Annotated in this window: 110 protein-coding genes, 1 tRNA gene and 2 riboswitches (1 of these 113 running past the window's edge); of the genes, 48 read left to right on the top strand and 63 right to left on the bottom strand. The window is 63.9% G+C overall.

Annotated features, from left to right (window positions below; translation table 11 throughout):
- The 5 genes in view from GM909_RS06305 to GM909_RS06285 are tightly spaced (at most 13 nt apart) and all read right to left on the bottom strand, a layout consistent with a single transcriptional unit that may run on beyond the window.
- Nucleotides 1-846 carry the 5' portion of a cobyric acid synthase gene (locus GM909_RS06305; RefSeq protein WP_157015364.1) on the bottom strand. Its footprint begins 618 nt before the window's first position, so only the first 846 of its 1,464 coding nucleotides appear in the window; its start codon is at nt 844-846; its stop codon lies beyond the left edge, outside the window.
- Nucleotides 847-856: 10 nt separating this feature from the next.
- Entirely contained in the window at nt 857-1,471 is a 615-nt protein-coding gene (gene cobO, locus GM909_RS06300) for a cob(I)yrinic acid a,c-diamide adenosyltransferase (RefSeq protein ID WP_157015363.1), read from the bottom strand.
- On the bottom strand, nt 1,464-1,988 hold the full coding sequence (gene cobU / locus GM909_RS06295; RefSeq protein WP_157015362.1) for a bifunctional adenosylcobinamide kinase/adenosylcobinamide-phosphate guanylyltransferase: 525 nt from the start codon (nt 1,986-1,988) through the stop codon (nt 1,464-1,466). Before cobU ends, cobO begins: the two co-directional genes overlap by 8 nt.
- The gene (locus GM909_RS06290) at nt 1,981-2,733 is read right to left on the bottom strand and encodes a CbtA family protein (RefSeq protein WP_157015361.1); all 753 of its coding nucleotides are present in this window, start codon (nt 2,731-2,733) and stop codon (nt 1,981-1,983) included. Before GM909_RS06290 ends, cobU begins: the two co-directional genes overlap by 8 nt.
- Before the next feature lie 13 nt (nt 2,734-2,746).
- Nucleotides 2,747-2,926, bottom strand: coding sequence for a CbtB domain-containing protein (locus tag GM909_RS06285; protein WP_157015360.1), 180 nt, complete (start codon nt 2,924-2,926; stop codon nt 2,747-2,749).
- 32 nt (nt 2,927-2,958) lie between these two features.
- A riboswitch (cobalamin riboswitch) is annotated at nt 2,959-3,157 on the bottom strand.
- A 61-nt stretch (nt 3,158-3,218) separates the two neighbouring features.
- Nucleotides 3,219-3,421, top strand: a riboswitch (cobalamin riboswitch).
- Nucleotides 3,422-3,459: 38 nt separating this feature from the next.
- Between GM909_RS06285 and GM909_RS06280 the strand changes: the two genes are divergently transcribed.
- From GM909_RS06280 to GM909_RS06250, 7 genes are read left to right on the top strand one after another with little or no spacing between them, the layout of a single operon-like run.
- Nucleotides 3,460-3,894 carry a DUF1636 family protein gene (locus GM909_RS06280; RefSeq protein ID WP_157015359.1) on the top strand — a complete coding sequence of 145 codons (435 nt, stop codon included), beginning with the start codon at nt 3,460-3,462 and terminating at the stop codon, nt 3,892-3,894.
- On the top strand, nt 3,891-4,928 hold the full coding sequence (cobW, locus tag GM909_RS06275; RefSeq protein WP_157015358.1) for a cobalamin biosynthesis protein CobW: 1,038 nt from the start codon (nt 3,891-3,893) through the stop codon (nt 4,926-4,928). Before GM909_RS06280 ends, cobW begins: the two co-directional genes overlap by 4 nt.
- Before the next feature lie 37 nt (nt 4,929-4,965).
- Nucleotides 4,966-8,322, top strand: coding sequence for a cobaltochelatase subunit CobN (gene cobN, locus GM909_RS06270; protein WP_157015357.1), 3,357 nt, complete (start codon nt 4,966-4,968; stop codon nt 8,320-8,322).
- On the top strand, nt 8,319-9,683 hold the full coding sequence (gene cobG / locus GM909_RS06265) for a precorrin-3B synthase (protein WP_157015356.1): 1,365 nt from the start codon (nt 8,319-8,321) through the stop codon (nt 9,681-9,683). Before cobN ends, cobG begins: the two co-directional genes overlap by 4 nt.
- Nucleotides 9,680-10,312 carry a precorrin-8X methylmutase gene (locus GM909_RS06260; RefSeq protein ID WP_157015355.1) on the top strand — a complete coding sequence of 211 codons (633 nt, stop codon included), beginning with the start codon at nt 9,680-9,682 and terminating at the stop codon, nt 10,310-10,312. The genes cobG and GM909_RS06260 overlap by 4 nt, the downstream gene beginning before the upstream one ends.
- The gene (locus GM909_RS06255; protein ID WP_157015354.1) at nt 10,309-11,043 is read left to right on the top strand and encodes a precorrin-2 C(20)-methyltransferase; all 735 of its coding nucleotides are present in this window, start codon (nt 10,309-10,311) and stop codon (nt 11,041-11,043) included. Before GM909_RS06260 ends, GM909_RS06255 begins: the two co-directional genes overlap by 4 nt.
- Entirely contained in the window at nt 11,040-11,804 is a 765-nt protein-coding gene (locus tag GM909_RS06250) for a precorrin-3B C(17)-methyltransferase (protein ID WP_157015353.1), read from the top strand. The genes GM909_RS06255 and GM909_RS06250 overlap by 4 nt, the downstream gene beginning before the upstream one ends.
- Here the strand turns inward: GM909_RS06250 and GM909_RS06245 are convergent.
- Nucleotides 11,768-12,538 carry a cobalt-precorrin-6A reductase gene (locus GM909_RS06245; protein WP_157015518.1) on the bottom strand — a complete coding sequence of 257 codons (771 nt, stop codon included), beginning with the start codon at nt 12,536-12,538 and terminating at the stop codon, nt 11,768-11,770. The two genes, GM909_RS06250 and GM909_RS06245, sit on opposite strands and share 37 nt — an antisense overlap.
- A 1-nt stretch (nt 12,539) precedes the next feature.
- Between GM909_RS06245 and cbiE the strand changes: the two genes are divergently transcribed.
- From cbiE to cobF, 8 genes are read left to right on the top strand one after another with little or no spacing between them, the layout of a single operon-like run.
- Nucleotides 12,540-13,781 (top strand): precorrin-6y C5,15-methyltransferase (decarboxylating) subunit CbiE, encoded by a 1,242-nt coding sequence (gene cbiE / locus GM909_RS06240; RefSeq protein WP_157015352.1) that lies wholly within the window; start codon nt 12,540-12,542, stop codon nt 13,779-13,781.
- Nucleotides 13,760-14,182 (top strand): cobalamin biosynthesis protein, encoded by a 423-nt coding sequence (locus GM909_RS06235; protein WP_235911682.1) that lies wholly within the window; start codon nt 13,760-13,762, stop codon nt 14,180-14,182. The genes cbiE and GM909_RS06235 overlap by 22 nt, the downstream gene beginning before the upstream one ends.
- Nucleotides 14,179-14,943, top strand: coding sequence for a precorrin-4 C(11)-methyltransferase (gene cobM / locus GM909_RS06230; RefSeq protein ID WP_157015351.1), 765 nt, complete (start codon nt 14,179-14,181; stop codon nt 14,941-14,943). Before GM909_RS06235 ends, cobM begins: the two co-directional genes overlap by 4 nt.
- Nucleotides 14,940-15,743 (top strand): uroporphyrinogen-III C-methyltransferase, encoded by an 804-nt coding sequence (cobA, locus tag GM909_RS06225; protein WP_157015350.1) that lies wholly within the window; start codon nt 14,940-14,942, stop codon nt 15,741-15,743. The genes cobM and cobA overlap by 4 nt, the downstream gene beginning before the upstream one ends.
- Complete coding sequence (locus GM909_RS06220; protein ID WP_157015349.1) at nt 15,740-17,053, top strand: cobyrinate a,c-diamide synthase; 1,314 nt, start codon at nt 15,740-15,742, stop codon at nt 17,051-17,053. Before cobA ends, GM909_RS06220 begins: the two co-directional genes overlap by 4 nt.
- A gap of 3 nt (nt 17,054-17,056) precedes the next feature.
- Nucleotides 17,057-17,824 (top strand): adenosylcobinamide-GDP ribazoletransferase, encoded by a 768-nt coding sequence (locus GM909_RS06215; RefSeq protein ID WP_157015348.1) that lies wholly within the window; start codon nt 17,057-17,059, stop codon nt 17,822-17,824.
- A 14-nt stretch (nt 17,825-17,838) separates the two neighbouring features.
- A complete protein-coding gene (gene cobT, locus GM909_RS06210; RefSeq protein WP_157015347.1) occupies nt 17,839-18,852 on the top strand; it encodes a nicotinate-nucleotide--dimethylbenzimidazole phosphoribosyltransferase in 1,014 nt (337 codons plus the stop codon).
- Between the two features lie 10 nt (nt 18,853-18,862).
- Nucleotides 18,863-19,627, top strand: coding sequence for a precorrin-6A synthase (deacetylating) (gene cobF / locus GM909_RS06205; RefSeq protein WP_157015346.1), 765 nt, complete (start codon nt 18,863-18,865; stop codon nt 19,625-19,627).
- A gap of 42 nt (nt 19,628-19,669) precedes the next feature.
- Here cobF and GM909_RS06200 read toward each other — a convergent pair whose 3' ends face one another.
- From GM909_RS06200 to GM909_RS06185, 4 genes are read right to left on the bottom strand one after another with little or no spacing between them, the layout of a single operon-like run.
- Nucleotides 19,670-20,539, bottom strand: coding sequence for an alpha/beta fold hydrolase (locus GM909_RS06200; protein WP_157015345.1), 870 nt, complete (start codon nt 20,537-20,539; stop codon nt 19,670-19,672).
- On the bottom strand, nt 20,536-21,291 hold the full coding sequence (locus GM909_RS06195; protein ID WP_157015344.1) for an alpha/beta fold hydrolase: 756 nt from the start codon (nt 21,289-21,291) through the stop codon (nt 20,536-20,538). Before GM909_RS06195 ends, GM909_RS06200 begins: the two co-directional genes overlap by 4 nt.
- A gap of 33 nt (nt 21,292-21,324) precedes the next feature.
- On the bottom strand, nt 21,325-21,831 hold the full coding sequence (locus GM909_RS06190) for a DUF192 domain-containing protein (protein ID WP_157015343.1): 507 nt from the start codon (nt 21,829-21,831) through the stop codon (nt 21,325-21,327).
- A gap of 11 nt (nt 21,832-21,842) precedes the next feature.
- A complete protein-coding gene (locus GM909_RS06185; RefSeq protein WP_157015342.1) occupies nt 21,843-22,439 on the bottom strand; it encodes a cold-shock protein in 597 nt (198 codons plus the stop codon).
- Nucleotides 22,440-22,661: 222 nt separating this feature from the next.
- Here GM909_RS06185 and gloA point away from each other — a divergent pair, with 222 nt between their 5' ends.
- The 4 genes from gloA to GM909_RS06165 all read left to right on the top strand — a co-directional run bounded on the left by gloA (nt 22,662) and on the right by GM909_RS06165 (nt 25,984).
- On the top strand, nt 22,662-23,102 hold the full coding sequence (gloA, locus tag GM909_RS06180; RefSeq protein WP_157015341.1) for a lactoylglutathione lyase: 441 nt from the start codon (nt 22,662-22,664) through the stop codon (nt 23,100-23,102).
- Between the two features lie 79 nt (nt 23,103-23,181).
- Nucleotides 23,182-24,714 carry an acyl-CoA carboxylase subunit beta gene (locus GM909_RS06175; RefSeq protein ID WP_157015340.1) on the top strand — a complete coding sequence of 511 codons (1,533 nt, stop codon included), beginning with the start codon at nt 23,182-23,184 and terminating at the stop codon, nt 24,712-24,714.
- Nucleotides 24,715-24,853: 139 nt separating this feature from the next.
- Nucleotides 24,854-25,345, top strand: a complete 492-nt coding sequence (locus GM909_RS06170; RefSeq protein WP_157015339.1) for a Gmad2 immunoglobulin-like domain-containing protein — start codon at nt 24,854-24,856, stop codon at nt 25,343-25,345.
- 201 nt (nt 25,346-25,546) lie between these two features.
- Nucleotides 25,547-25,984: a hypothetical protein gene (locus tag GM909_RS06165; RefSeq protein WP_157015338.1), complete on the top strand. Its 438-nt coding sequence runs from the start codon at nt 25,547-25,549 to the stop codon at nt 25,982-25,984.
- Between the two features lie 143 nt (nt 25,985-26,127).
- On the opposite strand, the gene GM909_RS06160 is transcribed toward GM909_RS06165, so the two are convergent.
- The 3 genes from GM909_RS06160 to GM909_RS06150 all read right to left on the bottom strand — a co-directional run bounded on the left by GM909_RS06160 (nt 26,128) and on the right by GM909_RS06150 (nt 28,471).
- Nucleotides 26,128-26,766, bottom strand: coding sequence for a CDGSH iron-sulfur domain-containing protein (locus tag GM909_RS06160; protein WP_157015337.1), 639 nt, complete (start codon nt 26,764-26,766; stop codon nt 26,128-26,130).
- Nucleotides 26,767-26,854: 88 nt separating this feature from the next.
- On the bottom strand, nt 26,855-27,226 hold the full coding sequence (locus GM909_RS06155; RefSeq protein WP_235911680.1) for a hypothetical protein: 372 nt from the start codon (nt 27,224-27,226) through the stop codon (nt 26,855-26,857).
- 417 nt (nt 27,227-27,643) lie between these two features.
- Entirely contained in the window at nt 27,644-28,471 is an 828-nt protein-coding gene (locus tag GM909_RS06150; RefSeq protein ID WP_157015336.1) for an aldo/keto reductase, read from the bottom strand.
- A 78-nt stretch (nt 28,472-28,549) separates the two neighbouring features.
- Between GM909_RS06150 and GM909_RS06145 the strand changes: the two genes are divergently transcribed.
- Both GM909_RS06145 and GM909_RS06140 read left to right on the top strand, forming a co-directional pair.
- Nucleotides 28,550-29,551 carry a heparan-alpha-glucosaminide N-acetyltransferase gene (locus GM909_RS06145; RefSeq protein WP_157015335.1) on the top strand — a complete coding sequence of 334 codons (1,002 nt, stop codon included), beginning with the start codon at nt 28,550-28,552 and terminating at the stop codon, nt 29,549-29,551.
- Entirely contained in the window at nt 29,548-30,024 is a 477-nt protein-coding gene (locus GM909_RS06140) for a methyltransferase family protein (protein ID WP_157015334.1), read from the top strand. Before GM909_RS06145 ends, GM909_RS06140 begins: the two co-directional genes overlap by 4 nt.
- A 22-nt stretch (nt 30,025-30,046) precedes the next feature.
- Here GM909_RS06140 and GM909_RS06135 read toward each other — a convergent pair whose 3' ends face one another.
- The 6 genes from GM909_RS06135 to GM909_RS06110 form a co-directional block, all read right to left on the bottom strand.
- On the bottom strand, nt 30,047-30,433 hold the full coding sequence (locus GM909_RS06135) for a MerR family transcriptional regulator (RefSeq protein ID WP_157015333.1): 387 nt from the start codon (nt 30,431-30,433) through the stop codon (nt 30,047-30,049).
- Between the two features lie 100 nt (nt 30,434-30,533).
- The gene (mgtE, locus tag GM909_RS06130) at nt 30,534-31,949 is read right to left on the bottom strand and encodes a magnesium transporter (RefSeq protein ID WP_157015332.1); all 1,416 of its coding nucleotides are present in this window, start codon (nt 31,947-31,949) and stop codon (nt 30,534-30,536) included.
- A 417-nt stretch (nt 31,950-32,366) separates the two neighbouring features.
- Nucleotides 32,367-32,984, bottom strand: a complete 618-nt coding sequence (locus GM909_RS06125) for a L,D-transpeptidase (protein WP_157015331.1) — start codon at nt 32,982-32,984, stop codon at nt 32,367-32,369.
- Between the two features lie 206 nt (nt 32,985-33,190).
- Complete coding sequence (locus GM909_RS06120) at nt 33,191-33,706, bottom strand: copper chaperone PCu(A)C (protein WP_198174147.1); 516 nt, start codon at nt 33,704-33,706, stop codon at nt 33,191-33,193.
- A 47-nt stretch (nt 33,707-33,753) separates the two neighbouring features.
- Nucleotides 33,754-34,407 carry a cytochrome c oxidase assembly protein gene (locus GM909_RS06115; protein WP_157015329.1) on the bottom strand — a complete coding sequence of 218 codons (654 nt, stop codon included), beginning with the start codon at nt 34,405-34,407 and terminating at the stop codon, nt 33,754-33,756.
- A gap of 240 nt (nt 34,408-34,647) precedes the next feature.
- Nucleotides 34,648-34,732: transfer RNA gene (locus GM909_RS06110), tRNA-Leu, on the bottom strand.
- Nucleotides 34,733-34,905: 173 nt separating this feature from the next.
- Between GM909_RS06110 and lipB the strand changes: the two genes are divergently transcribed.
- Both lipB and ggt read left to right on the top strand, forming a co-directional pair.
- On the top strand, nt 34,906-35,652 hold the full coding sequence (gene lipB / locus GM909_RS06105) for a lipoyl(octanoyl) transferase LipB (protein ID WP_157015328.1): 747 nt from the start codon (nt 34,906-34,908) through the stop codon (nt 35,650-35,652).
- 2 nt (nt 35,653-35,654) lie between these two features.
- Nucleotides 35,655-37,415, top strand: a complete 1,761-nt coding sequence (gene ggt, locus GM909_RS06100; protein ID WP_198174146.1) for a gamma-glutamyltransferase — start codon at nt 35,655-35,657, stop codon at nt 37,413-37,415.
- 493 nt (nt 37,416-37,908) lie between these two features.
- Here the strand turns inward: ggt and GM909_RS06095 are convergent, their stop codons facing one another.
- The 24 genes from GM909_RS06095 to GM909_RS05980 form a co-directional block, all read right to left on the bottom strand.
- Complete coding sequence (locus GM909_RS06095; protein WP_407941253.1) at nt 37,909-38,595, bottom strand: ABC transporter ATP-binding protein; 687 nt, start codon at nt 38,593-38,595, stop codon at nt 37,909-37,911.
- Nucleotides 38,592-39,902 (bottom strand): lipoprotein-releasing ABC transporter permease subunit, encoded by a 1,311-nt coding sequence (locus GM909_RS06090; protein ID WP_157015327.1) that lies wholly within the window; start codon nt 39,900-39,902, stop codon nt 38,592-38,594. Before GM909_RS06090 ends, GM909_RS06095 begins: the two co-directional genes overlap by 4 nt.
- Nucleotides 39,899-41,227 carry a proline--tRNA ligase gene (proS, locus tag GM909_RS06085; protein WP_157015326.1) on the bottom strand — a complete coding sequence of 443 codons (1,329 nt, stop codon included), beginning with the start codon at nt 41,225-41,227 and terminating at the stop codon, nt 39,899-39,901. The genes GM909_RS06090 and proS overlap by 4 nt, the downstream gene beginning before the upstream one ends.
- 474 nt (nt 41,228-41,701) lie before the next feature.
- Nucleotides 41,702-41,971, bottom strand: coding sequence for a DUF1467 family protein (locus GM909_RS06080; RefSeq protein WP_157015325.1), 270 nt, complete (start codon nt 41,969-41,971; stop codon nt 41,702-41,704).
- Nucleotides 41,972-41,985: 14 nt separating this feature from the next.
- Complete coding sequence (gene mce / locus GM909_RS06075) at nt 41,986-42,390, bottom strand: methylmalonyl-CoA epimerase (protein WP_157015324.1); 405 nt, start codon at nt 42,388-42,390, stop codon at nt 41,986-41,988.
- 52 nt (nt 42,391-42,442) lie between these two features.
- Complete coding sequence (locus GM909_RS06070; RefSeq protein ID WP_157015323.1) at nt 42,443-44,113, bottom strand: ribonuclease J; 1,671 nt, start codon at nt 44,111-44,113, stop codon at nt 42,443-42,445.
- A 30-nt stretch (nt 44,114-44,143) separates the two neighbouring features.
- Complete coding sequence (locus GM909_RS06065; RefSeq protein WP_157015322.1) at nt 44,144-44,974, bottom strand: biotin--[acetyl-CoA-carboxylase] ligase; 831 nt, start codon at nt 44,972-44,974, stop codon at nt 44,144-44,146.
- A gap of 4 nt (nt 44,975-44,978) precedes the next feature.
- Nucleotides 44,979-46,415, bottom strand: coding sequence for an NADH-quinone oxidoreductase subunit NuoN (gene nuoN, locus GM909_RS06060; protein ID WP_157015321.1), 1,437 nt, complete (start codon nt 46,413-46,415; stop codon nt 44,979-44,981).
- Between the two features lie 15 nt (nt 46,416-46,430).
- The gene (locus GM909_RS06055; RefSeq protein ID WP_157015320.1) at nt 46,431-47,948 is read right to left on the bottom strand and encodes an NADH-quinone oxidoreductase subunit M; all 1,518 of its coding nucleotides are present in this window, start codon (nt 47,946-47,948) and stop codon (nt 46,431-46,433) included.
- Nucleotides 47,949-47,950: 2 nt separating this feature from the next.
- A complete protein-coding gene (gene nuoL, locus GM909_RS06050) occupies nt 47,951-49,930 on the bottom strand; it encodes an NADH-quinone oxidoreductase subunit L (RefSeq protein WP_157015319.1) in 1,980 nt (659 codons plus the stop codon).
- 11 nt (nt 49,931-49,941) lie between these two features.
- Nucleotides 49,942-50,250 (bottom strand): NADH-quinone oxidoreductase subunit NuoK, encoded by a 309-nt coding sequence (gene nuoK, locus GM909_RS06045; RefSeq protein ID WP_157015318.1) that lies wholly within the window; start codon nt 50,248-50,250, stop codon nt 49,942-49,944.
- A gap of 11 nt (nt 50,251-50,261) precedes the next feature.
- Entirely contained in the window at nt 50,262-50,882 is a 621-nt protein-coding gene (locus GM909_RS06040; RefSeq protein ID WP_157015317.1) for an NADH-quinone oxidoreductase subunit J, read from the bottom strand.
- Between the two features lie 118 nt (nt 50,883-51,000).
- Nucleotides 51,001-51,492, bottom strand: a complete 492-nt coding sequence (gene nuoI / locus GM909_RS06035; RefSeq protein ID WP_157015316.1) for an NADH-quinone oxidoreductase subunit NuoI — start codon at nt 51,490-51,492, stop codon at nt 51,001-51,003.
- A gap of 2 nt (nt 51,493-51,494) precedes the next feature.
- Complete coding sequence (locus tag GM909_RS06030) at nt 51,495-51,686, bottom strand: hypothetical protein (protein WP_157015315.1); 192 nt, start codon at nt 51,684-51,686, stop codon at nt 51,495-51,497.
- A gap of 1 nt (nt 51,687) precedes the next feature.
- Nucleotides 51,688-52,734 carry an NADH-quinone oxidoreductase subunit NuoH gene (nuoH, locus tag GM909_RS06025; protein WP_157015314.1) on the bottom strand — a complete coding sequence of 349 codons (1,047 nt, stop codon included), beginning with the start codon at nt 52,732-52,734 and terminating at the stop codon, nt 51,688-51,690.
- Nucleotides 52,735-52,744: 10 nt separating this feature from the next.
- Nucleotides 52,745-54,826 carry an NADH-quinone oxidoreductase subunit NuoG gene (nuoG, locus tag GM909_RS06020; protein ID WP_157015313.1) on the bottom strand — a complete coding sequence of 694 codons (2,082 nt, stop codon included), beginning with the start codon at nt 54,824-54,826 and terminating at the stop codon, nt 52,745-52,747.
- Between the two features lie 61 nt (nt 54,827-54,887).
- On the bottom strand, nt 54,888-55,619 hold the full coding sequence (locus GM909_RS06015; protein WP_157015312.1) for an NADH-ubiquinone dehydrogenase: 732 nt from the start codon (nt 55,617-55,619) through the stop codon (nt 54,888-54,890).
- Between the two features lie 96 nt (nt 55,620-55,715).
- Nucleotides 55,716-57,020, bottom strand: a complete 1,305-nt coding sequence (gene nuoF, locus GM909_RS06010) for an NADH-quinone oxidoreductase subunit NuoF (RefSeq protein ID WP_157015311.1) — start codon at nt 57,018-57,020, stop codon at nt 55,716-55,718.
- A 5-nt stretch (nt 57,021-57,025) separates the two neighbouring features.
- Nucleotides 57,026-57,280, bottom strand: coding sequence for a hypothetical protein (locus GM909_RS06005; protein WP_157015310.1), 255 nt, complete (start codon nt 57,278-57,280; stop codon nt 57,026-57,028).
- Nucleotides 57,281-57,291: 11 nt separating this feature from the next.
- Nucleotides 57,292-58,494 (bottom strand): NADH-quinone oxidoreductase subunit E, encoded by a 1,203-nt coding sequence (locus GM909_RS06000; RefSeq protein ID WP_157015309.1) that lies wholly within the window; start codon nt 58,492-58,494, stop codon nt 57,292-57,294.
- Entirely contained in the window at nt 58,495-59,685 is a 1,191-nt protein-coding gene (locus GM909_RS05995; protein WP_157015308.1) for an NADH-quinone oxidoreductase subunit D, read from the bottom strand.
- A 120-nt stretch (nt 59,686-59,805) separates the two neighbouring features.
- Nucleotides 59,806-60,408: an NADH-quinone oxidoreductase subunit C gene (locus GM909_RS05990; protein WP_157015307.1), complete on the bottom strand. Its 603-nt coding sequence runs from the start codon at nt 60,406-60,408 to the stop codon at nt 59,806-59,808.
- A gap of 11 nt (nt 60,409-60,419) precedes the next feature.
- Complete coding sequence (locus GM909_RS05985; RefSeq protein WP_157015306.1) at nt 60,420-61,001, bottom strand: NuoB/complex I 20 kDa subunit family protein; 582 nt, start codon at nt 60,999-61,001, stop codon at nt 60,420-60,422.
- Nucleotides 60,992-61,357 (bottom strand): NADH-quinone oxidoreductase subunit A, encoded by a 366-nt coding sequence (locus GM909_RS05980; protein ID WP_157015305.1) that lies wholly within the window; start codon nt 61,355-61,357, stop codon nt 60,992-60,994. Before GM909_RS05980 ends, GM909_RS05985 begins: the two co-directional genes overlap by 10 nt.
- Before the next feature lie 337 nt (nt 61,358-61,694).
- Here GM909_RS05980 and GM909_RS05975 point away from each other — a divergent pair, with 337 nt between their 5' ends.
- Entirely contained in the window at nt 61,695-62,933 is a 1,239-nt protein-coding gene (locus GM909_RS05975; protein ID WP_157015304.1) for a winged helix-turn-helix domain-containing protein, read from the top strand.
- 64 nt (nt 62,934-62,997) lie between these two features.
- On the opposite strand, the gene GM909_RS05970 is transcribed toward GM909_RS05975, so the two are convergent.
- Both GM909_RS05970 and GM909_RS05965 read right to left on the bottom strand, forming a co-directional pair.
- A complete protein-coding gene (locus tag GM909_RS05970; RefSeq protein ID WP_198174145.1) occupies nt 62,998-63,408 on the bottom strand; it encodes a DUF6481 family protein in 411 nt (136 codons plus the stop codon).
- Between the two features lie 226 nt (nt 63,409-63,634).
- Nucleotides 63,635-63,838 carry a hypothetical protein gene (locus tag GM909_RS05965; protein ID WP_157015303.1) on the bottom strand — a complete coding sequence of 68 codons (204 nt, stop codon included), beginning with the start codon at nt 63,836-63,838 and terminating at the stop codon, nt 63,635-63,637.
- A gap of 293 nt (nt 63,839-64,131) precedes the next feature.
- Here GM909_RS05965 and topA point away from each other — a divergent pair, with 293 nt between their 5' ends.
- From topA to rpmG, 6 genes are all read left to right on the top strand, one after another.
- Nucleotides 64,132-66,723 carry a type I DNA topoisomerase gene (gene topA / locus GM909_RS05960; RefSeq protein WP_157015302.1) on the top strand — a complete coding sequence of 864 codons (2,592 nt, stop codon included), beginning with the start codon at nt 64,132-64,134 and terminating at the stop codon, nt 66,721-66,723.
- Nucleotides 66,724-66,728: 5 nt separating this feature from the next.
- Nucleotides 66,729-69,062, top strand: coding sequence for a ribonuclease R (gene rnr, locus GM909_RS05955; RefSeq protein ID WP_157015301.1), 2,334 nt, complete (start codon nt 66,729-66,731; stop codon nt 69,060-69,062).
- Complete coding sequence (locus GM909_RS05950; protein ID WP_157015300.1) at nt 69,062-69,496, top strand: DUF983 domain-containing protein; 435 nt, start codon at nt 69,062-69,064, stop codon at nt 69,494-69,496. Before rnr ends, GM909_RS05950 begins: the two co-directional genes overlap by 1 nt.
- Before the next feature lie 20 nt (nt 69,497-69,516).
- Complete coding sequence (locus GM909_RS05945) at nt 69,517-70,257, top strand: NUDIX hydrolase (protein WP_157015512.1); 741 nt, start codon at nt 69,517-69,519, stop codon at nt 70,255-70,257.
- A gap of 19 nt (nt 70,258-70,276) precedes the next feature.
- A complete protein-coding gene (locus GM909_RS05940; protein ID WP_157015299.1) occupies nt 70,277-71,470 on the top strand; it encodes an MFS transporter in 1,194 nt (397 codons plus the stop codon).
- A gap of 187 nt (nt 71,471-71,657) precedes the next feature.
- Nucleotides 71,658-71,825, top strand: a complete 168-nt coding sequence (gene rpmG / locus GM909_RS05935) for a 50S ribosomal protein L33 (RefSeq protein ID WP_157015298.1) — start codon at nt 71,658-71,660, stop codon at nt 71,823-71,825.
- Nucleotides 71,826-71,889: 64 nt separating this feature from the next.
- Here the strand turns inward: rpmG and GM909_RS05930 are convergent, their stop codons facing one another.
- Both GM909_RS05930 and GM909_RS05925 read right to left on the bottom strand, forming a co-directional pair.
- Nucleotides 71,890-72,120: a DUF6429 family protein gene (locus tag GM909_RS05930; protein ID WP_157015297.1), complete on the bottom strand. Its 231-nt coding sequence runs from the start codon at nt 72,118-72,120 to the stop codon at nt 71,890-71,892.
- A gap of 418 nt (nt 72,121-72,538) precedes the next feature.
- Complete coding sequence (locus GM909_RS05925) at nt 72,539-72,910, bottom strand: response regulator (RefSeq protein WP_157015296.1); 372 nt, start codon at nt 72,908-72,910, stop codon at nt 72,539-72,541.
- 321 nt (nt 72,911-73,231) lie between these two features.
- On the opposite strand from GM909_RS05925, the gene GM909_RS05920 reads away from it, so the two are divergent.
- Nucleotides 73,232-73,531, top strand: a complete 300-nt coding sequence (locus tag GM909_RS05920) for a DUF3572 domain-containing protein (protein ID WP_157015295.1) — start codon at nt 73,232-73,234, stop codon at nt 73,529-73,531.
- Nucleotides 73,528-74,181, top strand: coding sequence for a hypothetical protein (locus GM909_RS05915; RefSeq protein WP_157015294.1), 654 nt, complete (start codon nt 73,528-73,530; stop codon nt 74,179-74,181). The genes GM909_RS05920 and GM909_RS05915 overlap by 4 nt, the downstream gene beginning before the upstream one ends.
- On the opposite strand, the gene GM909_RS05910 is transcribed toward GM909_RS05915, so the two are convergent.
- Nucleotides 74,176-74,769, bottom strand: a complete 594-nt coding sequence (locus GM909_RS05910; RefSeq protein WP_157015293.1) for a GNAT family N-acetyltransferase — start codon at nt 74,767-74,769, stop codon at nt 74,176-74,178. The two genes, GM909_RS05915 and GM909_RS05910, sit on opposite strands and share 6 nt — an antisense overlap.
- 67 nt (nt 74,770-74,836) lie before the next feature.
- Here GM909_RS05910 and GM909_RS05905 point away from each other — a divergent pair, with 67 nt between their 5' ends.
- Nucleotides 74,837-76,165, top strand: a complete 1,329-nt coding sequence (locus tag GM909_RS05905; protein WP_157015292.1) for a DNA polymerase IV — start codon at nt 74,837-74,839, stop codon at nt 76,163-76,165.
- A 7-nt stretch (nt 76,166-76,172) separates the two neighbouring features.
- Here the strand turns inward: GM909_RS05905 and GM909_RS05900 are convergent, their stop codons facing one another.
- The 6 genes from GM909_RS05900 to urtA form a co-directional block, all read right to left on the bottom strand.
- Nucleotides 76,173-76,379: a hypothetical protein gene (locus tag GM909_RS05900; RefSeq protein WP_157015291.1), complete on the bottom strand. Its 207-nt coding sequence runs from the start codon at nt 76,377-76,379 to the stop codon at nt 76,173-76,175.
- A 142-nt stretch (nt 76,380-76,521) separates the two neighbouring features.
- Nucleotides 76,522-77,217, bottom strand: coding sequence for an urea ABC transporter ATP-binding subunit UrtE (gene urtE, locus GM909_RS05895; protein WP_157015290.1), 696 nt, complete (start codon nt 77,215-77,217; stop codon nt 76,522-76,524).
- 183 nt (nt 77,218-77,400) lie between these two features.
- Nucleotides 77,401-78,147 carry an urea ABC transporter ATP-binding protein UrtD gene (gene urtD / locus GM909_RS05890; protein ID WP_157015289.1) on the bottom strand — a complete coding sequence of 249 codons (747 nt, stop codon included), beginning with the start codon at nt 78,145-78,147 and terminating at the stop codon, nt 77,401-77,403.
- A gap of 9 nt (nt 78,148-78,156) precedes the next feature.
- Nucleotides 78,157-79,392 carry an urea ABC transporter permease subunit UrtC gene (gene urtC, locus GM909_RS05885; protein WP_157015288.1) on the bottom strand — a complete coding sequence of 412 codons (1,236 nt, stop codon included), beginning with the start codon at nt 79,390-79,392 and terminating at the stop codon, nt 78,157-78,159.
- A complete protein-coding gene (gene urtB / locus GM909_RS05880) occupies nt 79,389-81,008 on the bottom strand; it encodes an urea ABC transporter permease subunit UrtB (protein WP_157015287.1) in 1,620 nt (539 codons plus the stop codon). The genes urtC and urtB overlap by 4 nt, the downstream gene beginning before the upstream one ends.
- 215 nt (nt 81,009-81,223) lie before the next feature.
- Nucleotides 81,224-82,519: an urea ABC transporter substrate-binding protein gene (gene urtA, locus GM909_RS05875; protein WP_157015511.1), complete on the bottom strand. Its 1,296-nt coding sequence runs from the start codon at nt 82,517-82,519 to the stop codon at nt 81,224-81,226.
- 760 nt (nt 82,520-83,279) lie between these two features.
- Here urtA and GM909_RS05870 point away from each other — a divergent pair.
- Both GM909_RS05870 and GM909_RS05865 read left to right on the top strand, forming a co-directional pair.
- Entirely contained in the window at nt 83,280-84,524 is a 1,245-nt protein-coding gene (locus tag GM909_RS05870; protein WP_157015286.1) for a PQQ-dependent sugar dehydrogenase, read from the top strand.
- An 82-nt stretch (nt 84,525-84,606) separates the two neighbouring features.
- Nucleotides 84,607-84,933 (top strand): c-type cytochrome, encoded by a 327-nt coding sequence (locus GM909_RS05865; RefSeq protein ID WP_198174143.1) that lies wholly within the window; start codon nt 84,607-84,609, stop codon nt 84,931-84,933.
- A gap of 3 nt (nt 84,934-84,936) precedes the next feature.
- Here the strand turns inward: GM909_RS05865 and cckA are convergent, their stop codons facing one another.
- The gene (gene cckA / locus GM909_RS05860) at nt 84,937-87,531 is read right to left on the bottom strand and encodes a cell cycle histidine kinase CckA (protein ID WP_157015284.1); all 2,595 of its coding nucleotides are present in this window, start codon (nt 87,529-87,531) and stop codon (nt 84,937-84,939) included.
- A 296-nt stretch (nt 87,532-87,827) separates the two neighbouring features.
- Between cckA and GM909_RS05855 the strand changes: the two genes are divergently transcribed.
- Nucleotides 87,828-88,565 carry a flagellar biosynthetic protein FliO gene (locus GM909_RS05855; RefSeq protein ID WP_157015283.1) on the top strand — a complete coding sequence of 246 codons (738 nt, stop codon included), beginning with the start codon at nt 87,828-87,830 and terminating at the stop codon, nt 88,563-88,565.
- A gap of 113 nt (nt 88,566-88,678) precedes the next feature.
- Here the strand turns inward: GM909_RS05855 and GM909_RS05850 are convergent, their stop codons facing one another.
- On the bottom strand, nt 88,679-89,851 hold the full coding sequence (locus GM909_RS05850; RefSeq protein WP_157015282.1) for a citrate synthase: 1,173 nt from the start codon (nt 89,849-89,851) through the stop codon (nt 88,679-88,681).
- Between the two features lie 75 nt (nt 89,852-89,926).
- Between GM909_RS05850 and GM909_RS05845 the strand changes: the two genes are divergently transcribed.
- Nucleotides 89,927-91,015 (top strand): citrate synthase/methylcitrate synthase, encoded by a 1,089-nt coding sequence (locus GM909_RS05845; protein WP_157015281.1) that lies wholly within the window; start codon nt 89,927-89,929, stop codon nt 91,013-91,015.
- Between the two features lie 174 nt (nt 91,016-91,189).
- Here the strand turns inward: GM909_RS05845 and dksA are convergent, their stop codons facing one another.
- Nucleotides 91,190-91,606, bottom strand: coding sequence for an RNA polymerase-binding protein DksA (gene dksA, locus GM909_RS05840; protein WP_157015280.1), 417 nt, complete (start codon nt 91,604-91,606; stop codon nt 91,190-91,192).
- Nucleotides 91,607-91,875: 269 nt separating this feature from the next.
- Between dksA and GM909_RS05835 the strand changes: the two genes are divergently transcribed.
- The 3 genes from GM909_RS05835 (at nt 91,876) to GM909_RS05825 (ending at nt 95,024) form a co-directional block, all read left to right on the top strand.
- Nucleotides 91,876-92,385 (top strand): SixA phosphatase family protein, encoded by a 510-nt coding sequence (locus GM909_RS05835; protein WP_157015279.1) that lies wholly within the window; start codon nt 91,876-91,878, stop codon nt 92,383-92,385.
- 78 nt (nt 92,386-92,463) lie between these two features.
- Entirely contained in the window at nt 92,464-93,927 is a 1,464-nt protein-coding gene (locus tag GM909_RS05830; protein WP_157015278.1) for a YcjX family GTP-binding protein, read from the top strand.
- Nucleotides 93,924-95,024 carry a YcjF family protein gene (locus GM909_RS05825; protein WP_157015277.1) on the top strand — a complete coding sequence of 367 codons (1,101 nt, stop codon included), beginning with the start codon at nt 93,924-93,926 and terminating at the stop codon, nt 95,022-95,024. The genes GM909_RS05830 and GM909_RS05825 overlap by 4 nt, the downstream gene beginning before the upstream one ends.
- A 132-nt stretch (nt 95,025-95,156) precedes the next feature.
- Here the strand turns inward: GM909_RS05825 and recA are convergent, their stop codons facing one another.
- Entirely contained in the window at nt 95,157-96,254 is a 1,098-nt protein-coding gene (gene recA, locus GM909_RS05820; protein WP_157015276.1) for a recombinase RecA, read from the bottom strand.
- A gap of 443 nt (nt 96,255-96,697) precedes the next feature.
- Between recA and GM909_RS05815 the strand changes: the two genes are divergently transcribed.
- The gene (locus GM909_RS05815) at nt 96,698-97,663 is read left to right on the top strand and encodes a carbohydrate kinase family protein (RefSeq protein WP_157015275.1); all 966 of its coding nucleotides are present in this window, start codon (nt 96,698-96,700) and stop codon (nt 97,661-97,663) included.
- Nucleotides 97,664-97,672: 9 nt separating this feature from the next.
- Entirely contained in the window at nt 97,673-98,605 is a 933-nt protein-coding gene (locus tag GM909_RS05810; RefSeq protein WP_157015274.1) for a pseudouridine-5'-phosphate glycosidase, read from the top strand.
- A gap of 144 nt (nt 98,606-98,749) precedes the next feature.
- On the opposite strand, the gene GM909_RS05805 is transcribed toward GM909_RS05810, so the two are convergent.
- A complete protein-coding gene (locus GM909_RS05805; RefSeq protein ID WP_157015273.1) occupies nt 98,750-99,409 on the bottom strand; it encodes an OmpA family protein in 660 nt (219 codons plus the stop codon).
- Between the two features lie 135 nt (nt 99,410-99,544).
- A complete protein-coding gene (locus GM909_RS05800) occupies nt 99,545-99,982 on the bottom strand; it encodes a Fur family transcriptional regulator (RefSeq protein WP_157015272.1) in 438 nt (145 codons plus the stop codon).
- A 175-nt stretch (nt 99,983-100,157) separates the two neighbouring features.
- Between GM909_RS05800 and GM909_RS05795 the strand changes: the two genes are divergently transcribed.
- Genes GM909_RS05795 through GM909_RS05780 form a run of 4 tightly spaced genes read left to right on the top strand, consistent with a single transcriptional unit; the run spans nt 100,158 to nt 103,679 of the window.
- On the top strand, nt 100,158-101,048 hold the full coding sequence (locus GM909_RS05795) for a metal ABC transporter substrate-binding protein (protein ID WP_157015271.1): 891 nt from the start codon (nt 100,158-100,160) through the stop codon (nt 101,046-101,048).
- Nucleotides 101,045-101,959 (top strand): manganese/iron ABC transporter ATP-binding protein, encoded by a 915-nt coding sequence (locus tag GM909_RS05790; RefSeq protein WP_157015270.1) that lies wholly within the window; start codon nt 101,045-101,047, stop codon nt 101,957-101,959. The genes GM909_RS05795 and GM909_RS05790 overlap by 4 nt, the downstream gene beginning before the upstream one ends.
- Nucleotides 101,960-101,961: 2 nt before the next feature.
- Complete coding sequence (locus GM909_RS05785) at nt 101,962-102,822, top strand: metal ABC transporter permease (protein ID WP_157015269.1); 861 nt, start codon at nt 101,962-101,964, stop codon at nt 102,820-102,822.
- Nucleotides 102,819-103,679 (top strand): metal ABC transporter permease, encoded by an 861-nt coding sequence (locus GM909_RS05780; protein WP_157015268.1) that lies wholly within the window; start codon nt 102,819-102,821, stop codon nt 103,677-103,679. Before GM909_RS05785 ends, GM909_RS05780 begins: the two co-directional genes overlap by 4 nt.
- 69 nt (nt 103,680-103,748) lie before the next feature.
- Here the strand turns inward: GM909_RS05780 and dnaE are convergent, their stop codons facing one another.
- From dnaE to GM909_RS05765, 3 genes are all read right to left on the bottom strand, one after another.
- Nucleotides 103,749-107,264 (bottom strand): DNA polymerase III subunit alpha, encoded by a 3,516-nt coding sequence (dnaE, locus tag GM909_RS05775; protein WP_157015267.1) that lies wholly within the window; start codon nt 107,262-107,264, stop codon nt 103,749-103,751.
- A 104-nt stretch (nt 107,265-107,368) separates the two neighbouring features.
- Complete coding sequence (locus GM909_RS05770; protein WP_157015266.1) at nt 107,369-108,052, bottom strand: HAD hydrolase-like protein; 684 nt, start codon at nt 108,050-108,052, stop codon at nt 107,369-107,371.
- A gap of 12 nt (nt 108,053-108,064) precedes the next feature.
- Nucleotides 108,065-110,077, bottom strand: coding sequence for an acetyl-CoA carboxylase biotin carboxylase subunit (locus GM909_RS05765; RefSeq protein ID WP_157015265.1), 2,013 nt, complete (start codon nt 110,075-110,077; stop codon nt 108,065-108,067).
- Nucleotides 110,078-110,278: 201 nt separating this feature from the next.
- Between GM909_RS05765 and GM909_RS05760 the strand changes: the two genes are divergently transcribed.
- Entirely contained in the window at nt 110,279-111,700 is a 1,422-nt protein-coding gene (locus tag GM909_RS05760; RefSeq protein WP_157015264.1) for an adenylate/guanylate cyclase domain-containing protein, read from the top strand.
- A 39-nt stretch (nt 111,701-111,739) separates the two neighbouring features.
- Nucleotides 111,740-112,202, top strand: a 463-nt coding sequence (locus GM909_RS05755) for an alcohol dehydrogenase catalytic domain-containing protein (protein ID WP_157015263.1), incomplete at its 3' end; no start/stop codon positions are given.

Below are 112,202 nucleotides of genomic sequence, written 5' to 3'. Positions count from 1 at the left end.
GAGATCGACCTGCCGCTCGGCGGCGAGCGGGTCGAGATCGTCGAAATTGGAGATGTGCGGCAGGATCGGCACGGCGATGCGTATCGGCCCGTCATGTCCGGCGGCCCGGTTCTTGGCGCTCAGGCCGAGCGCGTCTTCCGCCGGCAGCCGGGCGGCCTCGGCGAAATGCGGGACGAGCCCGAAGGCGCGCCAGCCCGTGCGGGCGGCGATTGCGTCCATTCCGGCCTCAAACAGGGCCGAGTCGCCGCGGAAGCGGTTGACGATAAAGCCGCAGATCATCGCCGCATCGTCGCTGGCAACGACATGCTTCGTACCAACCAGACTGGCGATGACGCCGCCACGATCGATGTCGCCGATCAGCGCCACCGGAATGTCGGCGGCACGGGCAAAACCCATATTGGCGATGTCGTTGGCGCGCAGATTGATTTCGGCCGCGCTGCCGGCCCCTTCGACCAGCACGATGTCGGCCTCATCCCGCATCAATGCAAAGCTTTCAAGAACGCTTGCAAGCAGCGATTGCTTCAGGTCCTGATAGTCCGCCGCCCGCGCCGACCCGGCAACCCTGCCCTGAACGACGATCTGCGCGCCGGTCTCGCTTTGCGGCTTCAAAAGAACCGGGTTCATGTGCACGCTCGGCCCAACGCGTGCCGCACGCGCCTGAAGCGCCTGGGCGCGGCCGATCTCGCCGCCGTCGCCGGTGACGGCCGCATTGTTCGACATGTTCTGCGGCTTGAAGGGACACACCCGCAGGCCGCGATTTGCAAGCGCCCGCGCCAGTCCGGCGACGATCAGCGATTTGCCGACGTCGGACCCGGTTCCCTGAAACATGATGGCGCGGCCTGGCACGCTCGGTTCCTTAAAATTCGATGCCCTGCTGGGCCTTCACCCCGGCGGCGAAATGATGCTTAGTTTGCCCCATCTCGGTGACGAGATCGGCCGCCTCGACGAGAGCCGGTTTGGCGTTGCGGCCGGTAACGACCACGTGCAGGTCGGGACGGCGCGCTTGCAGCGCTTCGACCACGCCGTCGAGGTCGAGATAGTCGTAACGCAGGGCGATGTTGAGCTCGTCGAGGATCAGCAGCCCGAGTTCGGGATCGTCCATCAGTTCCTGCGCCTTCATCCAGGCCGCTTCGGCCGCCGCGATGTCGCGCTTGATATCCTGGGTTTCCCATGTGAACCCCTCGCCCATGGAATGCCAGATAACGCGATCGCCGAACTGCACCAGAGCATCCCTCTCGCCGGTGTGCCGTGCGCCCTTGATGAATTGCACGACACCCACCTTGCGGCCGTGGCCCAGCATGCGCAGCGCCAGACCGAAGGCGGCCGTCGACTTGCCCTTGCCGGGACCGGTGTTGACGATCAGAAGCCCCTTCTCGAGCGTCTTGGATGCCACCTCGGCATCCTGAACCGCCTTGCGCTTTTCCATCTTGGCGCGGTGGCGCGCCGACTTTTCCGCGTCGATTTCAGCCATCCTGTTTCACCTGCATCGGTAGTCCGGCGACCATGAAAATCACCTGGTTCGCATATTGCGCGATCAGCTGGTTGAGCCGCCCGGCGGCATCACGAAACCGGCGACCGAGCGCGTTGTCCGGCACGATCCCAAGACCCACCTCGTTGGCGACGACGAACCAGGGCCCGCGCGGCCGCGACAAGACAGCAGCCAGCCGCTCGCATTCCGCCTCCACATCATGGCCCGCCAGCATCTGGTTGCTCAGCCACAGGGTGAGGCAATCGACAAGGACAGGCACGCCATGCGTTTGCCTTTCCAGCGCTGCCGCCAGGTCGAGCGGCGCATCGACCGTTTTCCAGTTCTTGCCGCGCCGCGCCCTGTGCCGCGCGATGCGGTCAGCCATCTCGTCATCGAAGGCCTGCGCCGTCGCGAGATAGATCCACGGCGGCGCGAAGGCCGAAACCAGGTCCTCGGCGTAGCGGCTCTTGCCCGAGCGCGCGCCGCCGAGGACGAAGGTCAGGCGGCCATGGTCAGGCAAGGCTGCCCTGAGGCGCTCGCGTGCCGGCGAAGAAACGTCCGCGCAGCGCGCCCGCCACCGCTCCCAGCAACAGCCAGAAGACGAGGCTGGTCAGCGTCACGGCGACCACGAAACTATGGTGCAGTTCCGCCGGCACGGCCGTGTCGTGGCTCGCAGGCTGCGGTGCCCCGACGATGTGCGGCGCCACGATGACGGCGACACCAATGACCGCCAGGATGGCCGAGCGGCGCAGGGCAATAAGCGCCAACCCCGCCGCCGTGGCAGCGACGGTGGCCACCCACCAGACCTGCCGCGCGCCGAGATCGGCTGCCGGCATGCCCGGCAATTCGGGCGGCAGGCCGAGCCCCGGTGCGAGCGTGAAGGTCGCAAAACCGGCAAAGCCCCAAAACAGGCCCTGGCGCCAATTGGCGATGCCGCCGGCCATTTCCGAAACCGCGACCAGAAGCAGCGCAAAACCGATTCCGGTCACAATGTTGGCCAGGGCCGTGTAGGCGCTGCGCTCGAAGCCGTCTGCCGGCGCCCAGGCCTCGCCACCATGACTGTGACCTGCGGCCGCCCCGTCATGGCTATGACCCGCGGCCGCCTCGCCATGATCGTGGCCAGCGGCTCCGGCGCCTGCCGACTCATAGGTTTCGGCTTCGAGAATGAGCGGCACGGTGGCATAGGCCTGCAGCGCGGTCATGACCAGACCGGCGAGCAGCCCCGCGATCGCCGCGACGAACACGACGTTACGAAAGATATTCATGATATCGGCCTCGTCAGTGGCAGGGAAAGGCCATCGAATGGCGATAGTCGTGGCCGGCGTTGTGCACGACTTCCATGTGGGAGAAGCCCACGAAGCCGATGACGAAAATGCCGAGCAACGCCGCCATGGCGAGCTGCATGAAGCGCGATTGGGATGACGTCTGCGCGTCGAATGCTGCGGAAGCTGTATTCATTTCCTCTCCTTTCGCCCTCCCTCCGAGGGCATGGAATTGCACGTGCGCCGGCAGGTCTCCTGGCTCGCGGATCGACACTCCGTCCCACCTTCCCGGCGCAAGTGCACCAGTGGCTTCCGGGAGGAGCTAACCGCCTACAGTTGCGGGGGCAGCCGCGGCATTGGACCTTGTCGTGTCCGCACCGCATTCCCTCTGGTCCCAAACAAGGGAACCGACGACTCCCGCACCATAATGAAATTTGGCTTGGCCGCAATCTCGATTTTTCCACGCGTTGACAGGCCAATGCGACACGGCCTAAATGCCGCTTGACGGTTCTCCTTATTCGCAAGGAGCTAAGAGGGAATGCGGTGCGGACTTTTTTGCGAAGTCTAATGCCGCGGCTGTCCCCGCAACTGTAGGCGAGGAGTCTTGCGCCACTGGCCACCGGGCGACCGGGAAGGCGGCGTAAGGCGTCGATCCGCGAGCCAGGAGACCTGCCGTCTCACTGAAATCCTCACCGCCTGGCGGGTGTCCCGGGCAAGGAGAACGGCATTTTGACTTTCGACGGCAAAGGTCCGGACGAATTCGGCGCACAGTCCGCAGACGATGATCGACCACGCCGCCCCGTAACCATCCTGGTGTGCAGCTCGTGCCGCGATGCCAGCGGATCGGACGCCCGGCCAAGACCGGGCGAGAGGCTGGCCGAGAATGCGCGCCGTCATGCCGATGGGCATGACGTGCGTATCGTCCCCATCGAATGCCTGGGCAACTGCAAACGCCGCCTGTCGGCCGCCTTCGTCATGGACGGCGCCTGGAGCTACGTCTTCGGCGACCTCGCGGTCGACAACGGCGGCGACCTCGTGGCGGCCGCACAACTGTTTCAAACCACGGAGAACGGTCTGCTGCCCTGGCGCGGCCGGCCCGACTGCCTCAAGCGCGGGCTCGTCTCGCGCCTCCCCCCCATCTCCAGCCTGAAGGGTGAAGAATGACCGCCACCATCAACCGCGTTCCCTGTACCGTCGTCACCGGCTTTCTCGGTTCCGGCAAGACGACGCTGATCCGCAACGTGCTGGAGAACGCCAACGGCAAACGCGTCGCCATCATCGTCAACGAGTTCGGCGATGTCGGCATCGACGGCGATATCCTGAAGGGCTGCGGGATCGATACCTGCCCCGAGGAAAACGTTGTCGAACTGGCCAATGGCTGTATCTGCTGCACGGTCGCCGACGACTTCCTGCCGGCCCTCGACCAGATATTGTCGCGCGAGCCCAAGGTCGATCACATCCTCATCGAAACATCCGGCCTGGCGCTGCCGAAGCCGCTGGTGCAGGCCTTTCAGTGGCCGGCGATCAAGGGCCGCGTCACGGTCGACGGCGTCATCGCCGTCGTCGACGGACCAGCCCTCGCCGACGGGCGGGTCGCATCCGACATGGACGCGCTCGCCGCCCAGCGCGCCGCCGATGATTCGCTGGACCATGACGATCCGGTGGAAGAAGTCTTCGAAGACCAGGTCGCCTGCGCCGATCTCATCATCCTGTCGAAGAGCGACCTTCTGGAACAGGATGCGCTGTCGGCTGTCAGCGGAAAACTGGCCAACCATCTCACGCGCGCGGTGAAAATCGTTCCGACGGCCAATGGCGGAATCGATCCCTCGGTCCTCATGGGCCTGGGGCTGGCCGTCGAGGACGATATCGACAACCGCAAGACCCATCACGATGACGTGGACGATCACGAGCATGACGATTTCGACAGTTTCGTCATCGAACTGCCTGCCATCGGCGACCCCGACGAGTTGGCGCGCCGGGTGGCCGCGGTCGCGGAGGCCGAGAACGTGCTGCGCCTGAAAGGCTTCGCGCATGTCGAAGGCAAGCCGATGCGCCTCGTCCTCCAGGCCGTCGGCCCGCGCGTTTCGCACTATTACGACCGCCCCTGGACACCGCAGGAGGAGCGCCGCACCCGTCTGGTCGTGATCGGCCAGAAGGGGCTCGACCGCAGTGCCGTCGAGGCCATCCTGGCGGCTTGATCAGCCAGCCGTCATCAAGCATCGAGTACAAGGCCCCATGCATATCCTCGCCACAAGCTCCGCCTCGCTGGACGACCTGGTCGAACCGGTCGATCTGCGCCAGGAGCCTGCCGATATCGTGGTGCTTTCCTTCACCGACAGCGATCTGGCCGCGCTGGCAGCCGCCTGGCGGGCGGATCGCGACGCCCTGCCCTCGCTGCGCATCGCCGCACTGCGCGATCTGCGCCATCCCATGTCGGTCGATCTGTGGATCGACAGCGTCGCCGCCCACGCCAAAGTCATCCTCGTGCGCATCCTCGGCGGGTTCGACTGGTGGCGCTATGGCTGCGAGCAATTGCACGCCCTGGCCAGGAAACGCGGCATCGCCTTGGCGCTGCTTCCCGGCGAGGATGTCGACAGCGACGAGAGGCTGGACGGGTGCTCGACCTTGCCGGCGGAGGAATTGTCCGCACTGCTGGCCTATTTTCGTGCCGGCGGAAAGGAGAACATGGCGGCGCTTTTGGCACGGCTTGCCGGGCATGCCGGTCATCCCCTGCCCGCTCCGCCGCCGCGCGACATGCCCAGGGTCGGCCTGTTCGAGCCCGGCCAAGGCATTTGCGATGTCGAGACCGGTCTTGGGGCCATCCCGGACGCCGCGCCCGTCGTGCCGATCCTCTTTTACCGCTCGATGCTGCTTGCAGCCGATGCCGCGCCTGTCGAGGCCCTTTGCGCGGCCCTGCGCGGGCGCGGCATCCATGCCGTTCCACTCTTTTTGACCAGTTTGAAGGATGCCGAATCGGCGTCTTTCGTCGAGCGCTACTGCGATAGAGCGTCCCCTGCCCTGATCGTCACCGCGACGGCCTTTGCCTCCGGTGCCGAGCCCGGCGCGAATACGCTTTTCGACCGGATCGGCGTACCCATCATGCAGGTGGTTGTCGCCACGACGCGACGCGAAGCCTGGGAGGACGGCCAGCGCGGCCTCGCGCCGGCCGATCTCGCCATGCATATCGTTCTGCCCGAACTCGACGGGCGCCTGCTCGCCGGCGCCATCTCGTTCAAATCCGAGATCGAAAGCGACGACGCGCTGGCCTTTCGCGGCCAGGTCAACCGGCCCGAGCCGGACCGGATCGCGCAGGTTGCGGCGCGCATCGCAAATTTCGTCGAATTGCAGTCGCTGCCGCGGTGCGACAAACGCCTGGCCATCCTGATGCCGGACTATCCGGCCGCACCCGGACGCACCGGCTATGCGGTGGGCCTGGACGTGCCGGCCAGCGTCATCGCCATGCTGCATGACCTGAAAGACGCCGGTTATCATGTTGAGAATATTCCCGAAACGCCGCGCGACTTGCTGAAAGAGATCGACCGGCACGGCGCGTACCTGGAACTCGATTCCTATCACACAGCGCTGGACTCCCTGCCGCAGAATGCACGCAAGGCGGTTGAAACCCAGTGGGGGCCTGCCGAAGGCGAGGCCGTGGACGGACGCTTCGCCTTCCGTGCGGCGCATTTCGGAAATGTGAGCGTTGCCTTGGCCCCCGATCGCGGCCGCGCCGAAGACAGACGCGCCGACTATCACGATCCAGACCGTGCGCCGCGCCACGCGCTTGTCGCCTTCGGCATCTGGCTGCGCGAGCGGCTCGGATGTCACGCCATCGTCCATGTCGGCGCCCATGGCACGCTGGAATGGCTGCCCGGCAAGACGGTCGCGCTGAGCAAGGACTGTTTTCCCGAAATCGTCACCGGCGGCCTGCCCGTTGTCTATCCCTTCATCGTCAGCAATCCCGGCGAGGCCGCGCAGGCCAAGCGGCGCATCGCGGCCGTTACGCTCGGCCACCTGCCGCCGCCGCTTACCGGCGCAGGATTGAACGAGGAACAGTCGAAACTCGAACGGCTGGTCGACGAATATGCCCAGGCCGACGGTCTCGACCGCCGGCGCCGCGACCGGCTGGCACGTCTCATCGTGGAAACGGCGCAAAAGAACGGCTTGGCCGCGGAGGCCGGTGTGGATGATACGGACGATCCGGACGCCGCGCTCATGCGCATCGATGCGTGGCTGTGCGATCTGAAGGATTTCGCCATCAAGGACGGGTTGCACATCTATGGCCGGTCCGCGACCGGTGAAACCGATGAAATCCGCGTGGTCAGCGCCGAGCGCGAGCGCAGCTCTCTTCTGGCCGCGCTTGATGGCCGCCATATCGCCGCCGGCCCCGCCGGCGCCCCGGCGCGCGGGCGCACCGACGTGCTACCGACGGGGCGCAATCTCTTCACCGCCGACCCGCGCACCATGCCGACGCCGACGGCCTGCGAACTCGGCAAGGCGGCAGCCGACGAGGTCGTCCGCCGCTATCTGCAGGACCATGGCGACTGGCCGCGCTCGCTCGTCATCGACCTGTGGGGCAGCGCCAGCCTGAGAACCGGCGGCGAGGAAATCGCACAAGGGCTGGCGCTCATGGGCTGCCGCCCGCAGTGGGATCCGGCAACCGGGCGCGTCACCGGCATCGAGGTTCTGCCGCCGGCGGCCATCGGGCGGCCACGCGTCGACGTCACATGGCGCATTTCCGGACTGTTCCGCGACATGTTTCCGACCCAGATCGCGCTGATGGACGCCGCCGTCGCCGCCGTTGCTGCGCGCGATGAAACGGCGGACGAAAACCCGCTGGCGGCCCTCGCCCGTCAGGGAGCCGGGCAGCCGCGGCGCATCTTCGGCTCCTCGCCCGGCAGCTACGGCGCCGGGGTGGAGGCGCTTCTTGCCGGTGGGCAGTGGCAGGATCGCGCCGAGATCGGCCAGGCCTATCTGGAGGCCACCTCGCACGCCTTCGGCGGTGCCGACGGCAACGGCGAGGCCGTGCCCGGCGCCTTCGCCGAGCGCGTGGAACAGGCCGACATTCTGGTCCATTCGGGAGACGATGCCGGGCGCGACCTGCTCGAAGGCTCGGCCGACGTCGCCTTCATCGGCGGATTTTCCGCGGCCGTCGCGGCCCTCGGCGGCAAGGCCGATCTCATCGCGCTCGACACCACCGACCCGGCCAGGCCGCGCGCGCGCTCCTTGGCCGAGGCGGTGACACGTGTCGTGCGGGCCCGGGCGATCAATCCGCGCTTCATCGAAGGCCAGTTGCGGCACGGGCCGCGCGGGGCGTCCGAATTCGCCGAGACGGTGGACAGGCTGATCGGCTTTGCAGAGACGACGGCAGCCATTCCCGGCAAACTGATCGAAGCCGTGCATGACGCCTATCTGGGCGATGCGCGCGTTCGTTCCTTCCTGCTCGAGGAAAACCCGGCCGCGGCCCGTTTCATCGCCGAACGTTTTGTCCAGGCGCGCAGCCGCGGCCTGTGGCATCCGCTGCGCAATTCGCTCGATCACGACCTGGAAGCGCTGGCGGCAGAGGCCGCCCGGCGTCAGGGAGCGGCGGCATGAGCGCGACGCGGATCAGGGGCGCCTGCCCGACGCTGGCCGTACCGATGGCGACCGGCGACGGGCTGCTGGCGCGGCTCCATGCTCCGACGAATGGCCTGGCTCCCACCGCGCTGGCCGGTCTGGCCGAAGCCGTGCAGGCACACGGCAACGGCATTGTGGAGGTAACGGCGCGCGGCAGCCTGCAGATCCGCGGCCTTTCGGATGAGTCCGCTTCACGCCTTGCCAAGGCGGTGGATGGCTTGAATATCGAGGTCCGGACCGGCGTTCCGGTCGATGCTCCGCCCCTTGCCGGGCTCGATCCGCACGAAATCGCCGACCCACACCCCCTCGCCCGCACTATCCGCCAAGGAATCGTCAAAATCGGGCTGGAGGGACGTTTGGCGCCCAAGGTCACCGTTATCGTGGACGGTGGCGGCGCGCTGCATCTGGCCGATGTGGCGGCCGACCTGCGGCTCATGGCCGAAAATCGTGACAGCCGCATCGTCTGGAACCTGGCCTTGGCCGGGTCCGCTGCCGACGCGGCAGGCATTGCAGCGCTCGCCGACAACGACACTCCCACCGCCGTCTTGCGCCTCCTCGAGGCAATTGCAGCGAGGGGACGAACGGCGCGCGCCCGCGATCTCGACGGGCCTGCGACGGAGGCAGCACTGCGCGGTCTGCCCGTCGCGCCGTTCCGTCGATCGCAGGCTAATCGGGCGCCGCGGCCGGTCGGGTTGCATCCGCTCGCCAATGGCGGCGCTGCACTCGGTGTCGGGCTGGCCTATGGCCAGGCGGCCGCCACCGACCTCCGTGCCCTTGCGCAAACCGCTTCGGCCCTCGGCATCGAGAGCGTTCGCAGTGCGCCCGGCCGGGCGATGTTGTTCCTGTGTCCAAGGGCAGATATTGCGAAATACTTGAAGGACGCATCAAAAGACATTGGTTTCATTGTCGATTCTAATGATAGGCGTCTGTCGATCACCGCCTGCGCCGGTGCACCGGCCTGCCGCTCGGCCCATCTTGCGACCAAACCATTGGCGGCGCGGCTTCTTGCCGACGCGCCGCAACTCTTCGACGGATCGATGCGCCTGCATTTGTCGGGCTGCAGCAAACGCTGCGCCGCCCCCCAAAATGCGGATGTGACGCTGATCGGCGGCGAGGACGCCCCCGTCATCGAAACGCAGGACGGCGAAAGGCGGGAATTGACGGGAAAGGTCGCGGAAGACGCGATCCTTGCCGTATTCCGGCGGGCCGCCACGGATTACACGGATCAAAGGAATCCCAGACAATCAGCCGTCGCTGCGTTAAAGCGCGCGGCTCTGGGGAACGCGTCGGACGATGATGAACGCCCGATCGGCCCATACGTGCATCAGGAAGGCAAATGAACGCTCAGGATTACATCAAGGACGGCAACGCCATTTATGATCGGTCCTTCGCCATTATCCGGGCGGAGGCCGATCTATCGCGTTTTGCGCCGCAAGAGGCCGATATCGCCGTGCGCATGATCCACGCCTGCGGCCTGGTTGAGGCCGCGTCCCATTTCGAGTTTTCAGATGGTTTTGTAGCCGCCGCACGCCAGGCCCTGAAATCGGACGCGCCGATCCTTTGCGACGCCGAAATGGTGGCGCACGGCATCACGCGGGCGCGGCTTCCCGCCGACAACGACGTCGTGTGCACCCTGCGCGATCCGCGCACGCCCGAACTGGCCGCCCGCATCGGCAATACGCGCTCGGCCGCTGCCCTCGAATTGTGGCGCGACCGGCTCGATGGCGCGCTGGTGGCGATCGGCAACGCGCCGACGGCACTCTTTTACCTGCTCGATATGCTTGCAAACGGCGCGCCGAAGCCGGCCGCCATTATCGGCATGCCGGTGGGCTTTGTCGGCGCAGCCGAATCGAAGGACGCCCTGGCCTCCGGCGCGCATGGCGTGCCCTACGCGATCGTCCGCGGACGCATGGGCGGCAGCGCCATGACCGCGGCAGCGGTCAATGCCATTGCGAGGGCCGGCCTGTGAGCACCGTACGGGGCAGACTGATCGGGGTGGGCACCGGACCGGGCGACCCGGAACTCTTGACGCTCAAGGCCGTGCGCGCGCTGCAGGAAGCGGATGTGGTGGCGCATTTCGCCAAGATGGGCAATGCCGGCAATGCACGGCGGATCGTCGAGGCGCATATGCGCGAAGATCTGATCGAACTGCCGCTGCTTTATCCGGTGACGACCGAGATCGACAAGGCGGACGGCGCCTACAAGACCGCGCTTGCCGGCTTCTACGAGCAATCGGCGCGCGCCGTTGCTGCCCACCTCGCCGATGGCCGCACGGTCGCCGTATTGAGCGAGGGCGATCCGCTCTTTTATGGCTCCTATATGCACCTGCACGTGCGGCTGTCCGAGAGATTTCCGACCACGGTAATTCCGGGCGTTACGGCAATGTCCGGCTCATGGTCGCAGCTCGGGCTGCCGATCGCGCAGGGCGACGACGTGTTGACGGTGCTGCCGGGAACGATGGACGAGGCCGAGCTTGCCCGCCGCCTCGCCGACACCGACGCCGCCATCATCATGAAGGTGGGGCGCAATCTGCCCAAGATCCGCCGGGCGCTCGCCACCGCGAACTGCGCCGAGCGGGCTGTCTATGTCGAGCGCGCGACCATGGGCAATACGCTGAGTTGCCGGCTTGCCGACAAGTCCGACGATGGCGCACCTTATTTCTCCGTCGTGCTGGTTGCCGGCTGGAGGTCGCATCCATGAGCGGAAAGCTCTATGTCATCGGCCTCGGACCGGGAAATGCGGCACAGGTGACGCCCGAGGCGCGGACCGCGATTGCCGAGGCGAGCGTCTTTTTCGGTTACGGCCCCTATGTCGAACGTCTGGAACTGCGCCCCGATCAGACGCGGCACATATCCGACAATCGCGAGGAATTGGCGCGGGCACGCGCGGCGCTTGAGATGGCGGAAGCGGGACGCACCGTCGCCGTCGTGTCGGGCGGCGATGCCGGTGTCTTCGCCATGGCGGCGGCAATCTGCGAGGCGATCGATTACGGCCCCGACACCTGGCGCAATCTGGATATCGCAATCGTCCCCGGGCTGACAGCCATGCTGGCGGTCGCCGCGCGCGTCGGCGCGCCACTCGGCCATGACTTCTGCGCCATTTCGCTATCGAACAATCTCAAGCCGTGGGAGGTGATCGAGGCGCGCCTGAAGGCGGCCGCTGCCGCCGGCTTCGTGATCGCGCTCTACAATCCGATCAGCCGCGCGCGGCCCTGGCAGCTTGGCAGTGCATTGGACCTCCTGCGCACCATCCTGCCGGCCGAGACGCCGTTGATCTTTGGCCGGGCGGTCGGACGCCCCGACGAACGCTGCGCGGTCGTCTCCCTTGCCGAGGCCGATGCCGACCTTGCCGACATGGCGACATGCATCATCATCGGCTCGCCCGAGACCAAGCTCATCGAACGGCCCGGCCGCACGCCGCTGGTCTATTCCCCGCGTTCATCCAGGAAAGACGCGACATGACCGGCGATCATTTCGGCCGCCTCGCCAGCATTGCGAGCCGCCCTCGCCGCCGGCGCATCGGGTCTTCGAACCATGACGACCGGTATGGCGAGACGCCGCGCCGCGGCGATCTTGCCGTAGGTGGCCGCGCCGCCGCTGTTCTTGGCAAGCACCACTTCGATCCGCTTGCGCCGCATCAAAGCGAGTTCGTCATCTTCGTTGAAAGGACCGCGTTCGAGCCGGTAGTGCGCATCAGGCAGATCGAGCGGCGGGTCGATGGGATCGACGCTGCGAACGAGATAGGTGTGCTGCGGGGCCGATTGCAGCGGCCGCAACTCCTGGCGACCCAGGGTCACGAAGACGCGCTTCGGTGTTTTGCCGAGAGCGCAGACCGCCGCCTCGACCGAATCGACCTCGCTCCAGCGGTCGTCGTCCACAATTTCCCATGCAGGTCGGCGCAGGACGATGAGGGGAACACCGGCCGTCCGGCCCGCCGCACACGCATTGGCCGATATCCGGGCGGCAAAGGGATGCGTGGCGTCGACCAGCAGGTTCGTTCCCTCCTGCTTCAGGTAGGCGGCGAGACCGCTCGCGCCACCGAATCCGCCGGTTCGAACCGGGACCGGTTGCGGGGCCGGATTGCGTGTGCGCCCGGCCAGCGACAGGATGACCGAATAGCGGGCGTCTTCGGCCAGCAGGCCGGCAAGCTGGCGCGCCTCGGTCGTGCCGCCAAGGATAAGGACATGGATCGTCATCATGTCCAGTAACGACCTGACCCAACCAGTTTCAACCGGAAAATGGCTCGCGATCGTCGGGATTGGCGAGGACGGACTGGCCGGCCTCGGCGAGACGGCCCGACAGCGCATCGCGGAGGCCGCGCACATCTTCGGCGGCAGGCGGCACATCGAACTTGCCCGTGAGGCCATTCGCGGCACGCCGCATGCCTGGCCGAGCCCATTCGACACCGAGATGACGGCCGTGCGGGCGCTGCGCGGTAAACCCGTCTGCGTACTCGCTTCCGGCGATCCCTTTTGCTACGGCGTCGGCGTCACTCTTGCCAAGTTCATCCCCATGGATGAAATGGAGGCATTTCCCGCGCCCTCGGCATTCAGTCTGGCGGCCGCACGGCTCGGCTGGGCGCTGCAGGACACGGCCACCATTTCGCTCCATGGCCATTCCGTCGCACGCTTGCGTCCCCTGCTGCACAAAGGCAGCCGAATCATGGCCCTGACCTCCGGCGCCGAGGGACCTGGCGAGATTGCCGGCCTGCTGAATGCATGCGGCTTCGGCGCCTCACGCATGGCGGTGCTCGAAAACCTCGGAGGGGAACGCGAACGGATCGCATGGCATGTCGCGGGCCGGTTCGAGCCGGAGGCAACCGATCCGCTGAACGTCGTTGCGATCGAGGTCGAGGCCGGCGAGGATGCGCGCGCTTTGCCGCTTGCGACCGGGCTTGACGATGAATTGTTCGACCATGACGGCCAGATCACCAAGCGCGAAATCCGCACACTGTCGCTTTCGGCACTCGCGCCACGGCCGGGCCGTCTGCTGTGGGATGTCGGCGCGGGTTCCGGCTCGGTGGCGATCGAATGGATGCTGCGTCACCCTTCCATGCGCGCCGTGGCAATCGAAGCGGATCACGCGCGCGCCGAACGGATCCGGTTCAACGCCGAGCAATTGGGCGTGCCGGATCTGACGGTGGTGGAAGGCATGGCCCCGCAAGCGCTTGCCGGGCAGGCGCCGCCGGATGCCGTGTTTCTGGGCGGCGGCGGTTCGCGCCCCGGTGTGATCGAAACCATCATCGACGCCCTCAAGCCGGGCGGACGGCTGGTCGCCAATGCGGTGACGCTGGAAATGGAAGCCGTGCTTTTGAAGCAGCACGCCGATTGCGGGGGCGAGATGACGCGCCTTTCCGTTGCGCGGGCCGCGCCGATCGGCGGACTCAACGGCTGGCAGCCGGCGCGGCCGATCACGCAATGGGTGTGGCAAAAACCATGATCGTCGCCGGGATAGGATGCCGCAGCACAGTGACGGCGGAGGACGTGGGCGCTGCGCTAGCCGCCGGGCTCGGCGCATATGGCATCGACCATGGCTGCCTCGGGGCGCTGGCGACATCGGCGGACAAGCAGCATCAGCCCGGCCTCGTCGATGCCGCTCGCCGTCTTGGCCTACCCATTCTGGCATTTGACTCGGCCGCGCTTGCCGCCGCCGACGCACGTTGCAGCACGAATTCGGCCGTTTCGCGCCAAAAGACCGGAGTCGGATCGCTCGCCGAAGCGGCGGCGCTGGCTGCGGCCGGCACCGGCAGCCGGCTTGTCGGACCGCGCCTCATCCGTGGCCATGTCACCTGTGCGATCGCCATCGGCAAGGACGAGACCCAAAGCAAGGAAAATCAATGACCGTACATTTCATCGGCGCCGGACCGGGCGCAGCCGATCTCATCACCGTCAGGGGGCGCGATCTCCTGGCGCGCTGCCCGGTCTGTCTTTATGCCGGCTCGATCGTGCCGCCTGACCTGCTCGCCTATTGTCCTTCCAACGCCCGCAAGATCGATACGGCGCCGATGTCGCTCGACGAGATCGAGGCCGAATATGCCGCCGCCCACCGCGCCGGCCAGGACGTCGCGCGGCTCCATTCGGGCGATCTGTCGGTCTGGAGCGCGGTCGCCGAGCAGATCAGGCGCCTGGAGCAGCTCGGAATTGACTATACGCTGACACCCGGCGTGCCGGCGTTTTCGGCCGCCGCCGCCGTGCTGGGCCGCGAACTGACGATCCCGGAGGTGGCGCAAAGCCTGGTTCTCACGCGCGTTTCCGGCCGCGCATCGCAAATGCCCGAAGGCGAGACACTGGCCAATTTCGGCGCCACGGGCGCAACCCTGGCCATCCATCTGGCCATCCACAAGCTGGCACAGGTGGTGGCCGACCTGACGCCGCTCTACGGCGCCGATTGTCCTGTGGCCATCGTCGCGCGCGCGAGCTGGCCCGACGAACGGGTCGTTCGCGGCACGCTGGCGACGATCGAGGCGCTCGTCGCCGCCGACCCGATCGAGCGCACCGCAACGATCTTCGTCGGTCCGGGCCTGACGGCGGAAGGGTTTCGCGAAAGCGCGCTCTACGATGCCGCCTATCAGCGCCGTTTCCGTGGTAGGGACGGGCTATGACGCTTGAGAAAACCCTGGCGCGTCTGGCGCCCGAGATCGTTCCCTTTCAGCCGGGCCATGTCTGGCTGGCCGGTGCCGGGCCGGGCAATGCCGGGCAACTGACGCTGGACGTGGTTTCGGCACTCGGCCAGGCCGACGCGGTCGTCCACGACGCCCTCGTCGATCCGTCGATCCTGCGGGCAGCCGACGGCGCAGACCTGCACAATGTCGGCAAGCGGGGCGGCCGCGCATCGGCCGATCAGGATGAGATCAATGCGCTGCTGGTCGCCCTGGCGCGCGGCGGAAAGCGCGTTTTGCGCCTGAAGGGCGGCGACCCCTATGTCTTCGGGCGCGGCGGCGAAGAGGCGCGCGCCCTGGCCGCCGCCGGCATCGCTTTCCGTATCCTGCCCGGCGTGACCTCGGCCTTCGGTGCCATGGCGAGCGCGGGCATTCCGGCGACCATGCGCGGGCTCAACAAGGCGATCATCCTGGCAACGGGCCACGGGCTGGGGCAGGAGGACGATCTCGACTGGGCGGCATTGGCGCGAACCGGGCAGCCGATCGTGATCTATATGGGCCTGCGCAATCTCGATGCGATCACGCGGGCACTGATCGAAGGCGGCCTGGTGCCATCCACTCCGGCGGCCGTCATCGCGGCGGCGACAACCCCACAGGAACAGGTGCTGGTCGCAACGCTCGATACTCTGGCAGCCGAAAGCCGAACCGCCGGCATGTCGTCGCCGGCCCTTGTCGTGGTTGGCGGCATCGTTTCGATGCGCGCCGAACTCATGCAACTCGAAGCCATGGTGCGCAGCGCATGACGGGACACGGATTCATCGTCGGTGCGGCGCGCTCCGGTTCGGGCAAGACCAGCGTCGCGATCGGCCTCATGCGCGCCTTCCGGCGCCGCGGCGTTCAGGTGCGCGGGGCAAAGTCCGGTCCCGATTATATCGATCCCGGATTTCATGCCGCCGCGACCGGCCAGCCCGGCGTCAATCTCGACACATGGGCGATGTCCCCTGCCCTTCTGGCCAGTCTCGCACGGCAGGCAGCCGAGCAGGCCGAATTGACCATCGTTGAAAGCGCGATGGGGCTGTTCGACGGCATTCGCGCCGAACCGGGCCGCAGCGGGGCGGCGGCCGACCTGGCCCGGCTTTTCGGCCTGCCCGTCCTGCTCGTCCTCGACGTATCCGGGCAATCGCAAACCGCGGCAGCCATCGCCAAGGGATTTGCCGCCTTCGATCCCGATGTGCGGATCGCCGGCGTGGTGCTCAACCAGGTCGCCAGCGAGCGTCATGACCGCCTGGCCCGCGAGGCGATCGAGGAGATCGGCATTCCGGTCGTCGGATCGATCCGGCGCAATCCCGACATGGCGCTGCCGGAACGCCATCTCGGTCTTGTCCAGGCCAGCGAGCATGGGGCAATCGACGCCTTCATCGAGCGGCTGGCCGACACGATGGAGCAATCGATCGACCTCGACGCCGTGAGGCAACTGGCGGGCCCGCTCGAACCGGCCGGTGGCGACGAAACGCCGATTCTCGATCCGCCCGCGCAACGCATCGCGCTCGCCCAGGACGCTGCCTTCAGCTTCGTCTATCCGCATGTCATCGCCCATTGGCGCGCCGCAGGCGCCGAGATCGTGCCCTTTTCACCGCTGGCCGACGAAGGGCCCGACGAGAGCTGCGGCGTCTGCTGGCTGCCTGGCGGCTATCCCGAACTCCATGCCGGACGCCTGGCCGCGTGTGAAAACTTCCGGCATGCGATGCGCCGTTTTGCGCAGACGCGCCCCGTCCACGGAGAGTGCGGCGGCTTCATGATGCTCGGCGAAACGCTCGAAGACGCCGACGGCGAATGTCACACAATGCTCGGCCTGCTCGGCCATTCGACGAGCTTTGCCAAACGGAAGATGAACCTCGGCTACCGACAGGCGCGTCTTCGTGTCGATTGTGCGATCGGCAAGGCTGGCGACACGATCCGCGGCCACGAGTTCCACTATGCGCGGCTGATCGATCCGGGCTCCGACGAACCGCTGGCTGATATCGCCGACGGCGCGGGGAACGCAATCGGTCCCTCCGGCGCACGACGCGGGCACGTCACCGGCACATTCTTTCACGCAATCGCGAAGGGGTGACGCATGGATCAAGGCGTAAGCCTGCGCCGCATCCTCGACGATGTGGCCTTTTGCCTGATCTTCTTCACTCGCATCGGCCTCGGCGGCAATCGCATGCCGGACCGGCCGCTGGGCGAGGCGATCTGGGCGGCGCCCGTCGCCGGGCTCGCTGTCGCGCTGATTGGATCGGCAGTCTATGCGCTGGCCTATGCAATAGGCCTTGCCACCCTGTCGGCGTCCTTCCTGGCGCTCGGTGCCATGCTTGTCGCCACCGGCTGCCTGCACGAGGATGGCCTGGCCGACGTCGCCGACGGCTTCGGCGGCGGATCGACGCGCGAACGCAAGCTCGAAATCATGCGCGACAGCCGCATCGGCACCTATGGCGTTGCGGCGCTGATCGTCACGCTGGGGATCAAGTGCTTCGCCATGGCGCAGCTTGTCCTGCCGGGGCTGCTCGCGACCGGCCTCATCGCCGCCCACATGGGCTCGCGCGCGCTCCTTCCCGCCTTCATGATGATCGTTCCCAACACCCGAAGCGACGGCCTGTCGGTCGGCGTCGGCCAGGTTGGCCAGACCGCCGCCCTGACCGCCCTCGCCCTCGGCTTTGCCGGTCTTCTATTTCTCGGATTGGCGCCTGCGATCATCACCGCCCTCGCGCTCGCCGCATGGCTTCTCGCCTTGCGCTGGCTGGCCTTGCGCCAGATCGGCGGCCGAACCGGCGACGTGCTGGGCGCGCTGCAGCAAGGCGGCGAAGTCATCGTTCTCCTGGCCGCCACCATCGCCCTGACCTGAACATGGAGTACCGCATGACGACCTATTCCTCGCTCGAGGCGCTGCGCCGGGCTTGCAACGAACTGCCGGCAATCGACCAGATGGCAGCCGACGAAGCGGCCGCGCGCCAGGCCGTGCTGACGAAACCGCAGGGCAGCCTCGGACGGCTGGAGGAGCTTGCCGCATGGCTGGCGGGCTGGCAGGGACGCGCCCGGCCAGACCTCCAAGCGGTCGATGTAATCGTGTTTGCCGGCTCGCACGGCGTGACGGCGCGCGGCGTCTCCGCCTTTCCGGCCGAAGTCACGGCGCAGATGGTGGCGAATTTTGCCGCCGGCGGAGCCGCGATCAATCAACTCGCCAAAGCCGCCGGTGCACGATTGCGGGTGATCGATCTCGAAGTCGACCGTCCGACGGCCGATTTCACCCAGGCGCCGGCCATGAACGAGGCCGATTTTCTCGACGCCGTGTCGCGCGGCTACGAGGAGGTGGCGCCCGAGAGCCGGCTGCTTTGCCTCGGCGAAATGGGAATCGGCAACACGACCGTGGCCGCGGCCGTCTCCGCGGCTCTGTTCGGCGGAACCGGTGCAGACTGGGTCGGACGGGGCACCGGCGTCGACGAAGCCGGGCTGCAGCGCAAGGCCAGCGTCGTCGACGAGGCGCTGGCCTTCCATGGCAGCGCCCTCAATGACCCGCTGGCCGTTCTGGCGCGGCTCGGCGGTCGCGAACTGGCTGCCATCTTCGGCGCAGCGCTCGCGGCCCGGCACAATCGAATTCCGGTGCTGCTCGACGGTTTCGTGTGCACGGCTGCGGCTGCTCCCCTGGCGCGTCTTGCGGCGGGCGGCCTCGACCACGCGCTGGCGGCCCACTGCTCGGCCGAGGCCGGTCACCGGCAATTGCTCGAACGGCTCGGCAAAAAGCCGCTTCTCGACCTCGCCATGCGTCTCGGGGAAGCTTCGGGTGCCTGCCTTGCGGTCAACATCCTGCGCTCGGCCGTGGAATGCCACAACGGCATGGCAAGCTTTGCCGAGGCCGGCGTGTCGGACAACTGAGGAGGACGATATGCGCCATCTACTCGTCATCGGCATCGGGGCCGGAGACCCGGAGCACCTCACGGTCCAGGCGATCAACGCGCTTAACCGTGCGGACGTGATCTTCATTCCGGACAAGGGCGCGGAAAAGGCGAGCCTGGCGAAGCTGCGGCGTGAAATCTGCGCGCGGTTCATCAACCGGCCTTACCGCAGCGTGCCCTATGCCGTTCCGACGCGCCGAAAGCCGGAAAGCTCCTATAACCAAACGGTCGACGGCTGGCACGAAGCGATCGCAGGGATTTATGAGCGTTTGCTGTCTGAGGAGTTGAAGGACGGTGAGACCGGCGCCTTCCTGGTCTGGGGCGATCCGTCGATCTATGACAGCACATTGCGCATCATCGAGCGGGTGAGAAGGACGAACAAGGTGGCTTTCGACCATGAAGTCATCCCCGGCATCACGAGCATCCAGGCGCTTGCCGCCAAGCATCGCATCGCGCTCAACACGATCGGCGGGGCGGTCCACATCACGACGGGACGCAAGCTCGCCGAAGACGGGGCTCAGGGCTCGGACAGCGTCGTCGTCATGCTCGACGGTCAGTGCGCGTTCAAATCGCTGCCCGCCGGCGAATTCGACATCTATTGGGGCGCCAATCTCGGCATGCCCAGCGAGACTGCCGTCGCCGGGCCACTCGATGAGGTGGGAGAGCAGATCGAACGCCGGCGCAGCCACGCGCGCGAACAGGAAGGCTGGGTGATGGACAGCTATCTCCTGCGCCGTCGTGAGCCGAATGCTTAGCGCGCGTTCGCTTCAAACGATTCCGTTTGAGCGGGACATCTTCTAAGCCGCTGCGCGATCCGTGAGGAATTCCAGAACCGCCGCGCAGAACAAGTCGTTCTTGTCGCCGGCGACCATGTGGCCGGCCCCGCCGACATCGACATAGCTCGCATTGGGTGCGAGATCGACGAATTCGCGTGCAAAATCCTCGTGCACGAGCTCGGAATTCATGCCGCGCACCAGGAGGACCGGCAGGTGCAATTCCGGCACCCGCGCCGTCAGTTCCTCGGCAAATTCGCGCCCGCCGGTACCGACGCTGCGCTCGCCGCGCATGAAGGCCGGATCCCAGTGCCAGCGATAGCGCCCGTCGTTTCCAAGGCGCAAATTCTTGCGCAGGCCTTCCAGCGAGCGCGGACGGGGCCGGTTCGGCAGATAGGAGGCGATCGCGTCTGCCGCTTCCTCCAGTGTCGCGAAGCCGTCTTCCATGCGCTCGCTCATGAAGCCGGTAATCCTGGCCACGCCGTTGGGATCCATGCGCGGCGTAATGTCGACCAGCACCAGGCTTTCCAGCAACGGACCGAAGCGCGTTTCCGCACCGAGGGCCGACAGACCGCCGAGCGAGGCACCGACGGCCGACGGCGCAGCATGGAACATTTCCGCCGTCTGCCGGATGATGGCGGCCACATCCTCGGCAAAATGCAGGAAGGTGTAGTTGCCGCTTGTCACCCATTCACTCTCGCCATGGCCGCGCAGATCGACCGTGATCGCGCGCATGCCTTCCGCGGCGACGCGCCGTGCCGTCATGTCCCAGGCGCGGCGCGTCTGGCCGCCACCGTGGAAAAAGAGAACCGGGTGTCCTCGCCCATCCCGGAAATCGGCGACGAGCCGGTTGTTCTCCGTGCCGATGAATTCGATCTGCCTCGGTTCGGTCAAAGCGGGTTCTCCTGCAGGAATTCGACCGCCCGCTTCTTGAACGTGCGATCGCCCACCGAGAGCATGTGATCGCGCCCCTCGACGGCAAAAACGGTGGCATTGGCCATCAGGCCCGCGAGCGGCTCGGGCGCGCCCGCAATGTCGTCCTTGGTGCCGACCGCGATCAGCGTCGGTTGCGCGATTGTAGCGACGTCGGCCTCCGACACCAGTTCGCGCGAGGTGGCGATACAGGCGGCAAGCGCCTTGCGGTCGCTCTTCGTCTGGTCGGCGAAGGCGCGGAACATCTTGCCCCGCGGATGGGTGATCGTTGCCGGGTCTTGCGCCATCAGCGCTTCGGCAATCGGATCCCAGTCGCCGACGCCTTCCACCATACCGATGCCAAGGCCGCCCAGGATGAGGCTTGCAACCTTTTCAGGATGACGCAGCGCCACGAAAGTGGCAACGCGCGCACCCATCGAATAGCCGAAGACATGCGCGCGTTCCAGCCCCAGATGGCCGAGCAGCGCCGCGGCATCATCGGCCATCAGCGCCGGCGTGTAATCGGCCGGATCATAGCTCTTGGTCGACGCACCATGGCCGCGATTGTCGAGCGCGATGACGCGGTAGCCCGCCTCCGTCAGCGTCTTCACCCATCCCGGCGCAATCCAGTTGGCGCTGATGCTGGAGGCAAAGCCGTGGATCAGGAGAACGGGATCACCCTTGCCTTCGTCGATATAGGCGATGTCGAAAGCGTCATGGCGAAATTGCTTCATGCTGAAAGGCCGTCCCCGGAAATGTCGCGCCGCCTATCCGTCGCCGGCAACATTGTCGATGGCCGGGTGGCGGATGCGGACGCCTGTGACAATACCCGTCTTTTGCGCAATGCCGGCATTCAGTTCAAGGACAAATCGAGCCGGCTGGCCGGGCGATATGGGATCGGTCGAGAAGGGCTCGCCTCTCAGCACGTCCACGACCCGGCCGTCCTCACCGATAAAGACGAGATCGAGCGGCAGGGGGGTGTTCTTCATCCAGAAGCCGAGCGGCCTGGTTTGCTCGAATATGAACAGCATGCCGTGGTTTTCGGCCATGCGCGTGCGAAACATCAGCCCACGGCTGCGTTCCTCGGGATCGTCGGCAATCTCGATGGCAAATGTCTGCCTGCCCTCGACGGTATCCGCCGTCAGCGACGCGGGGTCGACGGGCAGCACCATCGGCGCATCCTGGGCCAGGCTCGGCGACAGGCATGCCGTGGCAGCGATGACCAGCGTAAGAATCGCGAACAGGCGCTTTGCAAAACCGAAGGCGTCGCGCATTGCGGTATCCGTCAGTTGGCGAAAGGCAGCGTTCCCCGATCCGGGTGGACCTCGGCCGCCATAAGGCCCTTTTCGCCGCGGCCATAACGCACGAGCACGACCTGGCCGGGCCGCAATTCGGCAATCCCGAACTGCCGCAGCGTTTCCATATGGATGAAGATGTCTTCCGTGCCCTCGCCGCGCGTCAGGAAGCCAAAACCCTTCGTCCGGTTGAACCATTTGACCAGAGCGCGCTCCAGTCCGCTATCCGGCGTGACGATGACATGGGTGCGTTGCGCGGGCAGTTCCTGAGGATGCACCGCCGTGCTGGTGTCCATGGACAGGACCTTGAAGCACTGGAAGCCGCGTTCGCCGCGTCGGATCAGGCAGACCACCCGCGCGCCTTCCATCGCCGTGTGAAAGCCATCGCGCCGCAAACAGGTCACGTGCAGGAGCACGTCTCCGACGTCGCCCTCGTCGGGTATGATGAAGCCATAGCCCTTGGCGACATCGAACCATTTGATGGCGCCGGCAATCTCGAGCAGGTCGGTCGATTCCTGATTGCCAGCGGAGCCCAAGGCTCCGGCTCTAACGGCGCTCTGCTCCTCCGAAGAGGTCTTGTCCCCCATTCGAACGCACCTTCTATTGCCAACTCAACTGATTCCCGTTTTTGAGGATATCATCATGCATCCGCCTGTCAGCAGTTCAGACACATTTTTTTGCTTTAACGAACAAGTCCTGCAAGCTTCGCGTAAGCTACGGACCGAGATCAGTGCCTGGAGGTTGCCGTTGGCAATTGTTCGGGCCATATGAGCCAAGCAAATCACTCCCAAACGAGGACTTGAAGACCCATGCGCTATCTCCACACCATGGTCCGCATCAAGGATGTCGACGAATCGCTGGATTTTTACTGCAACAAGTTTGGCCTGGAGGAAGTCCGCCGTATCGACAACGAGCAGGGTCGATTCACGCTGATCTTTCTTGCCGCGCCCAAGGACAGGACGACGTCGGAGCAGAACCGGGCGCCCGAGCTCGAACTGACATTCAATTGGGATCCGGAAGACTATTCGGGCGGACGGAATTTCGGCCACCTCGCCTATAAGGTCGATAATATCTACGACACCTGCCAGAGGCTGATGGATGCCGGCGTGACCATCAACCGCCCGCCGCGGGACGGCAACATGGCCTTCATCAAATCGCCGGACGGCATCTCGATCGAGCTGCTGCAGGAAGGCGAAGCGCTCGAGGCGAAGGAACCCTGGGCATCGATGCCCAACACCGGAACCTGGTAGTTCTAGCACTTGCACGCCGCACGAAGCATGCTAACACCGCCAGAACCACGCGCAGCATGTTTCGGGGGGAGCCCATTTCATGAAGGATGTTCTTGAGGAGCTCGAGCGCCGGCGTTCCGTCGCCCGCATGGGCGGCGGTCAGGGCAGGATCGATGCGCAGCATGCGCGCGGCAAGCTGACGGCGCGCGAGCGCATCGAGGCCTTTCTCGACGAGGGTTCCTTCGAGGAGTTCGACATGTTCGTCGAGCACCGCTCGACCGATTTCGGCATGGAGAAGACGAAGGTCGCCGGCGACGGCGTCGTCACCGGCTGGGGCACGGTCAACGGCCGTACCGTTTATGTTTTCGCCAAGGATTTCACCGTCTTCGGCGGCTCGCTTTCCGAGGCTCATGCCGAGAAAGTGCAAAAGGTCCAGGACATGGCGCTGCGGAACCGGGCGCCGATCATCGGTTTTTACGACGCCGGCGGCGCGCGCATCCAGGAAGGCGTCGCCGCGCTCGGCGGTTATGCCGAGATCTTCCAGCGCAACGTGCTCGCATCCGGCGTCATCCCGCAGATATCGGTCATCATGGGACCGTGTGCCGGAGGCGACGTCTATTCGCCGGCAATGACCGATTTCATCTTCATGGTGCGCGACACCTCCTACATGTTCGTCACCGGCCCGGACGTGGTGAAGACGGTAACCAACGAGACGGTGACGGCCGAGCAGTTGGGCGGTGCATCGGTCCACACGACCAAATCGTCGATTGCCGACGGTGCCTATGACAACGATGTCGAGGCGCTTTTGCAGATGCGCAGGCTGATCGATTTCCTGCCCGCCTCGAACACGTCCCCCCTGCCCGAGGTCGAATGCTTCCAGCCGGTCGACGAGCCCGACATGTCGCTCGACAGGCTGGTGCCCGACAACGCCAACAAGCCCTACGACATCAAGGAACTGATCCTGAAGACGGTCGATGAAGGCGATTTCTTCGAGATCCAGGACAATTTCGCCAAAAACATCGTCACCGGCCTTGGCCGCATGGAAGGCCGCACGGTCGGCTTCGTTGCCAACCAGCCTATGGTGCTGGCGGGTGTTCTCGATTCCGACGCCTCGCGCAAGGCCGCGCGCTTCGTGCGCTTTTGCGACTGCTTCTCCATCCCGATCGTCACCTTCGTGGACGTTCCCGGCTTCCTGCCCGGAACCAGCCAGGAATATGGCGGGCTGATCAAGCATGGCGCCAAGCTGCTGTTCGCCTATGCCGAAGCCACGGTGCCGAAGATCACGATCATCACGCGCAAGGCCTTCGGCGGCGCCTACGACGTTATGGCGTCGAAACATCTCAGAGGCGACATCAACTATGCCTGGCCGACGGCGCAGATTGCGGTGATGGGCGCCAAGGGCGCCGTGGAGATCATTTTCCGCAAGGATATCGACGATGCGGACAAGATCGCAAAACACACCCGGATGTATGAAGATCGCTTCCTGTCGCCATTCGTTGCCGCCGAGCGCGGCTATATCGACGAGGTGATCATGCCGCATTCGACCCGGCGGCGCATTGCGCGCTCACTCAGGATGCTGCGCAACAAGGATCTGCAAAACCCGTGGAAAAAGCACGACAACATTCCGCTATAGCGGTGGTTGTGTAATCCGTCTCACAGATGGCGGCCTCTCCGTCTGCTCCTATACGTTGACCGACTCATACCGCGGGCAATCGGCGAATGCCTGTCGCAGCGGTCGCTCGGACCGCGTAGTGACACAGGAAAGGCCTGTCATGCCCAATTTCGTCCAACAGCCGCAACCTTATGATCTCGTCGGCGATCCGCTTCTCGTCGCGGGCATAGGCCAGGGCTTCGAGGCAATTCTGAACTACAGGGTGCATGACGGCCACGACGAACGCATCGGATTTCTCAATGTCGGCGGCGGCACCGGCGAGCACGGCCAGTTCCAGATCGCCGTGACGATCGGCAACGCTGCCTTCCGGCTCGACCGCATCTTCGTCGAGATATTCGAAGACAGCGCCCAGAACGGCAACGAGATCAACAAGGTGATCGTACCGGTGATCTACGGTCCGCGCATCGTGCCGGGCTATGTCGGTTTCCGCATTCATGTCGTGAAGGCGGGCGACACGCTGTCGAAGATCGCCGAGGAACACTATGGCGATGCCGGACGTTTCAATGACATTGCCCGCGCCAATCCCCAGATCATCACGGATCCCGATGTCATTTCAATCGACCAGCACTTGAAGGTACCGATCGGCTCGTAGCACACAGCACTCGCCGGACAGGCAGATGTGAAGCATTGCGGCACGGCCCTGCCGGGCGTGGGCACGGTAACGCAACATGTCGGCTTCAACCGAATTTGAGCGGCTGCCGCCGGTAAAAGACGGTGGACATTGGCCGCGGATGGAGTCACGATTTCGGCTGCAGGTGGCGGACTTGGCCTAGACCATGGTTAGGAGGCCAATATGAAACACCAGACACTTGACCAGCTGAAAGGACATGCCGAGGTTCTGCAAGACGGTGTCCATCGCGCGATGACACGCAGCGAAAAGCTGCAGCGTTGGGCTGAACTGCTTGAAAGCGTACCGGGCCGTCGGCTTTCCACCCTGCACGAGACCGAATACCAGGTTCCCGCGCGGCGGATGGAAATGCGCAGCGACAACTCGCCGATCTCGGTCGCCTTCAAGGATCCCGTCCTGCGCCAACAGGGCATGACTGCGGACACCTATGGCGAAGCAAAGCGCTTCTTCGAATTGAGCGATTGGCAGCTTCACGACATCATCTGCTATTGCCATTTCGGCGATTCCATCAGTGCCGAGAGCGCGGCCCGTCATGTGCGCGCAGCTGTCAGCTCGGAGCATCCAGGAATGTTGACGCGTCTGCGTGAAGCATTCATCGGGTGATCGAGGGGATCATTGATTGCGCGGCCCGCCGGCCTGGCGGGCCGATCTTTTTGCGGGGCAACGCGTAGGTTCACAATCATAAGACGGCCTTGTCCGAACGGACATACGGCCTGCGAGATCGGTTCACTTTTCCTGGAAACGCTCTACGGCGCCTTGAAGCCGATCTTCTTGTGCGTGCCGTCGCAAAACGGCTTCTTCGAGGAATGTCCGCAACGGCAGAACCACGTTTTTTCGACGCGTTCGACGGCGCGACCGGTGCCCGATTCCACCTCCAGCCGTCCCGTGACCATCAGCGGTCCGTTGGCGACCGGCTTCACGACCACTTCCCCGGTCAGGTCTGAAATCTGCAAGTCGCTCTCGCGCGGCGCCGGTTCTCCCGTCGCCACGAAGCCACCCGCAATATGGCCGTTGTCGCAAAACGGCTTGTTGGCCGACAGGCCGCAGCGGCAAAGCGTGGCGCGCAGCGCCTTGCCATGCCCTTCGATCATCATATCGGCGTGAAAGGCGAGCGGCCCGTTCTCCCGAACCATGACGACGTTGGCGCGCGGCGGATGCTCATTCGCCCCTTCGTCCTTGCGTTCCACGGTAATGGCGCCGGATGGACAGGCATAGGCGACACGCATGACGTCCTCGACCGGTGATGCATCGGGATCGCCCCAGTCTCCCTTGACGCCGGCCTTGAAGACGCCCGGCTCGCCGGTCACGCAGCGCCGCGCATGAATGCAGCGGTGACTGTCGAAGCGGATCGTTATGCCGCGGCCCTCAAAGGTCTGGATCGCCATCTGAACCTCCCGCGCTTGCCGGCACGCAGCCGCACCGTGCGAACCTCATCATAGCACAAACCGTCCCGATACTCCGCAGTCGGGATGTTCAGAACGACTTGGGCGGGACGAACAGGCAGATCGTCCGTCCGTCATTGGCTCCGGCGACCGAGCACCAATGATAGAGCCCGTCGGGCGACTGGCGGATGCGCCTGTCGGAATACGCCACCACCTCCCCGGTGCCGTTGATGACATAGCCGGACCGGCGTTCACTGATGGCGTTTGCCGGAACTTCCCGACAGTCATAGCCCGAACAACAGGAATAGGGGTACTCCCAGCCCGTCTTGGCATCATGGGCAAGGGCCCATTGGGGCGAGAAGGCGGCGGTCGCCAAGACGGCCGCTTGCACGAGGCCCGGAAAGATCCGGCGCGGATTTCGTGTTGCGGACGGGGGATGGGTTTGTTGCGCGTGGTGTTTCATGACAGCGTTCCTGACCATCGGGTGTTTCAAGCCGCAGCTTGCCCGACCTTGAACGCTTTCCTGCCCAGGACCGCCCGTCCCGTTGTCGGCGGCGGCCACAGATCGATCGTCTTCGCCCCCTTCCGAAGGTTAAAGCCTGCCGCGATTCTCTGCGCCCGGCAAGCTCATGCCGCCCTGCATCAATGCCGGCGGCCGATATTCTTCCAACCCTCGGACGGGCAGATGGTTGCCGCAAGCGGCCAAATTGTCTGTGCGGCATTTCTCAGACTGAGCCCAGAGCATGTCCCGCTCAAACGGAATCGATTGAGCGAAAGGCACATGCTCCAGAATATTGATCTGGCGCGCATATCTTTGCTTCAAACGGTTCCGTTTGAAGCGAACGCGCGCTAGAACCGGGCGCCGACATGTGGGGCCGTCTCAGGCCTCATCCCATTGCGGCGAAAAATCATAGTCACAGATGCGAATGCCGGCGCGCCGCAATGACGAGATCTCATCGATCTCCGCATCGGTGAGCGCGAAATCGAAGATGTCGATGTTCTCGGCCAGCCGCTCCTTGCGCGTCGTGCGCGGGATGGCCGCCACGCCCTGCTGGACGTGCCAGCGCAGCACGATCTGTGCCGGCGATTTGCCATGACTGTCGGAGGTGGCACGGATCGCCGGCTCGTCGAACAGCACACCGCCGCGAAACAGCGGACAATAGGAAACCAGCGCCATGCCGTTGGCTTTGCACATGGCGATCAGCTTCGACTGGTCGAGCTTCGGATGGTATTCGACCTGGTTGCAGGCGAGCGGTGCCTCGCTTGCGGCAATGGCACGCTGGAGCAGCACCGTCGGGAAGTTGGACACGCCGATATGGTGCGCCAAGCCGGCCGAACGAGCCTTGTTCAGCGCGCCGATCGCCTGTTCGACGGGAACTTGCGGGTTGGGCCAGTGGATGAGCAGCAGGTCGACATGATCGAGACCGAGACGGCGCAGGCTTGCCTCGGCCGAGCGCTCCAGGTCGCCCGGCGCGATATCGCTCCACCACACCTTGGTCGTGACGAACAGGTCCTCGCGCGGCAGGCCTGCTGCCGCGATGGCCGCGCCGACATCATCTTCATTGTCATACATGCTCGCCGTATCGATGTGGCGATAGCCCGTCGCGATGGCGTTTTCGACGAGATCCTGGCACTGCCGCCCCTTCAGCGTCCAGGTTCCCAGTCCGAGCACGGGCATATTCGCGCCATTTGCATTGATCGTCTGCATTATCGATCCTCCATCTGATCCGCGCCGCCAACCCGTTGCGGGTTGCGCGCTGCGCGGTTCCACGCAACAACTCACAGCATGTATTCGCAAGCCGCATCCGAACAAGCCCCTCTTCGCACGCGCCGGCGCATCGGTGCCATCGACGCGGCCCGCGGCATGGCTCTGCTCACCATGGCAATCTACCATCTCGCCTGGGACCTGGAATTTTTCGGCTACGCACCACACGGCATGACGGCCGAAGGCGGCTGGCGGCTGTTTGCCCGGGCCATCGCCTCGTCCTTTCTCTTCCTCGTCGGTTTCAGCCTGTTTCTGGCCCACGGCAAGGGCATCCGCTGGCAATCCTTTTGGCGCCGGCTGGCCATGGTCGCGGGCGCGGCTGCGCTGATTACGGTCGCAACCCGCCTGGCAACGCCTGGTTCCTTCATCTTTTTCGGCATCCTGCACCAGATCGCGCTTGCCAGCCTTCTGGGCCTGGCCTTTCTCAAGGTTCCGGCGCGCTGGATCGTCCTGATCGCGGTCGCCGTCATTGTCGCGCCGCATGTGCTGCGCAACCCGCTGTTTGATCACCCGGCCTTCTGGTGGTTGGGACTTTCGGCCGACCCGCCGCGCTCCAACGACTACGTCCCCGTATTCCCCTGGTTTGGCGCGGTACTGCTCGGCATGGCCGCCGCCAGGCTCGCCGTCGCTCGCGACTGGCTCGAGCGCGTTGCAGCCTGGTCGCTTCCCTCCTGGAGCGGTATTCTGCAGTTTGCCGGCAGACACAGCCTCGCCGTCTATCTCATCCATCAGCCGGTGCTGATTGCCTGCGTGTGGTTTGCCGCCCAATTGATTCCGCCGGCGGGCATTTCTCCACAAGCGCAGTTGCGCCAGTCCTGCGAGCAACAATGCATGAACGATCTGAGCCGTGCATTTTGCGAGCGCTATTGCGGCTGCGTCCTTGACCGGACGGAAGGAGAAGGCAAGCTGGATCAGGTTTACGGCGGCGTACCGGACCCGCAACTGGACGGGTGGCTCCAGGAAACGGCGGCCGCCTGTACTGCCGAGACCATGCGCGCAAGCAACGAGGGAGGGAACCAATGAGCCAAGCTGAGGAACGGCCGAGCCGCGTGCCCTGGCCGCCGATCATCTATCTCGCGGCAATCGTGATCGCCGTCGCCTTGAGCTACACCGTGCCCCTGCCCTGGCTGGTGGAGCCCACATCCGATCTTCTGTTCGCCGTCGGTCTGGTCGCCATTGCCGGCGCGATCGCTATCGAGGTCGCGGCAATGCGGGCGCTCAAACGGGCGGAAACGACGATCCTGCCGACAAGGGCGTCAGCGCATCTCGTGACGGACGGCCCCTTTTCCTTTTCCCGCAACCCGATCTACCTGGGCAACACGCTGTTCATGATCGGGATAGGATTGATGGCGGGTGCTGCCTGGTTCATCGTCCTGGCGGTGGTCGCGGCCTTCTTGACGCAAAAGCTCGCCATCGAGCGCGAGGAAGAGCATCTGGCAACACGTTTCGGCAAGCGTTACCGCGACTACCGAAAAAGGGTCAGACGCTGGATATGAGCCGGCCGGCCGATCGGCCGTCTCACGTATTCACTCCGAGTTCGACGAGTCGCTCGACGCATGATTCTTCGGCATGGTCGAGCTCGGCAAGGGTCTCCTCCAGGTCACGCCGCTTCTGACGCAACTCGCCGCGTTTTTCCTCGATGCGCTTGATCATCAGTTTGAGCTGGCCCACCTCGCCCGGCGGTTCCTTGTACATCTGGATGATTTCGCGGATTTCGTTGATGGAAAAGCCCAGGCGCCGGCCGCGCAGAATCTGCCTGATCAGGTGACGGTCGGTTGGACGAAACAGCCGGGTCCGGCCGCGGCGGACCGGCTGCACCAGCCCTTCATCCTCGTAGAATCGCAATGTTCGCGTCGATATGTCGAACTCGCGGGTGAGCTCTGTAATCGAATAATATTCCCGCATCGAAACCCCGGTTTAAACCGTTTCACAGCCATCATGTTTGCCATGGCGTTTACGTAAAAGTCAATTCACGTGCAGGCGCGCTGCCGCAACGGGACCGGATTCAGGCAAAGCCGAACCAGAGCGTTGCAAGGCCCAGGAAGGCGAAGAATCCGACCACATCGGTGACCATGGTCACGAAAACCGAGGAGGCGATGGCCGGGTCGGCGCCCAGCCGATCGAGAAGCAGCGGGATGAGAATGCCGGCAAGCGCGGCGGCAAGCATGTTGATGATCATGGCGGTCCCGATCACGCCCCCGAGGCCGAGATTCTGGAACCACAGCCCGGCGACCGCCCCGATAAGCACTGCGAAAGTCGCTCCGTTCAATATTCCCACAGTTGCCTCGCGGCGGATGACGCGCCCGGCATTGTAGATATCGAGATTTCGTGTCGCCAGGGCACGCACCGTCACCGTCATGGTCTGGGTGCCGGCGTTTCCGCCCATTGAGGCGACGATCGGCATCAGGATGGCCAGCGCCACCATCTGCTGGATCGTTGCATCGAACAGCCCGATCACCGAGGCCGAGAGGAAGGCGGTGGCGAGGTTGACCATGAGCCACGGCGCACGCGAGCGCGACGTTGCGACCACGGTGTCGGACAGTTCCTCGTCGCCGACGCCGCCCATGCGCATGAGGTCTTCCTCGGCCTCCTCCTGGATGACGTCGACGACATCGTCGATCGTCAGCACGCCGACGAGGCGTTCGTTCTCGTCGACCACCGCGGCCGACAGGAGGTCGTATTGTTCGAATTCACGCGCCGCTTCTTCCTGGTCCATGGTGGCGGGAATGGCATGGCGCGTCTCATGCATGATCTCCTCGATCTTCACGCTGCGCTGAGTGCGCAGGATCTGGTCGAGATGGACAGCGCCGAGCAGCTTGAACGTCGGATCGATGACGAAGATCTGGCTGAACTCGTCCGGCAGGTCGCGGCTTTCGCGCATGTAGTCGATCGTCTGGCCGACCGTCCAGAAAGGCGGCACGGCGACGAACTCCGTCTGCATGCGTCGCCCGGCCGTCTCTTCGGGATAATCGAGCGACCGGCGCAGCCTGATTCGTTCGGTAAAAGGCAGCCTTGACAGGATTTCTTCCTGATCGGCTCCATCCAGATCCTCGAGGATGTAGACCGCATCATCGGAATCGAGCTGCTGCAGGGCCTTGGCGATCTGATCGTTCGGCAGGGCGCCGACGATATCGAGACGGATCGCGTCATCGACCTCGGTCAGGGCAGTGAAGTCGAAGTCCTTGCCCATCAGCTCGACCAGCGAGCGCCGCTGTTCGGGGAGCATGGCTTCGATCAGGTCGCCGAGCTCGGACTGGTGCAGGCCCGTTATGTCCTGCTTGAGCGTGAGGATGTCGCGATCGGCGATCGCCGCGCCGATATGCGCCAGAAATGCGGGACGGATTGCTCCATCCTCGCCATAGATACCGGATTCGGCCGTTTCAGGTGCGGCGCCGTTTTCGTGTTCGTCCGTGCCCGTCATGGCGCCTCCCGCTGGGATTGCTTCGGGTTCGATGCCAAGCTCTAGAGCAATTCCGGGAGAAGTGGAAACCGGTTCTCCGTCCGCAAATGCGAAAAATCCGGACATGCTGGGCACAGCATGTCCCGCGACGGACTTTGACGCCTACCGTCAATCAGGAAACGACGCCCCTGAACGGGTGATGGCCCTTCCCTTCCCGGCCCGCGGCACGCCGGACGGGACGGCAAGACGTCTTGGCCAATCGGTGAGCGCGTGAGGCCAACGTCGAAGAAGTGGGGTCGACCGGAGTGGGATGACCGGCCGACCCCGCCGTTGCCTCCATACGGGAGATGGTCAGCATATTAGCAATACGTACCCGCGCGACATGGCGTTATCGCACACCTGCTGAGCCGATCGTTTCCGCAGCCCTTGCCGTTCGCCTCACGCCTGAATGACGACCACCCTGGCGCCGGTGGACACCCGGTCATACAGGTCGATCACATCGTGGTTGGTCATCCGGATACAACCGCTGGACACCGCCCCGCCGATCGTCGTTGGCTGATTGGTCCCGTGTATGCGGAACATCGTGTCGCGGCCGCCGCGATACAGATACAGCGCGCGTGCGCCGAGCGGATTGCGCAGGCCGCCGGGAACGCCGGCGGCATATTTGGCGTAACGCTTCTCGCGCCTGATCATGTTCTGAGTCGGCGTCCAGCTCGGCCATTTCGCCTTGCGCCCGATGACGGCGTTTCCGCGAAGCGTCAGGCCCTCGCGCCCGACGCCGATGCCATATCGCATGGCCCGACCGTCGCCGAGTACGTAGTAGAGGCGGCGTTCCGGCGTGTTCACGATGATGGTCCCAGCCGGATAATCCCCGTCGAAGTCAACTTCCCGGCGCCGAAGATCGGGATTGATCTTATTCAGTGGGAGAGCATCGATCGGAAACGCCTCGCTGCGGATGGCAGCATAATTCAATGCATCCGATCGTATATTGGTGACGGAACAGCCGGCGACGAACAAGGGAAGACCGAAAAGCAAACTGCGGCGCGAAATGGACATCGTGACCCCGAAAAATTGAACAGCGATCTATTGGCAAGTAAGGGCTTATGGTTAACGCTTTATTTCAGCCGGTACCATTCACGCGCCTTCGGTTTCGAATGGCGGAAGTGGCTGATCTTCATCATGTGATGCCTCGGGGCAACAGCGTGCGGCCCTCCCGCAAGAACATGTCCCGCTGAAACGGAATCGTTTGAAGCGAACGCGCGCTAATGCTGCGCCCCCGCGTCTTCGACAATCACTTTGACCGGCAGCTTTCCCTCCGGCCCGAAATCCAGGATGAGGTCGAACGTGTCGCCCGCTTCGAGCGGTTGGTGAAGTCCCGAAAGCCAGATGTGCTCACTCCACGCGGCGAGCGAGACGGGCTTGTTCGGCGGCAGGTCGATGCTTTCGGGCCAGGTCGCCGCCTCACCGTCGTTCGCCATCCGGAAGCGCACCGCATCGGCAATCGGGCTGGAGGCCCCGACCAACCGGACGGCGGTATCGCCCCCGTTGAGGAGCGGTCCGTAAACAGCGATGCCGTCGGCATTTTCCTCTGGCGGCGGCGCCCAGACGTGACCGACCGCGATGGAGCCGTGCTTGTAGCTGTGGGCGAGCGCGCCGGCCGGAAAATTGGGGACAGCCCAGGCAAGAGCCAGCGCGGCTGCCAAGAACAGGGACTTGAGTTCCAGCAAGCGGCGATACGGGCGCGCCGGACGGCGCCTGGTGGTCGACATCTCGGTCATCCTTCGTCTCTCCCCTCCACACAGGTCCCCGAACAACGGCATCGTTTTCATCGCCGTGGCGCGTCGTTGTCGAAGCCGACCGTTTCGGCCTTTTTCAGTTTTGCCTCCGTGGCTTGCGAGCCCGCCTTGAGATCGCGCGCGGCCTCGACCTCCTCGGGCGAGAGCTGCTTCTGCCGGAAGAAGGTATAGGACAGGGTGATGTTGCGGAACATCTCGGCATCCTTGTCCTTCAGCATATGCTCATCGACATAGAACACGAGCGGCATGCGGGCGCTTTCGCCCGGCGCGAGCTTCTCTTCGGTGAAGCAGAAGCACTCGATCTTGAAGAAATACGGCGCGGTCTGGTTCGGTGTGACGTTGAACACCGCCCGGGCGACAACCGTCTCATCGGAATTGTTCTTGGCGTAGTAATAGACCTTGGTCGGCTCTCCGAACCGGGTCTCGACCCGTCTTTGCTCGGACCGGAACTCCCAGGGCAGACCGGGTGCCACATTGGCGTCGAACGAAACAGTGACTTTCTCGTTTGTCGACGCCGTGTCCGGCTGCTTTGCAATGGCGCGCTGCACGGTGCCGCCGTAGCCGGTCACAGCACAAAACAGCTGATAGAGCGTCGGCGAATAGACCACCAACCCCGTCATGACGGTCAGAATGGTTCCAATCAGCGCCAAAACGCGGATGTTGCTTGTGCGAGGGGAACTCATGCACTGCTTTCGTTCATCTGGGGTCCCCAGATTTGCGGCATGGCGAACCGCAGCAGCAATGTGACAGCTGAACGCGCGCGGGTTTGACGCACGGAGGTTGTGACGGCCGGCGAAGCGGCGATGCGGGCGGGAATCGTGCCAGAACGGCCATTGAAGGAACCCGTGCGCCGCACGCATCGCGCGGACGCGCGGAGCGCTTGATCCCAACGTGTTGTAAAACAACGATTTTCACTTGAAGACTGGTGCGGTCGAGAAGACTCGAACTTCCACGGGTTGCCCCACAGCGACCTCAACGCTGCGCGTCTACCAATTCCGCCACGACCGCACGTGGTAGAAGCCGACCCTGTCGGCTCGGCGCATGTAGCAAATCGGCCCCAGCGAAACAAGCCTCATGGCGCCAATATTTTGCCCTGACATCCAGGACCGGAAAAGCCTGTTCAAGCCGTTCTGGACCTCGCCCGCATTTGCCGCCATATGTAGCGGCGAAGGAACTTCGTCATGCCCCAACGACACGCTCCAGGACTAAAATTCTTCCCGGCTCCAGGCGCCCCGTCCGTCGAGTGGCGCATCGAGCCGGGCCTTGTCGACTATGATGCCGCGCTTCAATTCATGGAGAGCCGTGCGGCGGATATCCGCGCAGGATCGGCACGCGAATGCGTCTGGCTGGTGGAACATCCCGCGCTCTATACGGCCGGCACGAGCGCGCGCCCCGGCGACCTGATCGAGCCAGACCGGTTTCCAGTCTATCAGGCAGGCCGCGGTGGAGAATACACTTATCACGGGCCGGGCCAGCGCGTTGCCTATGTCATGCTCGATCTCAAGCGCCGGCAGGAAGACGTGCGCGCCTTCGTGGCCGCGCTCGAGGAATGGATCATACGAGCGTTGGCGCGGTTCAACGTGCGCGGCGAGCGCCGGGAAGACCGGGTCGGCGTCTGGGTGATGCGGCCGGACAAGCCGCCGCTTGCCGACGGCGGGCCCGCCGAGGACAAGATCGCTGCCATCGGCATACGCCTGCGCAAATGGGTGAGTTTTCACGGCATCGCCGTCAATATAGAACCTGAGCTCGACCATTTTTCGGGGATCGTGCCGTGCGGCATCTCCGGTCATGGCGTCACCAGCCTTGTCGATCTCGGACTACCGGTGACGATGGCCGATTTCGATGTGGCGTTGCGGGCGTCGTTCGAGGAGGTGTTCGGCGCCAGCGAAGCGGCCGATGCCGGCGGGACCGTTCGAAGGAGTGCCTGACGATGCAAATTGCCAGACTGAGCATGCCCCTGCTTCTCGCCCTGGCTGTCTCACTTGCCAGTCCTTTACATGCCCAGCAGGCGGCCGACGCCATTGCCCCGGAGGGCGCGACCGGCCTCGCTGCGCAAAAAGCCGTCACGGCAGAGCGCCACATGGTGGCGGCCGCCAATCCGCTGGCGGCCGAAGCCGGACGCAAAATCCTGCGCCAGGGCGGAAGTGCGGCCGATGCGCTCGTCGCGGTGCAAACGGTTCTCGGCCTGGTCGAGCCGCAATCGTCCGGCCTGGGCGGCGGCGCCTTTCTCGTCTGGTATGACGCGGCAAGCGGGACGGTGACGACGATCGACGGCCGCGAAACAGCCCCGGCCGCCACCACCGGCGAGCTGTTTCTCGACGCCTCGGGCAAGCCGCTGCCCTTTTTCGATGCCGTGGTCGGCGGTCGCTCGGTGGGCGTGCCGGGTGTCGTGCGGCTGATGGAAATGACCCACGCGAAATACGGCAAGCTGCCCTGGCGGCAATTGTTCGAGCCGGCGGCCACGATGGCCGAAGACGGCTTTGCCGTATCGCCACGGCTGGCAAGCCTGATCGCGGCGGACGCCAAGCGGCTGTCGGGCCAAACCGGCACGCGCGCCTATTTCTTCGACGACGACGGCGCGCCGCTGACGGCCGGCACGCTGTTGCGCAATCCCGACTATGCCCGTTCGCTGAGGATCATCGCCGAGGACGGCCCGGACGCGTTCTACGAGGGAGAGATCGCGCAACAGATCGTCGACGCGGTCAACGGTCACCCGACCAATCCGGGCAAGCTGTCGGCGAAAGACATGGCCGCCTACCAGGCAAAGGAACGCCCGGCCGTCTGCGCGCCTTATCGCGGATATGAAGTCTGCGGCATGGGACCGCCCTCCTCCGGCGCGCTCACGGTCGGCCAGATCCTCGGCATGCTCGAGCATTTCGACCTCGCCGGCCTCGGACCGCAAGACCCCGAAAGCTGGCGGCTGATCGGCGACGCGACCCGCCTGGCCTTTGCCGATCGCGGGCGCTACATGGCCGACAGCGATTTCGTCTCCATGCCCAAGGGGCTCCTGAACGCCGGTTATCTTGCCACGCGTTCCGCCCTCATCCGCCGCCCGGCCGCCCTTGCCCAGGACGAGGTAACGCCCGGCGAGCCGCCCTGGGACAAGGCCGAGCTGCGCATGGACGGCATCGAGACCGAGCGTCCTTCGACATCGCATTTCGTCATCGTCGACGAGGCAGGCAACATCGCCTCCATGACCACCTCGATCGAGAACGGGTTTGGCGCCCGGCTGATGGCGGCCGGCTTTCTGCTCAACAACCAGCTCACCGACTTTTCCTTCGTGCCACAGGACAATGGCGCGGCGGTGGCCAACCGCGTCGAGCCCGGCAAGCGCCCGCGCTCCTCCATGTCGCCGACCATCATCCTGCGTGACGGTGCGCCCGTTCACGCCCTGGGCTCGCCGGGCGGCAGCAACATCATTCCCTATGTCGCCAACACGATCATCGCCCTGATCGACTGGAAGATGGACATCCAGCAGGCGATTGCGCTGCCACATCTGACCAACCGCTTCGGCGACTACGCCCTTGAAGCCGGAACACCGGCCGAGGAAATGGCGGACGATCTCGCCGCGCTGGGATTCGACGTTACGACCCGCGCGCTCAACTCCGGCCTGCACGGCGTATCTGTTGTCGACGACCGGCTCGTCGGCGGCGCCGATCCGCGCCGTGAGGGCGTGGTGCTCGGCGACTGACCGGCGCGCACGGCCGGATCGGGCGACACACTCCCGAACACATAATGTCTGAAGCATGTCCCGCTCAAACGGAATCGTTTGAGCGAAAGGTACATGCTCCAACATATTGAGCTGGCGCGCATATCTTTGCTTCAAACGTTTCCGTTTGAAGCGAATGCGCGCTAGGCGACCAGCCATCCGGCCGGTCAACGGCGCCTTCAAAATGCGCCGATCCACATCGCCATGGCGACGATGAAGGTGCTGACGGAAACGAGCGAGACGACATCCTGCAAGAGATCGGTCATGGAACCCTCATGTTTTCTATCTGTATGCAATATGTTCCATGTTTGTTCTTTTTGTCAAGCCAGCCGGGATATGCTCCTGACACTTCGCATCGGCCCCAAGCGCGATGTCATGGAGCATGCCCCGCTCAAACGAGGTCGTTTGAGCGAAAGGCAGATGCTCCAACATATTGATCTGGCGGCACAGCCAGATTCACGCGTTCGGGAATTCGTCAGGCCGGAATGATCTTGCCGTCCGTCAGCGTGACCTTGCGGTCCATGCGTCCGGCCAGTTCGTGATTGTGCGTGGCAATCAGGGCCGAGAGACCCGAATGACGCACCAGCGCCTCAAGCGCTTCGAAGACGTATCCGGCCGTGACCGGATCGAGATTGCCGGTCGGCTCGTCGGCCAGCAGCACCAGAGGCGCATTGGCAACCGCACGCGCGATCGCCACGCGCTGTTGTTCACCACCGGACAGTTCGGCCGGCCGATGCCCCGCCCGCTTGGCGATCTTCATATAGTCGAGGAGCTGCGTGGCGCGGTGTTCGGCTTCCTGGCGCGCCAGGCCGTGCACGAGCTGCGGCAGGACGATGTTCTCGAGCGCGGAGAATTCGGGCAGGAGATGATGGAACTGGTAGACGAAACCCACATCGTTGCGGCGGATTGCCGTGCGTGCATCGTCCGACAGCTTGCCGCAGGATTGGCCGTTCAGCACGACGTCGCCGGCGTCGGGACGCTCCAGCAGCCCTGCCAGATGCAGCAGCGTCGACTTGCCGGCGCCCGAGGGAGCGACAAGCGCCACCATCTCGCCGCGGCGAAGGGCGAAGTCGGCACCGTCCAGGATGGACAGCGTCTTCGTGCCCTGTCGAAAGCGGCGCTCGACGCGCTGCAACTGCAAAACCGGGTCGGACGCCATCATTCGTACCTCAGCGCCTCGACAGGATCGAGCCGCGCGGCCCGCCAGGCAGGAAAGATCGTCGCCAGAAGAGACAGGACCAGCGCCATCACGATGACCGACACCGTCTCTCCCGCGTTCATCTTGGCCGGCAACTGACTGAGGAAATAGAGCTCCGGATCGAACAGCCGCGTTCCCGACAGCCAGGAGAAGAAGGCACGGATCGATTCGACGTTCAGGCAGACAATGATGCCGAGAACGACGCCGGCCGCTGTCCCCGTGACTCCGATTGCCGCCCCGGTCATCACGAAGATGCGCATGATGGAGCCACGCGTCGCCCCCATCGTGCGCAGGATCGCAATGTCGTGCGACTTGTCCTTCACCAGCATGACCAGACCCGAAATGATGTTGAGAGCGGCCACCAGCACGATCAGGGTCAGGATCATGAACATGACGTTGCGCTCGACCTGCAGGGCCGAAAAGAAGGTCTGGTTGCGCTGGCGCCAATCGCTCAGATAGAGCTGGCGCTGCGCGGCGATCTCGACCGGTTGCTTCAACGCGTCGACCGCATCGGGGTCCTCGACCGAGATCTCGATCGTCTGCGCCTTGCCCTCGCTGTTGAAATAGAGCTGCGCCTCCGACAGCGGCATGAAGACGATCGAGGCGTCATATTCCGACATGCCGATCTCGAATATCGCGGTCACCGGATAGGATTTCTGCCGCGGCACGGTTCCGAACGGCGTGACGTCGCCTTCGGGCGAGGTCAGCGTGATCGAATCGCCGATCCCGAGACCGAGATTTTCCGCCATGCGCACGCCGATCGCCACGCCCTGCGATCCGTCGAACCCGTCGAGCGTTCCCTGACGGATATCGCGGGCCACAAGTTCGACCCGCTTGATATCCTGTTCGCGGATGCCGCGCACGAGCGCGCCCGTTCCGTTGCCCAGATTGCCCGAGGCCAGCACCTGGCCCTCGACCAGCGGGATGGCGTATTTGACGCCCCTGACGCCTTCGATGCGCTCGGCCACCGCGGCGTAGTCGTCGAGCGGGCGGTCGATCGGCTGCAGGATCATGTGGCCGTTGGTGCCGAGAATGCGCGTCAGCAGTTCGGCGCGAAATCCGTTCATCACGGCCATCACGATGATCAGCGTCGCGACGCCGAGCATGATGCCGACGAAGGAGATCGACGCGATCACCGAGATGAACGCCTCCTTGCGGCGCGAGCGCAGATAGCGCCAGGCGACCATGCGCTCGAAAAGCGAGAACGGTCCGGCGCCGGCCCTGCTGTTCTTGCCCTGCCCTTTTGTGGTCTGCCCGCCAGCGTTGCTCATGCACCCCCGCCGAACCGCTTGGCAATGTCGGCGATCGCGATCGTCTCGCGCGCGCCGCTCTTGCGGTTCTTCAATTCCACCTCGCCCGCCGCAATGCCACGCGGCCCGACGACAACTTGCCAAGGCAGGCCGATCAGGTCCGCTGTCGCGAATTTGGCCCCGGCACGCTGGTCCGTATCGTCATGAAGCACGTCCTTGCCGCTTGCCGTCAACACCGTCTCGATCTCGGCGCACACCCGATCGCAGTCGGCGTCGCCCGGTTTCATGTTGATGAGCGCGACGTCGAAGGGCGCCACCGATTCCGGCCAGACAATGCCGTTCTCGTCATGCGAGGCCTCGATGATGGCGGCAATGAGGCGTGACGGCCCGATGCCGTAGGATCCCATGGAGACGTCGTGCTCCTTGCCGTCCGGCCCGGTGACGCTGGCCCCCAGCGGCTTGGAGTATTTGTCGCCGAAATGGAAGATGTGGCCGACCTCGATGCCGCGCGCCGACAATCGTTTCGCGTCCGGCACGTCCTGCCAGGCAGCCTCGTCGTGCATTTCGTCTGTCGCCGCATAAGGTGTCGTCCACCGCTTGACGATGCCGGCGATCGCATCGTCATCGCCGAAATCGGTGGCCGCATCGGGGATGGGCAGCGCAAGAAAGTCGCTGTGGCAGAAGACCTGACTTTCACCGGTATCGGCCAGAATAATGAATTCGTGGCTGAGATCGCCGCCGATCGGGCCGGTGTCGGCACGCATCGGTATGGCCTGCAGGCCCATGCGGGTGAACGTCCTCAGATAGGCGACGAACATGCGGTTATAGGCCGCTCTGGCGCCTTCGTAATCGAGATCGAAGGAATAGGCGTCCTTCATGAGGAATTCGCGCGAGCGCATGACGCCGAAGCGCGGCCGTACCTCGTCGCGGAACTTCCACTGGATGTGGTAGAGGTTAAGCGGCAGATCCTTGTAGGACTTTACATAGGCGCGGAAGATGTCCGTCACCATTTCCTCGTTGGTCGGGCCGAACAGCATGGCACGCTCGTGGCGATCCTCGATGCGCAGCATCTCGGCGCCGTAGTCGTTGTAGCGCCCGCTTTCGATCCACAGATCGGCCGACTGGATGGTCGGCATGAGGATCTCGAGCGCCCCGGCACGGTTCTGCTCCTCGCGGATGATGTTGCAAATCTTGTCGAGCACCCGCTTGCCGAGCGGCAACCATGAAAAGCTGCCGGCAGCTTGCTGCCGGATCATGCCGGCGCGCAGCATAAGACGGTGAGACACGATCTCCGCCTCGCGCGGATTTTCTTTCAGGATAGGCAGGAAATATTGCGACAACCGCATGAATTGAACCATCGATCAGAGTGAAAGCGCCACAGGAATCGGACCAGTTGCATCGGCCCGACCTTCAAGCGCTTCATAGCCATTTCGTGTCCCGAAGGAAAGCCAAGCAAGCAGCCGCGACAATAGGTAGTCCGAATTTGCCGAGGCAGTAAGCACACACTGCCGTCGCCTTGTGCAGTGCAGCACATGAAAGCCGGTTTTCAGGCAAAAAAATTCGTGACAGGACGATGAACGTTAGGCTAGTGTGCCGCCATAAAATAAGAGAGCGGAACAGAAATTCGCTCTCCTGCGCGGTCAAAGTCTTGGGAGGATGCGATCTAGGCGCGGATTTCTCGCTGCCGCCGAATATCGGAAACAGATCGGACGCGTTTACTTGGCAAGGCTTCGGCCTTGCATTTTTTTTGTGCAATCAAGAACTTTGATCCAAAGGCTGAATTGCCGCTGGAACTCAGCTCGCCATAAACCGGAGGGCGTTCAGTCGAATTCCGGGACGACCATCGGCAAGTCGTCTATCCCCAGTCCAAAATAGACTGTCACAGTGTAGAGCGCCCCGCAGATGATCAAGGTCGCGATCGTGGTGCGCAGGACGGCGCGCGCCATATGCGGGCCCCGCGGGGCACTCGGCGTAGTGCCGAGCGTCACGTCGTCCTCGTCGTCCTGCGTGCGCAAGCCGAAGGGCAGCGCGGCGAAAAGCACGACCCACCAGAGGACGAAGAAAATTGCCAGTGCGGAAATCCAGCTCATTTGCTTTGCCTTCGTCAGGCTTGTTCGAGTTCGACAAGCGTTCCCTGAAAATCCTTCGGATGAAGGAAGAGAACGGGCCTGCCATGAGCGCCGGTTCTCGGCTCTCCGCCGCCCAGTACGCGCGCGCCCTGCGCTATCAGCCGGTCGCGCGCGGCGATGATATCGTCGACTTCGTAGCAGACATGGTGCATGCCGCCCGTCGGGCTACGCTCCAGGAAACTCGCGATCGGCGAGGCTTCACCCAGGGGCTCCAGAAGCTCCACCTTGGTGTTGCCCAGGTCGACGAAGACCACCGTTACGCCATGATCGGGCAATTTTTGCGGCGCGCTCACCCGCGCACCCAGCATGTCACGATAGCCGGCGCTTGCGGCTGCCAGGTCGGGCACCGCGATTGCGACATGATTGAGCCGTCCAAGCATTGCGACATCCTTTCGAGTTACGCGGTCGAACGGCGGCCCGCCCGCGCCTCAATCACCGCGTGACGAACACGGTCACGACCGGCTTCTTGCCCCAGGCCTGCCTGGCGGAATTGCGCACGGCGCGCCGCACCGCCTCCAGAACGAGATCGAGATCCTTACGCCTGGACCGGGGAATGCTATCAACCGCGCCCATTGCCGCACCCAGCATAATGTCTTCCAGCGCCTCCCCCGCGCCGTCCGCTTCCGGCAGGCCGTAGGCGACCAGATCCGGCTCGCCGGCCATCTCATAGCGTTCGTCGAGCACGACGTTAACCGCGACATGGCCGACATAAGACAGTTTGCGCCGATCCTTGATGCCGACATCGTCTTCGCTGCCGACGATCAGGCCGTCCTTGTAGATGCGCCCGAAGGGCACCTGGTCGATGATCTCCGCCGGCCCGGGCGAAAGGCGCAGCATGTCGCCGTTGCGCGCCTGCGCCACTTCCTTGACGCCGGACTTGGCGGCCAGCGCACCATGCGCGACGAGATGGGCCGCCTCGCCATGAACAGGAACGGCGATCCGCGGACGCACGAGGTCGTACATGCGCATCAGCTCCTCGCGCCGCGGATGGCCCGAAACATGAACCAGCGCGTCGCTATCCTCGATGATGCGGATGCCCTGTTCGATCAGGTTGTTCTTGATCTCCAGGATGGCCTTCTCGTTGCCCGGGATGGCGCGCGAGGAAAAGATCACCGCATCACCCGGCGACAACGCGACGGTCTTCATCTCGTCGCGTGCCAGCTTGGCAAGCGCGGCGCGCGGCTCACCCTGGCTGCCGGTGCACAGGATGACGAGTTTCTCCCGCGGGACCAGCCCATAATCCTCTTCGTCGATGAACTCGGGCAGACCGTCTAGATAGCCGAGATCGCTCGCCACATCGATGCAGCGCTTGAGAGAGCGGCCGAGAACCATGACCTGCCGGCCGGCGTCGCGGGCCGCTTCGGCGATCGAGCGGACACGGCCGATATTCGACGAGAAGGAGGTGACAGCCACCCGCCCGGGCGCCTTCTCGATGATCTGCTTGAGGCTTTCGCCGACTTCCTCCTCCGAGGGCGAAATACCGTCGCGCATGGCATTGGTGGAATCGCAGACGAGCGCCAATACGCCGGCCTCGCCGATCGCCTTGAAACGCGCCTCGTCGGTCTTGGCGCCGATCGTCGGCGCCGGATCCATCTTCCAGTCTCCCGTATGGATCACCGTGCCGGCGGGCGAGGTGATGGCCAGCGAGACCGGTTCCGGTATGGAATGGGTGACGGCAATCGCCTCGATCTCGAACGGCCCCACGGAAAAGGTGGACCCGGCGTGGTAGATCTCGACGGGAATGTCGGGAGCATTCGCCTCCGACTGCCGCTTGGCCTCCAGCATTCCGGCGGCGAACGGGGTCATCCAGACCGGCGCTTTCAGGCGCGGCCACAAATCCAGCAAGGCGCCGTAATGGTCTTCATGCGCGTGCGTGATGACAATGCCGCGCAACCGCTCCACACGTTCCTCGATAAAGCGGATATCCGGCAAAACGAGGTCAACGCCGGGCAGATCAGGGCCGGGGAAAGTCACGCCGCAATCGACGATGATCCATTCCCGTTTGTCGGGGTGGCCGAACCCGTACAGCGCCAAATTCATGCCGATCTCGCCTACCCCGCCCAGAGGGACGAAGACCAGCTCCTGTGCCGCGCCTTTTGCCATAGTCAGCCTTTCTTCAACACCGCGGCCGCATCAGCCCGTAGTAGCCGACGCGACAGCGCCAAAATGAACATCACCCGCCGCAATCCTGTGCAGGCGGGCGCTTCGGTCACGAATGACGAAGCGGCAATCTTCGTCGATTGTCTCGAAGATGCCGCGTACCACCTCACCGTCGAGCCGCACGGCCACTTGACTGCCGAGCCCGGCCGCCCGCTCCAGCCACCGACGGCGTACGCCCTCCAGCCCCCTGCCCCCGTTCCAAAGCCGCATGGCGTCCATCCAGGCGTCCGATAGCGCAAGGAACAGAGTTTCGGCGTTGTCCTTCGAGCCGAGTGCGGTCAGCGAAGTCGCGGGATAGGGCGTATTGCCCGGATGCGCCACCACGTTGACACCGATGCCGATCGCCACGGCAAAGCCGCCACCGGGCAGCATGGCCGATTCAAGCAGTATTCCGGCGAGCTTGGCGCCGTCGGCCAGAACGTCGTTCGGCCATTTCAATTCGAAACGCCCCGCCTCTCCCGCCGCACTGCCACCATCCACGCCAATGGCCAATCGCCTCGTCGGCGTCGAAGCCTCCAGAGCGTCGCCGAGCGCCAGTCCCGCCACGAAGCCGAGGGTGGCCGCAACCGGCGGCGCGCAGCAATCGACCAAAAGCAGGCTCGCTGCCAGATTGCCTTTAGGCGTCTCCCAGGAACGCCCCCTGCGGCCGCGTCCGCTTTCCTGCTTCTTCGATACGATCCACAGGCGTCCCGGATCGCCGGCCTGCGCGCGCTCCAGCGCAAGGGCATTGGTGGAGCCAATCGTGTCGAAGGATTCAAGGCGATAGCCTTCTAGCGACGCGCCCGGCGCCAGCGCGAATCCCATCGGATCAGAAGAACGTGGTCGCGGCGGCTTCGGCCATGGTTCCGATCGGCCCGCCGATCAGGACATAGAACAGCACGAAGGCGCCCGACACGCCAAGTACGAGGCGAAGCTCGCCGGCCATCGGCAGAAACCCGCCGACGGGCTCGTCGAACCACATGATCTTGATGATCCGCAGATAATAGTAGGCTCCGACCACCGATGCGAGCACACCTATCACCGCCAAGGCGTACAATTCGGCATTGATCGCGGCGAGGAATACGTACCACTTGGCCCAGAAGCCTGCCATAGGCGGAATGCCGGCCAGCGAGAACATCAGGATCGTCAGGATCGTCGCCATCACCGGGTTGGTCGAGGCAAGGCCCGCCAGATCGTCGATCTGCTCGACATTGCCCTCCTTGCGCCGCATGGCCAGGATGAATGCGAAGACGCCGAGCGTCATGACCAGATAGATCAGCATGTAGATGACGACGCCGCGCACGCCCGCCTGGCTGTTGGCGGCGAGACCGACAAGGGCAAAGCCCATATGGCCGATCGAGGAATAGGCCATGAGCCGTTTGATGTTGCGCTGGCCGATCGCGGCGAAGGACCCCAGGAGCATCGACGCGATGGCGATGAACACCACGATCTGCTGCCAGTCGGCGGCGACCGGCTCGAATGCGCCGACGACGACGCGCACGATGAGCGCCATGGCGGCCATCTTCGGAGCGGCGGCAAAGAAGGCCGTGACCGGCGTTGGCGCGCCCTCGTAGACGTCCGGGGTCCACATGTGGAACGGCACGGCCGAGATCTTGAAGGCAAGGCCGGCAAGCACGAAGACCAGGCCGAACACGAGTCCCAACTGCCTGTCGCTGCCTGCCAGTTCGGCAGCAATGGCTTCAAATCCGGTGTTGCCCGTGTAGCCGTAGACCAGCGTGATGCCGTAGAGAAGCATGCCGGAGGAGAGCGAGCCGAGGACGAAATATTTCAGCCCGGCCTCGGTCGAGCGCACGCTGTCGCGGTTGATCGCGGCGACGACGTAAAGCGCCAGGGATTGCAGCTCGAGCCCGAGGTAAAGGGCGATCATGTCGTTGGCCGAGACCATCAGCAACATGCCGAGCGTCGCCAGCATGAGCAGGACCGGGAACTCGAACTTGTCGAACTTCTCCGCCTTGGCGAAGCCCACCGACATGATCAGCGTGACCACCGACCCGATCAGGGTCAGCATCTTCATGAAACGAGCAAATGCGTCGTTGACGAAGGCACCGTTGAAGGCCGTGCCGTCCTGACCGAACAATGCCATCCAGGCGGCCGCGCCAATGAGAATGGCCACGGCAAGACCGGTCACGAGTGTATTGGAGCGCTCGCCGCTGAAAACGCCGATCATGAGCAGGACCATGGCCGAGACCGCCAGGATCAGTTCCGGGGTCGCCAGCGACAGGCTCGTGAGAAGGTCAGCCGTCATGGTTCAAGTCAATCCCTAGTGAGCAAGTGCGGTGGACATGCCGCCATTCGCGGCTTCGATGGACACGGTGACGTTGTTGACCAGCGCCTCGACCGAGGCCGCGGTGACGTTGAACACAGGCGTTGGATAGACGCCGAAGAAGATGACCAGCAGCACAAGCGGATAGATCACGGCCTTCTCGCGTGTCGACAGGTCAAGCAACCCCTTCAGGCTCTCCTTGGTCAGCGCGCCGAACACCACCCGGCGATAGAGCCACAGCGCATAGGCCGCCGACAGGATGATGCCGGTGGTGGCGAAGAATGCGACCCAGGTGTTGACCTGGAAGATGCCGATCAGCGTCAGGAACTCGCCGATGAAGCCGCTCGTGCCCGGCAGGCCCACATTGGCCATGGTGAAGATCATGAACACCACGGCATATTTCGGCATGTTGTTGACCAGTCCGCCATAGGCCGCGATCTCGCGTGTGTGCATGCGGTCGTAGACGACGCCGACGCACAGGAACAACGCGCCCGAGACCAGGCCGTGCGACAGCATCTGGAATATGCCGCCCTCGATGCCTTCCTGGTTCATGGCGAAGATGCCCATGGTGACAAAACCCATATGGGCCACCGAGGAATAGGCGATCAGCTTCTTGATATCCTCCTGCATCAGCGCCACCAGCGATGTGTAGATGATGGCGACGACCGAGAGCGTGAAGATCAGCGGCGCGAAATCGGCCGAGGCCAGCGGGAACATCGGCAGCGAGAAGCGCAGGAAGCCATAGCCTCCCATCTTCAGCAGGATGGCCGCCAGGACCACGGAGCCCGCCGTCGGCGCCTCCACGTGTGCGTCGGGCAGCCAGGTGTGAACCGGCCACATCGGCATTTTCACGGCGAAGGAGGCGAAGAAGGCCAACCAGAGCCATGGCTGCATCCCGGCCGGGAAATCATGCGTCAAAAGCTGCGTGATATCCGTCGTTCCCGACTGCCAGAACATCGCCATGATGGCCAGCAGCATGAGAACCGAGCCCAGGAGCGTGTAGAGGAAGAACTTGAAGCTGGCATAAACGCGCCGCTTGCCGCCCCACACCCCGATGATGATGAACATCGGGATCAGGCCGGCCTCGAAGAAGACGTAGAACAGAACGATGTCGAGCGCGCAGAAGACGCCGATCATCAGCGTTTCCAGGACCAGAAACGCGATCATGTATTCCTTGACGCGCGTTTGCACCGATTCCCAGCTCGCCAGGATGCAAAGCGGCATCAGGAAGGTCGTCAGGATGACGAACAGCATGGAAATGCCGTCGACACCCATGTGGTAGGAAATGCCCGAATCGAGCCAGTCGGCCTTCTCCACCATCTGGAAGCCCGGATCGGACGTGTCGAACCCCGCCCAGATGAGGAGCGACAGGAGAAAGGTGAAGGCGGTCGTGAGCAGCGCGACGTTGCGAATGTTGCGCACGCCCGAATTTCCCTCGTCCCGGATGAACAGGATGATGAGGGCTCCCACCAGCGGCAGGAAGGTCACCGTCGTGAGAAGCGGCCAATCGGTCATTGCTAGAACGAGCTCCCGAGCATCATCCAGGTCACGAGCGCGGCCACGCCGATCAGCATCGCGAAGGCATAGTGGTAGAGATAACCGGTCTGCAGCTTGATGACGCGGTTGGTCATGTCGACCACGCGCGCCGAAACGCCGTCAGGACCGAAGCCGTCGATAAGCCAGCCATCGCCCTTCTTCCACAGGAAACGTCCGAGACGCATGGCGGGCTTGACGAACAGAAAGTCGTAGAGCTCGTCGAAATACCATTTGTTGAGCAGGAAGGCGTAGAGCAGACGATGCTGCCCGGCCAGCTTGCGCGGTGTCTCCGGCGAGCGGATATAGAACTGGTAGGCAACGCCCAGCCCGAGCAGCATGGCCACGAAGGGCGACAGCTTCGCCCACAGCGGTATGTCGTGGAACTCGTGCAGGATGTGATTGTCCGGCAGCGTGAAGAGCGCGCCTTTCCAGAAATGCTCGTAGTCGTGGCCGATGAAATATTCGTGGAAGATGACGCCGGCAAACAGCGCCCCGGCGGCCAGGATGAACAGCGGCACCAGCATGACCATGGGCGATTCATGCACGTGATGCATGACGTCGGCGGTTGCGCGCGGACGGCCGTGGAAGGTCATGAAGATCAGCCGCCACGAATAGAAGCTGGTGAAGATGGCCGCCACCACCAGGAGGATGAAGGCCGTCATCGCCATGGCGTTGTGGCCGACGAAGGCGCCTTCGATGATGGCGTCCTTGGAGAAGAACCCGGCCGTGCCGATGAGAGTGGCCGGAATGCCCACGCCCGTCAGCGCCAGGGTGCCGATGATCATCATCCAGTAGGTGTAGGGAATGAGCCGGCGCAGGCCGCCCATCTTTCGCATGTCCTGCTCGTCCGAAACGGCGTGGATGACCGAGCCCGAGCCAAGGAACAAGAGTGCCTTGAAGAAGGCATGCGTGAACAGGTGGAAGATGGCCGCCGAATAAAAGCCGAGCCCGATCGCCACGAACATATAGCCGAGCTGCGAGCAGGTCGAATAGGCGATCACCCGCTTGATGTCGTTTTGCACCAGGCCGACGGTCGCCGCGAAGAAGGCGGTGAAGGCGCCAATGAAGGTGACGATGATCAGCGCGGTGTGCGAAAGTTCGAAGATCGGTGACAGCCGCGCCACCATGAAGACGCCGGCCGTGACCATGGTCGCGGCATGAATCAGCGCCGAAACCGGTGTGGGGCCTTCCATGGCGTCCGGCAGCCAGGTGTGCAGCGGCACCTGCGCCGACTTGCCCATGGCCCCCATGAACAGGAGCAGGCAGACCACGGTCAGCGCGGCATGATGGTCGAGCTGGTAGCCAAGGAAGTTAAGAACCGTCTCGCTGTTCTCGACGTCCGGCATGAAGGCCTGGGTGCCGTTGAAGATGACGTCGAAATTGACCGAGCCGAAGAGCACGAAGACGCCGAAGATGCCGAGCGCGAAGCCGAAATCGCCGATACGGTTGACGACGAAGGCCTTGATCGCCGCCGCATTTGCCGACGGTTTCTTGTACCAGAAGCCGATCAGCAGATAGGAGGCAAGCCCGACGCCTTCCCAGCCGAAGAACATCTGCACCAGATTGTCCGACGTCACCAGCATGAGCATGGCGAAGGTGAACAGCGACAGATAGGCGAAGAAGCGCGGCCGGTGCGGATCGTTGTGCATGTAGCCGATCGAATAGATGTGCACTAGGGCCGAGACGGTGTTGACCACCACCAGCATGACCACGGTCAGCGTGTCGACGCGCAACGCCCAGTCGGCATCGAGGCTGCCCGACTGGATGAAGCGCATCACCGGCACGGTGAAGGTCTCTCCGTCGCCGAACCCGACGGTGAAGAAGGCCACCCATGACAGGAGCGCCGAGATCACCAGGAAGCCCGACGTCACATATTCGCTCGCCTTGGCGCCGATCGAGCGGCCGAAGAGCCCGGCAATGAGAAAGCCGACGAGCGGCAGAAAAACGATCGTCTGATACATGATCTGTCCCGTCAGCCCTTCATCATGTTGACGTCTTCGACCGCGATCGAACCGCGGTTGCGGTAGAAGACGACGAGAATGGCAAGTCCGATGGCCGCCTCTGCGGCGGCGACCGTGAGCACGAACAGCGCGAAGGCCTGACCGACCAGGTCGCCCAGGGCGGCCGAGAAGGCGACGAAATTCAGGTTCACCGCCAGGAGAATGAGTTCGATCGACATCAGGATGACGATGACGTTCTTCCGGTTCAGGAATATCCCGAACACGCCAAGCGTGAACATGATGGCCGAGACGGTTAGAAAATGTGAGATACCGACTTCCATGATGCTACCCGTCAAATTCCCTTGCCAGTGTCGACTTCCACCACCTCGATGGCCGTCTGCGGAGTGCGGGCAACCTGAGCGGGTATGCTCTGACGCTTGACCCCGACCTTGTGGCGCAGCGTCAGCACGATGGCGCCCACCATGGCCACGAGCAGCACCAGACCTGCGATCTGGAAGAAGTAGATGTAGTCCGTATAAAGAATGTCGCCGAGAGCCGCGGTGTTGTGGCGCTCAGCCAAGGCCGGCGTCGGCATCGCGGTCTGCGCGGCCAGTTCGGGCGCGAAGGAATAGCCGCCGACAACGACGATCAGTTCCGCCGCCAGGATCAGCCCGACCAGCGCGCCGATGGGCGCGTATTGCAGCGCTCCCTGCTTGAGCTCGGTAAAATCGACATCGAGCATCATGACGACGAAGAGGAACAGCACCGCGACCGCGCCGACATAGACGACGAGCAGGATCATTGCCAGGAACTCGGCCCCCGTCAGCAGGAACAGCGCCGCCGCATTGAAGAAGGTCAGGATGAGATAGAGTACCGAATGCACGGGATTGCGCGCGGAGATGACCATGAAGGCCGCCCCGATCGCGATGAAGGCGAAAAGATAGAAGAAGATCGCCTCTAGTCCTGTAAGCATGGGTTCCCCCGGTTCGAGCGGCGGTGCCTGGGCTTCGCCTGTTTCCGGCCCCGACCGTCCCCGGCCCGGGCCGCCCTGTCCTTAGACGAGCGGCTGTCGCCCGTCCATCTCTGTGCATTCACCGATACGGCGAATCCAGTTGAATATTGCGCGCGATCTCGCGCTCCCAGCGGTCGCCGTTGGCGAGCAGCTTGTCCTTGTCGTAGTAGAGTTCCTCGCGCGTTTCGGTGGCGAACTCGAAATTCGGCCCCTCCACGATTGCGTCGACCGGGCAGGCCTCCTGGCAAAAGCCGCAATAGATGCACTTCACCATGTCGATGTCGTAGCGCACGGTGCGGCGCGTGCCGTCATTGCGGCGCGGTCCCGCCTCGATGGTGATGGCCTGTGCCGGGCAGATCGCTTCGCAAAGCTTGCATGCGATGCAGCGTTCCTCGCCGTTGGGATAGCGGCGCAGCGCATGCTCGCCGCGAAAGCGTGGGCTGATCGGCCCTTTTTCGTGCGGATAGTTGATCGTGTATTTCGGCGCGAAGAACTGGCGCATGGAAAGCGCGACGGCGCCGAAAAACTCCTTCAAGAGGAGTGATTTGGCAGCTTGGGCGAGAGCAGACATCGTCATTCTCCCGAAAACAGTGGGGCTACGAAGTAGCCGATGACCGGCAGCAGCACGAACTGGCTGAGACCGGTGATGTTGAGGACGCGCTTGGTCTCCGGCAGTTCGACGCGGCCGGCGAGCAAGCGCAGGAAATAGAAGTCCGCCGCCGCGACGATCAGTCCAACAAGGGCACCGATGAGAGCCATACTCATGTCACGCCACCAGGCCGGTGAATTTCAGGAAGGCGGCGGTCGCCACGACCATGAACAGCGAGATCGGCAGGAAGACCTTCCAGCCCAGACGCATCAGCTGGTCATAGCGGTAGCGCGGCACGAAGCTCTTCACCAGAGCGAACATGAAGAACACCGCGCACACCTTGAGGACGAACCAGACGACGCCCGGCACCCAGGTGAAGGGCGCGAAATCGAACGGCGGCAGCCATCCTCCCAGGAAAAGTATCGTGGTGAGCGCACACATCAAGACGATCGCGACATATTCGCCCAGGAAGAACAGCAGGAACGGCGTCGACGAATATTCGATCATATGGCCGGCGACGAGTTCCGATTCGGCTTCCACCAGGTCGAAGGGCGGCCGGTTCGTCTCGGCCAGGGCCGAGATGAAGAAGACGATGAACATCGGGAACAGGGCGAGCCAGTGCCAGTCCAGGAAGCTGTTGGGCAGTCCGGCCATGGTGCCGAGCCCGTCACGCTGCGAAAGAACGATATCGGTGAGGTTGAGCGAACCGACGCACAGAAGAACGGTGATGATGACAAAGCCGATCGAGACTTCGTAGGACACCATCTGCGCCGCCGAGCGCAGGGCGCCGAGGAACGGATATTTCGAGTTCGACGCCCAGCCGCCCATGATGACGCCATAGACCTCGAGCGAGGAGATGGCGAAGACATAAAGGATGCCGACATTGATGTTGGCGACCGCCCAGCCCTCGTTGACCGGGATGACCGCCCAGGCCGCCATAGCAAGAACGGCCGAGACCAGCGGTGCCAGCAAGAAGACGCCCTTGTTGGCGCCGGACGGGATGACGGGCTCCTTGAAGACGAATTTCAACAGGTCGGCAAAGGCCTGCAGCAGCCCCCACGGGCCGACCACGTTGGGACCGCGCCGCAACTGAACGGCCGCCCAGATCTTGCGGTCGGCATAAAGAATGTATGCGACGAAGATCAGCAGGATGACCAGCATGGCCACCGACTTCAAAAGAATGATCAGTGCAGGCAGCACGTAGATCGTAAAGAAACTGTCCATTGCCCCTGCCCTATTCCGCAGCCTGCTTGAAGCCGCCGCGCGCCAGCGCCGAGCATTCCGCCATCACGGCGGAGGCACGCGCGATCGGGTTCGTCAGATAAAAATCCTTCACGGCCGAGACGAATCCGCTCTTGCCGAGCCGGCCTGTCGTCTTTGCCAGCTTGGCGATATCGGCCGGGTCGCCCGCGGCGATCTCGTCAACCGCGGAAAGATGCGGATGCGTGTCGTAGAGCATGCCGCGCAACTGAGCGAGCGAATCGAAGGGCAACTTGTTGCCCAAAGTGTCGGACAGTGCGCGCAAAACGGCCCAGTCCTCCTTGGCTTCGCCCGGAGCGAAGCCGGCCCGGGACGTCATCTGCACACGGCCCTCGGTATTGACATAGGTACCGGATTTCTCGGTGTAGGTGGCTCCCGGCAGGATTACGTCGGCGCGGTGTGCCCCGGCATCGCCATGGCTGCCGATATAGACGGTGAAGGCGTTGCCGATCTTGTTCATGTCGAATTCGTCGGCACCGAGCAGGAAGAGCACGTCGAGCGCGCCCATCATGGCGGCAATGTCCTTGCCGCCCTCACCCGGCACGAAGCCGAGATCGAGACCGCCGACCCGTGCCGCCGCGGTGTGCAGCACGCCAAAACCGTTCCAGTCGTCGGCCACCGCGCCCACCACTCCGGCCAGCTTTGCCGCCAGTGCGAGCACGGCGCCGCCGTCGCTGCGCGCGAGCGCACCCTGGCCGACAATGACCATCGGACGTTTCGCCTTCTTCAGGACCTGGAAGAATTTGCCGTTGCCCTCGGCCAGATCCTTCAATGTGTCGGGACCGGCACCCAGCATCTCGTAGTCGTAGCGCAGATCGCCCATGTCGCCGACCACGCCGATCGGGAATGTGCCGGCGCGCCAGCGCTTGCGAATGCGCGCATTGATGACCGAGGCCTCGAAGCGCGGATTGGCTCCGACGATGAGCAGCGCATCGGCATCCTCGATGCCTTCGATGGTCGGGTTGAAGATGTAGCTGGCGCGCCCGTTTTCAGGGTCGAGCGCCGCGCCGTCCTGGCGGCAGTCCATATTGGCCGAGCCGAGCGACTGCATGAGCAGCTTGAGCGCGAACATCTCCTCGACCGTCGCCAGATCGCCGGCAATCGCACCAATGCGTTCTGGCGCCGTCGCACCCACCCGCTCGGCGATGGCGGCAAAGGCGGCATTCCACGAGGCAGGGACCAGCCGGCCGTTCTGGCGGACATAAGGCCTGTCGAGACGTTGCGAACGCAGGCCGTCCCAGATGAAGCGCGTCTTGTCGGAGATCCACTCCTCGTTCACCTGCTCGTTGACGCGGGGTAGGACGCGCATGACCTCGCGGCCGCGCGTGTCGACCCGGATCGCCGAGCCGACGGCGTCCATCACATCGATGGATTCGGTCTTCGTCAGTTCCCAGGGCCGCGCCTGGAAGGCATAGGGCTTGGACGTCAACGCACCGACCGGACACAAGTCGATGACATTGCCCTGCAATTCCGACGTCATCGCCTGTTCGAGATAGGTGGTGATCTCGGCATCCTCGCCGCGGCCGATCAGGCCGAGCTCGGAGATGCCGGCGACCTCGGTGGTGAAGCGCACGCAGCGTGTGCAGTGGATGCAGCGCGTCATGATCGTCTTGACCAGCGGGCCGATATACTTGTCCTCCACGGCCCGCTTGTTCTCATGGAAGCGCGACGAGTCGACACCATAGGCCATGGCCTGGTCCTGCAGGTCGCATTCCCCGCCCTGGTCGCAGATCGGACAGTCGAGCGGGTGGTTGATGAGCAGGAACTCCATCACCCCTTCGCGCGCCTTCTTCACCATCGGCGTGTTGGTGAAAACCTCCGGCGGCTCGCCATTCGGGCCAGGGCGCAGATCGCGCACGCCCATGGCGCAGGACGCGGCGGGCTTGGGTGGGCCGCCCTTCACTTCGACCAGGCACATGCGGCAATTGCCGGCGATCGACAGCCGGTCATGGAAACAGAAGCGCGGTATTTCAGCGCCTGCCTGCTCCGCCGCCTGCAACAGCGTAAAGTGGTCGGGTACCTCGATCTCTTTGCCGTCGACCTTGAGCTTCGTCATCCAACTGTCCTCGGCGCTTGCCGCCGTTCCGGTTTTGCCTGCCTGCCGCGAATCACCGCGATCAGGATGTCCTTTTCATCAGTTCCGCGGCCTGTTTCTGCCACGCGTCACGGCCGATACGGCCCTTGAAGCCCAGATGCTCTTCCACCCGGGCGATGTCCTTTTCGCTCCAGGCGGCGATCTGCGCATAGGTCCACACACCGAGCCCGTTGAGGACCTGTTCCATCTTCGCCCCAATGCCCGAGATCATCTTGAGATCATCGGGCCCGGCGCTGAAATCGACCGCCGGACGATCCGCCGCTCGCTCTATCGCGTCCCTCGCCTGCCCTGCGCCGGACGCCTGGTTGCCCTGCGCCACCGCATCGACGGCATCGGCAAAATCCTTTTCGATCGCCAATGCAGTCTCGCCGCCGGCCTGGATGGCCGCACGGGTTGCATCCTCGACGTCCTCGGCCAGGGTGTCGACCGCCGCCTTCACACGCCTGGCCGGCGATTTCGGCGCCTTGTAGGCCGGCGCATCGTCGTCATCAACCTCGCTGCGCAGCGCCACCACCGACATTTTCTGCGCCGCGTCCATCGATCCGGCGACCGCGCCCATCCAGGCGCCGAGTGCCTGTCCGGCCAGGCCCGCGCCAAAGGCCGCGCCGGCGGCAAAGGGCTGCATCATCAGATTGACGCTGCCCGCCGCCTGGTCTGAAAACATCGCCGAGAAATCACGGCTCATCCTGTCAAACTGCGCTTCCATGGTCTTAACGTCAGGCATCAGGTCTTCGGGTATGAACGACATCGACATCGGTTTTCTCCTCGTCGTTGCTTTCAATGCCCGCCCGGCTGCGTCCCTCGAATGCTGTGACCGGCGGCACGCCGGCTCCGTCTTCTTTGTTTCTTCTCACTCCGCAGCGACAAGCACCACCTCGGCACGGTGCGCGTTGCGCGTGAACTCGTCGATACGGCGCTCGATCTCCGGCCGGAAATGCCGGATCAGTCCCTGGATCGGCCAGGCCGCAGCGTCGCCGAGCGCACAGATCGTATGGCCCTCGACCTGCTTGGTGACATCGAGCAGCATGTCGATCTCGCGCTTCTGCGCCTCGCCGCGCACCAGCCGCTCCATAACCCGCCACATCCAGCCGGTGCCCTCGCGGCAGGGCGTGCACTGGCCGCAGCTTTCGTGCTTGTAGAAATAGGCGAGCCTGGCGATCGCTTTGACGATGTCGGTCGACTTGTCCATGACGATCACGGCCGCCGTGCCGAGACCCGATTTCAGATCGCGCAATGCGTCGAAATCCATCGGCGTGTCGATAATCTGGTCGGCCGGTACAAGCGGCACCGACGATCCGCCGGGGATCACCGCCAAGAGATTGTCCCAGCCGCCGCGAATGCCGCCGCAGTGCTTGTCGATCAATTCGCGGAACGGAATCGACATGGCCTCTTCGACCGTGCACGGATTGTTGACGTGCCCCGAAATGCAGAAAAGCTTGGTGCCCTTGTTGTTCTCCCGTCCAAAGGAGGAGAACCAGGCCGCGCCGCGGCGCAGGATCGTCGGCGCGACGGCAATCGATTCGACGTTGTTCACCGTCGTCGGACAACCATACAGGCCGACATTGGCCGGGAATGGCGGCTTCAGCCTCGGCTGGCCCTTCTTGCCCTCAAGGCTTTCCAGCAGCGCGGTCTCCTCGCCGCAAATGTAAGCGCCGGCGCCGTGGTGAACGAATACATCAAAATCGTAACCGTTCTTGTTGTTTTTGCCGATCAATCCGGCTTCGTAGGCTTCGTCAATCGCGCGCTGCAACGCCTCGCGCTCGCGGATGAATTCGCCACGCACATAAATGTAGGCGGCAATTGCGCCCATGGCGAAACCGGCCACCAGGCAACCCTCGACCAACGTGTGCGGATCGTGGCGCAGGATGTCACGATCCTTGCACGTGCCGGGTTCCGACTCATCGGCATTGACCACCAGATAGGCCGGTCGGCCATCGGATTCCTTGGGCATGAAGGACCATTTCAGTCCGGTCGGGAATCCGGCCCCGCCGCGACCGCGAAGCCCGGACGCCTTCATCTCGTTGACGATCCAGTCGCGCCCCTTGTCCAGGAGAGCCTTGGTACCGTCCCAGTGTCCGCGCGCCATGGCGCCCTTCAGGGAACGGTCGAACTGGCCGTAAATATTGGTGAAGATGCGGTCCTTGTCAGCTAGCACGGCCTTCACTCCGTCGTTTCGTCGACAATGTTCAGTCGACGTTCAATTCGCACCAGGCTCTCATCCATCCGCGTCATGGACTGATAGATGTTCCCAATATCCATGTGAGCAGCATTGGTTTCAGAGGACAGACCGCGCACCTGCGCGGAAATCGACACAAGTCGATTGTCCACCTCACCGAGCTTGTGCTCGATGTGCGACAAGCGCCCCTGCATCGTCTTCAGTACCTCGTAAATCAGCTCGTTGCTCACATCGGCCATGGTTCAAATCCTCACCGCGGCTTCTTGCCGAAGACGCGGACATATTCGGCCACGCCGCCCTTGGCCAGCGCCTTGGCCTGTTTGATCCAGTCGTCGCGCTCGATGCGGCCATGGAATTTCAGATAGGCGTCGACCCATTCGCGCTCGGCCTTCTTCCACGAAGCGACTTGCTTGTAGGTAAAGATGCCGAGCGAATGCAGAATTCCCTCGATCTTCGGCCCAACACCGGAAATCAGCTTCAGATCGTCCGGCTCGGACGGCCGCTCGATTCCGGCGGGACGGCTCTTGTCATCAAGCGTGGCAGCCTTGCTGGAGGCCACCACTTCCGGTTTCGCAGCCTGGCGCCGCGACTTGCGCGGCCGCGCCGCGCCTTCGACGGCCGGCTCGGTCTTGTCGGCCGCAACCGCATCGCCCACCGGCGGCGCAACGCTCGTGCGCTTCTCGCCATTGGCGCTCGCCTTGGTGTCGGAAGGCGTATTAACGGCCGGATTTGTTTCGACAGCGTTGGTCTTCGGCCTGGCGGCCTTCGATGGAGGAATCGGATCCCCTTCCGCCGGTTTGTCCGGTTTCGTCGCGGCGGCGCGCGTCTTGACCAGCACGGCCTTCTCGTCCTTGAGCGCGGTCAGGCCCGAAGCGGGCGCGGAGAAGGTCCGGTCGATCTGCGGGCCGGTGGGAACCATATCGCCCCTGCCCGCCTCTAACTCGTCGATGATCTCGGCCAGACGCTCGGGCGTCAGGTCCTCATAGGTATCCTTGAAGACCATCACCATCGGCGCATTCACGCAGGCGCCCTGGCACTCGACCTCTTCCCAGGAAAGCGTGCCGGCCTCGTTGGCGTGGAATTGCTCGGGATGGATCTTCTCGCGGCACACATCCATCAGCGCTTCGGAGCCGCGCAGCATGCACGGCGTCGTGCCACACACCTGGATATGCGCTTTCGTGCCGACCGGGTTGAGCTGGAACTGGGTGTAGAAAGTGGCCACTTCCAGGGCCCGGATATAGGGCATCTCGAGCATGTCGGCGACGTGCTCGATGGCTGCCTGCGTCACCCAGCCTTCCTGGTCCTGAGCAATCATCAGGAGGGGAATGACGGCGGATTGTTCGCGGCCCTTGGGATATTTCCTGATCCACGTCTTCACCTCCGCCGAATTCGCCTTGCTGAAGGCGAATTTGGCTGGCTGAAGAGCTGGCTCTGCGAGACGGCGGACACTCATCTATCTATCGACCTCACCAAACACGATGTCGAGGGAGCCCAACACGGCGGAGATATCGGCCAGCATGTGGCCGCGGCAAAGGAAATCCATCGCCTGCAGATGGGCAAAACCGGGCGCGCGCAGCTTGCAGCGGTAGGGCTTGTTGGTGCCGTCGGAAACCAGATAGACGCCGAACTCACCCTTCGGCGCCTCGACCGCCGCATAGACCTCGCCCTCGGGAACCCGGTAGCCTTCCGTGTAGAGCTTGAAATGATGGATCAGCGCTTCCATCGAGCGTTTCATGGCGTCGCGCTTCGGCGGCACGACCTTGCCGTCCTCGTTGGACACCGGACCTTGCTTGTCGGAACCGAGCAGACGGTCCACGCATTGCCGCATGATCCGCGCGGATTGGCGCATCTCTTCCATGCGGATCAGATAGCGGTCGTAGCAATCGCCATTCTTGCCGATCGGAATGGAAAACTCCATCTCCGGGTAACATTCATAGGGCTGCGACTTGCGCAGATCCCAACGCGCCCCGGAGCCGCGCACCATCACGCCGGAGAACCCCCAGGCCCAGGCATCTTCCAGGCTCACGACGCCGATATCGACATTGCGCTGCTTGAAGATGCGGTTGCCGGTAAGCAGTTCGTCCAGGTCGGCGACCGTCTTCAGGAACGGGTCGATCCACTTGCCGATGTCCTCGACAAGCTGGTCGGGCAGGTCCTGGTGCACGCCGCCGGGCCGGAAATAGGCCGCATGCATGCGCGCGCCGCAGGCCCGCTCGTAAAACACCATCAGCTTCTCGCGCTCCTCGAAGCCCCACAGCGGCGGAGTGAGCGCGCCGACGTCCATGGCCTGCGTGGTGACGTTCAGGAGGTGCGACAGGATGCGGCCGATCTCCGAAAAGAGCACGCGGATCAACTGGCCGCGCATCGGCACCTCGATCTCCAGCAGCCGCTCGACCGCGAGCGCGAAAGCGTGCTCCTGATTCATCGGCGCGACATAGTCGAGCCGGTCGAAATAGGGCACGGCCTGCAGATAGGTCTTGGCCTCGATCAGCTTCTCGGTGCCGCGATGCAGCAGGCCGATATGCGGATCGATGCGCTCGACCACCTCGCCGTCGAGCTCAAGCACAAGGCGCAGGACGCCGTGCGCCGCGGGATGCTGCGGCCCGAAATTGATATTGAAGTTGCGCACGGATGTTTCAGGCATGATGCGCCGTCCTTTCGCGACCAGAGCGAATAGCGAATAGCGAATAGCGAATAGCGAGCCACCGCATCACGTCATCTTCTCCTGTAGCCGCCTGATCATCGACCTGACCATATTTCCAATTCACCCCTTCGCCTTTTCATCGCCCGGCAGCACATAGTCCGTGCCTTCCCAGGGCGAGAGGAAATCGAAGTTGCGGAATTCCTGCCTGAGTTCCACCGGCTGGTAGACGACCCGCTTCACCTCGTCGTCGTAACGCACCTCGACAAAGCCGGTCAGCGGGAAATCCTTGCGCAGCGGATGCCCCTCGAACCCGTAATCGGTCAAAAGCCGCCGCAGGTCCGGGTGACCGATGAAAAGGATGCCGTAGAGATCATAGGCTTCGCGCTCGAACCAGTCCGCACCCGGATAGACCGACGTAACGGACGGCACGGGCGTGTCCTCATCGGTCTGGACCTTGACCCGGATGCGCAGGTTCTGCCGCGGCGACAACAGGTGATAGACGACGTCGAAACGATTTTCCCTCGAGGGATAGTCCGCGCCCGAAATGTCGATGAACGACACGAACTGGCATTGCGGATCGCGCTCGAGAAACGAAAGAACCTCAACGATATCGCCGGGCGCGACCGTCAGCGTGAGCTCGCCAAAGGCAACGGTCGCCGTCTCGACCTCCGCATCCAGCTTCTCCTTGATATAGGCCGCAATGTCCTTCAGCGCTTCACTCATGATGTCCTCGCTCAGCGCTCGATCGTGCCGGTGCGGCGGATCTTCTTCTGCAACAGAAGGATACCGTAAAGCAGAGCCTCCGCCGTCGGCGGGCAGCCGGGCACGTAGATGTCGACCGGGACGACGCGATCGCAGCCGCGCACCACCGAATAGGAATAATGATAGTAGCCACCGCCATTGGCGCACGATCCCATGGAGATCACGTAACGCGGCTCGGGCATCTGGTCATAGACCTTGCGCAGAGCCGGCGCCATCTTGTTGGTCAGCGTGCCGGCAACGATCATCACGTCCGACTGGCGCGGTGAGGCCCGCGGCGCGATGCCGAAACGCTCGGCATCGTAGCGCGGCATGGAAACGTGCATCATTTCCACCGCGCAGCAGGCGAGACCGAAAGTCATCCACATGAGCGAGCCGGTGCGCGCCCAGGTGATCAATGCCTGCGATGATGTGACGAGGAAGCCGTTGTCGGCCAGTTCATTGTTGATCTCGCCGAAGAACACATCGTCGGAACCCACCGGCTTTCCGGTGTTGGGATCGATGATGCCTTTCGGCTTCGGCGCGATCAGGGTCTGAGAAGAATCGTTCAGTCCCATTCCAGCGCTCCTTTTTTCCATTCGTAGATGAAGCCGATAGTCAATACGCCAAGGAAGATCATCATCGACCAGAAGCCGAGCCAGCCGATCTCGCCGAATGACACGGCCCAGGGGAACAGGAAGGCCACTTCCAGGTCGAAGATGATGAAGAGGATCGATACGAGATAGAAGCGGATGTCGAACTTCATGCGCGCGTCGTCAAAGGCGTTGAACCCACACTCGTAGGCCGACAGTTTCTCCGGATCCGGGCTCCGGTAGGCCACGATGAAGGGGGTGGCGACCAGGGCCAGCCCGATCACCAGCGCCACGCCGATGAAGATTACGATCGGCAAATAGGAAACGAGCAGTTCGTTCATCCGTCTGTCATCCTTACCTTCGCGCACAACGTCAGCATAACATTGCAGCGTTTCGATCAACCGCGACACATTGACGGAGGACGCCGGTGCAGCAAAGGCCATATTGCAACGCGGCGACGGTTAGCGCAGCGGCCCCCCGGACGCAAGTCAAACCTGCGCCACAATCTGCCCCGGCCATTGGTGCAGATGCGATTGGCCGGCCATCTGTGCGCGCATTGCCGAAGCACGGGACCTGACAATACGGTGTCGGTAGGCCCGCCGCGACAGGGTCGTTTCGGGTGACAGGAGAGCGGGCGGCAGGCTAAACAAGCTCACGAACGATGAAACGGGAGCACCCATGCGCGACTCGATCTCCTTGGCAACGGCGCGCCGCATCGCGTTGGCATCGCAGGGTTTTGCCGACAGTCGTCCGCAATCGGCCGTTACGCAACGCCATCTCGGCAAGGTCATCGGGCGCACCGGACTGCTCCAGATTGATTCCGTGAGCGCGGTCGTGCGCGCCCATTATATGCCGATCTTTTCGCGCCTTGGCGCCTATCCGATGCATCTGCTCGACAATGCCGCGTCCAAACGCCAACGACGCCTGTTCGAATATTGGGCGCACGAGGCCTCCTTCCTGCCCGTCGAAACATGGCCGCTGATGCAGTGGCGCATGGCCAAGGCCGGACGCAATGAGCGCATCTATCGCCGACTGGCCGAATTTGGGCGCGACCATCAGGCCTACATCGAAGAGATCCACCGCCTTGTCGAACGAGAAGGCCCAATTGCCGCTTCCGACATTGATGGACAGCGCGGGCAAGGCGGTTGGTGGGGCTGGAGCGACGCCAAGCATGCATTTGAATGGCTCTTCTGGGCCGGCCGCATCACGACCCATTCGCGCCGCGGGTTCGAGCGCCTCTACGACATACCGGAGCGGGTGCTCCCTGGTAGAGTGTTGGATACCCCGACCCCCGACGAAGCTGACGCCATACGCGAACTTCTACGCATTGCCGCACGCGCCCTCGGCGTGGCGACTGCCGCCGATTTGCGCGACTATTTCCGGCTGAACCCCGTCGAGGCCGACGAACGGATTGCCGAACTGGTGGAGGCAGGCGAGTTGCAGCCGGTTCGCGTCGAGGGATGGTCGCAAAAGGCCTGGATGTGGAAGGATGCCCGCAAGCCGCGAAAGGTTGATGCACAGGCGCTTTTGGCGCCGTTCGACCCTTTGGTCTGGGAAAGAGGCCGCACCGAACGATTGTTCGGCTTCCGTTATCGCATCGAAATCTATACGCCCGCCGAGAAGCGCGTCCACGGGTACTACGTGCTCCCGTTCCTGCTCGGCGACCGACTGGTGGCTCGTGTCGATCTCAAGGCGGACCGGCGCGCAGGCACACTGCGGGTCATGGCAGCCCATTGCGAATCGGGCGCTCCCCCAGAAACAGCGCAAGCCCTGGCCGATGAACTGGCGCTCATGGCTTGCTGGCTCGGAATGGAGGGGATCGAAGTGCTGCCAAAAGGCGATTTCGCCCCGGAACTGGCCGGGGCGTGCCGCCACGTGGACGTTGGCGAGCGTTTGGCGCTCTTGCCTTCCACATAGGGTGCCGTGCGCCCATTCGGACGCACGAGGCTTGCCAAGCTATGCGCCGGTGCGTGGCTGGCGGTCAGCCGATCTTGCGGACCCGAGCCTTGCGGGCCGCATAGCGCGCGTCACGTTTAGCCTTCTTTGAAGCTTCATCGGCCAGTTGTTCCTCCCGGTTGGCCAGCACTTTGGCTTCCCGGGCGATCTTCTGACGACGTTCTTCCTCTTCACGCGCCTTGCGCTCGGCCTCGGCGGCCGCCTCGCGTTCCGCCTTCAGCCGCGCCTGTTCGGCCAGCTTTGCCTGGCGCCGCGCCTCGCGTTCCTTTTCCCGCTCGGCGCGCGCATCGGCAACCGCTTTGCGCTCGGCAATGCGGGCCTGATATTCGGGATCGTCGGGACCGGGTCTGTTCTTGAACTTTTCGAGAAGAGCGGCCTTGGCGGCCATAGCGTCATTACGCCGTTCGGCGAAATCCTTGATCTTTGTATTCTTCAATTGTGACCTTCGATTCTCGTGCTGAGTATGATGCGCGCCCTAAATGATAAAAAGCCTCACGGCGATCAACCCCCTGGCACAGCAATTTTTCGTTGATCAAGACAATTCAGAGCCGCCATGCGGCGAATGCATGGCCGATCGGCCGACATGGCGAGCCAGACTCTTCACGCATGAAGACTCTACGCGCATGAAGAGCCGTCGACTGCATAGGAGATCAGCCGGGGTTTCAGGCGAGGCTGTTGCGTTTGAGTGTCCCTGAATGCCTCGGCGTGCCCTGCAGGGCAACCTCATTGGCCTCGAGCTGTGCCATTTCGATGAGATAGGCCAGCATTTCGTGATTGTCGGCATCGGCCATGGCCCGCAGCTGCACAAGCATGGAGCGCATGAATTCGAGCCGTTCCTTTTGACTGGTCGATTGGCGAGACATCATATGCCTGATTTCCGTATGCAGCACCGGGGCGGAACCTTCCTGTCCAAAAGTACAGGTTCCTTGAACATGGACGATTCGCAGAATGCAACTGATGCGTGTTGAAGAGTACCGTGCGTAAGCAGTGATTGCAATAGAGATCGGCGGCGACCCGCCGGCAGTCGAGGCCTGGCGATCATCCTGCTGCGGCCGAGGACTTGACCGCGGCTCATTGGCCCGCCATGTGACAGGCACGTTTTTACTGCCGGCGACGTGTGCAATCGGCCGCGCGCCGCAGACAAGGGATAGTTTCAGGCATGGATGTCGTCGTCGTCGAGTCGCCCAACAAGGTCAAAACCATCAACAAGTATCTTGGCCGAGATTATAAGGTGCTCGCCTCCTTCGGTCACGTGCGCGACCTGCCACCAAAGGATGGGTCTGTGCGCCCCGACGAGGATTTCGCCATGTCGTGGAGCGTCGACGGCGCCTCGACCAAACGACTGTCCGAGATCGCCAAGGCGGTCAAGGAAGCCGACGGGCTCATTCTCGCCACCGACCCCGACCGGGAAGGCGAAGCGATCTCCTGGCACGTGCTCGAAGTATTGCGGCAGAAAAAGGTGCTGAAGGACAAGCCCGTCAAACGGGTGGTCTTCAACTCGATTACCAAGAGCGCGGTGCTCGACGCGATGGCCCATCCGCGCGAAGTCGACCCGTCATTGGTCGACGCCTATCTGGCACGGCGGGCGCTCGACTATCTGGTCGGCTTCACGCTCTCCCCGGTGCTGTGGCGCAAGCTGCCCGGCGCCCGCTCGGCGGGCCGCGTGCAGTCCGTGGCGCTGCGCTTCGTGTGCGATCGCGAAAACGAGATCGAGCGCTTCGTGCGAGAGGAGTACTGGCAGATTGCCGCCGAACTCGCCACGCCGCGCCGCGATGCCTTCGAGGCGCGGCTGGTCGGTCTCGAGGGCAAGAAGCTGCAGAAGCTCGACATCAAGTCGGCCGAGCAGGCCGAGGAAATCCGCGTCATGCTCGACGGCGCGAAGTTCACCGCCGCGTCGGTCGAAGCCAAGCCGACCAAGCGCAACCCGGCGCCGCCCTTCACCACGTCGACCCTGCAGCAAGCGGCCTCCTCGCGCCTCGGATTTTCTGCCTCGCGCACCATGCAGGTGGCACAGCGGCTCTATGAAGGCATGGAAATCGGCGGTGAAGTGGCCGGCCTCATTACATATATGCGTACCGACGGCGTTCAGATGGCGCCGGAGGCGATCGAGGCCGTGCGCAAGTCCATCGCATCCGATTTCGGCGACAAATACCTGCCGGAGAAGCCGCGCTTCTATTCCACCAAGGCGAAGAATGCCCAGGAGGCGCACGAGGCCATCCGTCCCACGGATTTCACGCGCAGCCCCGCCGAAATGCGCAAATATCTCGAATCCGACCAGGCGCGGCTCTACGAATTGATCTGGAAGCGCGCCGTGGCCAGCCAGATGCAACCGGCCGAGATCGAACGCACGACCGTCGAGATCGAAGCGCGCAATGGCGACAAGACCGCCGCGCTGCGCGCCGTGGGCTCGGTGGTACGTTTCGACGGCTTCTTCGCAGCCTATGCCGATCAGAAGGAGGAAGATCAGGAGGACGAGGACACACGCCGTCTGCCCGAAATCAAGAGCGGCGAGACACTCGACCGCAACGTGATCAAGGTGACCAGCCACACCACCGAGCCACCGCCGCGCTACACCGAAGCGTCCTTCATCAAGAAGATGGAGGAGCTGGGAATCGGCCGGCCATCGACCTATGTCGCGACCTTGAAGACGCTCGAGGATCGCGACTACGTGGAGATCGACAACCGCAGGCTGATGCCGCAGCCCAAGGGCCGCCTGGTCATCGCATTTCTGGAAAGCTTCTTCGAACACTATGTCGAATATGATTTCACGGCATCGCTAGAGGAAAAGCTGGACGAGATCTCCGACGGCAAGCTGGCCTGGAAGGAGGTCCTGCGGGACTTCTGGAAGGACTTCTCGGGTGCGGTCGACGACATCAAGGAACTGCGCGTGTCCGAGGTGCTCGATGCGCTCAACGATGAATTGGCGCCGCTCGTTTTCCCGCAGCGTGAGGACGGCAGCGATCCGCGCATCTGCCCGCGCTGCGGCAACGGCAAACTGTCGCTGAAGCTCGGCCGCTACGGCGCCTTCGTCGGCTGTTCGAACTATCCCGAATGCGGCTTCACGCGTCAGCTTGGCGATGCCGCCAACGGCAACGGCAATGGCGAGGCGGCCGAGGACCGGCCTTTAGGCAGCGATCCCTTCACAGGCGAGGCGATTGTGCTGAAGAACGGCCGGTTCGGCCCCTATGTCCAGCGCGGTGAAGGCAAGGAGGCCAAGCGCGCCAGCCTGCCCAAGGGTTGGGATGCGGCGACGCTCGATCACGAACGCGCCGTAGCGCTGCTGTCGCTGCCGCGCGACGTCGGTCCGCACCCGGAAACCGGAAAGATGATATCGGCCGGAATCGGGCGTTACGGTCCGTTCCTGCTGCATGACGGCACCTACGCCAATCTCGATTCGGTGGAGGACGTCTTCTCGGTCGGCATCAACCGGGCTGTGTCGACCCTCGCCGAGAAGAAGGCCAAGGGACCGGGCGGGCGGCGCGGCGCACCCGCGGCCATCAAGGATCTCGGGGCGCATCCGGACGGCGACGGCAATATTACCGTCAGGGACGGGCGTTATGGTCCCTATGTGAATTATGGCAAGATCAACGCCACGCTTCCGAAAGGGACCGATCCGCAGAATGTCACGGTGGAGCAGGCGCTGGCATTGATTGCCGAAAAGGCGGCGAAATCGCCCGCCAAGGGCCGCAGCAAATCCACGAGCGCGAAGAAACCGACGAAAAAGAGCGCCACCGCGCAAAAGAAAGCCTGAAGAGATTGGCCAGACGCATCTCCGGCAAGAAATCCGAAGGACGCGGCAGGAACCGCACCGACAAAAGCGCTGCGTCAGACGACACGTCCGCGCTTCCCGACCGCGACGCCGTTCTGCGTTTCATCGCCGAAAACCCCGATCGGGCGTCCAAGCGCGATATCGCAAAGGCTTTCCGCCTGCGCGGCGCCGACCGCATCTGGTTGAAGGACCTCCTTGCCGACCTGCAGGCGGAAGGTCTTCTGGAGAAGCGGGCGAAACGTCTGCACCGGCCCGGCACTCTGCCGCCGGTTGTCGTGCTCGATATCGTCTCGCGCGATGCCGACGGCGGACTTCTGGCACAGCCCTCTGAGGAGGATGTGCGCGAAAATGGCGCACATCAGGTCGCCATCTCGCCGCCGCGCGGCGGCAAGGACCGTGTGGCGGGCGTGGGCGACCGGGTGCTCGCGCGGGTCTTTCCGACCGATTCCCCCGAGGGACCATCCTACACCGGCAAGGTGATGAAGATCTTCGACAAGCGCCGCGAGTCTGTGCTTGGCGTGCTGCGCAAACTGCCCGACGGCAGCTTGCGGATCGAGCCGGTTGAGCGCCGCCAGTCCGAACTCATCGTCGAAGCCGACCATGCAAAGGGTGCCGAGCCCGGCGACCTCGTCGAGGTTGCGCCGCAGCGTGCGCCGCGCCATGGCCTGCCGCACGCCCGCGTGCTCAATATTGTCGGATCGCTCGCCAGCGAGAAGGCGGTCTCCATGATCGCCCTTCACGCCCATGACATTCCGCACGTCTTTCCCGCCGAGGTGCTTGCCGAGACCGAAGCGGCCAAGCCGGCAACGATGGCCAGCCGTGAGGACTGGCGCGACCTGCCGCTCGTCACCATCGACCCGGCCGATGCCAAGGACCATGACGACGCAGTCCATGCCGCACCCGATTCCGATGCCGCCAATCCGGGCGGCGTGATCGTGACGGTGGCGATTGCCGACGTCGCGGCCTATGTGCGCACCGGAACGGCGCTCGATCGCGAGGCGCTGAAGCGCGGCAATTCGGTCTACTTCCCCGACCGGGTGGTGCCGATGCTGCCCGAGCGCATATCCAACGACCTGTGCTCTCTGCGCGAGGGCGAGGACCGCCCTGCCCTCGCCGTGCGCATGACCTTTGCTGCCGATGGCCGCAAGCTGCGGCACGGCTTTCACCGCATCATGATGCGCTCGGCCGCGCGGCTTTCCTACCCGCAGGCGCAAGCGGCAATCGACGGCGAGCCGGATGCCAAGACGCAGCCGGTTCTCAAGACGGTGCTCGAGCCATTATGGGCGGCCTATGGCGTGCTCGGCCGCGGGCGCGAAAAGCGTCAACCCCTGGCGCTCGATCTGCCGGAACGCAAGATCCTGCTCAAGGACGACGGCACGGTCGACCGCGTCGTCGTGCCGGATAGGCTCGACGCCCATCGCCTGATCGAGGAATTCATGATCCAGGCCAATGTCTGCGCCGCCGAGACACTGGAGGCGAAAAAGCAGGCGCTGGTCTACCGCATCCACGATGCGCCCTCACTGGCAAAGCAGGAATCGCTGCGCGAATTTCTCAAATCGATCGGCATGTCGTTGGCGCGCGGTCCGCAGATGCGGCCCGCACAGTTCAACGCGATCCTCGACCGCGTGCGCGATTCGGACGAGGAGACGCTGGTCAACGAGGTCGTCCTGCGCTCGCAGAGCCAGGCTGAATATTCGCCGGGCAATATCGGCCATTTCGGCCTCAACCTGCACCGCTACGCGCATTTCACCTCGCCGATCCGCCGCTATGCCGACCTGATCGTCCACCGCGCGCTCATTGCGGCGCTGGGGCTCGGCAAGGATGGGCTGACAGCCGACGAAGAGGCGCGACTGGAGGACACGGCAGCCCTCATTTCGGCTGCCGAAAGGCGGGCAATGGCGGCCGAACGCGACACGGTCGACCGGCTCGTCGCCGAGCACCTCTCCGGCCGCCGCGGCGAAGAATTCGAGGCGCGCATTTCAGGTGTCACCAAGGCGGGACTCTTTGTCCGATTGCCCGACTACGGCGCCGATGGATTTATACTGGTGTCATCGCTCGGCGATGATTACTATCTATATGACGAAACGACCCATTCTCTGGTGGGTGAACGCTCTGGCAAGGGATACAGGCTTGGAGATGCGGCGGACGTTCGCCTGATCGAGGTCGCGCCGCTGGCGGGTGCCATGCGCTTCGAGATGCTGAGCGATCCGCGAGAGATGCCGATGGCCGTGCGCTCTTATCACAAGGCGGGCCGCAAAGGACGAAGGCTCCAATCCGGACCGCCGCGCCGCGCCGGATCCGGTCGGGCAAGGAGACGCTGATGGAACAGCAGATTTTCGGCGGCCAGGCTGCAGCATCGACCACCGAGCGGCCGCTCTGGCAGGCCATGAAGCGTGGTTTTCTCGGCCGCTGCCCGCATTGCGGCAAGGGCCGGCTCTTCCGCGCTTTCGTCAAGACGACGGACCGTTGCGAGGTTTGCGGCGAGGAATTCCATCATCACCGCGCCGACGATCTGCCGGCCTATCTGGTCATCGTTGTCGTCGGCCATGTCGTCGTCGGCGCCTTCATGGGCGTCGAGGCGGCAATCATGTTGTCGGCCTGGCAGCATCTGGCCATCTGGGTTCCCCTCACCATTCTTTTCTCACTGGCGCTCCTGCAACCGACCAAGGGCGCGGTCGTCGGGCTGCAATGGGCCTTGCGCATGCATGGCTTCGGCGGGCATAGGGATGAGTTGGAGACCCATCCCGAGCAATGAGCGCGAGGCGGCACACGATGATGGAAGGCATGAGTCGGGCGCAGGTCGACAAGGCCGAATCGAAGGATTTCGCCCTTGGCGGCAAGCCGATGCGGCCGCGCGACGCCGCCACGCTCATTCTGCTGGACCGCAGCGGCAGCCAGCACAAGGTGCTGATGGGCCGGCGCCACCGCGCCCACGCCTTCATGCCGGGCAAGTTCGTCTTTCCGGGCGGACGCACCGATCCCGCCGACAGCCGCGTGCCCGTGGCCGCCGGGCTGCCCCTCGCAGAGGAAATGCGGATCGCCGGTGCTCATGCCCGCGCAACGCCGGCGCGCGCCAGGGCCATCGCCATGTCGGCCGTGCGCGAGACCTACGAGGAAGCGGGACTGCTGATCGGCCGCAAGGCCTCGTTCTCCACCTCGAAGGAAGGTTGGCAGGGATTTGCCGAGCACGGCGTTCGTCCCGCCCTCGACGGTCTGCGCTTCATCGCCCGCGCCATTACGCCGCCCGGACGTGTGCGGCGCTTCGACACGCGTTTCCTCGCCGCCTGGCGTGACGACGTGGCCGTCGCCCTGGCCGACGGCGGGCCGACGGAAGAGCTCGAAGAACTCGTCTGGTTGCCGATCGCCGAGGCCAAGCAGGCCGACATTCCGGCCATCACGCGTACCGTGCTGGAGGAACTGGAAGGACGCCTCGAGACCGACCCGGACCTCGAGCCGGGCGGGCAGGCTCCCTTCTACCGCATGCTGCACAATCGATTCGTGCGCAATCTCGTCTGACAACGAAACGGCTGCTGCGATGGTTGGTGTGTTGCGGTCGCAGGACGTCTCAACCGATGAAACGATCCGCTGGCCTTCCCTGGCCGCGGCCATCGCTTCCATTACCGCGGTCGGCATTGCGCTCGGCCTCGGCGTGCCACTCTTGAGCGTGATCCTCGAGGCGCGCGGCCATTCGGCCTCCATGATCGGCCTCAACACGGCGGTCGCCGGCGTCGCCTCCATCGCCGTGGCGCCGTTCGCCATTCCCATCGCAACCAGGTTCGGCGTGGTCGCCACGATCCTGGCGGCCATCCTTGCCGGCGCCCTTTCCTTCCTCGGCTTCTACTTCGCCGACGCCTTCTGGATGTGGTTTCCCTTGCGCGCGGTCATGCACGCGGCAATCACGATCCTGTTCATCCTGTCGGAATTCTGGATCAGCGTATCGGCACCGCCCCACCGCCGCGGCCTCATTCTCGGAATCTATGCAACCGTATTGTCGCTCGGCTTTGCGGCCGGCCCCTGGCTTTTCGCCCAGATCGGCAGCGAAGGCTTCGCTCCGTTCGGTGTCGGCTTCGCCATAACGATCCTCGCCGCGCTGCCGGTTCTGGCGGCATGGCGCCAAAGCCCCGACATCAGCGGGCACGAGACGGGTGGCGGGTTTGCGCGCTACATCTTTCTCGTGCCGACGGCGACGGCCGCCGTGCTGGTCTTCGGCGCCGTCGAGACGGGCGGGTTTGCACTGTTTCCCATCTACGGCAACCGTATCGGCTACAACGAGGCCGACGCCGCAATGCTGTTGACCATGGTCGGCCTCGGCAACGTGCTTCTGCAGATCCCGCTCGGCATGATCAGCGACCGGGTGCCCGACCGCCGCCTGCTTTTGGCATTGTGCAGCCTGATCGGGCTTGCCGGCATGGTCGTGCTGCCGTTCATCGTCGAAAGCTGGTATCTGGCAGCAGCGGTTCTGTTCGTATGGGGCGGCGTGGTCGCCGGGCTCTACACGATCGGGCTGGCGCATCTCGGCGCACGGCTGAAGGGTCACGATCTGGCCTCGGCCAATGCCGCCTTCGTCTTCTGCTACGGTATCGGCATGCTGCTTGGCCCGCAGCTGATCGGCATCGGCATGGATACGTTCGGCCCGCACGGTTTCGCCTGGACGCTGGGGGTCTTCTTCGCCGCCTATTTCATGCTGGCCGCGGCGAGGCTCGTCGCACCTGTCAACAAGAAGGTGTGAGGCTGCTCGGAAGCACGCATCATGGCCGGCGCCGAGCCAGGCGATGGGCCCGTTCACGGCCAAAGACTTGACTTTCCCGGCGGCTGGTTTATGTGTCCGGCAGTTTTCCGCGGCCGGTTGCAAACTGAGCGTTTCTGCGGAGCTTTTTCGCGACTCGCAATCTCATTATCAGAACGGACGAAATGCCATGGCCAAAGCCGCCAACATCAAGATCAAGCTTCTGTCGACCGCAGACACCGGCTATTTCTATGTGACGAGCAAGAACAGCCGCACTAAGACCGATAAGATGGTCATGCGCAAATATGACCCGGTCGCCAAGAAGCATGTCGAGTTCAAGGAATCCAAGATCAAGTAATTGATCGCGCCTTGACCGTTGAAAGCGCCGCCCGCCGGGCGGCGTTTTCATTTGGGCGAGCCATTCACCCTTTCCGCGCAAACAGGGTTTCGAACAGCGCCTGCGCCCGCTTCAACCCGTCATCCGTGAGCGCGACGGACTTCGCCTTGTTGGCCGGATTGCCGATCAATCCCTTCTCGTGCAGGCGATCCAGCGTATCCCGGTCAACCGTCTTCCAGGCACGCCGTTCATCGTGCAATGTCAGCCACAGCAGGCCGAGTACGGTATCGTCGATCTTTTCCGTATCGATCTCCATGGGTGCACCTATAGCCGATCACGGAAACAGATGTGAGCGTCCCAGCGGCGTAAGCCCGAGACATCGGACCACGTCTGATACGGGACCCCCGAGGGGCTCTTGACTGATGAATGCGGGGGCCGACCAGCGTTCTGACAGCGGTACGAGGAGGCCACTGAACGTCAGTGCCGGTCGGCCGACCCCACGCAACCCAGGAGATGCGGCGGACCTGAGCATCATGGGGTATCGGAAAGAACACGTCGCCCCTTGCCCCGCTGCGACGTCTCCTCGGTTCCGTTGCTGCAGACAGTCGCGCAATACTCTCCGAAAATCAACCGCTTCTTAAGCAACTGATTCGATTCGACGGCATTAACCTAAACGGCGCTCGATGCCGCCACGGCCCGGTGCGTAGACCGAACGTGACAGGCCCCTGGCAGCCTCACGCATCTCCCAGATAGGAGTTTATGGTCTCGATGAATTTTGCCACCGAGATCGGCTTGGAGATATAGGCCTCGCAGCCGCCCTGGCGTATGCGTTCCTCGTCCCCTTTCATGGCGAAAGCGGTGACTGCGATGACGGGAATCGAGTGCAGGTCATCGTCCTCTTTCAGCCATTTCGTGACCTCGAGGCCCGAGACCTCCGGCAACTGGATGTCCATCAGGATCAGGTCGGGCCGGTGCGCACGGGCAAGGTCCAGCGCTTCCAGACCATTGCGGGTGCGAACCGTCTCGTAGCCGTTCGCTTCGATGAGATCGCGAAAGAGCTTCATGTTGAGCTCGTTGTCTTCCACGATCATGACTTTCTTGGCCATATTGCCTGCCCATCCGAGGCTGCTCGGCCGAATACTCCGGCCTCATCGTCCGATGCGCCTACTAAACTGACTTGATTGATGAAAAGCAAATCGGAACGGCAAAATTGTCCTAACCGGATCCTCGCTTTAGGGAAGCGATACACCGGTGCACCTCTTGATTGACGCAGTTCAGGGCGGAGAGCCGGCTTCCGCCTTTCCGGGCAATTGCTTACAAGTCGACGCCGTCCGTCTTCGGCTGCAGCGGCCGGCGCAAGCGCCTTGCGCGACCCGGTTGGAATGTCTAGACCAACCGGAAATCAGGCCTGTTGGGAAAAATTGCCTATGAGGAGCGACAACACGCATTCTACCGACGCCCAATCCATCGCGATCAAGGCGCTCGGCTTCATCGCATCAGACGACACGTTGTTGCAGCGCTTTCTCGCCATTTCCGGCATTGAGGCGGAACAGATCCGCACGGCCGCGCGCGAGCCCGGCTTTCTGGCCGGCGTTCTCCAGTTCGTACTGGCGCACGAGCCGACCCTGATGCAGTTTTGCGAAGCCTGCGACGTCGAGCCCGCGGCCGTCGGTGCGGCCATGCACAACCTGCCGTTCGGCAATGACCGCGATGGCGGATCGCAATGAGCGTCGATCCCGAAACGCTCAGACAGATCGAAGCGCTGTCGCTGGACACACGTCCGCTTCTGGTTCTCGATGTCGATGATGTCGTGCTCGAATTCATCCGGCCCTTTCCGCGTTTCCTCGCCGCCAACGGCTATGAATTGCGGCTGGAATCCTTCCGGCTCAACGGCAATGTGCGCGACCGCGCCACCGGCAAGCCTGCACCGCGCGAACAGGTCGGCGAACTCCTCGGAGCCTTCTTCGATGCTCAGGCGGAGTGGCAGACGCTCACCGACGGCGTGGCCGACACGATCGCTGGCTTCGCCGACGATGCAGAGATCGTCATGCTGACGGCGATGCCGCATCGCCATCGCGCCATACGCCGCGCGCATCTCGACAGGCTCGGCCTGCACTGCCCGCTTGTGACGACCGAGATGGCGAAAGGCCCGGCGATCCGCCGCTTGCGGGGACAATCGGACCGGCCGGTCGCCTTTGTCGACGACCTGCCGCACAACCTCGTTTCGGCGCGCGACAGCGTGTTCGACGCGCATCTGTTTCATCTCATGGCCGACAATTCCGTGCGTGCGCTTCTTCCACAGCCGCCTGACGATGTCGTCATGTTGGACAACTGGCGCAAGGCGCGGCTCCCGATCGCCGCGGCCCTGGGCCTATAAGGCAGACCAAGGACCGAGCTCGAGCCGCATGAGCGGCCGGCCCGCCTTTCGCTCCGCGATCTTTTCAAAACGCGCCTTCTCAAAAACCCGCGTCGAGCCGACGAAGAGACCGACCGATCGTGAATCCCTGGATTGAGTGATCGGGCAGGCGTCGAGCACTCTGGCGTTTGAAGAGCGCGCATGGTCGATGCCGGCCGCCACCAGGCGATGGGACAGACCCTGCCTCCTGGCCTTGGTGCGAATGAAGAAACAGGAGATCGCCCAGACGCTCTCGTCGGCCGCCTCGTGCGGTTCGAGCGGTGCGCAGACGCGGCCCGCATTGTTCCACTCCGGCACGTCGGCGCGCGGACCGATCTGCATCCAGCCGACCGCGAGTTCGCCATCGAATGCGAGCAATCCCGGCGCAGGCCCCGCCTCCACCCGCGCCTTCATATGAGCGCGATTGCCGATTCGGTCATTCTCACGCCGCCGTGCGGGCGGCAAGCGAAAATGGGTGCACCAGCAGCCATAGCAAGCGCCCTGCTTGCCGAACAGATCCTCGAAGGCCGGCCAGAGATCCGGCGTCAACGGTTTGATTTCAATGGACAAGACTTCTTCCTCCGGATAGCGGCTTGCCCACCCCGGCCGCGTCGCGTAACATGCAAATGTTCTCTTTATGTTCGCAGCAATGAGCCCGACTGTCAACAACCCGAACCATGGCTTCTGCAGAGACTGTCTGCATCCGCTGGAGGCAGCGGCACCACGCTGCCGGCGCTGCGGCAGTCCGCGCCTTGTCGCCCACAGCGAACTCTACCGGCTGTCGATCGCCCATATCGACTGCGATGCCTTCTATGCCGCGGTGGAAAAGCGCGACAATCCGGAATTGCGCGACAAGCCGGTCATCATCGGCGGCGGCAAGCGCGGCGTCGTCTCGACGGCCTGCTACATCGCCCGCATCCACGGGGTCCGTTCGGCCATGCCGATGTTCAAGGCGCTGGAAGCCTGCCCGCAGGCCATCGTCATCAAGCCGGACATGGAAAAGTATGTGCGGGTCGGGCGCCAGATGCGCGCCCTCATGGAGGAACTGACCCCGCTCGTGCAGCCGATCTCGATCGACGAGGCGTTTCTCGATCTGTCGGGCACCGAGCGCCTGCATGGCCTGCCCCCGGCGCTCGTCCTGGCGCGTTTTGCCCGGCGGCTGGAAGACGAGATCGGCATCACGGCCTCGGTCGGCATTTCCTATTGCAAGTTCCTGGCCAAGATCGCATCCGATTTCCGCAAGCCGCGCGGCTTCTTCGTCATCGGCGAGGCGGAAGCCGTTTCCTTCCTGGCCGATCAGCCGGTGACGATGATCTGGGGCGTCGGGAAAGCGTTTGCGGCTACGCTTGCCAGCGACGGCATCACACGGATCGGACAGTTGCAGGAACTCGACCGCAACACGCTGATGAAGCGTTACGGCACGATGGGCGACCGGCTTTATCATCTGGCACGGGGCCAGGACGAACGCCGGGTCGACCCCGAGCGCGACGCCAAGAGCGTTTCGGCCGAAACCACCTTCGACGTCGACCATGCGCGCCTCGACGAACTCGTTCCGGTGCTGCGCGCCCTGTCGGAAAAGGTTTCGCGGCGGCTGAAGAAAGCGCACATCGCCGGCCGCACGGTGGTGCTCAAGCTGAAGACGCATGATTTCAAGATCCGCACACGCAATCGCCGGCTCGGCGATCCGACGCGCCTTGCCGACCGCATCTTTTCCGTGGGCTTGGAGCTTTTGCGCAAGGAGGCCGACGGCACGCGTTACAGGCTGCTCGGCATAGGCGTCAGCGATCTGTGCGACGACGCCCGCGCCGACCCGCCGGACATGATCGATGAGACGGCGCGCAAGCGGGCCATGGCCGAAGGTGCCATCGACAGGCTGCGGGACAAATTCGGGCGAGCCGCGGTGGAGACCGGCTTCACCTTCGGCAAGGGCCGCAACGCACACCCGCCCGACGGGTCCGAGGAATGAAACGACACTATTTCCTGGCGTGCTTGTCCATGGTGGTCGTAGAGGTCACCGAGACCGGATCGCTGGCTGGAAACGTATCCTCCAGCCCCTCGTCCAGTTCTTCATCGCGCCGCTTGTCGTCGGTGCTCTTGCGCGCCGCACGCTCCTTCCTGAAGGCTTCGGCCGCAGGCGACGTGCGCGATCTGTTCGGTGTGGCGGGCTTTTGGGTTGGCATTGGCGGCTTCCTCGTATCCGGGCCAATCACGTAAGAGGCATGATGGACCTCGGCGTCCCAGTTGCCAAGCCTGCCGATTGCCGGCAACCACCGGCCGGGCGAAACGGCGGCCTGCCAGCACCTTGTCCGTACGCGGCGACGATCAGACGGTCAGGAACTTGCGCACGTCCGGCCTGTCGAGGTCTTCGGCCGGTCCCGAATGAACGATCTGCCCCCGGTCCATTACGTGGACATCGTCGGCAAGTTCGCGGCAGAAGTCGAGATATTGCTCGACCAGCAGGATCGCGATGCCTGCCGTGTCCCTGAGGAAGCGGATGGCGCGGCCGATATCCTTGATGATCGACGGCTGGATGCCCTCCGTCGGCTCGTCGAGCACCAGGAGTTTTGGCCTCATGGTCAGCGCGCGGCCGATGGCAAGTTGCTGCTGCTGCCCGCCCGACAGGTCGCCGCCGCGCCTCGACAGCATGTCGTTGAGCACCGGAAAGAGCTCGAAGACATGGGCCGGGATAGTTCGGTCGGCCCTTTTGAGCGGCGCAAAACCGGTTTCCAGATTTTCCTTCACCGTCAGTAGGGAGAATATCTCCCGTCCCTGCGGCACATAAGCGATGCCCGACCGGGCGCGGTCGTAAGCCGCGCTCCGGCCGAGCGCCTTCCCCTCGAAGGCGATCTCGCCGCTCGTCAGCCGGTGATGGCCGACGATGGCATTCATGAGGCTGGTCTTTCCCACGCCGTTGCGGCCGAGCACGCAGGTGATCCGCCCGGCTTCTGCGCTCAGGGACACGCCGCGCAGGGCTTGCGCCGCGCCATAGTGGAGATGGGCATCGGTGACGGTCAGCATGCTCTCTCTCCTGATCGGGCGGGAGCATTGGTGCATGTGAATGCGCCCCCTCCACCGCCTTCGGCGTTCGCCCTCCCCCGGAAACGGTGTAGGATCAAGCAGCGCGCACGGCTCCCCGGCTGCGCAGCGGGGGCGGCGGACCATGCCGAGCATGGTGGAGAGGGCGCGTAGTTCGTCATACCCTCATCGCCCCAGATAGACCTCGATCACGCGTTCGTCGGCGGCCACATGGTCGAGCGAGCCTTCCGAAAGGACCGAGCCTTCGTGCAGGCAGGTGACCTTGACGTCCAGTTCGCGCACGAAATGCATGTCGTGCTCGACCACGATTACCGAATGGGTCCGGGCAATGTCCTTCAGGAGCCGCGCCGTCTCTTCCGTCTCGGCGTCCGTCATGCCTGCCACCGGCTCGTCGACCAGAAGCAGCTTGGGGTCCTGCGCCAGGAGCATGCCGATCTCCAGCCATTGCTTCTGGCCGTGCGAAAGGTCGGCGGCGGGATCGTACCGGCGCCCGGTCAGGCGGATCGTCTGCAAGATGGCCTCGACCCGTTCGGCCTCGGCAGAGCTGGAGCGATGGAAGATTGCAGGGAGGATGCGGCGCGGCCCTGCAAGCGCAAGCAGCAGATTGTCCTCCACGCTGTGGCTTTCGAAGACGGTCGGCTTTTGAAACTTGCGTCCGATCCCCATGACCGCGATGTCGGCCTCGTCGTGCCGGGTCAGGTCGATGTCGCCGTCGAAGAAGACCTCGCCCGTGTCCGGCCGCGTCTTGCCGGTGATGATGTCCATCATCGTCGTCTTGCCCGCGCCGTTGGGGCCGATGATCGCGCGCATCTCGCCTTCGGCCAGAACCAGCGACAGATTGTTGATCGCCTTGAAGCCGTCGAAAGAGACCGAAACGCCGTCGAGATAAAGAATGGTATCCTTCCTGCCCATCGGTTGCTCCTATTCGGCCGGCTGCGGCTCGGCGCCGCCGCTTGAGGGGCCCGAGCGCACAGAGGAGGACGGCGTGGCCTGGACGTCATTCGTTCCCGGTGTGGGTTCTTCCCCTGCCGGCGGACGCCCCGCCTTGCGTGCCGCCCTGTCACGCCGCGACCGGCGCCATTGGTCATAGGCGCCGACGACGCCCTTGGGCAGGAACAGGGTCACGGCGATGAACAGCCCGCCGAGCGCGAAGAGCCAGAATTCCGGCAAGACGCCGGTGAACCAGCTTTTCGCGCCATTGACCATCAGCGCGCCGATCACCGGGCCGACGAGCGTGCCCCTGCCGCCAACAGCGGTCCATACGACGATCTCGATCGAGTTGGCCGGCGCGAACTCGCCCGGATTGATGATGCCGACCTGCGGCACGTAAAGCGCGCCGGCGATGCCGGCCATGACGGCCGAGGCGACGAAAGCGAACAGCTTGACGTTCTCCGGACGCCAGCCGATGAAACGGGTGCGGCTTTCGGCGTCGCGCACGGCGATCATCAGCTTGCCGAATTTCGATGTGGTCAGAAACGCCGTGACCGCCAGGGCGAATGCCAAAGCGCATGCGCTTGCCGCGAACAGTGCCGCCCGCGTGCCGGGTGCCTGGACGTTGAAGCCCAAAATGTCCTTGAAATCGGTCAGGCCGTTGTTGCCGCCAAAGCCCATGTCGTTGCGGAAGAAAGCGAGCAGCAGCGCGTAGGTCAGCGCCTGGGTGATGATCGAGAGATAAACGCCTGTGACGCGGCTTCTGAATGCGAACCAGCCGAAAACGAAGGCCAGCGCGCCGGGGACGAGCACGATCATGATGGCGGCGAACCAGAACTGATCGAAGCCGTACCAATACCATGGCAGCTCCTTCCAGTTCAAAAAGACCATGAAGTCGGGTAGATCCGGATTGCCGTAGACACCGCGCGTTCCGATCTGGCGCATCAGATACATGCCCATCGCATAGCCGCCGAGCGCGAAGAAGGCGCCGTGGCCGAGCGACAGGATTCCGCAAAAGCCCCAGACGAGATCAAGCGCCAGCGCCAGCAGCGCATAGGTGAGGTACTTGCCGGTCAGCGCGACGATATAGTTGGGCACGTGAAACGGGCTCGACGGCGGCACCGCCAGGTGCAGGACGGGCACGATCACCGCCGCCGCCAGCAGCAACAGGATCACGGTCAGGACGCGGCGGTCGATCCCGCCGGCAAACAGGCGCCGGGTGATCATGCCTCGACCGCCCTCCCCTTGAGCGCGAAGAGCCCGCGCGGCCGCTTCTGGATGAACAGGATGATGACGACGAGGACCAGGATCTTGCCCAGCACGGCCCCCGCATAGGGTTCGAGGAACTTGTTGAGAATGCCGAGCGAGAAGGCGCCGACCAGCGTGCCCCACAGATTGCCGACGCCGCCGAAGACGACCACCATGAAACTGTCGATGATGTAGCCCTGCCCGAGATTGGGCGAGACATTGTCGATCTGGCTGAGCGCCACGCCGGCAATGCCGGCAATGCCCGAGCCGAGCGCGAAGGTGAAGGCGTCGACCCAGGGGGTGCGAATGCCCATCGACGCGGCCATGCGCCTGTTTGCGGTCACGGCACGCATTTGCAGCCCCCAGGCGGTGCGGTTGAAGATGTAGAGAAGCGCGGCGAAGACGGCGAGCGCGAAGACGACGATCCACAGCCGGTTCCAGGTGATGGCCAGTTCGCCGAGTTGGAAGCTGCCCGACATCCAGGACGGATTGCCGACCTCGCGGTTGGTGGGGCCGAAAATGGTGCGCACCGTCTGCTGCAGGACCAGCGAGACACCCCATGTGGCGAGCAGCGTTTCGAGCGGCCGGCCATACAGGAAGCGGATGATGCCGCGCTCGATCGCCAGTCCGACGGCACCGGCGGCAAGAAAGGCCAGCGGCAGCGCGATCGCCAGCGACCAGTCGAACAGCCAGGGCGCCGTGCCGCGGATCACTTCCTGGACGAGGAAGGTCGTGTAGGCGCCAATCATCACCATCTCGCCATGCGCCATGTTGATGACCCCCATGACGCCGAAGGTGATGGCCAGACCGATCGCCGCGAGAAGCAGGACGGAGCCAAGCGAGACGCCGTACCAGACATTCTGCGCCGCGGCCCAGAAGGCCAGGCCGCTCTCGATGGACGAAACGGCGCGCTCGGCGGCCGCCTTCAGATCGCCCTTGGAACGTTCGGCAAATGCCTTCAGGAGCGACAGCGTCTCGCGGTCTGCGCGTGCGCCGAGACGTTCGACGGCGCCCCGCTTTTCGTCATCCGGCAGATCCGAGATCAGAACGGAGGCGGCCCGCGCAGCTTCCAGCGCCGCCTTGACGCCGGCGTCCCGCTCCTTGCCGATCGCCGCATCGAGGGCCTCGATACTGGCAGCATCCGGCGAGGCAAACATGGTTCGCGCCGCCTGCAGCCGCTTGGCGGGATCGGCGGATCCGAGCGTCAGCGATGAAAGAGCATCGCGCACGGCGCGCCGCAGCGAATTGTTGACCTTGACCTTCTCGAACAGGTTCTTCGGTTCCTCGCCCAGCGCTTCTCCGGTCAACGGATCGAAGACCCTGGTGATCTTGCCGGCGTCTTTCGTGATGAAGACCTGATTATCGGACGTGCGGACATGAACGTCGCCGTCGGCCAGCGCATTCAGCACACCGGCCACCGCCGGATCGCCGCTCGCCGCCAGTTCCGCGACGATCGCCCTGGTCTGCGAATAGTTCCCGGTCTCGGCGAATTTGGCGATGATGCCGCGCAACGCCGCATCGTCGGCCTGGGCCGGCGACACCGCCGCGGCGCAAAACGCCGTCAGGATCATTGCGAGCACGCGCAGGAAGGTCATGGAAGATCCGTATCGCCTTGGCCGTTGTTTAGAACATGTCCCGCTCAAACGGAATCGTTTGAGCGAAAGGTACATGTTCCAACATATTGATCAGGCGCGCATATCTTTGCTTCAAACGTTTCCGTTTGAAGCGAACGCGCGCTAGGTTTGGCCCCCGGGCGGACAGGAAACATTGTCCGCCCGGAAGCGTCGCGGTCATTGGTCCGGCCGGCGCGTCAGTTGACGCCCTTGCCGCCGCATTTGCCCGTGGCGACGTTGAAATTGCCGCACGACATCGGCGCACGCCAATCGGCAATCAGGTCCTTGGAATCGGGCAGGTAATCCGACCATTCGTCACCCACGACGAGGCCCGAGGTTTCCCAGACGGTCTCGAACTGGCCGTCTTCCTGGATCTCGCCGATCAGCACCGGCTTGGTGATGTGGTGGTTGGGCATCATGGTGGAGGTGCCGCCGGTCAGATTGGGGACCGAAACGCCGACGATGGCGTCGATGACGGCGTCGGGGTCGGTGGTGCCGGCCTTTTCTACCGCCTCGACCCACATGTTGAAGCCGATATAGTGGGCTTCCATCGGGTCGTTGGTGACGCGGTTGTCATCCTCGATGAACGTCTTCCACGCCTCGATGAATTCGGCGTTTTCGGGCGTTTCGACGGACTGGAAGTAGTTCCATGCCGCCAGATGCCCGACCAGCGGCGCGGCATCGAGGCCGGCAAGCTCCTCTTCGCCGACCGAAAATGCGACGACGGGAATGTCTTCAGCCTTCACACCCTGGTTGGCCAGTTCCTTGTAGAAGGGAACGTTGGCGTCGCCATTGATGGTGGAAACGACGGCGGTTCGCTTTCCGGCCGCGCCGAACGCCTTGATATCGGACACGATCGTCTGCCAGTCGGAATGACCGAACGGCGTATAGTTGATCATGATATCCTCGTCGGCCACACCCTTCGACTTCAGATAGGCCTCGAGGATCTTGTTGGTCGTGCGCGGATAGACGTAGTCGGTGCCGGCCAGCACCCAGCGCTCCACGCCGTCTTCGTTCATCAGATAGTCGACGGCAGGGATTGCCTGCTGGTTGGGTGCGGCGCCCGTGTAGAAGACGTTGCGCTGGCTTTCTTCGCCCTCGTACTGGACCGGATAAAACAGGAGCGAGTTGAGCTCCTCGAACACCGGCAGCACCGATTTGCGCGACACCGACGTCCAGCAGCCGAAAACCGCCGCCACATCGTCGACCGAGATCAACTCGCGCGCCTTTTCGGCAAACAGCGGCCAGTCGGACGCCGGATCGACGACGACCGGCTCAAGTTTCTTGCCAAGCACGCCGCCCTTCTTGTTCTGCTCCTCGATGAGCATCAACATGACATCCTTGAGCGTGGTTTCCGAAATCGCCATCGTTCCCGAAAGCGAGTGCAGGATCCCGACCTTGATCGTGTCCTCCTGCGCCAGTGCCGGCCCTCCGGCGACAAGGCCGACGGCAAGCAGGCCGGCGGAAATCCGCCGGCTGATCGATCCGAGCATTCCCCTCATTATTGAAACCTCCGATTTTTGTTTCACGGCAATTGAGGAATGCAACAGCCGTGCCAATCGGATGACGTGGTTGGACCAGCAACGATTTGGGTGCTTTCGCAGGGGCTAGTGGAACGAATTTGACATTCGATACCCACTCGATGTGGCCTCAGAGGTCGAATTTCAAATTCAAATGTTCCACTAGAATCATAGACTTGCTAGTGGCTCTTTTGTTTCCAACATTTGCCCTCAGGGCCGATACAAATGGGATGCAAATGTTGGAAACGAACCACTAGTGGAACGAATTTGACATTCGATACCCACTCGATGTCGCCCCAGAGATCGAATGTCAAATTCAAAAGTTCCACTAGAATCATAGACTTGCTAGTGGTTCTTTTGTTTCCAACATTTGCCCTCAGGGCCGATACAAATGGGATGCAAATGTTGGAAACGAACCACTAGGCGCTTGCCGCCGCGGCCTGCGGCGCGAACGACCAGGATTCAGGACCCTCACCTGCCACATTTCTAAGCAAGGCCGACCATGCCTGCTCATATATTGCGCACCACGTGTCGTGTGCTCGATCAACAGGCACGGCGTTGCGCGCTGGGAGGGGAGAAGCAGACCATCTTCCGCCTCGACGGCCATCGCCAAAACGTGCATTCTGTCTAATGTTCGGCCTGCCTCCATGCGCTGACCAACTATATCGACCAAACACGCGCATCCGCCGGCTGAATGGCTTTCGCATCGCCACTGTTCAGGGAGGAATGCAAGATGCGCCACGTGACAAGCCTATCGGTTGCCGCGCTGCTCGCCACCACCGGCCTCGCCGCGGCTCAGACCAATCTCGAAAAACTCTCGCAGTTCAAGACCACCGGCACGACCGAATTCACCGAGATCGAGCAAGGCGGCGACAAGTCCGAAGCGATCAATGCGATACTCGAGCAGGTCGACCTGCCCGACGGTTTTGCAATCAGCCTCTATGCCATCGTGCCCGACGCGCGCCACATGGCGGTCGGCCCGCAAGGCATCGCGACCTTCGTGGGAACCCGCAAGACGAAGATCTGGGCCGTGACGGACCGCGACAAGGACCGCGTGGCCGACGAGGTAAAGGATTTTGCGCCTTCGATTGATTTCGCCGTACCCAACGGACCCTGTTTCTCTCCCGAGGGCGTGCTTTACGTCGCCGAGCAGAACCGCGTTCTCTCCTTTCCGGCTGCCGAATTCTTCTATGAGAGCCCGGACGTCGCGGCCTTCAATGTCCTTGCCCAGGGTGAACTGATCCCGGAAGAGGAGGTGAGCTACAACCACACCGCCCGCGTCTGCCGCGTCGGGCCGGACGGCAAGCTCTACATTTCGCTGGGCCAACCCTTCAACGTCCCGGCCGAGGAAAAACTCGATCTGTACAAGCAGCACGGTCTCGGCGGCATCATCCGGATCAACCAGGACGGCACGGGCCGCGAGGTCTATACAAACGGCGTGCGCAACTCCGTCGGACACGACTTCAATCCTGCCAATGGCGAATTGTGGTTCACCGACAACCAGGTCGACGGAATGGGCGACGACATACCGCCCGGCGAGATCAACCGGCAGACCGCGCCCGGCCAGCATTTCGGCTTTCCCTGGTATGGCGGCGGTTCGGTGCGCACGAACGAGTACAAGAACGACGAGCCGCCCGCCGACACGGTCATGCCGGCCGTCGAAATGGATGCGCATGCCGCCGACCTCGGCATGACCTTTTACACAGGCGACCAGTTTCCGGTCAAATATCGCGGCGGCATCTTCTCCGCCCAGCACGGATCGTGGAACCGCACCGAGCCGATCGGCGCACGGGTAATGTTCACCGCGGTCAACGAGGACGGCAGCGCCGGCGAGACCGAGGTGTTCGCCGAAGGTTGGCTGAGCGACAACGGCGAGTATCTCGGCCGTCCGGTCGACGTCGCGGTGCTGCGTGACGGATCGATCCTCGTTTCCGACGATCTCGTCGGCGCGGTCTACAGGATCTCCTATGCGGATTGATGCGGGCCTTGCCGCGAAATGATCCCTGCCCGGCCGGCGGCGTTGCGGCGCTGCCGGCCCGCTTCATCCACGGGAGATGACAATGATCAGAGCGCTTGCGGCCGCGGCCGTTCTAAGTTGCGCCACGGCAGCGGCAAGCCTGGCTGCGGACATGGCAGCAGGCCGCGAAATGGCCCGCCAGAAATGCCAGGTCTGTCACGGCCTCGACGGCATCGCGAAAATCCCCATCGCGCCGCACCTGGCTGGCGAAAGCGCAATCTATCTGCAGACCCAGCTCAAGGCTTTTCGCGAGGGAAAACGGCAGCACGAGATGATGTCGGTTGTCGCCAAGCAACTGAGCGATGCCGACATCGCCGACCTGGCGGCGTGGTACTCGGCCATCGAGATCAGTGCCGAAATGCCCGAATGAAGCTCAATCAGCCGCTTCGAGCATCTCCTTGACGACGGTTGCCAACTGCTTGAGCGAAAACGGTTTTGGCAGGAACCCGAACTTTGCGTCGTCAGGTAGGTTCTTGGCAAATGCGTCCTCGGCATAGCCCGAGACGAAGACGAAGCGAATGTCGGGCTGGCGCTTGCGCAATTCGCCAAGCAGTGTCGGACCGTCCATCTCCGGCATGACCACGTCGGAGACGACGATGTCGATCCGCCCCTCCAGACTGTCGAATATCTCCAGCGCCTCGATGCCGGAGGAAGCCTCGTGCACTGTATAGCCGCGCGAGGTGAGCGCCCGCATGCCGCCCATGCGCACGGCGTCCTCGTCTTCGACCAGAAGAACCGTGGCGGAGCCCGACAGGTCCGTATGCGCAGCCTCCGGCTTTGCCGAGGTGCCTTCGGCCTCGGATGCCGAAGCGCCTTCCGCCACGTCTGCGGCCCGCTTGGCCTCGACATAGCGCGGCAGGAAGATGCGGAACGTCGTTCCCTTGCCGACTTCCGAATCGGCATAGATGAAGCCGCCGGTCTGCTTGATGATGCCGTAGACCATCGACAAGCCGAGACCGGTGCCCTTGCCGACCTCCTTGGTGGTGAAGAAGGGCTCGAAAATCTTCTTCAGCACGTCCGGCGGGATGCCGCTGCCGGAGTCCTCGACCTCCACCACGGCGTAGTCGGCGGCAGCGAGCTCGCGATAGGAAAACCCGGCGCATTCCTCTTCTGTCACGTTGCGCGTGCGAATGACGAGGTCGCCTCCCTCCGGCATGGCGTCGCGCGCGTTGACGGCCAGGTTGACGATCACCTGCTCGAACTGGCCGAGATCGACCTTGACCGGCCACTGATCGCGTCCATGATCGACGCGCAGGCGCACTTCGTTGCCGACCAGCCGCGACAAGAGCATGCGCAGATCGGCCAGGACGTCGGTCAGGCTGAGGACCTCCGGGCGCAGCGTCTGGCGGCGCGAGAAGGCCAGCAACTGGCGCACCAGGGAGGCGGCGCGGTTGGCGTTCTGCTTGATGTTCATGATGTCCTGGAAGGACGGGTCGGACGGCCGATGGTTGGTCAGGAGCAGGTCCGAGGCCATGATGATCGCGGTCAGCACGTTGTTGAAATCGTGCGCGATGCCGCCGGCGAGCTGGCCCACCGCCTGCATCTTCTGGCCCTGGGCCATCTGCGCCTCGAGGGCCTTCTGTTCGGTCGTCTCGACCGCGTAGACAATGGCCGCTTCGTCGGCGTCATCCGTTTCGGCCGCATCGACGACGGCGTTGACGTAAAGGCGCAGATGGCGTTCCTCGTCGCTCGGCAGCACGCTGTCGATGGCGGGGATGTCGGCCTGGCGCTGCTTGGCCTTCTCCAGCGCGGCGGCGAATGTCGCCCGGTCGCGCTCGTGGACCACCTTGTCGAAGCGCACGCGGCGGTCGACGTCGTCGCGGTCGACGACGCTGGAAAACAGCGACAGGAACGGCGCATTGGTGCGCAGGATGCGGCCCTGGCTGTCGATCCCGGCAATCGCCATCGGGGTGGAATTGAAGAAGCGCGTGAAGCGCACCTCCGAGGCGCGCAGCTCCGCCGAAGCATCCTCGCCCAGTTGACGGTTGAGCACGATGGTGCGCGTCGGTCCCGGCGCGCCTTCGCGGCTGGCGGTTGCCCTGTGCATGAAGCGCACCGGCAGGGCCTCGCCGGTAACCGTCTGCAGGTCGAGATCGATGACGGCGTTGCGCGTTGCGCCCGGATCGGCCTTGACCGAACGGATCAGCGCCATGCCGTCGCCGGCCACGATCTCGCCCAGCGTGACCGCGCCCGGCATGAACGAAGCGAGATCGATGCCCAGCCATTCGGCGAGCGTCGCGTTGACATAGGTGATGCGTCCGGCCGGGTCGGCCGAAAAGAAGCCGGCCGGCGCATGGTCGAGGTGGTCGATCGCCTGCTGCAGGTCGAGGAAGAAGCGCTCCTGCTCGGCACGCTCGGCCGAGATGTCCTCGATCTGCCAGGCCGACAGGGGCTGGCGCTGTCCCGGCGAAACGAATGTGCGCGCACGCAGACGATACCAGTGCGCGCCGGGCTCGGATCCGGGCCGCACGGAATGCGAAAGGCGGAACTCGCCGTCCCCTGAGCGCCCGTCCTTCAGCCCGAGGGCGAGACGTTCGACCGTCGGCGCGGCTTCCTGATTGTCGCCCAGAAGACCTTCGATTGTCTTGACGTCGGCCGCCGAGGTGGCACCGGTCAGTTCGGCATACCCGGCATTGGCGTAGAGTACGCGCCCCTTGGCGTCGGTCACGACAAGACCCTGGCGCATGGAATCGACATAGGCCTTGGCCAGTTCGTCGCCGGTCGATCGCGGGGCGATCTGGACGAAGCCTATGGCGCTGGCGAAGAGATAGCCCACGCCGATCATCGCCAGGACACCCAGCATGCCGAGCAGGAACGGATCGCCGAGCCGTTCGCGCAGGATTGCAAATGCAATTGCGGCGAAGATCAGGACGATGACGAAGATCAGGAGGCGGACGATGGTTCCAGGCCGTGAATTCTGGTCGACGATCGGCGCAGGATAGAAATCGTCGCGGCTATCCTTGACCATATTGTCTTTCCGTCCTGCCCGATTCCCTGGTTCAGCTCCCGCCCGGTTGAATCACATTCTTGCAGGGCGGGAAAGCCCAAGAGGCGCGTCATCCCTAAAAACATGACCTGACGCCTGCAGCTGCGCGGCTCGCCGCATGACGCGCTTACCGGCTGCTCGGTGCCCGCTCGAAACCATCGGGCATCAATCTGGAACCCGTCTGCCGGAGTGTGATTGCCGGCGGCAAACGGAATTGATTCCACATTGTTGTCCGATGCACTAACCTTGGCCTGAACGAACAGTGTGGAAAGAGCACCATGAGCACCTGGCTCGACAATATTGGCGGTTCCAGCACCGGATCGGCGATCTGGGCGCTGATGATCGTGCTGGCGGCCATTATCGCCCTGGCCGCGATCTGGCGTATCTATCGTGGTCTGACATCAGGCACCTTCGTTGCCGGAGGACGGCACCGCAAGGCACGCCTGGCCGTTCTGGACGCCGCCGCCATCGACGCAAAACGCCGCATCGTGCTCGTGCGCCGGGACGATGTCGAGCATCTGCTGTTGATCGGCGGACCGACGGACGTGGTCGTGGAAAGCCGAATCGGACCGGCCACAGGCTTGAGCGAACCACTGCCCAGCGCCGCACCCTCTCTGGAGCCCCAGGAACCGGCATTCCTGACCCCGGCGCAGCCGGCGGCAGCCCCCGCACCGCGCGTACCGGAAGCCGCGCCAACGGTCATGGCTGCAAGACACACGTCTGCGGCAACGCCAACACCCGGCGGGCACGCAGCGCCGGGACCGAGCCCGCAGCCGATGCATGCCACGACGCCCCCTGCCCGGGGCGAACCGCCACGTCCCGCGCCGCCCGCCGCCGGCACAAGTTCCGCGGCCGCGCCGCAAACGGGCCGGGAATCCGACGACTATCTCGACCGCGCCCTGCAGGCCGAATTGCGCCGTGACCCGCACCATCGCCCCACTGCCGAAGCGGATCCCTCGCTGGAGGAGGAGATGGAAAAGCTCCTCGGCGATCTATCCTCCGAAACGCGCCGGTAGCGATTCCAAGTGGAAACCGGACTTCCATCCGGAATTGCGAAAAAACAATGGGTTTTGTCGGTCTATCAATGCAGTGGATCGATGTACCGGTCCAAGCGCGTTGGCAAAAAGGCTCAATCGGTACCCATGCCGCCCTGCGGCACAAGCGGCGGCCCGTCGTAGCGCGCACGCGGCCTGATGAGTTGTCCGGTTGCCGCCTGCTCCATCGCATGCGCGAGCCAGCCACAGCACCGTCCCGCGGCAAAGAGCCGGAACGGCGCATCGTCCGGCAGGTCGAAGGCTTCGCTCATCGCGACCAGCGCGAAATCGACGTTCGGCCGCCATCCGGCAAGCTCGTGCACCGCAGCGGCAAGCTCGGCCAGATGCGCCGGCGGCGCAAACCGCGAAAGCAGGATTTCGGCGCGCGGATCGATCCCCTGATAAAGGCGATGCCCGAAGCCCGGTAGCATCTCCCCGCGCCGCATCCAGTCGGTGGTCGCCGCGGTCGCCCCGGTGCGCATGCTGTCGGCAGCAAAGGCGCGCAATTGTGCTGCCACCCCACCGTGACGCGGTCCCAGCAGCGTCGAAAACCCCGCAAGCAGTGCGGCTGCCAGCGGCGCGCCGGTCGAGGCGGCCACCCGGGTGGCAAAGGTCGAGGCGTTGAGCTCGTGGTCGGCCAGGATCACCAGCGCCATTCTGACCAGTTCGGCGGCCGTGCCGGTGCAGCGCCAGGCCGTGGCGAATGACGCTGCGATATCGCCCTCGCGGATCGTTTCGGCGCCCAGAGCCGATGCGACACCGGCAAGCAGCGGCCCCGCCTCGGTCGCCAGGGCGAAGCGGCTGCGGCCGAGCGTCGGCATGCCGTCCGCCGCCTCGCGCGCAAGCAGCGTCATGGCCGCCGTCGTTGGTCCGCGCTCGCGGTCGCATTCCATGACGCGGCCGGCATGCACGCTCTGCGGCTCTACATCCCACAACAGTGCGGCCACCTCCTCCAGCGTCGCCGCGCGGGCCAGCACGGCGGCATCGTGCTGGCGGTAGTAGAGGCGGCCATGGGCGATGGTCGAAATCGAGGTCGGCAGCACCGCCTCCCCCCAGGCGATCGCGTTCTGCGCAACCTGCCGTGCCCTTCGGCCCCGCGCGCGCCGTGTCCGCAACGCCTCGATGTCGTCGCCCGAGTAAAGACTGCGGCGCGGATCGGCAGGATCCGGCCTGGCTGCAACGAGACCGCGGCTGACATAGGCGTAAAGCGTTTGCGGCCTCACCTCCAGCCGTTCGAGGGCCTGCTTGCTCGGTATCCAGACAGACATATTGATTCAGTTGATCAAGATTGACGACCATTGATGATCTACACATTGTCCACGCCACAGCAAGGAGAACACGCAATGACGAACGGATTGGACGATGTGGTCGCGGCCGAAACGGTGCTGTCGGACGTCGACGGCGCAAAGGGACGGCTGGTGATCCGCGGACATGCGGTGGAAGACCTCGCCGCCGGCTGGGCTTTCGAGGATGTCGTGCATTTGCTGCTTGAGGGATTTGTCGACGGATTGCCCGCGGGGGAAGACCTACGATCCGCGATCGGCTCGGCGCGGCTCGGGGTCTTCAAGCGGATCTCGCCCCATCTGGCGGCCTTGCGCGACCTGGAACCGGTCGATGCGCTGCGCGCCGGCCTGTCCCTGCTCGCCGATGGCGACGACCTCGACACCGCCTTGCAGCTCGTTGCGGCGCCCGCCGTCATCACCGCGGCGCGGTTGCGGATGGGGGCGGCAAAGACGCCGGTCGCGCCGGATCCCGCCAACACCCATTCGGCCGATTTCCTGCGCATGATATCGGGCCGGCCCGCCACCGCGCATGCCGCGAGCGGGCTCGACAGCTACCTTGCCACGGTCAGCGACCACGGCATGAACGCTTCGACATTCACTGCCCGGACCGTCGCTTCCACGCAGGCCGGGCTCGGCTCGGCCGCGATCGCCGGCCTGTGCGCCCTCAAGGGGCCCTTGCATGGCGGCGCGCCGGGGCCGGTGCTCGCCATGCTCGACGCCATCGCCACGCCACAGGCCGCGCATGGCTGGCTCGCCGAGGCGCTGGCGCGCGGCGACCGGCTGATGGGTTTCGGCCATCGCATCTACCGTGTGCGCGACCCGCGTGCCGATGCGCTCAAGCAGGCGATCGCGCGCTTGAGCAGCGATGAGGAACTGGCCGGCCGGATCGCGTTGGCCGAGGCGGTGGAAACGGCGGCGCTCGACCTTTTGCGCACGGCGAAGCCGGACCGCTCGCTGGACACCAATGTCGAGTTCTACACCGCGGCGCTGCTCGAGGCGCTCGGCTTTCCCGCGCAAGCGTTTACCTGTGTCTTCGCCGCGGGACGCGTCGTCGGCTGGATCGCCCATGCGCGCGAACAGGCCATGACGGGCCGCCTGATCCGCCCGCAGTCGCGCTATATCGGCCCGGCGCCTCAAATCGCCGCGTGAAGGCCCGTCATACGAATTCAGCGGCCTCACGGGGCCGCTGACGCCATTCCTGTTCCTGTTGCAGGTCGCCGACACAGGCCGGGCCGGCATTAGAGCATATTGATCTGGCGCGCATATAAATCTGTTGGAGCATGTACCTTTCGCTCAAACGTTTCCGTTTGAAGCGAACGCGCGCTAGTCGTCGCGATAGACCTTCTCACGCCGCTCGTGACGTTCCTGGGCCTCGATGGACAAGGTCGCGATGGGCCGCGCGTCGAGCCGCTTCAGCGCGATGGGCTCGCCTGTCTCTTCGCAATAGCCGTATGTGCCTTCGTCGATACGCTGCAGGGCGGCATCGATTTTCGTGATCAGCTTGCGCTGCCGGTCCCGCGCTCTCAGTTCGATGGCTCTGTCGGTTTCCGACGATGCCCTGTCGGCGAGATCGGGATGATTGGCGTTTTCCTGCTGCAGGACTTCGAGCGTATCGCGCGCTTCTCTGAGAATGTCGTTCTTCCAGCCTATCAGCTTGGCTCGGAAGTAGGCTTTTTGCCGTTCGTTCATGAACGGCTCATCCTCGCTGGGTACGTAATTATTGTCCATCGTTTCGCTCATTCGAGTCACCCCGCAGCAATGAACCGGCGCCTATATATTCGGGCCGAATTGAAGGCACAAGCACAAAGAACCGGATGCTCACGCATTTGTTAGGCTGCACCCAAGTCTCTCCTGTCAGGCCAATCCAGGCTTGCCTGCGCTACCGCCAGGCGAATGGCGCGATGATGAAGCGGGTCTTGTCGGCAACACGTTGCATCCACCAAACCGGCTGGATAAACCTGTCGAAACGGGCGCGCGCGCCGCGCCGCACGAGCCATGGGAGCGCCGCGATGAGCCGCCTGTTTCTTCTCAGACACGCCAAGGCTGCATGGCCCGAACCCGGCGGACGCGACTTCGACCGTCCGCTCTCGCCATCCGGCGCCGCCGAGGCCGGCTTGATCGGCCAGGCCATGCTCCGTCTTGGCCTCATGCCTCGGCATGTGGTCTGTTCACCAGCCGCCAGAGCCGTCCAGACATGGCAGGCGATCGCCGAATCGCTCGCTCGCTCGGCCGCCGAAGCCTTCCTGTCGGATTCGCTCTATGACGGCGACGCCTCGTCCTACCTCACCCTCATACGCAATGCCGGCCCCGTCGGCGACATTCTCGTCGTCGGGCACAATCCCATGATCGAGGATGTCGCTGCCGCACTGTCGGAAAATGGCGACGCCGCAGCCCGCTCGATGCTGGCCAAAGGGTTCCCGACCGGTGGCCTTGCCGTCATCAACATTGCCGGCGATCCGCCTGCGGCCTCGCCCGCCACCTGCCGGCTCGAGCGTTTCCTGATCCCGTCCGAACTGTGAACGGCGCAGCCGCAGGACGGCCCGGCATTCAAATCGGCCGGCGAGCGGCCTATATGATGAGCGATCCGGAGAGACAATTTGCCATCGCTGACAAGTCTGACCGACGAGGCGCGCATTGCCCTCGATACATTCGCCGGCCGCGCGACATCGTTTGTGTCGCCTTCGCTGCGGCTCGGCGTCACCGGCCTGTCGCGCGCCGGCAAGACGGTCTTCATCACCGCCCTGGTGCACAATCTCATCCATGGCGGGCGCCTACCCATGTTCGAGCCGCAGAAGTCGGGCCGCATCGCCCGCGCCTTTCTGCAGGAGCAACCGGACGACGCGGTGCCGCGCTTTCAGTATGAAGACCATGTGGCCGCCCTTGTCGACGAGCGAATCTGGCCCGAATCCACGCGCGCCATTTCCGAGCTGCGCCTGACGATCGAATATGAATCGGCTTCCGCCTGGGGACGGATGCTGTCGAGCGGCCGGCTGTCGATCGACATTGTCGACTATCCCGGCGAATGGCTGCTCGACCTGCCTCTGCTCGGCAAGGATTTCGCCGCCTTTTCACGCGACTGCGCCGAACTGGCCGCCCTGCCGGGGCGCGCCGACCTCGCAACCCAATGGCTCGAACTCTCCCGCGCCGTCGACCCTGACGGTCCGGCGGACGAGATGATGGCGCGCAAACTGGCCGAGGCCTTCACCGCCTATCTGCGCGCCTGCCGCGACGACAGCCGCGCGCTCTCCACTCTTCCGCCGGGCCGCTTTCTCATGCCCGGCGACCTGGAAGGCTCGCCCGCCCTCACCTTCGCGCCGCTGCCCGGAATCGGCGAGGGCCGATATCGTCCGGGATCGCTCGGCGCGATGATGGAACGGCGCTACGAGGCCTACAAGACGCATGTCGTCAAGCCGTTCTTCCGCCAGCACATCACGCGACTGGACCGGCAGATCGTGCTGATCGACGCCATGCAGGCGCTCAACGCCGGTCCCGCCGCTATGGCCGATCTCGAACGCGCCCTGACCGAAATTCTCTCCTGCTTCCGCCCCGGAACCAGCAACTTCCTCACCGGCCTGTTCTCGCGGCCGATCGAGCGTCTTCTCGTCGCCGCCACCAAGGCCGACCATATCCACCACGAAAGCCACGACCGCCTGCAGGCGATCGTGCGCAAGCTGGCCGATCGGGCGACGGAGCGGGCCAACGTCTCCGGTGCCGCGGTCGAGGTCCTGGCCATGGCGGCGGTGCGCGCCACGCGCGAGGGCACGGTCAGGCAGAAGGAGCACGAACTGCCGGTCATCATAGGCACGCCGATCGCCGGCGAGACGATCGGCAAGGACACGTTCGACGGCGAAACGGAAACGGCCATCTTTCCCGGAGATTTGCCGGAGAGCCCGGCACAGCTCTTCGATCAGTCGAACGGCTCACCGAAGCCGGAAACGATCCGCTTCGTGCGCTTTCGTCCGCCCAGGCTGGAGCGCAACGCCGACGGCGTTCTCCTGTCGTTGCCCCATATAAGGCTCGACAGGGCCCTGCAGTTCCTGATCGGAGATCGCCTGGCATGACCAGCCAACGCAAACCCGCCGCTTTCAAGCTGACGCCGGACAAGGGGCACGATCAGGCCGGCGATCCCGCCGCCAAGCGCACGAAGTCGGCAGAACCGCGCACGCCGCGCGCCATCGATCTGCGCGAAGCCGTCGTCGATACGGTCGAGACCGACATTTTCGATACAGAGAACGATGATGAAGCGGCCACCGTTTCCGCACCGCCCAAGTCCCGGCGCTTGCGCCTGGGCGGCATCTTGCTGGCGGCCCTCGGCCTGCTCCTGTCTATGGCCGTCGGCATCTGGACCGATCGGCTGATCCGCGACCTGTTCGAACGCGCCGATTGGCTCGGATGGACCGCACTCGCCGCAGCGGCCATCGCCCTCATCGCCCTGGTCGTCATCGTGATACGCGAATTATGGGCGCTGGCGCGGCTTGCCTCCGTCGACCGGCTGCGCAAGCGGGCCGAGGACGCTCTATCGCGCGGCGACACGCGCTCGGCGCGGTCCGTTGTCGACGATATTGCGCGGTTCGTCGCTGCGCGACCGCAAACGGCGGCCGGGCGGCGCAATCTCGAGGACCTGCGCGACGACGTGATCGACGGACCGGATCTGATCCGCCTGGCCGAGGGCGAACTGCTGACGCCCCTCGACAAGGCGGCGCAACAGATGATCCTCGATGCGGGCAAGCGGGTTTCCGTCGTCACCGCGGTCAGCCCGCGCGCCCTCGTCGACCTCGCCTATGTCGTCTTCGAAGCCGCCCGGCTCATTCGGCGCATTTCCGAACTCTATGGCGCCAGACCCGGAACGATCGGCTTTTTCCGCCTGGCCCGCAGCGTCTTGGCGCATCTGGCCGTTACCGGATCGATCGCCGCCGGCGACAGTCTCGTCCAGCAGGTCCTCGGCCACGGCCTGGCCGCACGGCTGTCGGCCAAGCTCGGCGAAGGCGTGATCAACGGCATGATGACGGTGCGCATCGGCATCGCGGCGATGGAAACCTCCCGCCCGCTGCCCTTTCTCGCCGTGCGCCGCCCCAGAATGGGCGACTTCGTGTCAGCGCTTGCGCGTTTCGCAAAGGCCGATGACGCGGCAGAGCCGACAAAAGGCGGATCGGCGTAAGATCGAGCCGGACCCGCCTGGTATGCGCCCCCGGATCGGCCCGTCGCTTCACGGAATCGATGCGCCGATCCAACCCTGCGCTTGAGGCGGTTGCGGACAGAGAACCGGCATCCACGTCGCCTGGAATTGCCGTTAACCCTCGGCGGCCATGTCCCCGTCATCATCGCCGTCAGCGCTGCCCGGGCCCTGCTCGAGGAATTTCTCGGCGATCAGGCCGGCGTTCTGGCGCAGCGCCAATTCGATCTCGCGCGCCGCATCGGGATTGTCGCGCAGGAACTGCTTGGCGTTCTCGCGCCCCTGACCGAGCCGCTGCGAATTGTAGGAGAACCATGCGCCGGATTTTTCGACGATGCCGGACTTGACGCCCAGATCGATCAGCTCGCCGGTCTTCGACACCCCTTCGCCATACATGATGTCGAACTCGACCTGCTTGAAGGGCGGCGCGAGCTTGTTCTTGACCACCTTGACGCGGGTCTGGTTGCCGGTGACCTCGTCGCGCTCCTTGACCGAGCCGATGCGGCGAATGTCGAGGCGCACGGAGGCATAGAATTTCAGCGCGTTGCCGCCGGTCGTGGTTTCGGGCGAGCCGAACATGACGCCGATCTTCATGCGGATCTGGTTGATGAAGATGACCATGGTGTTGGAGCGCGAGATGGAAGCGGTGAGCTTGCGCAGCGCCTGGCTCATCAGCCGCGCCTGCAGGCCCGGCAGGGAATCGCCCATTTCGCCCTCGATCTCGGCCCGCGGCGTCAGCGCCGCCACCGAATCGACCACCAGCACGTCGATCGCGCCGGAGCGCACCAGCGTGTCGCAAATCTCCAGCGCCTGTTCTCCCGTATCGGGCTGCGAGATCAGCAGATTCTCCAGATCGACCTTCAGTTTGCGCGCATAGACTGGGTCGAGCGCATGCTCGGCATCGACAAAGGCACAGATTCCACCGTTCTTCTGCGCCTCGGCGACCGTGTGCAGCGCCAGGGTCGTCTTGCCCGAGCTTTCCGGCCCGTAGATCTCGATGATGCGTCCCTTTGGAAGCCCGCCGACGCCAAGTGCGATATCCAGTCCCAGCGAGCCGGTCGGGATGGTTTCGATCTCCACCACCTGTTCGTTCGCGCCCAGACGCATGATCGAGCCCTTGCCGAATGCCCGTTCGATCTGCGACAGCGCCGCGTCAAGAGCCTTAGATTTATCCACCGAATCGTCCTCAACCAGCCGCAATGAATTCTGAGCCATGATACATTACCCCTTGATCGTCAATGAAGCACGGCCAATTGCCGCTTCCCTTTCACATGTACATGTTTTGTTCCATTTTAGCAAGTGGCGTAAATAGTCATTTCATCAATGACTTATCTGATATGTTCTTTATACGTTCCAGCGCCGTTCTTCTTCAGCATCCCGCAATTGAAACGGGCATGACAGGCGGGCTGCCGCATCGGGCCCATTGCCATGCCGAACGTTGAGTTCAACGATTTATCAGAATCAACCGGTTAACAGCGGCTCATCGGATATCGTCGTCGTCTCGATAGCGTGCGATGGACGGGATGCGGACGGGCAAATCAGTCCATCAGCGGGCGCAGCGCATCGAGCCTCCCGCCGACACAGGCAAACCGGTCTCACGACGCATTGTGCTTTCGCCTCTTCGGCCCTATGGTCGCGCCGCATTTCCGGACACCAGCATGCCAATCCACCACACCCGCGCGCATATCCTCGCCATCGGCGGCGCCCATATCGATCGCCGCGGCCGCATGACGGAAAAGTTCGCGCCCGGCGCGTCCAATCCGGGCAGGATGGACGAGGAGGTCGGCGGCGGCGTGTTCAATGCGCTGCGCAGCATCGTTCAGCGCGGGCACGGCGCATCGCTGATGTCGATGCGCGGCGGCGATGCCGGCGGGCAAGCTGTCGCCGCGGCTGTCGACCGGGCAGGCATCGACGATCTGCCCGCGGTCTTTCTCGATCGGGTAACACCCAGCTATACGGCGCTTCTCGACGACCAGGGCGAACTCGTTGCCGGCCTTGCCGATATGAGCCTCTACGACCTCGGCTTCGTGCGGCATCTGCGCCGCAAGGCGGCGCGCCAGGCGATCGATGCGGCCGACGCGATCCTCCTCGACGCCAACATCCCCGCGCCCGGTCTTGAATTGATCGCCCGCCAGGCAGGCAGCAAGCCGGTCTTCGCCATCGCCATATCGCCGGCCAAGGTGTTGCGGCTGAAACCGGTCCTGCCGGCGCTGTCCGTCCTGTTTTTGAACCGCCGCGAGGCGATAGCGCTGACGGGCCTGCCGCCGCAGAGCGACGGCGCGGACCTTGCCAGAGGCCTTCGGGCGCTCGGCTTGCGGCGCGCGGCGATCAGCGCCGGACCGCAGGCGCTATTCGGCCTCGATGAAACAAACGTCTTTTCCATAGCGCCGCCGGCGCCTGAGCGCGTTGCCGACGTGACCGGCGCTGGCGACGCCCTCGCCGGCGCGACCATCGCCGCCATTCTTGCCGGCCACGATTTTGCCGGAGCACTGCGCGAGGGTCTGGCGGCGGCCAGCATATGCATTGAAACGCCGCGTTCCGTGCCACAGCTCGACGAGCCCCATTTCTCCGCAGCGCTTGCCCGGATCGCCCAACCGGCGATCCTGGCGAAATGCGACCCGTAAGGACCGATCATGACGCCTGAGACCGCATACCGACACATGGATGTCCTCGAACCCGTCGCCGCCGCGCTTGCCGCGGGACGTCCGGTGGTGGCGCTCGAAAGCACGATCATCACCCACGGCATGCCTTTTCCGCAAAACAGCGAAATGGCCGCCAATGTCGAGGCGATCATCCGTGCCGAAGGGGCCGAGCCGGCGACGATCGCCGTTATCGACGGCCGTCTCAAGATCGGCCTGTCGGACAAGGACCGCACCGCCCTTGCACGGCGCGACGACGCCATGAAGTTGTCGCGCGCCGACCTCGCCTTCGCGGTCGCCGAAGGCCGCACCGGCGGCACCACGGTTGCCGCGACCATGATCGCCGCCGCGCTCGCCGGCATCGAGGTGTTTGCTACGGGCGGCATCGGCGGCGTGCACAAAGGAGCGGAGCAGAGCTTCGACATCTCGGCCGATCTCGACGAGCTGGCGCGCACGCCCGTCATCGTCGTTTCGGCCGGCGCCAAGGCCATTCTGGATATCGAAAAGACGGTCGAAGTGCTGGAAACACGTGGCGTGCCGGTGGTGGCGCATGGCAGCGACGTCATGCCCGCCTTCTGGTCGACGACCTCCCCTCACCCAGCGCCCTTGCGCCTCGACAGCGCAGAGGCGATCGCCCGGTTCCACCGCACCCGGGGCGAACTCGGCATATCCGGCGGCATGCTGGTCGCCAATCCCGTGCCGGCGGCCGACGAGATCGCTCAGGACGAAATGGCCGTGCATATCGCCGCCGCCCAGGCCGATGCCGAACGCCAGGGAATCAGCGGCAAGGCGGTCACGCCGTTTTTGCTGTCGCGCATTCTGGAACTCACCGGCGGCGCCAGCCTGAAGACGAATATCGCCCTTGTGGAAAACAATGCCCGTCTGGCGGCGCGGATTGCCGGTGCGCTGGCGGAAAGCCGCGCATAGAGCATGTCCCGCTCAAACGAACCCGTTTGAGCGTAAGCTGCATGCTCCAGCACATTGATCTGGCGCGCATATCATTGGTTCAAACGAAAAAGCCCCGGCCGACGCGGGCCGAGGCTTGCGATCCAACGCATCGACGCGGGACGGTCAGGTCAGCGGCGCCAGACGGATCTCGACGCGGCGGTTCTGCGCCCTGCCTTCCGGCGTGGCGTTGGAGGCGATCGGCTGGGTCTCACCGAGTCCGACCACGGAGAAGCGCCGCTGGTCGACGCCCTGTGCGTTCAGATAGTTGGCGACCGAAAGCGCGCGGCGCTGCGACAGGTTGAGATTGTAGTTGTCGTCACCGGTCGAGTCCGTATGGCCATAGACGTCGATCAGCGTCTTGGCATAGCGGTTGAGCACGATCGCCACCGAATTGAGCGTCGAATAGAATTGCGGCTTCACGTCGGAGCGGTCCGTGTCGAAGGTGATGTTCGACGGCATGTTGAGGATGATGTAATTGCCGTCGCGCGTGATGCTGACGCCGGTGCCCTGGAGTTGGTCGCGCAGCTGCGCCTCCTGCCGGTCCATATAATTGCCGACAGTGCCGCCGGCCAAGGCGCCGACGCCCGCGCCGATCAGAACGGCGTTGCGCTGGGCGACCGAGGAGCCGCCGACGGCCAGGCCGGCCAGTGCCCCGAGACCGGCGCCGAGTGCGGCACCGCCAGCGGTATTGGAGATCTTTCTCTCACCCGTATAGGGATCCGTCGTGCAGGCGCCGAGCGCCATCGTGCCGGCCAGCGCGGCCGCAAGCAGTTTGTACTTCATGTCCGTTTCCCTCTCCTCGAAGCCCAGGGGCGATTCGCGGTCAGTCTAAGCAATCTGCGAGCCTTGTAACAAGAATTGCGGCGAAAAACGGAACCGGCCGCCTTCTGATCGATCTGCCGTTCCCGGTTCGCGTCCCTATTTCGCGGCCGTGCGCCGCTTGCGCCCGTAAAGTTCCAGCCGGTGATGCAGGATGTCGTAGCCGAGTTCGCGCGCGATCTCGTCCTGCAGCGCCTCGATTCGCTCGGAACGGAACTCGATCACGTCGCCCGTCTCGACATCGATCAGATGATCGTGGTGCTCCACGCCCGCATGCTCGAAACGCGACGGCCCGCCCTCGAAGGCATGCCGGTGGATCGTTCCGCACTGTTCCAGAAGCTTCATCGTCCGGTAGACGGTCGACAAGGAGATGCTGGCGTCGACGGCACTGGCGCGACGAAATATTTCGTAAGCGTCGGGATGATCGTCGGTCTCCGACAGAATGCGCAGGATCGTCTGACGCGGCCGCGTGATGCGGACGCCCGCCCGGCGCAACTCCGTCTCCAGATCCTTGCCCTTGGTCTGCTGGTTTGTCATGGCCGGATAATGGTCCAGATGACAACCAGTTGCAAATGGCTGCAGGCCCAGTTCCCATTTCTTTTTGCAAACGGTTCGCATTTGCATTGACATATGTCAGCGACCCGTTAGATTGTGGCCGATAGATTGAAAATGCCGATTTCTTCGTCCTCCCGCGACCATTGGAGACCCGCATATGATCCCGACCAGACTGGCCTGCGCCGCCCTTGTGTTCGCCGCCACCCTCACCGGCGCCCACGCACAGGAGGACGAATTCAAGGTGGTCACGACCTTCACGGTCATCGCGGATATGGCCAGGAACGTCGCCGGCGACGCCGCAATCGTCGAATCCGTCACCAAGCCCGGCGCCGAGATCCACAATTACCAGCCGACGCCCGGCGACATTCTGCGGGCCCAGGACGCCGACCTGATCCTGTGGAACGGGCTGGGACTGGAACTGTGGTTCGAGCGCTTCTTCCACAATCTGAGCGACGTGCCCGGCGTGGTCGTCTCGCAAGGCGTGGAGCCGATGGGCATTTCCGAGGGCCCCTATCGCGGCAAGCCCAATCCGCATGCCTGGATGTCGCCAAGCGACGCCCTCATCTATGTCGACAACATCCGCAAGGCGATGGCGGAGCATGACCCCGACAACGCCGAAATCTATGCCGCCAACGCCAAGGCATACAGCGAGGAGATCGAAGCCCTGGTGAAGCCGATCAGGCAGCGCCTGTCGGCGATCCCGCAGGAGCGGCGCTGGCTGGCCACCAGCGAAGGCGCCTTCAGCTACCTGGCGCGCGATTTCGGGCTCAAGGAGCTCTATCTCTGGCCGATCAACGCCGACAGCCAGGGCACGCCGCAGCAGATCCGCAAGGTCATCGACACGATGAAGCGCGAGCACGTGCCGGCCATTTTCAGCGAGAACACGGTGTCGGACAAGCCGGCCAGGCAGGTCGCGCGCGAGACCGGCGCGCTTTACGGCGGCGTGCTCTACGTCGATTCGCTGAGCGAGCCCGACGGTCCGGTTCCCACCTATATCGACCTTGTTCGCGTGACCACCGAGACGATCGCGAAGGGGCTGACGGAATGAACCTCGCCCCGCCCCGGGCCGGCTCCCCAGCGGGCATAAAGGTGGACGGCATCACCGTCACCTACCGCAATGGACACACCGCCCTCTTCGACATGAGTTTCGCAATTCCGCGCGGCACGATCACGGCGCTGGTCGGCGTCAATGGCAGCGGCAAGTCGACCCTTTTCAAGGCGATCATGGGGTTCGTTCCGCTTGCCGCCGGTTCGGTCTCCATTCTCGGCGAGCCGGCAGGCCGGGCGCTCAAGAGCAATGTCGTGGCCTATGTCCCGCAGGCCGAAGAGGTCGACTGGAATTTTCCCGTCCTGGTCGAGGACGTGGTTATGATGGGCCGCTACGGCCACATGAACGCGCTGCGCATCGCCACGCGCCACGACCACGCCATGGTCGACGAGGCGCTCGAACGCGTCGGCATGGGGCATTTGCGCAAGCGCCAGATCGGCGAATTGTCGGGCGGCCAGAGAAAGCGCGTCTTCCTGGCCCGCGCGCTCGCCCAGGAGGGGCAGGTCATCCTGCTCGACGAGCCATTCACCGGCGTCGACGTGACGACGGAGGAAGCGATCATCGCGCTTTTGCGCGATCTGCGCGACGAGGGCCGCGTCATGCTCGTCTCGACGCACAATCTGGGCAGCGTGCCGGAATTCTGCGACCGCGCCATCCTGATCAACAAGACGGTTCTTGCCGCAGGGCCGACCGAGGAGGTTTTCACCCGCGCCAATCTGGAAGTCGCCTTCGGCGGCGTGCTGCGCCACTTCGTGCTCGGCGGATCCGACCTCCACGAAGACAGCGACACCCGCCAGGTGACCGTCATATCCGACGACGAGCGCCCGGTCGTTCTTTATGGCGACGAGGACAAGGAAGGCTACGCCAAGAGGCCTGCCCGGCCAGGCCGCAATGCCGGCGACGAGCGCTGATCATGCAGATCCTTCTCGAGCCGTTCACCTATGGATACATGGTCAACGCCATCTGGGTCAGCGGCCTGGTGGGCGGTGTCTGCGCCTTCCTGTCGGCCTATCTGATGCTGAAGGGCTGGTCGCTCATCGGCGACGCGCTCTCCCACTCCATCGTGCCCGGTGTGGCCGGCGCTTATATGCTCGGTCTGCCCTTCTCGCTCGGCGCCTTTATCGCCGGCGGGCTCGCCGCCGTGTCGATGCTGTTTCTCAACCAGCGCACCAAGCTGAAGGAGGACGCCGTCATCGGGCTCATCTTCACCTCTTTCTTCGGCCTCGGCCTGTTCATGGCGTCGCTGTCGCCGGTCTCGGTCAACATCCAGACCATCGTCCTGGGCAACGTCCTTGCCATCACGCCGGAAGACACGTTGCAGCTCGTGCTGATCGCCGGCGTCTCGCTCTCCATCCTGCTTTTCAAATGGAAAGACCTGATGGTCGTCTTCTTCGACGAAAACCATGCGCGCTCGGTCGGCATCAATCCCTTCCTCATGAAAGCGATCTTCTTCACGCTCTTGAGCGCCTGCACCGTGGCGGCGCTGCAAACGGTCGGCGCGTTCCTGGTCATTGCCATGGTGGTGACACCCGGCGCGACCGCCTATCTGCTGACGGACCGCTTTCCGCGGCTCATCGCGGCATCGGTGGCGATCGGCGCGCTGACCAGCATTACCGGCGCCTATGCATCCTATTTCCTCGACGGTGCGACGGGCGGCATCATCGTCGTCCTGCAGACCCTGGTCTTCCTCGCCACCTTCGTGCTGGCGCCCAAGCACGGGCTGCTCGCTGCGCGCCGGCGGGCACGCGCGGCCCTCGCGGAGGCCGGCCAATGAGCGAGTTCATCGACGTCGCCACCCTGCCCTTCCAGTTCCCCTTCATGCGGCTGGCCTTCATCATTGCGCTGCTGGTCGCGGTGCCGATGGCGCTTTTGTCGACCTTCCTGGTGCTCAAGGGCTGGTCGCTGATGGGCGACGCCGTCTCCCATGCCGTGCTGCCGGGCATCGTCATCGCCTATATTGTTGGGCTACCGCTCGCCATCGGCGCGTTCGCCGCCGGCATGATCTGCGCGCTGGGCACGGGCTATCTGAAGGAAAACAGCCGCGTCAAGGAAGACACGGTCATGGGTATCGTATTTTCCGGCATGTTTGCGCTCGGCCTCGTCCTTTATCTGTCCATCCAGACCTCGGTCCATCTCGACCACATCCTGTTCGGCGACATGCTGGGCATCTCATGGGGCGACATCGCGCAAAGCGCCACGATCGCAGCAATTTCGGTCGGGCTTCTGATGCTTGGGCGCCGCGACCTCCTGCTCATGTCCTTCGACGCCCAGCACGCCCGCGCAATCGGACTTCCCGTGACCCTGCTGCACTACGGCCTGCTGGCGATCCTGTCGCTGACCATTGTCGGCGCGCTCAAGGCCGTCGGTATCATCCTCGCAATTGCGGTCCTCATCACCCCCGGCGCCACAGGCTATCTGCTGACCCGGCGCTTTGGGACGATGATGGCGGTATCGGTCGCGGTAGCCGCGGCGGCCTCATTTCTCGGCGTCTATATCTCGTTCTTCATCGACAGCGCCCCGGCGCCGACGATCGTGCTGGTGATGACGGTGGCATTCATCGCCGCGTTCATCCGCTCGCGACAGGTCGCGACCGCCGCGACCCGACCGCCGGAACGCGGCATGCTCGGTTAGCGTGCGTTTGCTTCAAACGGATATGCACGCCAGAGATATATCACTGATATATTACGCCGTTGCGACGTTTCAGACGAGCTCGACCTCGACCACGCCCTGCACGGCACGCATGGCCGAGGCGATATGCGGCGAGATGCGGTAGCGTTCCGGCAATTCGATCTCGACCTCGCCGCGTCCGCCTTCCTTGATGACGATGAAGCTGACCTGGCCCTCGCCCTTGGCGGAAAGCTGGCTCTGCAAGGTGGCAAGCGGCGCAGCGTCGCGCACGAAGACGCGCAGCGAGCGTTGCACCCGGCTGGCTTCCTCTTCCAGTGAAAACACCGACTGAATGCGCAGATTGACGCCCTCCGGGCGATCTTCGGCCGCGACGGTCACGACGACCGACCGGCCCGCCTCGAGCAAGTCGCGAAACTGCGCCAGCCCCTCCGAAAACAGCACCGCCTCGAACTGGCCGCTGGTATCGGAAAACTGCACGATGCCCATCTTGTTGCCGGTGCGCGTCTTGCGCTCCTGCTTCGACGTGATGGTTCCGGCCAGCCGGCCGGCCGACGCGCCGCGCTTGACGGCGGCGGCGAAGTCCGACCAGCTCTGCACGCGCATCTTGTCCAGCGCCGCCTTGTACTCGTCCAGCGGATGCGCCGACAGATAGAAGCCGACAGCCTGGAATTCGCGGTGCAGCTTTTCGGCCGGCAGCCACGGCTCACAGGCCGGCAGGCGCAACGGCTCGGGCTTTGCCCCCATGGCCGCGCCGAACATGTCCGACATGCCGAGCTCCGCATTTTCCTGCGCCCGCTGCGCCAGCCCCATCATGCGCTCGATGCCGGCCATCAGCGACGCCCTGTCGCGGCCGAAACAGTCGAAGGCCCCGGCGGCGATGAGGCTTTCCAGGACACGCTTGCCGACGACCTTCGGATCGATGCGCTCGCAGAAATCCTCCAGGCTCTCGAACGGGCTTTCGTTGCGCTTGGCCACGATATGCTCGACCGCCGCGTCGCCCACCCCCTTGATGGCCGCGAGCGCATAAAAAATCTGCTTATCGCCAACCTCGAAATCGGCAAAGGAAGTCAGCACCGAGGGCGGAACGACCTCGATACCGAGCCGCTTGGCGTCCTGCCTGAAATCGGAAAGCTTGTCGGTGTTCGACATGTCGAGCGTCATGGACGCGGCGAGAAACTCGACCGGATAGTGCGCCTTCAAATAGGCCGTCTGATAGGAAACGACCCCATAGGCGGCGGCATGCGACTTGTTGAAGCCGTAGTCGGCGAACTTGGCAAGAAGGTCGAAGATGGTGTTCGCCTGGACCTTGCTCACCCCGCGCTCCACCGCACCATCGACGAAACGCACGCGCTGCTTGTCCATCTCGGCGCGGATCTTCTTGCCCATGGCGCGGCGCAGCAGATCGGCTTCGCCGAGCGAGTATCCGGCCAGTTCCTGCGCGATCTGCATGACCTGCTCCTGATAGACGATGACTCCTTGAGTCTCCGTCACCAGGTGGTCGATCTTGGGATGAATGGAGGCGATCTCCTCCTCGCCATGCTTGCGGGCATTGTAGACGGGAATGTTTTCCATCGGCCCGGGGCGGTAGAGTGCCACCAGCGCGATGATGTCCTCGATGCAGTCGGGCTTCATGCCGATCAGCGCCTTGCGCATGCCGGCCGATTCCACCTGGAATATGCCAACCGTCTCGCCGCGCGACAGCATGGCGTAGGTTTCGGCGTCGTCATAAGGGATTTGCGACAGGTCGATGTCGACGCCGCGCCGGCGCACCAGCCGCACCGCCGTTTCCAGCACCGTCAGCGTCTTCAAGCCGAGAAAGTCGAACTTGACCAGGCCGGCCTGCTCGACAAATTTCATGTTGAACTGCGTGACCGGCATGTCTGAGCGCGGATCGCGATACATCGGCACCAGCTCCCACAGCGGCCGGTCGCCGATAACGATGCCGGCGGCGTGGGTCGAGGCGTGCCGATAGAGCCCTTCGAGCTTCTGGGCGATCTCCAGCAGGTTCTCGACGACCGGCTCCTTCTCGACCTCCTCGGCAAAGCGCGGCTCGTCCTCGATCGCCTTGTGCAGCGGCGTCGGATTGGCCGGATTGGAGGGAACCATCTTGCACAGCCGGTCGACGAGGCCGTAGGGCATCTGCAGCACGCGGCCGACATCGCGCAGCACCGCGCGCGCCTGCAACGTGCCGAAGGTGATGATCTGGCCGACCTGGTCGCGCCCGTACTTCTCCTGGACGTAGCGGATCACCTCCTCGCGCCGGTCCTGGCAGAAGTCGATGTCGAAGTCGGGCATCGACACGCGTTCAGGGTTCAGGAAGCGCTCGAAAAGCAGCGAGAAGCGCAGCGGGTCGATGTCGGTGATGGTCAGGGCATAGGCGACCAGCGAGCCGGCGCCCGAACCGCGCCCCGGCCCGACCGGAATGTCCTTCGATTTCGCCCACTTGATGAAATCAGCGACGATCAGGAAGTATCCCGGAAACTGCATCCGCTCGATGATGCCGAGCTCGAAATCCAGCCGCTCGACGTACTGCTCGCGCGAAAAACCGGGCGCCAGGCCGGCCGTGGCGAGACGGTGCTCAAGCCCTTCATGCGCCTGGCGGCGCAATTCGTCCGCCTCCGCCTGCCCGGCATCGGCCGCGCCCTCGCCGGTGGTGAAGCGCGGCAGGATAGGCTTGCGGTTCTTCGGATAATAGGAGCAGCGCAGCGCGATCTCGACCGTGTTGTCGAGTGCCTCGGGCAGGTCGGCAAACAGCGCCGACATCTCCGCCTGGCTCTTCAGGCAATGGTCGGGCGTCAGCTTGCGCCGCTCGTCGACGGCAATCACCGTGCCTTCCGCGATCGCGATCAGCGCGTCATGCGCCTCATAGTCCTCGCGCGTTAAAAAGAAGGCGTCGTTGGTCGCCACCAGGGGTATATTATGGCGATAGGCCAGATCCACGCTCGCCGCCTCGACCGTGCGGTCATAACCGGCCGGCCGCTGCAATTCGACATAGAGGCGGTCGCCGAACCATTGGCGCAATTGCTTGATCCGCTGTTCGGCCAGTTCGGGATGATCGGCCTTGAGCGCCTGGCCGATGGGGCCGGCTTCGCCGCCGGTCAGGCAGATCAGCCCCTCGGACAGTTCTTCCAGCCACGCCGCGTTTATCGTCACCTCGTCAACCGAATCCGATTGGAGATAGGCGCGGCTGACGAGACGCACCAGATTGGCGTAGCCGGCCTCGTTCGCAGCAATCAGCGCCATTGTCGGTGCCTGGTGGCCAAAACCCCGATGGCCGTGCCGGGCATTGGCCACCCCTTCCTCGTCCAGCACGGTGTTGAACTGGCAGCCGATGATCGGCTGCAGGCCGGCCGCCGTTGCCTTTTGGGAAAATTCCAGCGCGCCGAAGAGGTTGCTGGTGTCGGCGATGCCGATGGCCGGTGCCTTGTCGGCGACGGCATGCTTGATGATCTTGGCGATCGGCAGCGCCCCTTCAAGCAGCGAATAGGCGGAATGAACGCGCAGATGGATGAAGGGACGTGCCTGTCCGTTCAGTGCACCTGCCCCAACAGGTAGCGAAGGATCGCGCGGGGACTGTTCGCTCGCCATGGATGACTGCCGCTCACTTCTTGAAGACTCAAAGTGTCATTGTTCCGTATCGCGAGCGGCCGGTAAAGACACTGCCGCCGGCCGTGCACGGCATTCCGATAGTTTCAGACAGCCGCGGGCGAGAGCACTGCATCGATGGCGGCCGCGAGTTCGGCCGGTTCCCCGACGATCTCCACCGCGCCCGCGGCCACAAGCTCCGCCCTGTCGCCAAATCCCCACAGAACACCGATGGTCGGCACATCGTTCGCCTTGCCGCCAGCGACATCGTGAAGCCGGTCGCCGATCATGACTGCATTGGCCGCTTCGATCGGCTCGCTTGCCATGATGTGCCGGATCAGGTCCGCCTTGTTGGCGTTGGTTCCGTCCGGGGCGGAGCCGTGGACCGCGTCGAAGAACCCGCCAAGCCCGAAATGCGCAATGATGTCCTTGCTGTAGGCTTCCATCTTCGAGGTCGCGACGGAGAGGAACCGGCCACTTGCCACGCAGTGCGCGAGCACCTCCTTGATACCGGGGATAAGCTCGTTCTCGAACTTGCCGACGCTCTGATAGCGCTCGCGATAATGGGCCACCGCTTCCCAGATACGCGCCTCGTCATCGGTGTCCAGAAGGACGCGGAACGTCACCTGCAACGGCGGCCCGATATGCGCACGGATTGTCGTATCATCCGGTGCGAGACGCCCCATCTTCTCCATGGCGTGGCGAATGCAGTTGGAAATGCCCAAAAAGGGGTTCGTCAGCGTACCGTCGAGATCGAACAGCACTGCGGCCTGGCTGTCAGCCTTCGCCATGCAAGAAAACTCCTATTCGAATTCGATGATCACCGCGTCGACCGCCAGGCTGTCGCCGGGTTTGGCGTTGATCTTGGCCACGACCAGGTCGCGTTCGGCGCGCAGGACGTTCTCCATCTTCATGGCCTCCACGACGGCCAGCGTCTCGCCGGCCTTGACCTCCTGGCCTTCGGTCACCGCGATGCTGACCACGAGCCCCGGCATCGGGCACAACAGCATCTTCGACGTGTCCGGCGGCACCTTTTCCGGCATCAGCCGGTCAAGTTCGGCGATGCGCGGCGTCAGGACGCAGGCCGTCACCGACATGCCCTTCCACGCCAGACGCGTGCCATTGAGCGCCGGGCGCAGTTGCGCGACGATGTGGCGCGTGCCGACCGTGCCGCGCCAGACCGGCTCGCCGGGGCGCCAGTCGGAAGCAACCGTCATGGCAGCGCCCTCGCCGACCCCGATATCCATCTCGATGGGGATCGAGATCATCCCTTCCTTTACGGTGACGGGCAGGTAGACATCGTCCAGACGGACCACCCAGTCCGGCCGCAACACGCCCGAATGCGGCGCCAGCCGCCCGCTCAAGCGGTCGAGGCGATCCTTGCGCAACAGTTCCACGGCAAGGGCGATGGCAGCCAGCACGCCGCGCTCTTCTTCGTCGGGCACGATCGGCGCGAACCCGTCGGGATACTCCTCGGCGATGAATCCGGTCGACAAGCGCCCCTCGCGCCAGCGCGGATGCTGCATGAGCGCGGCGAGGAAAGGAATGTTGTGCTCGATACCGTCGACCACGAAAGCGTCGAGCGCGTCGGACATTGCGTCGATCGCCGCCAACCGGTCGGGGCCCCAGGTGCACAGCTTGGCGATCATAGGATCGTAGAACATGGAGATCTCGGAGCCTTCGGTCACCCCAGTATCGTTCCTGACGACGCAATCGCCGATGCGCCCCTCCGCCGGCGGCCTGTAGCGTGTCAGCCTGCCGATCGAGGGGAGAAAGCCGCGGAACGGATCCTCGGCATAGAGCCGGCTCTCGACGGCCCAGCCGTCAAGTTTCACGTCGCCCTGCCCGATCGGCAGCTTTTCGCCGGCAGCGATGCGCATCATCTGCTCGACCAGGTCGATGCCGGTGACAAGCTCGGTCACCGGGTGTTCCACCTGCAGCCTGGTGTTCATTTCCAGGAAATAGAAGTTGCGGTCCTTGTCGACGATGAATTCGACCGTGCCGGCGCTTTGGTAATCGACGGCCTTGGCCAGAGCCACGGCCTGCGCGCCCATCGCCGCCCGCGTTTCCTCGTCCAGGAAGGGCGACGGTGCTTCTTCGACCACTTTCTGATTGCGCCGCTGGATGGAGCATTCGCGCTCGCCGAGGTGAATGGCATGACCGTGGGCGTCGGCGAGTACCTGGATCTCGATATGGCGCGGCTCGACGATGAATTTCTCGATGAAGACTCGGTCGTCGCCGAACGAGCTCCTGGCCTCCGAACGCGCACGGTCGAAACCGTCGCGAACCTCCTCGGCGCCCCAGGCGATGCGCATGCCCTTGCCGCCGCCGCCGGCCGAAGCCTTGATCATCACCGGATAGCCGATCTCGCCGGCAATGGTTTCGGCATGATCGGCGTCCTCGATGATGCCGAGAAAGCCCGGCACCGTGTTCACCTTGGCGTCATTGGCGAACTTTTTCGATTCGATCTTGTCGCCCATGGCGCGGATCGCCTTGGGCTTGGGGCCGATGAAGATGATGCCTTCCGCTTCCAGCGCCTCGCAAAAGGACGCGCGTTCCGACAGGAAGCCATAACCGGGATGCACGGCCTCGGCCCCGGTGTCCTTGCAGGCCGCGATGATCCTGTCGGCCGACAGATAGCTTTCGGATGCCGCGGCAGCGCCGATATGCACCGCCTCGTCGGCCATTTCGACATGCACGGCGTCGCGGTCGGCGTCGGAATAGACCGCCACCGTGGCGATTCCCATTGTCTTGGCCGTCCTGATGACACGGCAGGCGATCTCGCCGCGATTGGCGACCAGGATTTTCTTGAACATTTGTGCGGCGTCCCTCCGGCGAACGGCATTCCTTTTATGCAATCGCGACCATGGCCTCAAGCGAGCCGCGCCGGCAATGTGCACACATGCACATCCGTTTCACGCAACGCGATCACGCTGGCGCCCGTCGATGTGATGCCGCGTGAGCGCATTCCGTGATAATTGAACATGGCTCGGGCTTGTTGAGCGGGAGCGACAGGAATGCTGGCACGATTGCGCGAATTTCTTTCAGGGCCCGACCTTTCCGCTATCCCGCCGCGCATTGTCCAGCGCATCGCCCAGCGCGACTGGTCCAACGACATATTGCTGCGCGCGATCCAGCTGGCGATCGTGCTCCTCTTCTGCATCCTCTACGCGGTCTCGCCAAAAACCTACCCGCAGGACGCCTTCACACCCGTGCCCTATGTGCTGGCCGCCTACCTGTCGATTTCGGTCGTCGTTTTGGCGTGGAGCTGTTTGCGGCCAATCCCCGACTGGGCCAACTACCTGTCGATTCTGTTCGATTTTTCACTGCTTTACGGCTTGTTGATAAGCTTTCACATTCAGTACGAGCAACCGGCCAGCTTCGTCCTGAAGGCCCCGACCCTGCTCTACGTCTTCATCTTCATCGCCATTCGCGCGCTGCGTTTCCATCCCAAATTCGTCCTTGTCGCCGGTATGGCGGCGCTCGCCGGCATGGCCTTCATGATCGTCTACGTCACGCGGATCGATCCGGCAGACAGCATGCTCACGCGCTCCTATGTCGAGTATCTGACCTCGAACTCCATCCTCATCGGCGCCGAGATCGACAAGATGATCTCCATTCTCTTCGTCACCGCGGTGCTGGCGATTGCGGTGAACGGCTCGCGCAAGCTGCTCGTCACGGCGGTGGCCGAGCAGTCCGCGGCCGAGGATTTTGAGCGCTTTTTCGATTCTGCGGTGGCACGCAACATCCGCACGGCGCAGGAGCGCATCATGGCCGGCAACGCCGAAAAGCGCCTCGCCGCCATCCTCAACGTCGACATACGCGGCTTCACCGCTCTGGCCGAACAACTCGATGCCGATTCGGTCATCCGCGTCCTGTCGGCCTATCAGGGCCGCGTCATTCCCCTGGTTCAGCGCAACAACGGCGTGATCGACAAGTTCATGGGCGACGGCATCATGGCGAGCTTCGGCATTGGCGGAGCAAGCGAGACGTTTGCCGCAGACGCGATCCGCGCCGCCGAAGCCATTCTTGCCGACATTCGGGACTGGGGCGCACAGGACTTCCTGCGCATTTCACAAACGCCCCTGCGGATCGGTATCGGCATCGCCACCGGCACCGTGAGTTGGGGCGCGCTCGGGCAGGACCAGCGCCTCGAAATGACCGTCATCGGTCCGGCGGTGAACCTCTCGGCCAGGCTGGAAAAGCACAACAAGACGCTCGGCAGCAACTGCGTTGTCGATGCGCGGAGCTGGAAACTGGCCCGCGAACAAGGCTATGCCGGCGCACTTGATGCGGAGTTCCGCCAGGCCAAACTGGACGGTGTGCGCGACCCTGTCCGGATCGCCGTGCTTTCGCTGCACGACGGCAATTCGCCCGCCCGGCTCGATGAAGTATCGGACGTCCGTCCAGCGGGTCTTGAACATGCCCCAAAATCCTGAAACCTTGGCCCTACACTTACCGTCTGAAAGGAACGCCCAATGAAGACCCGCGCCGCCGTTGCCGTTGGAGCCGGCAAGCCTCTGGAGATCATGGAGGTCGACCTGGAGGGCCCGCGCGAGGGTGAGGTCTTGATCGAGGTCAAGGCGACCGGCATCTGCCACACCGACGAATTCACGCTGTCGGGCGCCGATCCGGAAGGCATCTTTCCCGCCATTCTCGGCCATGAGGGCGCCGGCGTCGTCGTCGATGTCGGCCCGGGGGTCACCAGCCTCAAGAAGGGCGACCATGTCATCCCGCTCTACACGCCCGAATGCCGCCAGTGCCCCTCCTGCCTGTCGCGCAAGACCAATCTGTGCACCGCCATCCGCGCAACCCAGGGTCAGGGCCTGATGCCCGACGGCACCTCGCGCTTTTCGGTGAACGGCGAGAAGCTCTTCCACTACATGGGCTGCTCGACCTTCTCCAACTTCACCGTTCTGCCGGAGATCGCGGTGGCCAAGG

The sequence above is a fragment of the Mesorhizobium xinjiangense genome (genome assembly GCF_009749525.1).
Classification (GTDB): Bacteria; Pseudomonadota; Alphaproteobacteria; order Rhizobiales; family Rhizobiaceae; genus Mangrovimarina; species Mangrovimarina xinjiangensis.
This window is presented reverse-complemented; position numbering and strand designations above follow the sequence as displayed.

Coding starts and splice junctions, on each gene's coding strand:
- cobO (WP_157015363.1), bottom strand. CDS start 1,471: ATGGCTGAAATCGACGCGGAAAAGTCGGCGCGCCACCGCGCCAAGATG.
- GM909_RS06290 (WP_157015361.1), bottom strand. CDS start 2,733: ATGAATATCTTTCGTAACGTCGTGTTCGTCGCGGCGATCGCGGGGCTG.
- GM909_RS06285 (WP_157015360.1), bottom strand. CDS start 2,926: ATGAATACAGCTTCCGCAGCATTCGACGCGCAGACGTCATCCCAATCG.
- cobW (WP_157015358.1), top strand. CDS start 3,891: ATGACCGCCACCATCAACCGCGTTCCCTGTACCGTCGTCACCGGCTTT.
- cobN (WP_157015357.1), top strand. CDS start 4,966: ATGCATATCCTCGCCACAAGCTCCGCCTCGCTGGACGACCTGGTCGAA.
- cobG (WP_157015356.1), top strand. CDS start 8,319: ATGAGCGCGACGCGGATCAGGGGCGCCTGCCCGACGCTGGCCGTACCG.
- GM909_RS06260 (WP_157015355.1), top strand. CDS start 9,680: ATGAACGCTCAGGATTACATCAAGGACGGCAACGCCATTTATGATCGG.
- GM909_RS06250 (WP_157015353.1), top strand. CDS start 11,040: ATGAGCGGAAAGCTCTATGTCATCGGCCTCGGACCGGGAAATGCGGCA.
- GM909_RS06245 (WP_157015518.1), bottom strand. CDS start 12,538: ATGACGATCCATGTCCTTATCCTTGGCGGCACGACCGAGGCGCGCCAG.
- cbiE (WP_157015352.1), top strand. CDS start 12,540: ATGTCCAGTAACGACCTGACCCAACCAGTTTCAACCGGAAAATGGCTC.
- GM909_RS06235 (WP_235911682.1), top strand. CDS start 13,760: ATGGGTGTGGCAAAAACCATGATCGTCGCCGGGATAGGATGCCGCAGC.
- cobM (WP_157015351.1), top strand. CDS start 14,179: ATGACCGTACATTTCATCGGCGCCGGACCGGGCGCAGCCGATCTCATC.
- cobA (WP_157015350.1), top strand. CDS start 14,940: ATGACGCTTGAGAAAACCCTGGCGCGTCTGGCGCCCGAGATCGTTCCC.
- GM909_RS06220 (WP_157015349.1), top strand. CDS start 15,740: ATGACGGGACACGGATTCATCGTCGGTGCGGCGCGCTCCGGTTCGGGC.
- GM909_RS06215 (WP_157015348.1), top strand. CDS start 17,057: ATGGATCAAGGCGTAAGCCTGCGCCGCATCCTCGACGATGTGGCCTTT.
- cobT (WP_157015347.1), top strand. CDS start 17,839: ATGACGACCTATTCCTCGCTCGAGGCGCTGCGCCGGGCTTGCAACGAA.
- cobF (WP_157015346.1), top strand. CDS start 18,863: ATGCGCCATCTACTCGTCATCGGCATCGGGGCCGGAGACCCGGAGCAC.
- GM909_RS06195 (WP_157015344.1), bottom strand. CDS start 21,291: ATGAAGCAATTTCGCCATGACGCTTTCGACATCGCCTATATCGACGAA.
- GM909_RS06190 (WP_157015343.1), bottom strand. CDS start 21,831: ATGCGCGACGCCTTCGGTTTTGCAAAGCGCCTGTTCGCGATTCTTACG.
- GM909_RS06185 (WP_157015342.1), bottom strand. CDS start 22,439: ATGGGGGACAAGACCTCTTCGGAGGAGCAGAGCGCCGTTAGAGCCGGA.
- gloA (WP_157015341.1), top strand. CDS start 22,662: ATGCGCTATCTCCACACCATGGTCCGCATCAAGGATGTCGACGAATCG.
- GM909_RS06175 (WP_157015340.1), top strand. CDS start 23,182: ATGAAGGATGTTCTTGAGGAGCTCGAGCGCCGGCGTTCCGTCGCCCGC.
- GM909_RS06170 (WP_157015339.1), top strand. CDS start 24,854: ATGCCCAATTTCGTCCAACAGCCGCAACCTTATGATCTCGTCGGCGAT.
- GM909_RS06165 (WP_157015338.1), top strand. CDS start 25,547: ATGAAACACCAGACACTTGACCAGCTGAAAGGACATGCCGAGGTTCTG.
- GM909_RS06160 (WP_157015337.1), bottom strand. CDS start 26,766: ATGGCGATCCAGACCTTTGAGGGCCGCGGCATAACGATCCGCTTCGAC.
- GM909_RS06155 (WP_235911680.1), bottom strand. CDS start 27,226: ATGAAACACCACGCGCAACAAACCCATCCCCCGTCCGCAACACGAAAT.
- GM909_RS06150 (WP_157015336.1), bottom strand. CDS start 28,471: ATGCAGACGATCAATGCAAATGGCGCGAATATGCCCGTGCTCGGACTG.
- GM909_RS06145 (WP_157015335.1), top strand. CDS start 28,550: ATGTATTCGCAAGCCGCATCCGAACAAGCCCCTCTTCGCACGCGCCGG.
- GM909_RS06140 (WP_157015334.1), top strand. CDS start 29,548: ATGAGCCAAGCTGAGGAACGGCCGAGCCGCGTGCCCTGGCCGCCGATC.
- GM909_RS06135 (WP_157015333.1), bottom strand. CDS start 30,433: ATGCGGGAATATTATTCGATTACAGAGCTCACCCGCGAGTTCGACATA.
- mgtE (WP_157015332.1), bottom strand. CDS start 31,949: ATGACGGGCACGGACGAACACGAAAACGGCGCCGCACCTGAAACGGCC.
- GM909_RS06125 (WP_157015331.1), bottom strand. CDS start 32,984: ATGTCCATTTCGCGCCGCAGTTTGCTTTTCGGTCTTCCCTTGTTCGTC.
- GM909_RS06120 (WP_198174147.1), bottom strand. CDS start 33,706: ATGACCGAGATGTCGACCACCAGGCGCCGTCCGGCGCGCCCGTATCGC.
- GM909_RS06115 (WP_157015329.1), bottom strand. CDS start 34,407: ATGAGTTCCCCTCGCACAAGCAACATCCGCGTTTTGGCGCTGATTGGA.
- lipB (WP_157015328.1), top strand. CDS start 34,906: ATGCCCCAACGACACGCTCCAGGACTAAAATTCTTCCCGGCTCCAGGC.
- ggt (WP_198174146.1), top strand. CDS start 35,655: ATGCAAATTGCCAGACTGAGCATGCCCCTGCTTCTCGCCCTGGCTGTC.
- GM909_RS06095 (WP_407941253.1), bottom strand. CDS start 38,595: ATGATGGCGTCCGACCCGGTTTTGCAGTTGCAGCGCGTCGAGCGCCGC.
- GM909_RS06090 (WP_157015327.1), bottom strand. CDS start 39,902: ATGAGCAACGCTGGCGGGCAGACCACAAAAGGGCAGGGCAAGAACAGC.
- proS (WP_157015326.1), bottom strand. CDS start 41,227: ATGCGGTTGTCGCAATATTTCCTGCCTATCCTGAAAGAAAATCCGCGC.
- GM909_RS06080 (WP_157015325.1), bottom strand. CDS start 41,971: ATGAGCTGGATTTCCGCACTGGCAATTTTCTTCGTCCTCTGGTGGGTC.
- mce (WP_157015324.1), bottom strand. CDS start 42,390: ATGCTTGGACGGCTCAATCATGTCGCAATCGCGGTGCCCGACCTGGCA.
- GM909_RS06070 (WP_157015323.1), bottom strand. CDS start 44,113: ATGGCAAAAGGCGCGGCACAGGAGCTGGTCTTCGTCCCTCTGGGCGGG.
- GM909_RS06065 (WP_157015322.1), bottom strand. CDS start 44,974: ATGGGATTCGCGCTGGCGCCGGGCGCGTCGCTAGAAGGCTATCGCCTT.
- nuoN (WP_157015321.1), bottom strand. CDS start 46,415: ATGACGGCTGACCTTCTCACGAGCCTGTCGCTGGCGACCCCGGAACTG.
- GM909_RS06055 (WP_157015320.1), bottom strand. CDS start 47,948: ATGACCGATTGGCCGCTTCTCACGACGGTGACCTTCCTGCCGCTGGTG.
- nuoL (WP_157015319.1), bottom strand. CDS start 49,930: ATGTATCAGACGATCGTTTTTCTGCCGCTCGTCGGCTTTCTCATTGCC.
- nuoK (WP_157015318.1), bottom strand. CDS start 50,250: ATGGAAGTCGGTATCTCACATTTTCTAACCGTCTCGGCCATCATGTTC.
- GM909_RS06040 (WP_157015317.1), bottom strand. CDS start 50,882: ATGCTTACAGGACTAGAGGCGATCTTCTTCTATCTTTTCGCCTTCATC.
- nuoI (WP_157015316.1), bottom strand. CDS start 51,492: ATGTCTGCTCTCGCCCAAGCTGCCAAATCACTCCTCTTGAAGGAGTTT.
- GM909_RS06030 (WP_157015315.1), bottom strand. CDS start 51,686: ATGAGTATGGCTCTCATCGGTGCCCTTGTTGGACTGATCGTCGCGGCG.
- nuoH (WP_157015314.1), bottom strand. CDS start 52,734: ATGGACAGTTTCTTTACGATCTACGTGCTGCCTGCACTGATCATTCTT.
- nuoG (WP_157015313.1), bottom strand. CDS start 54,826: ATGACGAAGCTCAAGGTCGACGGCAAAGAGATCGAGGTACCCGACCAC.
- GM909_RS06015 (WP_157015312.1), bottom strand. CDS start 55,619: ATGTCGATGTCGTTCATACCCGAAGACCTGATGCCTGACGTTAAGACC.
- GM909_RS06005 (WP_157015310.1), bottom strand. CDS start 57,280: ATGGCCGATGTGAGCAACGAGCTGATTTACGAGGTACTGAAGACGATG.
- GM909_RS06000 (WP_157015309.1), bottom strand. CDS start 58,494: ATGAGTGTCCGCCGTCTCGCAGAGCCAGCTCTTCAGCCAGCCAAATTC.
- GM909_RS05995 (WP_157015308.1), bottom strand. CDS start 59,685: ATGCCTGAAACATCCGTGCGCAACTTCAATATCAATTTCGGGCCGCAG.
- GM909_RS05990 (WP_157015307.1), bottom strand. CDS start 60,408: ATGAGTGAAGCGCTGAAGGACATTGCGGCCTATATCAAGGAGAAGCTG.
- GM909_RS05985 (WP_157015306.1), bottom strand. CDS start 61,001: ATGGGACTGAACGATTCTTCTCAGACCCTGATCGCGCCGAAGCCGAAA.
- GM909_RS05980 (WP_157015305.1), bottom strand. CDS start 61,357: ATGAACGAACTGCTCGTTTCCTATTTGCCGATCGTAATCTTCATCGGC.
- GM909_RS05975 (WP_157015304.1), top strand. CDS start 61,695: ATGCGCGACTCGATCTCCTTGGCAACGGCGCGCCGCATCGCGTTGGCA.
- GM909_RS05965 (WP_157015303.1), bottom strand. CDS start 63,838: ATGATGTCTCGCCAATCGACCAGTCAAAAGGAACGGCTCGAATTCATG.
- topA (WP_157015302.1), top strand. CDS start 64,132: ATGGATGTCGTCGTCGTCGAGTCGCCCAACAAGGTCAAAACCATCAAC.
- GM909_RS05950 (WP_157015300.1), top strand. CDS start 69,062: ATGGAACAGCAGATTTTCGGCGGCCAGGCTGCAGCATCGACCACCGAG.
- GM909_RS05945 (WP_157015512.1), top strand. CDS start 69,517: ATGGAAGGCATGAGTCGGGCGCAGGTCGACAAGGCCGAATCGAAGGAT.
- GM909_RS05940 (WP_157015299.1), top strand. CDS start 70,277: ATGGTTGGTGTGTTGCGGTCGCAGGACGTCTCAACCGATGAAACGATC.
- rpmG (WP_157015298.1), top strand. CDS start 71,658: ATGGCCAAAGCCGCCAACATCAAGATCAAGCTTCTGTCGACCGCAGAC.
- GM909_RS05930 (WP_157015297.1), bottom strand. CDS start 72,120: ATGGAGATCGATACGGAAAAGATCGACGATACCGTACTCGGCCTGCTG.
- GM909_RS05925 (WP_157015296.1), bottom strand. CDS start 72,910: ATGGCCAAGAAAGTCATGATCGTGGAAGACAACGAGCTCAACATGAAG.
- GM909_RS05920 (WP_157015295.1), top strand. CDS start 73,232: ATGAGGAGCGACAACACGCATTCTACCGACGCCCAATCCATCGCGATC.
- GM909_RS05915 (WP_157015294.1), top strand. CDS start 73,528: ATGAGCGTCGATCCCGAAACGCTCAGACAGATCGAAGCGCTGTCGCTG.
- GM909_RS05905 (WP_157015292.1), top strand. CDS start 74,837: ATGTTCGCAGCAATGAGCCCGACTGTCAACAACCCGAACCATGGCTTC.
- GM909_RS05900 (WP_157015291.1), bottom strand. CDS start 76,379: ATGCCAACCCAAAAGCCCGCCACACCGAACAGATCGCGCACGTCGCCT.
- urtE (WP_157015290.1), bottom strand. CDS start 77,217: ATGCTGACCGTCACCGATGCCCATCTCCACTATGGCGCGGCGCAAGCC.
- urtD (WP_157015289.1), bottom strand. CDS start 78,147: ATGGGCAGGAAGGATACCATTCTTTATCTCGACGGCGTTTCGGTCTCT.
- urtC (WP_157015288.1), bottom strand. CDS start 79,392: ATGATCACCCGGCGCCTGTTTGCCGGCGGGATCGACCGCCGCGTCCTG.
- urtB (WP_157015287.1), bottom strand. CDS start 81,008: ATGACCTTCCTGCGCGTGCTCGCAATGATCCTGACGGCGTTTTGCGCC.
- urtA (WP_157015511.1), bottom strand. CDS start 82,519: ATGCTCGGATCGATCAGCCGGCGGATTTCCGCCGGCCTGCTTGCCGTC.
- GM909_RS05870 (WP_157015286.1), top strand. CDS start 83,280: ATGCGCCACGTGACAAGCCTATCGGTTGCCGCGCTGCTCGCCACCACC.
- GM909_RS05865 (WP_198174143.1), top strand. CDS start 84,607: ATGATCAGAGCGCTTGCGGCCGCGGCCGTTCTAAGTTGCGCCACGGCA.
- cckA (WP_157015284.1), bottom strand. CDS start 87,531: ATGGTCAAGGATAGCCGCGACGATTTCTATCCTGCGCCGATCGTCGAC.
- GM909_RS05855 (WP_157015283.1), top strand. CDS start 87,828: ATGAGCACCTGGCTCGACAATATTGGCGGTTCCAGCACCGGATCGGCG.
- GM909_RS05850 (WP_157015282.1), bottom strand. CDS start 89,851: ATGTCTGTCTGGATACCGAGCAAGCAGGCCCTCGAACGGCTGGAGGTG.
- GM909_RS05845 (WP_157015281.1), top strand. CDS start 89,927: ATGACGAACGGATTGGACGATGTGGTCGCGGCCGAAACGGTGCTGTCG.
- dksA (WP_157015280.1), bottom strand. CDS start 91,606: ATGAGCGAAACGATGGACAATAATTACGTACCCAGCGAGGATGAGCCG.
- GM909_RS05835 (WP_157015279.1), top strand. CDS start 91,876: ATGAGCCGCCTGTTTCTTCTCAGACACGCCAAGGCTGCATGGCCCGAA.
- GM909_RS05825 (WP_157015277.1), top strand. CDS start 93,924: ATGACCAGCCAACGCAAACCCGCCGCTTTCAAGCTGACGCCGGACAAG.
- recA (WP_157015276.1), bottom strand. CDS start 96,254: ATGGCTCAGAATTCATTGCGGCTGGTTGAGGACGATTCGGTGGATAAA.
- GM909_RS05815 (WP_157015275.1), top strand. CDS start 96,698: ATGCCAATCCACCACACCCGCGCGCATATCCTCGCCATCGGCGGCGCC.
- GM909_RS05810 (WP_157015274.1), top strand. CDS start 97,673: ATGACGCCTGAGACCGCATACCGACACATGGATGTCCTCGAACCCGTC.
- GM909_RS05805 (WP_157015273.1), bottom strand. CDS start 99,409: ATGAAGTACAAACTGCTTGCGGCCGCGCTGGCCGGCACGATGGCGCTC.
- GM909_RS05800 (WP_157015272.1), bottom strand. CDS start 99,982: ATGACAAACCAGCAGACCAAGGGCAAGGATCTGGAGACGGAGTTGCGC.
- GM909_RS05795 (WP_157015271.1), top strand. CDS start 100,158: ATGATCCCGACCAGACTGGCCTGCGCCGCCCTTGTGTTCGCCGCCACC.
- GM909_RS05790 (WP_157015270.1), top strand. CDS start 101,045: ATGAACCTCGCCCCGCCCCGGGCCGGCTCCCCAGCGGGCATAAAGGTG.
- GM909_RS05785 (WP_157015269.1), top strand. CDS start 101,962: ATGCAGATCCTTCTCGAGCCGTTCACCTATGGATACATGGTCAACGCC.
- GM909_RS05780 (WP_157015268.1), top strand. CDS start 102,819: ATGAGCGAGTTCATCGACGTCGCCACCCTGCCCTTCCAGTTCCCCTTC.
- dnaE (WP_157015267.1), bottom strand. CDS start 107,264: ATGGCGAGCGAACAGTCCCCGCGCGATCCTTCGCTACCTGTTGGGGCA.
- GM909_RS05770 (WP_157015266.1), bottom strand. CDS start 108,052: ATGGCGAAGGCTGACAGCCAGGCCGCAGTGCTGTTCGATCTCGACGGT.
- GM909_RS05765 (WP_157015265.1), bottom strand. CDS start 110,077: ATGTTCAAGAAAATCCTGGTCGCCAATCGCGGCGAGATCGCCTGCCGT.
- GM909_RS05760 (WP_157015264.1), top strand. CDS start 110,279: ATGCTGGCACGATTGCGCGAATTTCTTTCAGGGCCCGACCTTTCCGCT.